This is a genomic window from Pseudomonas karstica, from assembly GCF_009707515.1.
Classification (GTDB): Bacteria; Pseudomonadota; Gammaproteobacteria; order Pseudomonadales; family Pseudomonadaceae; genus Aquipseudomonas; species Aquipseudomonas karstica.
The window spans coordinates 57,672-172,190 of the sequence record NZ_WLYI01000002.1; the positions used below are offsets into that span (position 1 = coordinate 57,672).

Consider the following 114,519-nt stretch of genomic DNA (forward strand, 5'->3'; position numbering starts at 1 on the left):
CGCTCGGCTTCCTGGGCATAGGCGATGGCCTGCCGGGTCGGGCCACCGGCCCCGGCCAGGATCGGTACCCGGCCTTTGCAGGTATCTACCGCAGTCTTGATGATTGACGTGTATTCCCCTGGTTCCAGGGAGAAAAACTCTCCAGTGCCACCGGCCGCGAATAATGCACTGGCACCGTAGGGGGCCAACCATTCCAGGCGACGGGCGTAGGTATCGGCGCGAAAGTCCCCCGCTGCGTCAAAGTCGGTCACAGGAAACGACAGCAAGCCGGAAGACAGGACAGTTTTTAATTCTTGTGGAGTCATGGTTTCACAAACCTCGGATCGAAAAATGATAAGGCACCTCAAGAGGTACGTTATCGTACAACCTATAGATAGACAAAGCTATGCATTAGGACTTCCGCGTGAAGTCAGTCGAGAAAATCCATAAAATACAGGTCACTAGGCCTATTCACACAAAAGCAAGGAAGACGGCAAGTCGCATAGTGATACGACAACATGCCGCCCTGCCTCCCGATTGAAGTCAGGACCTGACCACACCATTTAAAGACGGGCTCACTGCACAGGGTCAACCACAGCAGTCATGCGGGGCACTCGCTACGACACCTGAGCATTGCACTGATAAAGGATTCGGTAATCACTTGTGGCCGAGTTATCGCGCCGCCTACCACAACAATATCGGCGCCTAGCTGGAGTACGCGACAAGCGTGTTCAGGGTTGCCGATCCCCCCTTCAGCAACCAATGGGCATTGGGTAACGACCCGCCGTATTGCTGTGAAGTGTGAAAAATCGTCCTGGGACAATTTTTTTCCTGCCGTGTTTTGTGTGGCCCCATAGGCGGCTGTGGAGATGCAATCAAATTTCAAAGACTGTACATAAATAGCTTCTTCGACCGTTGCAATTTCAGCCATCAGCAACAGATGTGGGTACTCAGAGCGTATCGCCTCAAGAAAGTCCTCCAGTGATTCCCCGTTGGGACGCCTGCGATCCGTTGCATCAAGCCCGATCATATCCGGGGACTCAGCCATCAAGGCTGCTATCTCTGAAATAGTCGGTGTCAACGTGATAGATGATTCAGGGTAGCCAGCCGTCAAGACACCTATTATAGGTAACGCCACACGGCTCTTAATTGCAGAAATATCGGATATTCCGTTGGCAATAATGCCTACCGCCCCCGCTTCGGCCGCCGCCAATGCCATAGCGCTCATATGCACGGAGCCATGTAACGGCTCATGCTCCAGTGCCTGGCACGACACAACGAGCCCTCCTATTACCTTGTCAAATATCGAGCTGCTTACCATCTAGATTTCTTCCTGAAAAGTTATTCCCTGGCATTTATAACGTTATTGCTTCATTCATTTTTCTACAGCCGCAATGTTTACCCGCGAAGGCTAGCCCACTCGATGAAACCACCTAGATCAAATGGAAATATAAAACATGCAAAACCAGCCTAAAGCCTTGCATATAACACAAGCAAAATAAGCAACACGATTATATTTCCTTTTATTCCTTGCAAGAAAAAAAACTTAACCTACAGTTCTTGCAAGATCTACGGAGGCAAAAAAATACACCATTGACATGCGCGACGAAAGACACTAGGACGGCTGTACTTTAAAAGGAATTATAAATGACAAGTCAATTTGATGAACTGGCAGCACTCTATGACAATATGGCTGAATGGCCATTTAGAAAGCACTGTGAAATCCCTTCTGTGTTGGATGTGCTCGGTGATGTGTCAGGACTAAGCATTTTTGACTTCGGCTGCGGCAATGGCCTTTATTCACGCATTCTAAAAAAACACGGAGCCAAAAAAGTAGTTGGCTACGACCAGTCAATTGGAATGCTTGATTATGCAAGGCGCCGGGAGGAAAAAGAACAACTGGGGATTGAATTCACCTCCACTGTAAGCCCAGACCTTTTAAACCAATTCGACTTGGTTATCTCTATATACGTCCTTCCGTATGCGTCGAACACTCAAGAACTCAATGCCATGTGTCAAAGCATGGCGTCTCTGCTTAAACCAGGCGGAAGATTAATCACGCTGCCCATTCACCCCGATTACAATCCAAACCCAAACTACTATGAAGCTTATGGGTTTCGCCTTGCGCCAGTACACGAACATCACACAGATGACGCCTCTGTCGTTACTTTAGATTTATGCCACCCACCCTATGACGCACAGGTAAAGGCTTACTACTGGACTGCCGACACGCTAGAAAACGCTTTAACCCGGGCCGGGTTCAAAACCATACACTGGCGAAAACACCACATCAATACAAGCGGACTCGAGCTATTAGGGCAGCCCTACTGGAAAAACTATATAGATTCTCCCCATGCGGCCATCATAGACTGTATTATTGGAAACTAGCATGAGTGCCTTAACTCATACTGATAAAATAATTCGCAGAAGCGAATTAAAATCCAATATTTCTTGCTCGACCCCCTACATTGACCGACATGAATGGGACGGCCTGATAACCGATGAGAATTTTTACAACTCATATGAATGGCTTGCAAGTTTAGAGCATGCACAAGGCCCCACAGAGGCTCTGACAGTCTATGGATCTTCTGGGCTATTAGCCGGCTGTGCACTTTGGGCTGGAGAACCAGAAGCTGCCATGTTCAGTACCCAGGCACTTTTTCCAAAGATGCCAGACCAGTGGGGCAATGATTTCCTGTGGGGTGGCGCACGCCGCAGCACTCATAATGAGCTCGTTTGTACTCACGGAACGCGCCGTCAAGAAGTACTTCGTCATGTATTTTATGCTGCTCAAGAACACGCGAGCGAACAAAAGCTTTCTGGATTCCTCATCCCGTACATGCCTCTGCAAAAGGCTCTGGAAATCGTCGACTGCGTACCAGAGACCCACGCCCTGCTGCATGCCGCAGAGGCGATGATGCCTGTGCCTGCCGGAGGGTTGGCAGAAATGCTTGAGTCCTGGAACTCTCATGACCGCATACGGAGCAAGGCAGAAATAGCGGCATTTAAAAAGTATGAAAACAAGGTCAGGTGGCTTCCATTGACCAGCGACCTTGACGAAAGTATCGCCACGCTAATAACCAACAACCGAAACAAATATGGATCCCCTCAAGACAAACAATGGATCATTAAAAACCTGCAAGGGCAAAGAAAATCCGGTGTCATTCATAGCGCGATCGCTGTATTTGCCGAACGGGGAAACCGGGTATCGGCTGTAACTGTATTCTATAAATTTGGTCAATCCCTGCATGCCCGGTATTTCGGTTCCGACTATACCCTGTCAGACAATGACTTTCGTTACTTCGTGCTGACCTATTACCTTTCGTTGGACTACGCAGCATTTCACGGCCTTAAGAAGTGCTGTCTTTCCACCTCTGCGCTGGAAGCAAAAGCCAAGCGCGGAAGTTTGATCGAACCTTTAGCTACCGTTGTTATTTATTGCAAAGGCTCACTGGACCAGCATGCGGTTCGCCAGCACAACGCTCTGTTCACCCAAGATTACAAGCAGCGGTTCAAGTCCAGCTTAAGTGCAGACTGGAAGCTTATAACAGATTAGCAAAAGGAGATTGACATGCTGCACCTTATCTACCTGCTTCGCCCTAATGCCAAAGCCAGATCCAACCACGCAGCATTCTGGGACTGGGTCAGGGAACGGGAGACTTGGTTTTATGATGGGCTGGACATGGCTTTTGACCCTCGATGGTATGTGCAAACCATTGCCCCCGAAGTGCACTCGATTGAGCACTGGATATCATTTAAAGATGAGGCGGCTTGGGGGGCATACCGCAAGGCCGTTTCAGCGCGCTCTCATATCGCGGAGTGGGAAAAGAAACGTGTTGAGCAAGATGAGTGGTGGGAAATCCTGGAAGCCCGCTTATTGAACGACGCTCCCGTACCAAGAAGACAGACGCTATGAAACTATCTTTAGCTGAGCGATGCGACAGGCTGTTGCATACCACACGCTTTATAACATTGGCGACTGCCTCGGCCCACGGCGCGCCGTGGGCATCCACGGTAAACTATGTGTATCGAACCGAGACCGAAAGCCTTTTATGGTACTCAATGTCTGACTCACTGCACTCACGAAACATCGAACAAGAACCCAATATATCAGGTTCTATATTCAGAACCGACTTAGGTGACTCCGCTCCGCCGGTCGGGCTTGATGGCATACAACTTTCCGGGTTTGCACGCGCAATACCTGATAACGAAATAGAGATCGTTCACAAGGACTACTACCGGATCAATTTCCCGGATAAAGACACCAGAGAGCAATGGATGCTACCGCTGTCCGATTTCAATAAGTCCGCAAAGCGAAGTTTTTACGAGCTTAGGATAAGGCAACTTTGGCTTTTGGACCTGGAGCGTTGGTCTTATGATAAAAATGACCAACGCATCGAGGTGCTACTTCCGCTTTCGAAAACGAACTGAATAATCTACTCCAACTAGAGCGTGGAACACCTGAAAGCACAAACTTCCTTGCACAGCTTCCAGCACTACGTTCAGCCGCCCAGTCAGTCGTGGCCCATCTTCCAGTAACGTAACCTCGCACCCCAAAGCTTGGGCCGTGGTTACGACTGGAGCAGCAGCCCCCCTCTCTTGATTGATCACCCCCATCGTAAAGACGGCGCTTTGAATGCGCCCGCACGATTGCGCCGTGCCTTTTATCACCGTCCGACTAGAAACTTATTCCAAAGACTTGTGCTCACAGTATTATGGTATACCATAAGACGAACAAGCATTCAGCCTACGGAGCAGCTCATGAGTTTCGAAATCCGCAAGATCGTCAGCTATGTCGAAGAAACCTTTATCGAAGGCGGCAAAGCCACTGATACGCCAGTGACTATGGTCGGCCTGGCCGTAGTGATGAAAAACCCTTGGCTCGACCGCAGTTTCGTTGAAGACCTGAAACCGGAAATTCGCGCCAACTGCTCTGATCTCGGCGCGCTGATGGTCGAACGCCTAGTGGGCATCATTGGCGGTGCCGAGAAGATCGAAGCCTACGGTAAGGCCGCGGTGGTCGGCGCCGACGGCGAAATAGAACACGCCTCCGCAGTGATCCACACCCTGCGCTTCGGCAATCACTACCGTGAAGCGGTCAAGGCCAAGAGCTACCTGAGTTTCACCAACAAACGCGGCGGCCCTGGCACCTCGATTCAGATCCCGATGATGCATAAAGATGACGAAGGCTTGCGTTCGCACTACATCACCCTGGAAATGCAGATCGAAGATGCGCCGCGTGCCGACGAAATCGTTGTGGTTCTGGGTTGTGCCGATGGCGGCCGCCTGCACCCACGCATCGGCAACCGTTATATCGACCTGGAAGAACTGGCTGCCGAGAACGCCCAGTAATTGCGAACATGGCAACCACAACAAAAAGGCATGCAGGAGCGCTCCATGATTCGGCTCACCGCTGAACTCACCCCGGCTGGCACCAGTTACCTGGCGACCGGCCAAGGCCAGCCCGTGGTTTTGATCCACGGCGTGGGCCTGAACAAAGAAATGTGGGGTGGCCAGGTTGTTGGCCTGGCCACAAAGTACCGTGTGATCGCCTATGACATGCTCGGTCACGGCGCCAGCCCGCGCCCGGAACATGGCACTCCCCTGCTCGGCTATGCTGATCAGTTGCTGGAGCTACTCGATCACCTGCAAGTGCCCCAGGCGACGGTAATAGGTTTTTCCATGGGCGGACTGGTGGCGCGAGCTTTTGCCTCGCATTACCCGCAACGCCTGCAAGGCCTGGTGGTGCTCAATAGTGTGTTCAATCGCAGCGCCGAACAGCGTGCCGGGGTCATTGCCCGCACGGCTCAAGCTGCCGAGCACGGTCCGGATGCCAATGCCGAGGCCGCGTTGTCGCGCTGGTTCAGCCGCGAGTACCAGGCAGCCAATCCGGCGCAGATCACCGCGCTGCGCCACACCTTGGCGGGTAACGACCCGCAGGGTTATCTGACCGCTTATGAGCTGTTCGCCACCCAGGACATGTACCGCGTGGAGGATCTGGCGAACATTCAAGTGCCGACGCTGGTCGCCACCGGTGAACTGGACCCCGGCTCGACACCGGAAATGGCCCGGCAATTGGCCGAACGGATTCCCGGTGCGGCCGTTGCCGTACTCGCCGAGCAGCGGCATATGATGCCCGTAGAATCGCCGCGCCTGGTCAACCAGATGTTGCTGGAATTTCTTGACACTGCGCACTCCCGACAACACCAAATAAAGGGGATCGTTGCATGACACTCACACGCTTCCAGATGTGCATCGGCGGTGAATGGGTCGATGCCCTGTCCGGCAAGACCTTTGAAAGCCTGAACCCGGCCCTGGCTCAAGCCTGGGCTGAATTGCCCGACGCTGACGAAGGCGATGTCGAGCGCGCCGTGCAGGCTGCGCAAACAGCCTTCGACAGCCCGGCCTGGCGCGGCCTGACCGCCACCGCTCGCGGCAAACTGCTGCGTCGTCTCGGTGACCTGATCGCGGAAAACAAAGAACAATTGGCGCAGTTGGAAAGCCGCGACAACGGCAAGCTGATTCGCGAAACCCGCGGCCAGGTCGGCTACTTACCGGAGTTCTTCCACTACACTGCGGGCCTGGCCGACAAACTCGAAGGCGGCACCCTGCCCCTCGATAAGCCCGACCTGTTCGCCTACACAGTGCACGAAGCTATGGGCGTGGTCGCGGCGATCATTCCCTGGAACAGCCCGCTGTACCTGACGGCGATCAAACTGGCGCCGGCCCTTGCGGCAGGTAACACCATTGTGATCAAACCGTCCGAACACGCCTCGGCGACCATTCTGGAACTGGCCCGCCTGGCCCTCGAAGCCGGTATTCCGCCGGGCGTGGTCAATGTCGTCACTGGTTATGGTCCAAGCACTGGCGCCGCCCTCACCCGCCATCCGTTGGTACGCAAGATCGCCTTCACCGGCGGTGCTGCCACGGCCCGGCATGTGGTACGCAGCAGCGCCGAGAACTTTGCCAAGCTGTCGCTGGAATTGGGCGGAAAATCGCCAAACATCATCTTCGCCGACGCCGACCTCGATAGCGCCATCAACGGTGCAATTGCCGGGATCTATGCGGCATCCGGTCAGAGCTGCGTTTCCGGCTCGCGGTTGTTGGTGCAGGACGAAATCTACGACGAATTCGTCTCGCGCCTGGTGGAGCGCGCCAAACGCATCCGCATCGGCAACCCGCAAGAAGACAGCAGCGAAATGGGCCCGATGGCCACGGCGCAACAATTGGCCGTGGTTGAAGGCCTGGTAGCTGATGCCATCGCCGAAGGTGCGCGCCTGCGTCTGGGCGGCAAGCGTCCAGAGAATCTGGGCGACGGCTGGTTCTACGAACCGACCCTGTTCGAATGCGACCGCAACTCGATGAAAATCATGCAAGAAGAGGTCTTCGGTCCAGTGGCCTCCGTCATCCGGTTCAAGGACGAAGCCCAAGCGCTGGCGATTGCCAACGACTCGCAGTTCGGCCTCGCCGCCGGCATCTGGACCCGCGATCTAGGGCGTGCCCATCGCCTGGCCCGAGACATTCGCTCAGGGATTATCTGGGTCAACACCTACCGCGCCGTATCGGCCATGGCACCGATCGGCGGCTTCAAGAACAGTGGCTATGGACGCGAAAGCGGCATCGATTCGGTGCTGGCCTACACCGAGCTGAAAACGGTGTGGATCAACCTCTCCCAGGCACCAATGCCTGACCCCTTCGTAATGCGCTAGGAGACCCTCTTCATGATCGAGCCCGGCATTTATAAAGACGTCATGAGTTCCTTTCCTTCCGGGGTCACGGTGGTCACTACCCTGGACCCGGGCGGTGACATCGTCGGTATCACCGCCAGCGCCTTCAGTGCGCTGTCGATTGATCCGGCGCTGGTGCTGTTCTGCCCCAACTACGCCTCGGACACTTATCCGATCCTACGCGACAGCAAGCAGTTCGCGATCCATCTGCTGTCGGCCGAGCAGACCACTGAAGCCTATGCGTTTGCGGGAAAAGGCAAGGGCAAGGCCAAGGGCATTGAATGGCACCTCAGCGAACTGGGTAACCCGCTGCTGGCCAAGGCCACGGCAATCATCGAATGCGAGTTGTGGCGTGAATACGACGGTGGCGATCACGCGATCATTGTCGGCGCGGTGAAGAACCTGATTCTGCCCGAACAGCCGGCCACGCCGATGATCTACCACAAAGGCAAGCTGGGCCCGCTGCCTACCCTGGCCTGACGTCTACTTTTGGGCTGCGTCTAACCCCCCCCGGTGCGGCCCTTTTTTCTTCAAGTACGGGAGCCTGCATGGGCCCAGGAGCACACAACAATGAGTAACGAGAAATATGAGCAAGGCCTGAAAATTCGCACCCAAGTTCTGGGTGAAGCCTACGTGAAACGCTCTATCGAAAACGCCGATGACTTCACTCGACCGTTGCAGGAAATGGTCACGGAGTACTGCTGGGGCCACGTCTGGGGGCGTGAGGGTTTGTCGCTTAAAGAGCGCAGCATGATAAACTTGGCGATGATTTCGGCCCTCAACCGGCCTCATGAACTCAAGCTACATGTACGTGGTGCCTTGCGTAACGGGCTGAGTCGTGAACAAATACGTGAAACTCTGCTTCAGGTCGGTATTTATTGCGGTGTCCCCGCTGCCGTAGACAGTTTCCGGCTCGCCCGTGAAGCGTTCGCCGAAGCCGATGCCGAGGCCTCCAGTTAACCCTTGGCTGTTTGGATTGATCGAGCACTTATGATCCACGGATCAACGTGCTCTTTTTGCATGGACAGCCACATTCAGAGCCGACCCCATGAAACGCCTGCCACTCGACGACAGCTTCAAGGTCAATCGCAACCCCGTTACCCTGCGCGAAATCGTGCTGGATAAACTGCGAAGCGCCATCATGAACTTCCAGCTCCTGCCGGGAGACCGTCTGGTCGAACGCGATCTATGCGATCGCCTGGGCGTCAGCCGCACTTCCGTACGTGAAGCCTTGCGTCACCTTGAATCCGAAGGCCTGGTGGAGTTTGCCGACGCCAAAGGCCCACGGGTTGCGATCATTACCCTGGCCGATGCCGGCGACATTTATGAGCTGCGTTGTGTGCTCGAAGGCCTGATCGTTCAACTGTTCACCCTGCGTGCCAAGGCCAAGAATATCAAGGCCCTGGAAAAAGCCCTCGAGGAAAACCGCAAGGCCCTCAAGGATGGCGAGCTGCAACAGGTCATCGATTCGGTACAGGGCTTCTACGATGTGCTGCTCGAGGGGTCCGGCAACCATGTCGCCGCCACCCAGCTGCGCCAATTGCAGGCCCGCATCAGCTATCTGCGGGCGACCTCGGTGTCCCAGGAAAACCGTCGCGGCAGCAGCAACCAGGAAATGGAACGCATGGTCGAGGCGATCAAGAGCGGCGATCCCCTGGCCGCCCACCAGGCTTGCGTCGACCACGTGCGTGCTGCCGCCAAGGTCGCCCTGGAGTACCTCAAGCGCAAGCAGGAAGAGATGGGTGAAATCCCCGAGATCACCGTGCCCATCGCGCTCAAAGAACCGCGCATAGGCCGCTGAGCATGTTCAGCCCGAGCTTTTGTCCAAAGTGCGGTGGCGATGACCTCAAGTCTCAGCTGCCGCCGGGCGATACGCACGAGCGCCTGATGTGCCGTGGTTGCGGCTACATCCATTACATCAATCCGAAGATCATTGCCGGCTGCATCATCGAGCAAGATGGCAAGTATCTGTTGTGCCAGCGCGCCATCCCGCCGCGCCCCGGCACCTGGACGCTGCCGGCGGGGTTCATGGAAGGCGGTGAAACCACCGAGCAGGCGGCACTGCGCGAAGTATGGGAAGAAAGCGGCGTACGTGCGGAGATTCTCTCACCCTACTCGATTTTCAGCGTGCCGAAGATCAGCGAGGTGTACATCATCTTCCGTGCCACCGCCCTGGATATCACCGGCCAGTATGGGCCGGAAACTCTCGACTACAAATTTTTCGCGCCCGAGGATATCCCCTGGGAGAGCATCTACTACCCGGCGATCCGGCAGATCCTCGAGCGCTACATTGAAGAGCGCCAGGCCGGGGTCTACGGCATCTATATCGGTAACGACGACAACGGCAAAATCCACTTCATTCGCTGACAGCCCACATTCAGGGCCCTACACCCTCGACAATGATGATCTCGGCCCGAGCCACCCCTTCCCGATGCAGTTTCGCCTCCTGATAATGCTCAGAGTGGTAGCAGGCCAGTGCCTGTTCGTATGAGTCGAACTCAATGACCACGTTGCGTTGCCGCATGGGCCCGCCTTCCAGTGCTTCGCTGCGCCCGCCCCGGGCCAGCATCCGCCCACCATACAACGCGAAGGCCGCCGGAGCCCGCTGGGTGTATTGGCAGTATTGATCGGGGTCGGTGACATCCACATGAGCAATCCAGTACGCCTTCATAGTGACCTCTTGGCTTATTTTGTATTATGGTATACCAATAAATATACCCGTCCAACACTGAGAGTTCCAGCATGGCCTTTAACAGCATCGAAGAAATCATCGAAGACTATCGACAAGGCAAGATGGTGCTCCTGGTTGACGACGAAGACCGGGAAAACGAAGGCGACCTGCTACTGGCTGCCGATCGCTGCACGGCCGAGGCCATCAGTTTCATGGCGCGGGAAGCGCGCGGTCTGATCTGCCTGACCCTGACCGACGAACACTGCCAGCGCCTCGGCCTGGAGCAGATGGTACCGAGCAATGGCAGCGTGTTCAGCACTGCGTTTACCGTGTCCATCGAGGCTGCCGTCGGCGTGACCACCGGCATCTCCGCCGCTGACCGGGCGAGAACTGTTGCCGCCGCCGTCGCCACCCATGCCGAGGCCATCGATCTTGTACAACCCGGGCACATCTTCCCCCTGAGGGCCAAGGAAGGCGGCGTACTGACCCGCGCTGGCCACACCGAAGCCGGATGCGACCTGGCACGCCTGGCCGGTTTCACTCCCGCCTCGGTGATCGTCGAGGTGATGAATGACGACGGCACCATGGCGCGCCGCCCGGACCTGGAAGTGTTCGCGCGCAAGCACGGGATCAAGATCGGCACCATCGCCGACCTGATCCACTATCGCCTCAGCACCGAACACACCGTAGTGCGTATCGGAGAACGTGAGCTACCCACGGTGCATGGCACCTTCCGCCTGATCACCTTTGAAGATCACATCGAAGGCGGCGTCCACATGGCCATGGTCATGGGCACATTACACCGGGACGAACCGACGCTGGTGCGCGTGCATGTGATTGATCCGCTGCGCGACCTGGTGGGCGCCGATTACAGTGGCCCGTTGAACTGGACCTTGTGGGCCGCCTTGCAACGGGTGGCCGAAGAAGGTCGCGGCGTGGTGGTCGTACTGGCCAATCATGAATCGTCCCAGGCGCTGCTCGAACGGGTCCCTCAACTGACGCAGCCACCACGACAGTTCAGTCGCTCGCAATCGCGCATCTATTCTGAAGTGGGCACCGGGGCGCAGATTCTGCACGACCTCGGCATAGGCAAGCTGCGCCACCTCGGCCCGCCATTGAAATACGCAGGCTTGACCGGTTACGACCTGGAAGTGGTCGAGAGCATCCCGTTTGTCCAGTGATGCGCAAGCATCGGGTATGGCGCAATCCCTGTAGGAGCGGCTTGCCCTAGACAAGGCTTAAAATCCATAAAAGTCTCAATTTTGGCGGATAACCGGTAAGGCAAAGTGCTTGCACAAAGCTTGGAATACCATAATATGATATTCCATAGGCCGGACAGCTGCTGCTGGCAGATGGACCTACTGCTCCCCATAGGCGGGCACTGCAAAGCCCCGCTCATAAACACAACAATGAGGGCGTGAAAATGGTGTTGAACAAACGTGCAACCGCAGTACTGTTCGCGGGCTTACTGGCCACCGCCAGTCACGTGGCAATGGCGGCTGAAAGCATCAACTTCGTCAGTTGGGGTGGTAGCACCCAGGATGCGCAGAAGCAGGCCTGGGCTGCCCCGTTCAGCAAGGCCAGTGGCATCACCGTGGTCCAGGATGGCCCGACCGACTACGGCAAACTCAAAGCCATGGTCGAAAGCGGTAACGTGCAGTGGGACGTGGTCGATGTCGAAGCGGACTTCGCTTTGCGCGCCGCCGCCGAAGGCTTGCTCGAACCCCTCGACTTCTCGGTGATCCAGCGCGACAAAATCGACCCGCGATTTGTCTCCGATCATGGCGTTGGCTCGTTCTTCTTCTCCTTTGTCCTCGGCTACAACGAAGACAAGCTCGGCGCCAGCAAACCTCAGGACTGGTCCGCGCTGTTCGACACCAAGACCTACCCCGGCAAACGTGCCCTCTACAAATGGCCAAGCCCTGGCGTGCTGGAACTGGCCCTGCTGGCCGATGGTGTGGCCGCTGACAAGCTCTATCCGCTGGACCTGGATCGCGCCTTCAAGAAACTCGACACCCTCAAGAAAGACATCGTCTGGTGGGGCGGCGGCGCCCAGTCGCAACAATTGCTGGCCTCTGGGGAGGTCAGCATGGGGCAATTCTGGAACGGCCGGATCCACGCCCTGCAAGAAGATGGTGCGCCGGTGGGCGTGAGCTGGAAACAGAACCTGGTCATGGCCGACATTCTGGTCGTGCCCAAGGGTACAAAAAACAAGGCGGCAGCCATGAAATTCCTGGCCAGCGCCAGCAGTGCCAAAGGACAAGCTGACTTCTCCAACCTGACCGCCTATGCACCGGTCAACGTCGATAGCGTGGCGCGCCTGGACTCAGTGCTGGCCCCTAACCTTCCGACGGCCTACGCCAAGGATCAAATCACGCTTGATTTCGCGTACTGGGCCAAAAACGGTCCGGCCATCGCAACACGGTGGAACGAATGGCTGGTCAAATGAAAATGACAGCTGCACCCCGTCAACCCGCTCCGACCGGGAGCGCTCATGGCGCTGCCGGTGCGGTTCCAGGCCAAGTGGCTGTGCTGAAACAGTCCCCGTCCCTGATGCAGCGCTGGCGCGGCTCGAGCAATCTGATCCCCGCCCTGCTGTTTCTCGGCCTGTTCTTTCTTGCGCCGCTGATCGGGCTGTTACTACGTGGCGTGCTGGAGCCGGTACCGGGGTTGGGCAACTACGAGCAGTTGTTTGCCAACTCGGCGTATGCCCGGGTCTTGCTCAACACCTTCTCGGTAGCCGGCCTGGTCACCCTGTTCAGCCTGCTGCTCGGCTTTCCGCTGGCCTGGGCGATTACCCTGGTACCGCGTGGCTGGGGGCGCTGGATTCTCAACATCGTGCTGCTGTCGATGTGGACCAGCCTCCTCGCCCGGACCTACTCCTGGCTGGTGCTACTGCAAGCTTCCGGGGTCATCAACAAGGCGTTGATGGCGATGGGCATCATCGATCAGCCCCTGGAGATGGTACATAACCTCACCGGGGTGGTGATCGGCATGAGCTACATCATGATCCCGTTCATCGTGCTGCCACTGCAGGCGACCATGCAGGCCATCGACCCGATGATTCTACAAGCCGGATCGATCTGCGGTGCCAGTCCCTGGAGCAACTTTTTCCGGGTGTTCCTGCCACTGTGCCGGCCGGGGTTGTTTTCCGGCGGCCTGATGGTGTTCGTGATGTCCCTTGGGTACTACGTCACTCCAGCGCTACTGGGCGGGGCACAGAATATGATGCTGCCTGAGTTCATCATTCAACAGGTGCAGTCGTTCCTCAACTGGGGCCTGGCCAGCGCCGGCGCCGCATTACTGATCGCTATTACGCTGGTGCTGTTCTACTTCTACCTGAAGCTTCAGCCGGAATCCCCGGTTGGCGCCAGCAACGCGAGGTAAGCCGTCATGCTCCTGACCCCTAATGCAATGAGCCGGCGCATGCGTTTCGGCCTGTACTTCACAACGGGTTTGATTGCGCTGTTCCTGCTGCTGCCGATCGTGTTCATCGTGCTGCTGTCCTTCGGTTCCTCCCAGTGGCTGGTATTCCCGCCGCCGGGCTGGACCCTGAAATGGTACGGCCAGTTCTTCTCCAACCCCGACTGGATGAGCGCAGTCCTGGCCAGCCTCAAGGTGGCGGTGTTGACCACAATCTGCGCCGTCGCCCTGGGTTTGCCCACTGCGTTTGCGCTGGTACGCGGGCGCTTCCCTGGCCGGGAAATGCTCTACGGGCTGTTCACCCTGCCGATGATCGTGCCGTTGGTGATCATCGCGGTGGCGGTGTACGCGCTGTTCCTGAAACTGGGCTACACCGGGACGATGTTCGCCTTCGTGGTCAGCCACGTCATCGTTGCGTTGCCGTTCACCATCATCTCGATCATCAACTCGCTGAAGCTGTTCGATCAGTCCATCGAAGATGCCGCGGTGATCTGTGGTGCCTCACGCCTGCAAGCCGTGTTCAAGGTGACCTTTCCGGCGATTCGCCCGGGCATGGTGGCCGGCGCCCTGTTTGCGTTCCTGGTGTCGTGGGATGAAGTGGTGCTGAGCGTGATGATGGCCAGCCCAACCCTGCAAACCCTTCCCGTGAAAATGTGGACCACCCTGCGCCAGGACCTGACGCCCGTGATCGCCGTCGCCTCGACGCTGCTGATCGGCCTCTCGGTATTGATCATGGTGATCGCAGCCGCCCTTCGCCGGCGCAATCCAATCAGCGCCTGAGCGCCCAGGAGAACGACATGAGTGCAGTGATCAAAGCCCAACAGAGCAACCAGCCCTTGGTGAGCCTGCGCAACCTGAACAAGTACTACGGCGACTTTGCCGCCGTGGACAACATCTCGCTGGACATCAAGGACGGTGAATTCCTGACCTTCCTCGGCTCCAGCGGCTCGGGTAAAAGTACGACGTTGTCGATGCTCGCCGGCTTCGAAACGCCGAGCAGCGGCGAGATCCTGGTCAATGCCCAATCGTTGGTCAACGTGCCGCCGCACAAGCGCGACATCGGCATGGTGTTCCAACGCTACTCGCTGTTCCCGCACCTGTCAGTGCGCGACAACATCGCGTTCCCGCTAGCCATTCGTAAACTGGCCAGCGCCGAGCGCGAGCGCCGGGTCGATGCCATGCTCAAGCTGGTACAGCTTGAACAATTTGCTCATCGCCGCCCTTCACAACTGTCCGGCGGCCAGCAGCAACGGGTAGCCATCGCTCGGGCACTGGTCTATGAACCACGCATCCTGTTGATGGACGAACCCCTGGGCGCCCTGGATAAAAAGCTCCGGGAAGATTTGCAAGACGAACTGCGCCAGCTACATCGGCGCCTGGGCATTACCATCGTCTACGTGACCCACGACCAGGAAGAAGCCATGCGCCTGTCCCAGCGCATTGCGATTTTCAGCCACGGCAAAATCGTCGGCCTGGGCAGCGGTTTTGACCTGTACCAGAACCCGCCGAATGCCTTTGTCGCCTCGTTCCTCGGCAACTCGAACTTCCTCAAGCTCAAGGCACATGGCAATGCGGTCGCGAGTTTCGAAGGCCAGTCGCTGTCGATCCGACTGACCGCAGGCCTGCAAGTCGATCAGGATGTGCTGCTGATGGTACGTCCGGAAAAGGCCTTGGCCTTGAGTGTCGAGCAGGCGGTTCTGGAACCCTTGGCGGCCGGCTGGAATGAAGTCTCGGCCACGGTCGTGGAAGTGCTGTTCCTCGGTGAAAGCCAGACCTGCAGCGTGGTCACCTCGGGCGGTACGTCGATGACCGTCAAGGCGCTGTCCGCCGCTGGCATGCCGCTCAAAGCGGGTAATCCGGTATGCGTGCGCTGGGCCACAGCAGATGCCTGCGTGTACACCGAATGGGCCGAAAGTGATCTGAACAAAGCTGCTGGCGCTCATTGATCCCCCGACGGCCCATGCCAGTGGGCCGTGATTCACCTGTCACCCTCGGGTCGCCGCAACGTCGGGTTGTGGCGGCCTTTTTTTGGTTCTTCACGCATTCGTGGGGAAGGGAGTATTGACAGTCGGGGTTTAGGTGAATTGGAAGATACGGTAGCTTGCGAACTGCAGTAGAACAAGGCTGCTGATCCAAGCCGATCATTTCGTTGCTATCAGCAATTATCACAGCAAACACTAGTGCTTAGGACTAACGCATACATCTAAACTAAGAAAGTCCATGCAATAATATGCTCATCGCCTGTTATTTCAATGAAGCAACGATGTTATTGTTAACCGACAAGAATGCTCCTTCCTCCGATACACGATCACTCAACCAAGTTAGTGCTGCTTTAAGCTTTCTGGTATTAACGGACTGGATTTTCGTTGCACGGTCAGTATGCCGGCGACGTTAAAAGTTTCGTTGAACAACAACGGGCAAGGTTCGGATGGATTCATGTCTGCGTAATGAATTTCAAAAACTCCGCCACGGACTGAACAAAATCGCTTGCTACGTCCTCTTCGATTAATGCATAGGGCTGAGCGTGAGAAAAAATAGTGATTTGCACACCAATAGAAGATCTAGGCTATTCACCACCCTTTTGCTCTGTGATTTCGACTCTCTCAGGTATTGGGAGAGCGAGCTAATTAATACAGATTTCCCACATATAAAATATTGTTTTGACTTTTACAATAAGGCAAACCGCTTTAGCTACTGGAAACACTCCCAGGTTATTTATGTAAGTACTGCCTGTAGTCCGATTCAGAATATTAAATATTTCTCAGTTATGGGCTGTGACTGACAATCGAATTTCGCTACGTTTATTGATGGCTTTTCTTAACTCTCAACGCCCAACTGTTAACAGAGGGTTATTTAGTGAATACATCAAAGAAATATCTTACAGATATATCCGTCCACCAGGCCCTGTTACTGGAAGATCTCACTGAGGAAAGCTCTCCAAATCACGCCATCCGACTATTGTTGAATGAAATCCTCTTGGGACTTTTTGAGCAAGGCTGGCCCAAAGCAAAAACCCAGACAGGACATCACCCCCAAAAATGCCCGGCGAAGTATCAGGCATTTTTAGACGGACACGAGAGCGGTTGTGCTCAGTCGGTATACCCCAATCGCGCTGCCCTGCTCTTCTGAGCCCGCCCACGAGTCGCCAAGCAGTAATAGAGCGGACAAGTCACCACCAACCCCACCAACCACGACAAATCCGCACCCTCCACCAAATTGGCATACGGCCCGACATACAACGACGTATTGGCGAACGGCAGTTGCACGATAATCCCGATGAAATACGCAACAATCGCATGTAGATTGAAGCGCCCGTAAATCCCGCCATCCGCAAGGAAGATCGAGGCGATGTCGTAGTGGCCGCGCTTGATCAGGTAGAAATCGATCAAATTGATCGAAGCCCAAGGCACCAACACCAGCAACAGTGCCAGAATCAGGCCGATGAATTGCGAGATGAAATCCTGCGAAGCACCCAACGCGACGACACAGCAGCTCGCCAGCACCACACTCGACAACACCACCCGCACCTTGATACTGGGCGTCCATTGGCTGGCGAAGGTCTGGATCGAGGTAATGATCGATAACACCGCGCCATATAGATTCAAGGCGTTGTGGCTAATGATGTTGAGCAAAAACAACACCATCAGAATCGGTCCCAGCCAACCGGTGGATTGCTTGACCGCGACCATCGCTTCGGTGCCCTCCGGGGTTGCCAGCACCACCACCGCGCCGAAGGTAAACGATAGAATGGTGCCCAGGGTCGCCCCCAGGTACGTGGCCCAGAACGGCTTGGCAATGCCGATATCCGCCGGCAGGTAACGAGAATAGTCCGACACATAAGGCGAGAAGCTGATCTGCCAGATGATCCCCAGCGACACCGTGGCCAGCCAGCCGGACACATTAAAACCGCCACGCGTGAAGAAATCCGCCGGCAACTCATGGGCGAAGATGTAAAGAAACCCGGCGAGCAAGGCGCTGCCCATGACCCAGGTGCCAATGCGGTTAAGGATGTGAATGAAGCGGTAGCCGATCACCCCGATCGCGGTGGCGCTGAGAGCACCGATGAGGATGCTCGCCGGCACCGGGACCGACGGCGCAATACCCACTATGGACTTGCCGGCCAGCACGATATTGGAGATGAAAAAACCGATATAGATAAGCGCCGCAAAGAACACGATCAGCAGCGCACCATAACGGCCGAACTGGCCGCGGCTCTGAACCATCTGCGGAATACCCATCCGTGGGCCTTGCGCCGAAGCCAGGGCAATCACCAGCCCGCCAAGCATGTGACCAAGCGCAATCGCTAGCATCCCCCAGAACAGGTCGAGGTGAAACACCTGAACCACCATGGCGCCGGTGACGATGGGCAACGGCGCAATATTAGTACTGAACCAAAGGGTGAAAAGATCGCGGGCCTTCCCGTGGCGCTCTGCGAGGGGGACGTAATCGACTGTGTGATTCTCGATCAGGGGGTCTTGCCGGGACATCTGGGACATATGCATGAACTCGAGTTTGTCTGATCTTATATTTGTATGAAGCCAAACCGGGGGTGCTCAATGGCAACCTCTCAGATGAAGACCATATTATGGTATTCCAACATTTGTACAAGACTGATCTGCTTTTTTTACAAGTACCTGATGCGCAATTCTGACGGATGACCGAAGCTATTCCCTGGCAGAAAGCCCAGTAATAACTGCCTTAAAGACAAAATGCGCACGTTTATCGGGCAATGGGAAAAGCTCTTGCAAACTATGTATTACGGTATACCATAAGACCTATAAATACATAAAATCCGTACCGAACTGCCAGAGGACCGCCCCATGATCAATGCCGCCACCTACAAACAAGTAATGGGTTCGTTTCCGTCCGGGGTCACAGTGATCACCACGCTGGATGACGAAGGGCAAATTGTCGGCCTGACCGCCAGTGCCTTCAGTTCGCTGTCCATGGACCCGGCCCTGGTGCTGTTCTGCCCCAACTACAGTTCCGATTCTTACCCGGTGTTGATCAGGAACAAACGCTTTGCCATTCACGTCCTGTCCGGCGGCCAGCAGAGCGAGGCCTATGCTTTCGCACGTAAAGGCAAAGACAAGGCGCACGGCATCGAATGGACGCTGAGCGAGTTGGGTAACCCGATCCTGGCCAATGCCACGGCGGTCATCGAATGCGAGTTGTGGCGCGAATATGAAGGCGGCGACCACGCCATCATGGTCGGCGCCGTAAAGAACCTGATAGTGCCGCAGCACACCGCCGGTCCGCTGGTGTACTGCCACGGCAAGATGGGCGCCCTGCCCGTCCTCGCCTGAACCGACAGTCAATAACAAAGATCCGAGGTAAGCGTCATGAAATTTTCCCTGTTCGTGCACATGGAACGCTGGGACGAAAGCGTCAGTCATCGTCAGCTGTTCGAAGACTTGACTGAACTGACTCTGATGGCCGAAGCCGGTGGTTTCAGCACCGTCTGGATCGGCGAACACCACGCCATGGAATACACTATCTCGCCGAGCCCAATGCCGCTGCTGGCTTATCTGGCCGCCAAGACCACGACCATTCACCTCGGCGCCGGCACTATCATCGCGCCGTTCTGGCATCCGCTGCGGGTTGCCGGTGAATGTGCACTGCTGGACGTGATCAGCAACGGTCGCATGGAAGTGGGCCTGGCACGTGGCGCCTACCAGGTGGAATTCGACCGCATGGCCGGTGGCATGCCGGCATCGTCCGGCGGTCAAGCGCTGCGGGAAATGGTTCCGGTGGTTCGCGCCCTGTGGCAAGGCGATTACGCCCACGATGGCGATATCTGGAAATTCCCCACCTCCACCAGCGTGCCGAAGCCGATCCAGAAGCCCAACCCTGCGATGTGGATCGCCGCTCGCGACCCGGACTCGCACAACTTCGCGGTGGCCAACGGCTGCAATGTCATGGTCACGCCGCTGATGAAGGGCGACGAAGAAGTCCTCGACCTGAAGAACAAGTTCCAGGCCGCCCTGGATAACAATCCAGACGTACCACGCCCGCAACTGATGGTGCTGCGTCACACCCACATCCACGCAGCCGATGACCCCGAAGGCTGGAAAGTCGGGGCCAAGGCGATCTCGAAGTTCTATCGTACCTTTGATGCCTGGTTTGGCAACAAGGAGGTGCCGGTCAATGGTTTCCTCGCGCCAAGCCCGGAAGAAAAATTCGTTGCACGCCCGGAGTTCGAACTGGAGAGCCTGCACAAAACCGCAATGATCGGCACCGCGCAAGAAATCATCCCGCGCATCAAGTATTACCAGGAACTGGGGGTCGACGAGTTCAGCTTCTGGTGTGATAACAGCCTGCCCCATGCCGAGAAGAAAAAATCTCTGGCGCTGTTCATCAAGCAGGTAGTGCCGGCGTTTCGCTGAGTTCGCCCGCCAGGTTTTGCGATAAACCCTGATAAGCAAAACGCCGGCTCATGCCGGCGTTTTGCTGTCCGCGCCATACCTTAGTAGGCACTAATGAAGTAACCCCCACAGCGCCAGAAGTGGAGCATCCGTTGATCTCATTGCATGGATACAGGACGAAGGATTGAATACAACGCCCCCTGCTCCAGGATTCCACCACCCCACGTCCTCTCGGTACCATTCGCCTGGCGACAGGATGAGATAGAACTCAGCCGGAGGGTGTTGGTGAAAGGGATAACAGGTATCAGGCGCCATGAGCGCCAATCCCAAGGTCAAGGTGGAGCATTCAAATAGCCCATCCGGGCCTGTGATCATCCCATGACGATGCCTTTGCACAAACGCATCGTCCTGGCCAGGCTGGGCCTGTCGTTTTATCCAAGTGACATGGGGCAAGATAACGCTTAACGCCCCCAGTACCGCGCTCAAATGTTCGTCGGTTCTTGGCGCAGCGTTAAGGGCTTGGGATAAATAGGGCTCCAAAGAATCTGGTAGCGCATGGAGAGTCTTCGATGGCTTTGTGATGAGCCATTGGGCCGTGTTTAGAGAAGTAGCAGGCAAATCTGACGCAATGTCGGCAACGCTGTTTGACAGGACATACTGAAGTGATCGCTGAAGCAGCTGGCCGCGCTTAATAACATCAGGATCTAAACACAGGTTTTCAGTGCTGTTCATCATCGTTTTCGAACCCACTCACCCAGTCCGTAAAAATACGTGAGGCTGCGCCTTTAGTCGATGCAGCCAGTGCTCCTGGCTCTCCACCAAGGGCACCAAACTGTCAAATAGCTACAGCCAGACGACTGTCATTACTGAGCTGCTGGCACCGACGCGGCTTGACTGCCAAACATTGCCTCAAAGCGGGGCTTGTTGGCTGCATAGTATTGTGCAACTACCTTGTCTGCAGAGCTTTCACGCGCAGCAGCCATCAATGTCTCAAGATCAGCTTGAGGAATTTTGAAGTTAGCAAAAAATCGAGCAACATCGGGGTGCTCTGCGCTGAAACCTTGGCGTGCAACCGCGTGGATTTGCTCAGCGCCACCGAAAATCCGCTTCGGATCCTCCAAATAACGCAGGGACCACTTGGAGAACATCCAATGTGGGCTCCATGCGTTGACCAACGACCATTTCTCACGTTTCAGATTACGGTCCAACTCGCTCAACATGCCAGCCTCCGAAGAGCCAACCATCTTATAGCCATCGAGTTTATATTCTTTAATGGCCTTTTCCGTCAGCTTGTATTGACCGTTACCCACTTCGGAAGTCAGGATTTTTCCACCGAGTTTTTCCCGCACTTCTGGCTTGTTAAGGTCTTCGACACTGGCGATCTCACGGGTAGGTATAGACGTTGGCACCGCCATGCCGATCCGACCTTCATACAACACGCCCAGGTCTTCGAGTTTGTCGCGGTATTTGTCATAGAACGCTTTGTGAGTAATCGGCAACCAGACCATTGGAATCAGGTCGATATTGCCGTTAGCCAGCGCCTGGAACTGAATACCAATATCGGCCAGCACCAATTTAACCGGTTGCTTGAGGTGGTCTTGCAATGCGGTGCTTGCCAGCTTTACAGCGATTTCCGTATCCGACCAATTCACCCATCCGATACGGATAGGTGCAGGTTCCTCGGCGTGAGTCATCAGGCTGCAGGAGGCCATGGCCAAGCCTGCAAACCAGCCGATACAGGTTTTACTGGGTGACGTCATCATGATGCATCTCCGCGTACTGTATTAATTATTATTGGCAGTGCAACAGAGGTGCTTACGCAAAGACGCCAGCCCTCTCCCCCCGATTTCAGTCCTGACTTTCTGGTTACGCCCTCAAAATGTACATCTGCGTCTCACTCGTTGACACATATGTACATTCGACATACTTTCATGTCAACCCAAGCCTGATGTTCTGTTCCCGGAGCAACACCATGTCCAGTGATCCTTTGCTGCAGCCCTATAAGATCAAAAACCTGACCCTCAGAAACCGGATCATGACCACCTCCCATGAGCCCGCCTATCCTGTCGATGGCATGCCGAAGGATCTGTACCGGGCTTATCACGTTGAACGCGCAAAGGCCGGCGTTGCGCTGACCATGACCGCAGGCTCCGCCGCTGTTTCCCGTGACAGCCCCCCGGTGTTCAACAACGTGCTGGCGTACAAGGATGAGGTGGTCAAATGGATGAAGGACCTGACCGACGAATGTCACGAACACGGTGCAGCGGTGATGATTCAACTGACCCACCTGGGCAGGCGCACGCGCTGGGACAAGGCTGACTGGCTCCCGGTCGTATCCTCTTCCCATCGCCGTGAGGCGTCCCACCGGGCCTTTCCAAAAAAAATGGAAGACTGGGACATCGATCGCATCATCAAGGACTACGTGGACGCCGCCGAGCGCATGAAGGCGGCGGGGCTCGATGGTTTGGAGTTGCAGGCTTACGGTCACCTCATGGACCAGTTCTGGTCGCCACTGACCAACGAGCTCGACGGCCCATACGGTGGTTCGCTGGAAAACCGGTTGCGCTTCACCTTTGATGTTTTGCGTGGAATCCGTCAGCGCTGCGGCGAGGATTTCCTGCTGGGGGTTCGTTACACTGGCGATGAAGACCTGCCAGGTGGCTTCGGTGCCAAAGACGGAATCCAAATCTCCCACCTGCTCAAGGACAGCGGCCTGGTCGACTTCCTCAACGTCGTTCGCGGGCACATTGATACTGATGCCGGCCTCACTGATGTGATTCCGATCCAGGGCATGCGTAACTCGCCACACCTGGATTTTGCCGGTGAGATCCGCTCGGCCACCGGTTTTCCGACCTTCCATGCGGCCAAGATCCCGGACGTGGCCACTGCGCGACATGCCATCGCCTCCGGCAAGGTGGACATGGTCGGCATGACCCGGGCCCACATGACCGACCCGCACATTGTGCGCAAGATCATCGAAAAGCGCGAAGAGGAAATCCGCCCCTGCGTCGGCGCCAACTACTGCCTGGATCGCATCTATCAGGGCGGTGCCGCGTATTGCATCCACAACGCTGCAACCGGTCGCGAAACCACCATGCCCCACGAAATCCCCAAGGCGCCAACCCGGCGCAAGGTGGTGGTGATCGGCACCGGTCCGGCAGGCTTGGAGGCGGCACGGGTCGCCGGTGAGCGCGGCCACGACGTCACGGTATTCGAAGTCGCCGACCAACCCGGCGGGCAGATCCGATTGACCGCTCTGAGCGAGCGTCGTCGCGAGATGATCAGCATCATCGATTGGCGCATGGCGCAATGCGAACGCCTGGGCGTGAAGTTCCACTTCAACACCTGGGCCGAGGCCGAGACAGTGTTGGCTGAAGAGCCGGATGTGGTGATCGTCGCCACCGGCGGCCTGCCGCACACCGAGGTGCTCAAGCAGGGCAATGAACTGGTGGTGTCAGCCTGGGACATCATTTCTGGCGACATCAAGCCCGGCAAGAACGTGCTGATCTTCGACGACGCGGGCGACCACGCGGCGTTACAAGCGGCAGAGGTCATTGCCAACAGCGGCGCAACGCTGGAAATTGTCACGCCTGACCGATCGTTTTCACCCGAGGTGATGGCGATGAACCTGGTGCCTTACATGCGCAGCCTGCAGGACCTGGACGTCACCTTTACGGTCACGTATCGGGTCGACTCCGTAGAGAAGCACGACGGGCAATTGGTTGCCAACTTCAGCAGCGATTATAGCCAGGTGCATAAACAGAGAGTGGTCGATCAGGTGGTGATCAACCACGGCACCCTTCCCCTGGACGATCTGTACTTCGACCTGCGCCCCCATTCGAGCAATAACGGCGCGGTCGAACAGCACAATCTGATCGCCGGAAAAACCCAAAATATCGTGACCAACCCTGAAGGCCGTTTCCAGCTATTCCGGATCGGCGATGCGGTGTCGGCGCGCAATACCCATGCCGCCATCTACGATGCGCTACGGTTGCTCAAAGACATCTGAAGTCATACTGACGTCTTCAGCGGAGTCAATACGATGTTAACCGAAGCCTCTGTAAAGAGGCTTCGGTTTATCCGACCTGAAGCCCTTCCCGGGCAACGGCAGCGCCTGCTTGCAACGCCTTACCGACCTGTTCTTCAAAGTGACCTTGCGTCATCGCTTGCAAAGCAGCGGCCGTCACGCCCTGATAGGCAACCAGGGCATCGATCACCTGCTGGGCATCGCGACTGGAAAGTAGTTGGCTGCTGTTTACAACGACATTTTTCGCCGCGAGCTGCGCAATATCAGCCGGTATGCCGGCAACCATCGCCTGGTTGGCCAGTGCCGTCATCAGCAAGGCGGGAAAGGCCGGGCCAGTACCCGAAAGTGCGGAGAGGTAATCAATAAAGTCTTCCGCCTGAACCTCGGCGGCAGTACCGACACATTCAAACAAACGCTGCACAAAGCTTCTCGTCGTTGCCCCTACCTCTCCAAAACAATACCAAGGCGTAAAGGACTGTCCGATTTCTACCGCCGCGTTGGGCATCGCCCGCACGACCACCGAAGCCTTGGTCTGAACAGCAATTACCTGCGCCGTGATCCCGGCCATCAGAGAAATGACCGTCTTGCCCGTCGCGTTGATATTCAGGTTGGTGAAATGCTCGGGGCGAACCGCGATGATGACAACATCGCTGCGGTTCACCAGCGCCTGGTTATCAGTGACCAGGCACACGCCTTGTTGCGCCAATGGATGGCTGCCCGAACGGTTCGAAATGACCAGCTTGCCCGCCGGCAACAGTGCCTTCGCCAGCACGGCCTGTGCAATTGAGCCACCCAACCAACCGGTTCCACCAATAATCCCCAGTGTCTCATTGCTCATTGACTGAGGCCTCATCGAAGGTGTCCGTCAAAGGGATGAAAACCCCAGGCGCTTTTTCGGCATAGCCGAACTTCCCGTAGAAACGATCCAGCTCGCGTTGCTTGGGGACTTTACCGGTGAAAATACTCACGTAATGAGGTATGCGCTGGAAGCGCACGGTGATCAACTCAGTCGTGTTCATGGAGATATAACCAATCTGAGTCAGGTAGATCGTTCGGGCCCGCGTATCAGCGCCCTGGCTGTCATAACCGAAGCGTTTGAACATGCTCGCCAAAGCGTTCATGCGCTGCTCGTCGACGATCGATACTTGTGCAGAAACTTCACTGGACTGAAGCGCCCAGCTACGCACCGCGAATTCGAATTGTGAATCGAATAACGTGGGGTTAAGCCAGCACTCGAAAACGTTCAGGATCGCCTCGGAGATACTTTCCGCATAGCTTTCACTTTGCCGGATCATGCCCCCCGTATTGGTCTCCCGCCAGCGTGAAAGCAAGGCGGCCAGCAGCTGTTCGCGATCCTCGAAAAACCAGTAGAAGCTGGTTCGTGACAAGCCAAGGCGCTTGGCGAGCGGCATGACCCGAACGGCATCGACACCCGACTCCTTCAAGGCATCATAAGCAGCTTCCAGCCAACCCTCCGGCGACCCACGCCAACCTGCCTCCTGGGCTTTACCACGGGCCTTCCCTAACTGGGACATCTCGCCTTACCTTATTCAAAATACGTAACTTAAATGTACTCTGGCGACCTGTAAATGTACACCAAAGTACATTTAGTCGACTTCTCAGCATGGCACCAACCCCGACAGATTTTCCTTTGTGTGCTCGGCACTCAAGGTCAATGAAAATTTGCGTTTTATACTCAATCCAAATAATTAATTTCAATCAAAAAAATACAGCCTGATACAGAGCTCGACTCGCTCCGGGTGAAGCTGATTAGGGCCTGTGGCCAACGGTTGTACCGCATGTCGAAACACTAGGTTTGATCGCCTAAAATGGTGGCTACTGCACACTGACTTCTGCACAATCTCCAGGCACATAAAACTTATAAAACAGTGACTAACCTGATGAAACTGCAACCCCTGCCGCCACTCAACAGCCTGGTGGCATTCGAGGCCTCGGCTCGCCACTTGAGCTTCACCCTGGCAGCTCGCGAACTGAACGTTACCCAAGGCGCGATCAGCCGTCAGATACGCATACTCGAAGATTATCTAGGCACTGCGCTATTTGTCCGTACCACCCGAGAAATCAACCTCACTGCCACCGGTAGTCAATATTACGAAAACATTCTTGGCTCGCTGCAGCAAATCGTCCACGCCACAGCGGGTGTTCGCCACTGGCAGGGAGCACAGCAGGTCACTGTCGTCACCAGTACGGCAATGGCATCGTTGTGGCTGCTTCCTCTCGTTTCGGAATTTCAACGCCAAAATGAGGAGATTGACCTGCGTATCATTGCCACCGACCAAGTCAGCGATTTTTCCCGGCTGGACTGCGACCTCGCGCTTTACTACTGCAGCACGCCGCCGAAGAACATGAAGGTCACGCCGTTGTTCAGCGAAGAGATTTTCCCGGTATGTAGCCCTGCCTATTTAGCGCAGCATCCAGAGATCGCTGCGCTGGATCGGTTAGGCACATGCACCTGGTTATGGCTGGAGGATCCGCAGCGGGATTGGATCGGTTGGATGGAGTGGTTTCAGCGCCTGGGCCACCCCGCACCCGAGCCTCGGCGACGCATAAATATCAACAGTTACGCCATGCTGATCCAATCGGCGCTTGCGGGTCAGGGTATTGCCTTGGCCTGGTCGAGTTTGATCAGCAACCACCTGCAGACCGGAGGCTTGGTGCGGCCGACGCAAACCACCCTGCGTACCGATGCACAGTTCTGCTTGCTCGAACCACAAGGCAGAGCCCCCAACAGACAAAGCGTCAACCGTTTCTGCCAGTGGCTGATGACCCATCTGAAAGAAACCGTTGACGCTTGAGTGACTGTTGATCCTGGTACTGATACGCAAGAAAGATGGGCCCCGGCTTGCACCCGGCGCCCTCTTCATCAGTAACGCTACAATTGGTGCCGATGCGCTTGAGCATGCAACCGGGTCATGCGAGCTCCCGCGGACGCTTCACCGCTGCAAGATTGTCCAGGTAAGCTGGGTAAGGGTCTGCCATCGGCTCACTTGCGATTGGGCGCATGACCTGGCCGTTGGCAGTGGTGAAGGTGTCAGCCCGCAGGCTGCGGATAAGACTGTAGCCGGTAATGAGCAGGAAAAACGCAATCGGCAGGCCGATGATGATGCTCGCCATCTGGATTGCGATCAGTCCCCCAGCCAGCAATAACCCCGCCGCGATAGCGCCTTCAAGGAAGCACCAGAGTATTCGAATCCAGTTGGGCGGATTGATGCTGCCCACGGAATTGAGCATGCACAGCACCTGGGTTCCAGCATCCGCCGCCGTGATGAAATGCACCGCCAGCAGCAAGCAAACGATCAGGCACAACACCGCACCCACAGCCGGCCCATCAAGACGCTCGAGCAAGGTGAACATCGCCGACGTGGTTTCTTTCTGGGTCGACTGAAGCACGACCCCGCCTTTAAAAGGTGCCGCTTCATTCTGCTCAGCCACCGGTAGTTGTGCATAAGCCTGGCGGGCGTGTTGCTCGTCCTTCAATGCTGCGCCACCGAACACCGACATCCACAGGACCGTCACCAGCGTAGGCACCACCAAAGCGCCGACAATCAGCTCGCGGACGGTACGACCACGGGAGATCCGCGCGATGAACAAACCTACGAAAGGCCCCCATGTCATCCACCATGGCCAATAAAAGGCAGTCCAGCTTTTCTGCCAATGGGTATCGGCCTGAGCGTCGGTCCAGAAACTCAAGCCGACGATATGCTGGACGTAGTCACCCGTGGCCTCGAAGAAAAAGTTGAAGATGTAACGGGTCGGCCCCAGGCACAACACCACGACCATCAAGCCGAAGGACATCCACATATTCAAGGTGGACAGGCGCTTCATGCCTTTGGAAAGGCCCGCCACCAGCGACACTGCAGCGATCAGCGTCACCAAAGCGATGATGGACAGTTGCAGGCCGATACTTACCGGCACCTGGAAGACCTGGTTAAGACCGGTGTTGATCTGTACCACCCCCAGGCCCAGCGATTGGGAAACCCCAAACGCGGTGATCGCCACACCGAGGATATCCACCGCGTGACCAATAGGCCCATAAATGCGCTGGCCTATAAGCGGGTAAAGAATCGAGCGCAGCGCCAGGGGCAAACCTTTGCAATAGGCAAAGTACGCCAGGCTCAGGCCGATCATGGTGAAAATAGCCCAGGGGTGCAGGCCCCAGTGAAACAGGGTGAGCCGCATCGCCACCGTTGCGGCTTCGTCGGTCAGCCCTGGGCTGAATGGGTTACTCGCGTAATGCAGGACTGGTTCTGCAACTGACCAGAAGATCAACCCAATGCCCATTCCGGCACTGAACAACATGGCGATCCATGCACCGAAACTGAACTCCGGAGTGTCGTTCTCAGCGCCCAGCTTGAGTGTGCCGTAACGCCCGCACGCAAGCATCAACAGTAGACCGAGCAAACCGCTCACGACTGCCAGATATAACCATTTGAAATTTTCCAGGATTGCATCGGAAGCGGTCTTGAACACCGCTGCGGCCTGATCGCCCTTAAAGGCGCAAAGCAGCACGAAGATCACGACAATTGCGACCGAGACTATCGTCACAGTCGGGTTGAGGCCTTTGAACAGGCCACTTTTAGCACGCATCGGCTATCTCCCTTGTTTTTGTAGTGCAACGCCGTACGGGATTGTAATTATCTGCAATATGGGGATTGCGCGATCAACAATGAGTGAGGACGGTCGAGCTGAACAAACCATTTTATCTCATCAATTGATGAGATAAATGCATGCATAACTGGCTGATAATCAGGGGGAAGCTGTGCATTTACTGCAAAATCACATGAATGACTTTTTCTCATCAATCCAGAATTAAAAATGGTTTGTCGGCATCCATCCACGCCCTGAACAATCACTCCAGCCACAGGCCATCAAGGCTGACCAACCGTGCGATCTGGAGACAACAATAATGGGCATCGCAAACCTCATCCCCGTACAAACCCTGGAAGCCGTTCTTGCTCCTATCGAACAGGCCCATGGCTTGACCAACGACTTTTACACCGAGCAGCGCTACTTCGAGCTGGACAGAGATCAGGTTCTGGGCAGCAACTGGGCGTGCATCGGTTTTGCTACTGACCTGCCAAACAACGCCTACGTCAAGCCGGTGGACTTCATGGGCCTGCCGCTGCTGATGATGCGCAACCGCGAAGGTGTGGTTCAGGTTTTCCACAACGTCTGCAGCCACCGTGGCGTCAAGTTGGTGCAGGAAGCCGGCACCATCCAGGGCATGATTCGTTGCCCATACCACTCGTGGACTTACGACCTGAATGGTGCGTTGCGTGGCACGCCTCATGTCGGCGGAATCAACCAGCATAAAGACGAACGCTTCGCCTGCGAGAAACACGGCCTTAAGCCGCTGCGCAGTGCCATTTGGATGGACATGGTGTTCGTCAATCTGTCCGGGGATGCTCCTTCGCTGGAAGACGCTCTGGCCCCGCTGACCGAACGCTGGGCGCAATTTCTGGGCTCGGATGGCATGGGTCTGCTGCGCCGCGAGACCAACGGCGGCGCGATGGCGATTGAGGTCAATTGCAATTGGAAGCTCGCCGTCGAGAACTACTGCGAGGCCTACCACCTGCCATGGATTCACCCAAGCCTGAACAGCTATTCGCGCCTGGAAGACCACTACAACATCATTTTTGACCAATTCGCCGGCCAAGGCAGCCTTGCCTACAACCTGTCAGACGTCGCGGGCACCCACTTGCCGACCTTCCCATCCTGGCCGGCTGATCGCATGCGCAATGCCGAGTACGTGTCGTTCTTCCCCAACGTGCTGCTGGGCATCCAGGCCGACCACGCTTTTGCGATGATGCTTGAGCCGGTAGCACCAGGTAAGACTATTGAACACCTGCGCGTGTTCTATGTAGGCGACGAGGCCCTCAGTGCGCATTACGACGCCGCTCGCAAGGCCGTCCTCGAGTCTTGGCGGGTAGTGTTCGCCGAAGACATTGCCTCAGTCGAAGGCATGCAAAAAGGTCGCAGCTCGCCGGGTTACAAAGGTGGAGCCTTCTCACCGGAAATGGACTTGCCGACTCATTACTTCCACAAATGGGCCGCACGCCAATTGTTGAATAGCGCCGAGAAGGCCTGAGCCGAGGATATCCCGATGAGCATTCAACACTGGCTTAACCATATCGACGGGCAGTGGGTCGATAGCGATCAACACTTGACCATCCTCAACCCTGCCAGCAACCAGCCGGTCGCGACCATGGCCCAGGCCAGCGTCGCCGACGCCGAACTCGCCCTGCAGGCGGCACGGCGCTGCGCGGATAGCGCCGCGCTTACCCGGGTACGCCCCGCCCAACGGGTCAGCTGGCTATTGGAAATCGCCCGGCAGATTCGTCTGGTGGCAGACCAAGGCGCTGAAATCCTTTGCGCGGAAAATGGCAAAACCCTTCGCGATGCGCGGGACGAGTTCACTGAAGCGGCGCGCTATTTCGAATACTACGCCGGCATGGCCGACAAGATTGAAGGCATCTCGGTACCGCTGGGCAATGGCTATATGGACTTCACCCTCTATGAGCCGATGGGTGTTTCGTTGCAGATCGTACCTTGGAACTTTCCGGTATCGATCTGCGCCCGTTCCCTGGCCCCCGCATTAGCCGCAGGCAACGCGGTCGTCATCAAGTCGCCGGAACTCTCGCCACTGGGTCTGTGCGTATTGATGCAGGCGATCGAACGCGCCGGTTTACCCCAAGGCGCGGTCAATCTGCTGTGCGGCCGCGGGCGTGAAGTCGGGGCATTCCTGGCGGCGCACAAAAGCGTTGATCAGATTGTCTTCACCGGCTCGGTACCCACCGGACAAAGCATTTTGCGCGCAGCAGCAGAGAATGCGGTGCCCAGCGTAATGGAGTTGGGCGGCAAATCAGCGGCTCTAGTGTTCGCCGATGCTGACCGCGAACAACTCTTGGCAAGCGTACGCAACGGGATCTTCTTCAATGCCGGGCAGGTCTGTTCCGCGATGTCACGGCTATTGGTCGAGCGCTCTATCTACGACGAAGTGATCGAGCAAGTCGGTGCTCTGGCACGGGGCTTGAACATTGGCCCAGGTTCGGAGAATGCCGAACTGACCCCGGTGATTTCAGCCGCTCAACTTCAAGGCATTCAGGCAATGTGCCAACGCGCCCAACAGGCCGGTGCGAGAGTCGTTGCCGGAGGCGATGCAGTGTCAAGTCTGGCCGGCAACTTCATGCAGCCAACGGTGTTCTGCGATGTTACCGCGGACATGGAAATCGCTCAAAGTGAAGTATTCGGCCCAGTGTTGGCGATCCTGCCCTTCGACACCGAGGAAGAGGCCATCAGCTTGGCCAATGGCACCGACTTCGGCCTGGTGGCTGGCGTATTCACCCAGAATCTGAACCTTGCCCTGCGTTGCTCGCGACGACTGCGGGCGGGCCAGGTGTACGTCAATGAATGGTTTGCCGGCGGCATCGAGACGCCTTTCGGCGGTGTAGGCCTATCCGGTTACGGTCGCGAAAAGGGTCAGGAAGCGCTCTACAGCTATGTGCGTACCAAGAACCTGGCGCTGCGAATCCAGGGCGAGTGAGGGGCGACATCATGAAGAAGTGGCTATGCATTATTTGCGGGCTGATCTACGACGAAGCCCTGGGCTGGCCGGATGACGGAATCGTTGCCGGCACCCGCTGGGAAGATGTACCAGAGGACTGGCTGTGCCCGGAATGCAAGGTAGGCAAGAGTGATTTCGAGATGATCGAGATCACCGAGCCCGCCACTGCTGCGCCGGTAGTCGCGGCAACTGCCCTCCGCCCTGTCGCCGCCCCGGTGCAAGTGGCTCTGCCTGCCGGCCCGGTGGTTATCATCGGCAGCGGTCATGCAGGCTACGGCCTGGCCCAGGCCCTGCGCAAACAAGACCCGAATGTGGAGATCCGCGTACTGACTCGCGAGTCCGGGCATGCCTACTCCAAGCCAGCGTTGTCGATTGCGCTGGCACAGGGTCGAAGCGCGGCCGCATTGTCGAGCGAAAGCCCCCTGGCTATCGAACAACGGCTGGGCATTCGGGTTTACCCGCACTGCCACGTAGAACGCATCGACGCCCAGTCTCGACGCGTCTACACCAACCTCGGTGAAATCACCTATGGCCAACTGGTTCTTGCCAGTGGCGCAGCGCCCGTTCGTGTGCCGGTAGAGGGTTGCGCCGAGGCCATGGTGAGCGTCAACAACCTCTCTGATTATCATGCCTTTCGCACCCAATTGGAGGGTACCCGCCGCATCGCCATCCTCGGCGACGGGCTGATCGGCTGCGAATTCGCCAACGACCTGGCCAGCAGCGGTTTCCAGGTACACGTCATTGGCTTAGGTGCCTGGCCAATGGAGCGTTTGCTTCCGCAATCTGCCGGCCTTCATTTGCAGCAGGCCCTCAGTGAACTGGGTGTGAGCTGGAACCTGCAAACCACCTTGCAACGCATCGAACGCGGCCCCCATGGATTCGAACTGACGCTGTCCAGCGGCGAGCACCTGCAAGCGGATCTGGTGCTGTCAGCCATCGGACTGCGGCCCAACCAGGAACTGGCGATGGCTTGCGGCCTGGAATGCGAACGCGGGATCAAGGTCAATGAATACCTGCAAACCTCGGTGTCCGGCATTTACGCCCTGGGGGACTGCATTGAGATCAACGGCCAATTGATGCCTTACCTGGCACCGATCAACCAAGGTATTGAAGCCCTGGCGCGCACGCTGACAGGCCACGCAACCATCGTTCGATATCCGTTGATGCCCGTCACGGTCAAGACCCCGGCAGCGCCACTGTGCTTGCTTGCGGCACCGGCTGACTGCATTGGTCAATGGCACACTGAACATACGGCCGACGGCCTCAGCGCTGCGTTTCACGATGACGCCGGCACTTTGCGTGGTTTTGTCTTGCTCGGACGCCAAGCGCAGCAACAACGCAGCACCTGGCTGCAGAACTGCCAGGCCTCTCACACACACGTGGCATGAGAACAAAAATATGAACAGTCCAACCATGCACCTGCCCCATGATGACCATGACTGCGGCTGGTATGGGGCGCTGCCCTCGCCCGCTCCTGCCAAACGCCTGAGCGGCCAACAGCAGGCCGACTACGCAGTGATCGGTGCAGGCTTTGCAGGCTTGGCCGCCGCTCGCCGCCTGGCCGAACAAAAGCCCGGTGCACGCATCGTACTGATCGATGCCCAGCGCGTGGGTTACGGTGCCTCCGGACGCAACTCCGGTTTTGTCATAGACCTGCCACATAAAATGGCCCTTGAACATCCAGATCCGGCTCACAAGCAGCGCCTGCTTGGTTTGAATCGCGCGGCTATCGATCAATTGCAAGGACTGGTCCAACAACACCAGATCGACTGCCAGTGGTCTCATGCCGGTAAATATCAGGGGGCTGTCGGCCCGCGAGGGCTCGCCTACCTGGAGCATTTCGAGCGCCTGATGACGGAGCTGGGCGAGCCGTTTCGAAGCGTTGAGGGAGACGAATTGGCTAACGTCATCGGCACCCGCCACTACAGCCGCGCCGTGTATACGCCGGGCTGTTACCTGATGCAGCCGGCAGCGCTGGTTCGCGGTCTGGCCGACTCACTGCCAAAAAACGTCGAACTGCTTGAGCAGTCACCGATCCTGGGCCTCAAGCGTGACAGCAAGGGTCAATGGCTGTTGCAAGGTAGCGATGGCCAGGTTCGTACTCCAAGCCTGCTGCTGGGCACCAGTATCTTCACTCAGGAGTTTGGCTACCTGCGCAGTCGGCTGCTGCCGGTCATGACATTCGCCAGTTGGACCCGACCGTTAAGCCAGGCGGAGATGGTAGCCATCGGCATACAGCCCGACTGGGGCTTGACCCCGGCCGACCACGCCGGTACCACCGTGCGCATGACCCAAGACAACCGCCTCATCATCCGTAACACGTATAAGCACGTGCCGCGCTACGGCAAAAGCGTAAACGAGGCGACACGCGAAGAAATTCGCGCAGGGCATCGCAAGGCGTTGCTGGCTCGCTACCCGCAACTGGCCGGCGTTCCATTCACTCATACCTGGGGGGGCGTCTACGCGATCTCACGTAACTTCACGAACTTCTTCGGCGAGCTGGAAACCGGGGTCTATGCCACTGCTTGCGATAATGGCGTAGGCGCGGCCTGGGGCACGATCTCCGGGGCCTTGCTGGCGGACCTGGCGGTGGGAGCAGAGTCGAGGCACTTGCAAGACATCCAAGCGGTGACTGGCATGCCATCGCGAAACCCACCTGAGCCGCTGCTGGGCCTGGGGGTGCGCACGCGTATTCGCATGGCCGCGTGGAACAGCAGGAGCGAACTGTGAAAATGCTTTCCAGCAAAGGGCCGGTGCGGTTGATCGACCACCGTGATCTCGACTTTGTTCACCGCGGCGGCCCACCTGGCAAGGCGGCTGTCGCGCGGGCCTTGAGCAATGAAATCTCGCCAAACCTGGGTATCGGCTTCGCGCGTTGGGAGGGTGCCGAAGTGGCCTGGACTGTCCTCTACGACGAGGTTATTTTCGTGATTGAAGGATGCTTCGAGCTTAAAGCCAACCACGAACACTACCGAGTTGAGCCAGGGCAAATGCTGTGGATCCCCGAGGGAACTGAGTTGGTTTATGGGGGGTACGCGTTGTTTGGATACGTTGTTTATCCGGGCGACTGGAAGCGACAACATGGATTGGAATGAGTCTTACGCAGGCAAGAGGGACAGCATAGAGCAGGAGCCTGGCCCTTACTTACCCAGCACCTTGCTGAAGGTCTGCCCGGGGGGTTGCAGCCAGCGTGCCTGAACCAATAGCGGGGTCACCGCGGCGCCCGGCTCGACCCGCCCGTCTACCTGCAAGCGCTGGCGCTGCGGGTCGGCCTGGACCTTGAAGCTGTGCTCTGCGGGTAACTGCAGGTCCGCCAGCAGGCGCATCCCATCTCTACATTGCAGCTCGACCCGGGTGCTACCCAGGTTGACCATCCACGGGCTCAGCAGCGCAAGATCGTGGCCAAGCAGCGCACCTTCAGTGGTGCGGCAGGTACGCCCCGCGCCATTGACCTGCAATCGCCCCTCCCAACTGCCGTCCAGCACGAACGTCGTCGGGGGCAAGGCGCTGACCGCGCGGGGAGCCAACTGCGCCTGCCAGTTCCAGGGCCAGCCGTGAATCGACAGCTCCCAGATTCGCTGTTGAAAGCCCAGGTTCAACTGCGCATCCTGCGCCCAGGGCCGGACCTTCCATTCGACCGGCCCCAGGACGCCGAGCCGGGTGGCACGGCCATCCCATACGCTGCCCGAGACCCCGCCGGGCTGCCAGCCAGGCGGCCAATCCAACTGCCGGGCGACAAAGGCCGCTGGCAACTCCAACAGCAAGGTCAGCACAAACACCAAGCCCCCCCATGCGATGGCGCGACTCATGGCCGAACCGCCCCATCCGCCACTTCCAGGCTGAAGGCATAGCCCTGGCCGCCCTGCGCCAGGCTCCACTGCAGCGGCCGGCCGCCCTGCTCCTGCACAGTGCGCAACAATTGCTGCAGGGCCTGGGGCCCGGGCAGTTCGCCTTGCAACTGCCAGCGATCGCCCTGCTGTTCGACACGGGTCAGCACCCACTGTCGCGACGCAGCCAGCGCTTGCCACTGCTCGTTGGTAAACCCCGCAGGCGGCATCAATGTGCGGGCCTGTTGCGCCAATACCTGCCACTGTCGCGCGTCTTGCCAGGCCGCCAGCAGCGGCCGTGTCAACAACACCAGCAGCAACAGCAGCACCATTGACCAGCCTGCCAGCAGGCAATAGCGACGCAGCGGCGGCAGTTGCTTGAAACTGGCCAGGTACTCCAGCATCCGGGCGCTCATGGCTGCTCTCCCAAATCGAAACTCAGTTGCAAATCAGCAGCACCACCTTGGGGCTCGGCACTCAACTGGGCGCCGGCCGCCAGGGCCATTGCTTGCCACTCGGCCGGCGCCGGTCGAGGCCCGTTGCCACGCAGGCCCAGGCGCCAGAACCGGCCATCAAGCTGATTGCTCGACACCGACCAGCCAGGCTGCTGTTGCAGCCAGGTCGAGAGCGCCTGCTCCAGGGCCACAATTTGTTGCTGGCGTACTCGCCAGTCGGTCTCCTGATTCTGCAGGCGCGTGAGTGCCATACGGGCTTGCTGGAGGTTATTGGACGGCCCGGCCACGGCCTTTACCTGTGCTTTCCAGGCATCGAGTTGGTGCAGGGTCTGGACCAGATAAACCACCCCCCAACAAGCCGCCAATAACCCACAACCAAGCAGCAGGCGCCGCTGCACGCCGCTCATCACCGGTGCTCGACGCTCGCGCGTACGCAGGGGCCGCGCATCTTCCAACACGCTGGGCAATTGATCCAGGCAGGCCAGGCGCGACGGCCAGTCCCCCTCAAGTGGTTCGGCAGGCAGCTCGCGCCAGGCTTGCGGCAAGCGTTCACCGAACACCCGCGGCCACACCAGCCACTGCCGGGAATGCGCCTTGAGGCACAGCAACTGTTCACGCTGCCAGCCCACCGCGTGCCCAGGCTCAGGTTGCGGCAACAATTGCAGTTCGGCCCAGCCGTGGCTGATCTGCACCCCAAGCGCCGCACACTCGGCCAACCATTGCTGCACCTGCTGGCGCCGCATCACCAGCAACTCAAGCTGCCCGGACTCGCGGGACAAACAACTGACCAGCAACTCTTCGGCGGGCTGTTGCGCATACTCCTCGAACAGTTGCGGCCACTCATGGCGCTTGAGCCCCGGGGGGGCCGGCAGGCAGAAATGGCTGCAATCAAGAGCTGGAATGATCAGCGCGCCGGGCAGTTCCAGATACGCTGCCGGCGGCGGCCAGGCGCCGCTGGACTGGGCCTGCTGCGCGGCGTAGTGCATCCATTGCCAAGGGCGATCGGGGGTGGCCGGCGGACGCACCAGCAACCACTGTCGCGGTTTGGCCCGCAGACGTTCAAACATGCTCGAGCTCCGACTCATGGCTGGGTATCGGGCAAGGCGAAGGTACAGACATAAGGTGCTCCATGATGCTCGAACTCGATCCGCACGCCACGATTGGGCTGGGCGGCAACAGTGGAAGGAAATGCCAGCCAGCGCGTACCCTGGTAAAAACTCAAGGCAGCGCGGTCGATATGCTCCAGTGACTCGCGAAGCTCCCAACGCGGTTTCCCGGCGGCATACAGGTCTGGCGAGGTAAAGAGGTTCAAGCGCGCTTGCCGGGCATCAAACACCAGGCGCTGGCGTTGCACGCGCGAGGCGGCCTCTGCCGGCGGCCAGGCAGCCAGGGCCACCCATTGCAGTTGCCCAAGCGCGGGCTGCCAATCCAGCCAGGCCAGGCCCTCGGGCAAGCGCTGCTCGTACAACTGGCGCAACACCAGGGCATCGAAGCGGCGCTCCAAAGCCAGGCAGAACTCCAGCACCCGGGGTTCGCTGCCGGGCTCCTCAAGACGCTCGCGAACCTTGATCCAGCCATTGACCAATGCCGCCAGCAACACCCCGACCACCGCCGTCAGCGCCATCGCCACCAACAGTTCGATCAGGGTCAACCCACGCTGCGGCGCCTTCACGGGCGCACCAAAAACAGGCTGAACTGGCCCAACGGTTGGCGCTGCTCGGAGTCGGCAAACAGCGACAATTCCCCACGACGCAAGCGATTGACCCCGGTGTTGCCCAGCCGCAATTGCCAGTAACAGGTGGTGTGTCCCTGGCGCAGTTCCCCTGCCACCGTATTGATCTGCGGCCAGTACCGCTCCACGCCAAACCGCGTCTCCAGTTCCCGTGCGCACAAAGTGCCGATGCGGTGTTGTGCTACCGCTTGATGGGTCGCGATGCGCTGGCGCAACAATTGGCTGACCATCACCGCCATCAGCGCGGCAATACCCAGGGCGACCGTCACTTCGAGCAATGTAAAACCGCGTTGGCGCTTCATGGCTGGGTCGCAATCTGTAGAGTGTTGTCCGCGCGCCATTGCCAGCGCTGGCGGCCTTCGGCCCAGCGCCAGGTCAACGACACGGGGCGGGCCAGCCCCGAGGGGGTGAACATCACCTGCGGCGCGGCACTCACCGGCCAGTCAGGCTGCAGCCCTGCCGGCCAGGGCGTGGTGCGCGACGACTGGACCTGCCACGACGGCTGGCCACGCCCCGGTTGCCAGCGCACGAACTCCGGCTGCCGGCCGTTCCAGCGCAAGCCCAGCAGTTGCCCGCTATGCCGGGCCACGGCCGCTTGCGTGCGGGCCTCGTTGGCCAACTGCGCCAAGGCTTGGTGCATCGGAGCCTGGCCGGCATCCAGCGAGGCCACACCCAGGGCACTGAACAAACCGACAATCAACAAGACCACCAGCATTTCCAGGAGCGAGAACCCGCGGCAGCGCTGCATGCCTAGAGGTTCCAGCTACCGATGTCGGCGTCGGTACCTTCGCCACCTTCCTGGCCATCGGCGCCGAGCGAAAAGATGTCCACCCGGCCATGCTGGCCCGGCGTGCGGTAGCCATAGGCATTGCCCCACGGGTCCTGGGGCAGGCGACGAATGTAGCCGTCGGCGCGCCAGCTACGCGGCAGCGGCTCGATGCCCGGCTTGCTGGTCAGGGCCTGCAAGCCTTGCTCGGAACTGGGGAAGCGCAGGTTGTCGAGCCGGTACATGTCCAGCGCCTGTTCCAGGGTCGCCAGGTCCGCCAGGACCTTCTGGCGCATGGCTTTGTCCTGGCTGCCCAGCACGCTGGGCGCGACCACGGCAATCAGCAGGCCGATGATAAAAATCACCACCATGATTTCCATCAGGGTGAAACCGCGCTCGCGACGCTTGGACACACGATTGCCAGACATGACTTGGATCTCCATTTTTAGGTTCTCTACTTTCAAAAGCTAAGGCCCTGGTTGAGCTGCATGATCGGCAACAGCACCGCCAACACGATGAACAGCACCACCGCGCCCATCAGCAAAATCATCAAGGGTTCGAACAACGCCAGCAGCAGGTCGACCTGCCGCGCAAAACCACGTTCCTGGTTGTCGGCGACCCGCTCGAGCATGTCGGGCAAGGTGCCGCTGGCCTCGCCGCTGGCGACCATGTTCAACAGCATCGGCGGGAAGTGCCCGCTGGCGCTCAGCGCGCGGTACAGGGTCACACCGCCTTCCACCTGTTCACGCACCGCTTCCAGGGCCTGGTGGATCTGTCGGTTACCGACGGTGGCGGTTGCCACCTCCAGTGACTCGAGCAACGGCACGCCACTGCCGAGCAAAATCGCCAGGCTGCGTGAAACCCGCGCACTTTCCAGCACCGAAAGCAACGTGCCGATACGCGGCAAGCGCAATGCCAGGCGGTCGCGACGCAAGCGCCACACGGGCTGGCGCAGCAAGAACCGGGCGAGCAACCCCAGCAGCAAGGCCAGCACCAACAACCACGGACCGAGCATCACCAAGCCCTCGCTGGCGCCGATCAATATTCGGGTAATCAGCGGCAGGCTCTGCCCGGTATGGCTGAATTGTTCGGTGAGCTTGGGCACGACAAAGGCCATCAGGCCGATCACCACCGCCATCGACACCAGGATCAGCACCGCGGGGTAAATCAGCGCAGTGCGGGCCTTGTGCCGTTGCTTCTGGACTTGTTCCAGGTGCTCGGCCAGCCTCTCCAGCACCGGTGCCAACTTGCCGGAGCGCTCCCCAGCCTCGACCAGCGCGCAATACAGCGTATTGAACTGCCCGCCCTGGCGCCGCAGGCTCTGGGCCAGGCTCAAACCTTCACCCAACGCGCCGCGCACCGCCACCAACAAGTTGCGAATGGCAGGTTCTGCCAGTTGGCGCTCCAGGGTGGCCAAGGCATCCACCAAGGGAATGCCGGCGCTCAATAACGTGGCCAACTGGCGCGTCAATTCACACAGTTGTGCATGGCTCAAGCGCTGCCCACGCGGGCTGGCCAAGCTTGAGTTTTGCACCTGCAACTCACGGGCGAACAGTCCCTGTTCGCGCAGCAATTGGCGGGCATGACGCTCGCTTTCGGCCTGGATACTGGCTTTGCGGCGACGCCCAAGGAGGTCCAACGCCTGGTAGCGATACGTAGGCATCAGTCGCGCACCGCGCGCAGCACTTGTTCCAGGCTGGTCTCGCCACGGCGCAGGCAGTCAGTGGCCATGGCGGTCAGGCTCTGGCGCTTGTCCGCCAGGTATTCATGCATGGCCATTTCGCTGGCGCCGTCGTACAGCAAGCTGATCAGCCCGGCATCCAGTGTGATGAATTCGTAGAGCCCGATACGCCCGTTGTAACCACTGCCCTGGCAGTCTTCGCAGCCCTGGGGGTGAAAGCTCTGGTCCAGTTGCGCCAACTCCGGCCACAACTGGCGTTCGGCGGCCTGCAATGGCACGGGCGTGGCGCAATGGCACAAGCGCCGCACCAGGCGCTGGGCCATTACGCCCTTGAGGCTGGAGGCGATCAGGAAGGGTTCGATGCCCATGTCGCGCAAGCGGGTCACCGCGCCCACCGCACTGTTGGTGTGCAGCGTCGAGAGCACCAGGTGCCCGGTGAGGCTGGCTTGCACCGCGATCTGCGCGGTCTCCTGGTCACGGATTTCACCGAGCATGATCACATCCGGGTCCTGACGCAGAATCGCCCGCAGGCCACTGGCGAAGGTCATGCCGGCGCGGGGGTTGATCGCGGTCTGGCCGATGCCGGTAATCGCGTATTCCACCGGGTCTTCGACGGTGAGGATGTTGCACGAGCCATCGTTCAACGTATTGAGGCTGGCGTAGAGCGTGGTGGTTTTGCCCGAGCCGGTTGGCCCAGTGCTCAGCAAGATGCCGTTGGGCCGCGACAGGCAGGCACGCAAGTCGCGCTCGACTTCAGCGGGCATGCCCAGGTTATTCAAGTCCAACAGGTTGGCCTGCTTGTCCAGCACCCGCATCACTACCCGCTCGCCGTGGATACCGGGCAAGGTCGAAACGCGGATATCCACCTCGCGGCCGCCCGAGCGTAGGGTGATGCGCCCATCCTGGGGCTGGCGTTTTTCGGCGATATCCAGCCGCGCCATGACTTTGATCCGCGACACCAGCATCGCCGACAAGGCCCGGGGTGGCCGCAAAATTTCGCGCAGATGACCATCGACCCGCAGCCGCACCACCAGGCTTTGCTCGAAGGTCTCGATATGAATATCCGAAGCCCGCAAACGCAAGCCCTCGGCAAACAACCCGTTGATCAGGCGGATCACCGGCGCCTCGTTGTCGCTCTCGAGCAGGTCCTCGATTCGTGGCAGTTCGTTGATCAGGCTGTCGAGGTCGACGTGCTCGCCGATGCCCTCGATCAAGGCTGCGGTGGCCGACTCGCCGGCCTGGTACAAGCCGCCCAGGCGCAGTTCGTACTGGGCCGGGTCCAGGTGCTCGACCGCCGACGGCAAGCCGTGGACCCGCAACACTTCCTGCAAGGCATCGGTGTCGACATCCTCACGCAGCCACAAAGCCCAGCCCTCAGGAGCCGGCGCCCGCGCCAGTCCTGCCTGGCGCGCCAGCCGATAGGGCAACAGAGTACTCACCATGTACCCTCATCCAGACGCTCGCGGCTGGCTGGAAACAGCTGCAACAAGGCGTTGCTGTCCGAGAGCGCCGGCAACGCCAGCGTCGAGTTGGCCTTGAGGTTGCGGTACTTCTCGCTGCTGAGCTGGGCCAGGGTGTCACCGTCGCGTACGATCCGCGGGCGGATAAACACCATCAGGTTCTGCTTGGTGCGCTGGCTGTTGGTAGAGCGAAACAGCCGCCCCAGGTAGGGAATATCACCGAGCAACGGCACCCGCTGGTCACCGGTCTTGGCCTCGTCGCCGATCAACCCGCCGAGCACCACCAGGCCGTTGTCATCGACCATGACCTTGGTCTTGATCTCGCGCTTGTTGGTGATCACATCGCTGGCACCGCTGCTGTCGGCGATCGACGAGACCTCTTGGACGATATCCAAACGCACCGTGTTGTCGATATTGATCTGCGGTTTGATCCGCAGCTTGATCCCCACTTCCTTACGCTCAATGGTCTGGTAGGGGTTGGTATTGTTTTGTGTCACGGAGCCGGTGACGAAGGGCACTTCCTGGCCCACCAGGATCGACGCTTCGGCGTTGTCCAGGGTCAGCAAGGTCGGGGTCGACAGCAGGTTGAAGCCACTTTCGCTTTTCAGCGCATTGAGCAGCGCGAGGAAGTTCAGTCCGCCACCGTTGAGGTTGCCGACACCTGCGGTGACCCCCGGCACATTGGCCAGCAATTTGCTCAAGCCTGCAGTGTCGTTGCTTGAAGCGGCCGCCGCCAGGCTGGTGATGCTCGCACCGCTGTTGGTGAAGTTGACCGTACCGCCGCCAAAGGAGTTGCCCATGAACAGCCATTGCACCCCCAACTCCTGGGCGCGGGTGTCGGAGACTTCGGCAATGATCGCCTCGACCACCACCTGAGCGCGGCGAATATCCAACTGTTCGACGATGGAGCGGTAGGCGGCAATTTCGCTGTCCGGCCCCACCATCACCACCGCGTTGGTGCCCTCCTCCGACTCCATGCGAATGCCTGAGGAACTGGCTGCAACCTGCTTCTGCTCGCCTTCAATAGGGACGCCTTCAGCCGCGCCGCCTGCGTCCTGGCTCAAGCCGCGTAGCACCTTGACCACCTCGGCCGCGTTGGCATGACGCAAATACATCACCACCGTATTCGAGGTGCGCAATGCACTTTGCGGCTGATCCAACTGTTTGAGCAGCGCGCGCACACGCTGCCGGCTGTCGGCGCTACCACGCACCAGCAACGCGTTACTGCGTGGGTCGGCGATCACCTGGGCACTGTCGGCGCCCTGCTCACGGGCCAGTAGACGCGTCATCAATTGTGCCGTGTCATTCGCGCTGGCATTGGCCAGGGGCAGCACTTCCAGAGGTTCCTGGCTGACCTGGTCAAGTTGCAGCAGCAGATCGTCGATGCGGTCCAGGTTGCTGCGCCAGTCAGTGATCACCAGCAGGTTGGCCGAGGGATATGGGGTAATCACTCCGACCCGGGGGTCGATCAATGGCTTGAGGATGTTGAGCATCTGTTCACTGGCGGCGTTGCGCACGCTGAACACCCGGGTGGCCATGCCGTCATTGATTTTCGCGTCCTGGCGCGAAGACTCCACCGGCACCGGCTCCAGCCGTGCGGCCTGGTCCGGCACGATCTTCACGCTGCCGTTGGGCAGGTCGACCGCGGCGAAGCCCTGGGCGCGCAACTGGGCGAGAAAGATGTCGTAGATTTCTTCGCTGCCGAGCATCTCGATGCTGCGCACCGTGACCTTGCCCTTGACCCGTGGGTCGATGATGAAGGTGGTGTTGGTGATGCGCGACACGCTGTCGATAAATTCCGTCAGTTCGGTGTCGATGAAATTGACTTCATACAACGCTGTTTCTTCTTCGGCGCTGGCCGGGGTAAAGCTCAAGGCCAGGCACAGCGCCGTCAGGCCCAGGCATTTATTGATCATGTGCATAGTCAGCTCATTCCTGGCGCTTGAGGCCGATCACCGGCCGTTGTGGCGGCCACGGCAGGCGCTCGCGCTGTCCTTGATTGTCGAAAATCAGCCCGCGCGCATCGATATCCTGCAAGACGATGCCCGGGGCCAGGCGCTGACCCAAGGTCAGCGTGCGTTCTTGTTGTTGGTAACGCAGCACCACCACCGTGGCGCGTAACTGGCTGGCTTTGAGGCTGCCCAGGTAATCGACCTTCAGCATGGTCAGCGGCAGGTCGCTGCTGGGCGCCTGGCGCGGCGTCCAGTGGCCATGCAACAGGCCGGCTACCGGCGCCGGTGCCGGGTACGGCGCGACCGGTTGTGCGACGCCGTGCCAGAGCTGCAGCACACAGCGCGCCGCCAGCCAGGCAAACAGGGTCACCAGCAATAGATTGAACAGGCCGCCCGCACGGCTCAACTGACCAGGCTCCGTGGGTGCCACCCCGGGTGCCCCTGCACGTAGCGCACTTCGGGCAGTTGCAATGGCGCCAATTGCCAATCCGTCGGCTGCTCACGCAACCAGCCTTCCACGTGCTGCCACAAGGGCTGCCCGGCATCGGCGGCAAAGCCCAGGCCAAAGGTGCGGCAAGTGCCGACAGGCTCGGCAAACTCACTGACCCGTTTGCCGCCAGGGCTATAAGAGACTTGCCAGGGCTGACCGAGCCAGCGCGGCAGGTCCTGGCTGTTATCGAGCAGCAACGGCTCGCCAAACAGTTGCTCGGCGGCGTTCTCCAACACCTGCCGCACCTGTTGCGCCGGCACATCGACCACCGGCGCCGGGTAGCTGGCGCTCAGGCTGATCAAGTGCTCGCGGGTAATCATCTGGCCGCGCGCCAAGGGGCTGTCGTAGCGCAACCCAGGCAGCAGCACCGCACTTTCGGGCTGCGGGGCCAGGGCCTGGTGCAACAAGCGATCCCAACTGCCAGCACGCACATCGCGGCGCCAGAGGTTTTCCGGGGCCCTGGCCAATGGTTGATCCAGCCAGCCAGCATGGGCCGCACGTTGTTGTTGCAAGGATTGTTGCAGGCGCTGGGCATGGGCTTGGCCAGCGGCATCCAGGGCAGTGCCCTGGGCCGGATAAAAACGTGCGTCAAAGCGCCATTGCCCAGCCTGCGCCTGGCAGCGGATACGAAACGTGCCGCTGGCTCGGGTCCCGCCCAGTACCACCGGAACCCGCTTGCCCGAGCTTTGCAGGACTTCCACCGGTTGCGGCCACAAATCCTGGCCTCGGGCACAAAGCACCAGATCGACCTGACTCAGGCGCTCGGCCAGCCAGAACCCCGGGCCGGTGCCGACGTCTGCCAGGGCCACCACCAGGTCGGCTTCGGCCCGGGCCTGGGTCAATACCGGTTGCAGGCTGTGCAGCCATTGCTTCAAGGAGGCTTTCTGATCCCGCGCATAAGGGTCGGTGATACCCACCACGGCGATGCGCACGCCACCGCGCCGGAACACACTCATGCCGGGGGTGGCCAGGCGTTGTGCACTGTCGCTGGCCAGCCCGGCGCCAAGCACCGGATGGCCGAACTGGTGGTACAGCCCCTGGCATTGTTCCGGCCACAGTACGCGTTCATCGCTGCTGACCCGCACTTCGCTGCCAAGCAACTGGCTGCCCTGGACCCCGGACAGGCCTCGGGTCAGGTAGGCCAGGCCGCTGCCGTTCCAGCACTGGCCGTTTTCCAGGGTCAAGCTATTGTCCTGGCCCGCTTCATCACGCAAACGTTGCAGCACAGCACCGAGTACCGCGTAGCCTCCGGTTTCCACGGTGTCACTCAAGGAGGCATCCAGCAAACCATCCAGTTGGCTGCCATCGACTTGACGAAAACGCGCATTGGCCCCGGTAATCCAGGGCGGCTGGCCGATCCGTGTCGCCGGGCCGAGGCGCGTGGCGGGCACCACCGGGCGACCGGGCAGGCGTGCATCAAGGGTGTCGGCGATATACAACAGGTCCACCGGCTGACTGTCCTGCGGCCCCGCCGCCGCCCCCAGGCTGGAGCAGCCGGCCAGCCAAGGCGCACAGGCGCCCAGCGTCATCCATCCCAATACATCGCGCCGCACCATTGAAGCCATTGATCCCTCACCCTGAAGCCAACTCTCACAAGGGCGGCATAGTGGGGGGCAATTAATGACGGTTTAATGTCAGTTTTCTAACAAGGGTAAAATGTTAGCCCTTGTAACAAAAGGAAATAAAAGAAATGGAATTAAATCCATTTTTAACAAAACCGCCAAAGAATCATCACACTTGACTCTTACAGTTCCGGCTCCTTTCAAACAATCGTGATTTATAAAAGGGCCTGATGAAATGAGTCGAGAGACTGGCGACAACCAGAATCGCAACCTGAGCCTCAATGAGCCGATGGAATCGGTACTCACTGCCTACCTGAGCCGCCGCAGTGTGGTACGTGGCGGGCTCGGCGCCGCGATCGCCATGATTGCCGGTACCGGCCTGACGGGATGCTTTGACAGCGACAGTGGTTCAGACAACGACACTCCCCCTACTCCGACCCCCGAGCCGGGGCTGAAGCTGGGCTTCAAGTCGATCCCCGGTTCTCTCACCGACGCCTGCACCGTGGCTGCCGGCTACACTGCCCACGTCCTGGCACCCTGGGGCACGCCGCTGAACAGCAACGCCGCCGCCTGGAAAAGCGACGGCAGCAATACCTCGACCGACCAGGTCAACTCGGTGGGCATGAACCACGACGGCATGCACTTCTTCCCCATCAATGGCAGTTCCACCGATGGCCTGATCGCCATCAACCACGAATATATCGACCAAGCCGCTCTGCACCCGTCTGGTCCGACCCTGGTCGGCGGCATACGCCCAGCCGAAGAAGTACGCAAGGAAATCAACGCCCACGGCGGCGGCGTGATGCGCGTGACCAAGGTCGGCGGCCGTTGGCAGGTGATTGAAAACGACCCGCTGAACCGCCGCTTCACCACGGCCACGGTCATGGACCTGGCAGGCCCGATGAAAGGCACCGACCACGTCAAGACCAAGTTCTCGCCGACCGGTACCCAGACCCGCGGTACCAACAACAACTGCGGCAATGGCTACACCCCATGGGGTACCTACCTCACCTGCGAAGAAAACTGGCCAGGGGTTTTCGTCAATAAAAGCGGAACTCGGCCAGCGGACCAAGTGCGCATCGGCGTGGGTACCAGCAACGGCAACTATCGCTGGGAAACCGCCGCCGGCGACCCGAGCGAGGTGGCCGAAGAGTTCAGTCGTTTCGACGTGACCCCGACCGGCGCCACGGCGACCGACGACTACCGTAATGAAGCCAGCACCTATGGCTACATCGTCGAGATTGATCCTTACGATGCCACGACCCGCGCAGTGAAACGCACCGCCCTCGGCCGTTTCCGCCATGAAGGTTGCTGGCCAGGCCTGACCACCGCCGGCAAGCCGGTGGTGTTCTACAGCGGCGACGACTCGCAAAACGAGTACCTGTACAAGTTCGTCTCCACTGCGCTGTGGGACCCGGCCGACGCCAACCCGAGCAATCGCCTGGCAACCGGCGCCAAGTACATGGACAGCGGCAAACTTTACGTGGCCCGCTTCAATGCCGACGGCAGTGGCGATTGGTTGCTGCTCGACGTGGCCAGCGCCACCACCGATGGCAGCACCCTGGGAGCAAAGTTCACCGACCTGCCGGGGATAATCCTCAACACCCGTGGCGCCGCCGACGCCGTGGGCGCCACGCCCATGGATCGCCCCGAGTGGACCTCGGTCAACCCGCTCAATGGCGACGTCTACCTGACGCTCACCAACAACACCAGCCGCACCGTGGCCAACGCCGCCAACCCGCGCGTCAACAACAAGCACGGGCATATCATGCGTTGGCATGACGCCGATAATCAGGTGTCCTTCACCTGGGACATCTTCGTCTTTGGCGCCAACGCCGCTGGCACCCCGGACATCAACCGCAGCGGCCTTACCGCGCTGAACCAGTTCGCCAGCCCGGACGGCATGAGCTTCGACAGCCGTGGGGTGATGTGGATCCAGACTGACAACGGCGAATCAACTATCACCAGCTACACCAACGACCAAATGCTGGTGGTGATTCCCACCAACCTGGTCGACGCCCAGGGCAAACAAGTGCCGGTCAGCGCCCAGAACCAGGCCGACCTGCGGCGATTCTTCGTCGGGCCTAACGGTGCGGAAGTGACCGGGGTGACCTTTACCCCGGACAACAAGACAGTGTTCGTCAACATCCAGCACCCGGAGAACTGGCCATCTACCGACGTGGCCACCGATGTCACCGCCGGCACCGTGCGTCCACGCGCCAGCACCGTGGTGATCCAGCGCGCCGACGGGGGTGAACTGGCAATCGCCTAACAAATCCGGCCATTGCAGGAGCGAGGGACGCCTGGTTCTTGCTCGCGAAAAACGTCAACGATTACGTGTGCATCCTGGATATACGCGTCGCCTATGCGTTCTTCGCGAACAAGCTCGCTCCTACAGTCTGCCTGGAACCTATAACGGCATCGGTTCGCGCGAGCGCAGCAGCATGCCCTGAGCCGGCACCCGGGCGTGCCACTTCACCACACCCTGGGCCTCGACCCGGTACTGGCTGCGAAACCGCTGGCCATCCAGTTCAATATCCAACTGCAACAGGAAGTGGTCGCCGTTGAGCTGCAAGCCTTCGCTCAAACGCTCGAACGTCGCGTCATCCAGCGCCCCCAGGGCTTGGCGCAAGTCGCTGGCGTCGCGATAGCCCCCCGCAGGTCGCGCGCTGACCAGGCGCGTCAGCAACGAGCGCGACACTTCGCCTTCATACAACGCATCCAGCAGCGCCAGCATATCCAGGCTCAACGCATTGGCGTTCAGGCGCCAGCCAGAGGTCTCGGCCAGGCTGCATAATTGTGGGTAGCGCAAGGCCCGGACGGCATCGGGGGTCGACAACAGGTTCAACTCGCTGATGTCACGCATCAACTGATTGGCCGCCAAGCGCGGCGGCGACTGGCGCAGGTACTCGTTGCTTTCGGCACCTTGCAGGCGCGTTTGCTGGTCGGCGTCGAGCCAGTCGGCCAGGGTCTGGGCCAGACGCTCGGCGGCCATGTCGGCACCCAGCAAATGTACCAACTGGCGTTGCGCACGCTCGGCTTCGGGGCCGATCAACGCGTTGACGTTGAAACAGCTGTGCAGGTCGCGAATGCGAATACTCGCCTTGCCGCCCTTGAAGTCGTAACTCAGGGGTTGCCCGCGCATGGCTTGCCAGAACAGCGGGCTGGCGCGCCACAGCGGATCCTGCAGCGCCTGTTGGGTAAAGGCCAGCGCCGCCCGCTCGATTGCCCGTGCCTGCACCCGCTGCTGGACCAGGCGCACACTGTCGACCTCCTGGCGCCCCTGTTCGACCATCCAGGCCATACCGCCCGCCAGCATCGCCAGGGCCACCAGCACCATCAATAGCGCCGCCCCCTGCTGTCGCTTTTTGTACATTGCCGCGCCACCTTCATTGAACAACCTGACGACAGTCAACACAGTGGATGTTTCAACCAGGTGGCAGGCTCATACAAATCCTGCAAAAACGTCACCGCAGCGTCACAAAGCCTCGGCACACTGCGCCTTCATATTTCAAATCAATGGCTTGGAGTGTCGATATGGGTGGTATAGGGATTTGGCAACTGGTCATCGTGCTGCTGATCGTGGTCATGTTGTTCGGCACTCGTCGCCTGAAAGGACTGGGTAGCGATGTTGGTGAGGCAATCAAGGGCTTTCGTTCTTCCATGGGCAGCGAACCCAACGCTCAGCAGGACCCGATAAAAGCCGGCCTTGAGATGGATGCCGCACAGAGTCGATCCGCAGAAAGCAAACACTGATGTTCGATATCGGCTTCAGTGAACTGCTGCTGGTGGGCCTGGTAGCACTGCTGGTGCTGGGCCCTGAGCGCTTGCCGATTGCCGCACGCAATGCCGGCCTGTGGCTGGGCCGGGCCAAGCGCGCGATGAATATGCTCAAGGCCCAGGTGACCCAGGAACTGGACAACGCGCATCTGCTGCAAGGTATCGATCACCCGCCACTGCGCCAACTGGAACAGCAACTGCGCGAAGGCATCCGCCTGGACCCCACGCCAGCCGCCGCGCCACCGCCCGAGAGCGGCCTCCCCTCTGGACAACTCTCCCCATGAACCACCTGCCCTCACCTGCCCGGCCCCTGTCAGTGACCGGCCACCTGGCGCAGTTGCGCTCGCGCCTGCTGCGTTGCTTGCTGGCCATCGTCCTGGTGTTTTGCGCACTGTTTCCCTTTGCCCAGCGCCTGTACAGCTTCGTCTCTCAGCCGCTGCGCGAGTTCTTGCCCGCAGGCGCCAGCATGATTGCTACCGGGGTGACCTCACCCTTTTTGGCGCCGCTCAAGCTGACCATGATGCTGGCCCTGTTCATCAGCATGCCGCTGTTGCTGCATCAGGTCTGGGGCATGATCGCGCCGGCGGTGTACCGCCAGGAACGGCGCATTGCCGCGTGGTTGCTGGCTGTCAGCGTGTTGCTGTTTTACGCCGGCATGGCGTTTGCTTTTTTCCTGGTGTTCCCGATGATGTTCGGCTTCTTTACCAGCGTTACGCCGGACGGCGTGACGATGATGACCGATATCGCTCTGTACCTGGATTTCATCCTCGCGCTGTTGTTGGCGTTCGGCCTGGCTTTTGAAATCCCGGTCGCCACCTTCCTGGTGATCTGGGCCGGCATCACGGACGTGCAGACCCTGCAAAAAAGCCGGCCCTACATCATCGTCGGTTGCTTTGTCGTCGGCATGCTGCTGACGCCACCGGACGTGTTTTCGCAAACCATGCTGGCGGTACCAATGTGGATGCTGTTTGAGCTGGGGCTTCTGGCCAGCAGGTCGGTCAGCAAGCCACGCTCGCAAGCACCGTTACCGGAAGCCGTGAATTGAAAGACCGCCAAAGCGGCGGCTTAACACACAAACAAAAAAGCCCGGAGGCCCGCATACAGGTACTACCGGGCAAAAGCTGCGACACGCTTCAGAAACGGGGTTTGACGGCCTTCCAGTCCGGTTGATAGCGCTGCATCTGTTTCACGTCGTCGCGCTGGCGAATTCCGCAACTGAGGTATTGGTCATGGAGCTTGCCCAGTTGGTCATGGTCAAGCTCCAGGCCCAACCCTGGCGCGCGCGTAATCTTCACGCAACCATCGACGATAGGCAGCTTGCCGCCCTTGATCACCTCTTCGTCCGGCTCTTGCCAAGGGTAATGGGTGTCGCAGGCGTAATCGAGGTTGGGCACCGACGCTGCGACATGGGCCATGGCCATCAGGCTGATGCCCAGGTGCGAGTTGGAGTGCATCGACACGCCCAGGCCAAACGTGTCGCACATCTTTGCCAACACCTGGGTGTCGCGCAGGCCGCCCCAATAGTGGTGATCGGCAAGCACGATTTGCACACTATTCAACGCCACGCTGCGACGGAATTCGTCGAAGTCGGTGACCACCATATTGGTCGCCAGGGGCAAGCCGGTGCGCTTGTGCAACTCGGCCATGCCCGCCAGGCCTGGGGTCGGGTCTTCGTAATATTGCAGGTCATCACCCAACAATTCGGCCATGCGAATCGAGGTTTCCAGGGACCAGTTGCCGTTCGGGTCAATGCGCAGCGGCACTCCGGGAAATGCCTTTTTCAACGCTTTGATGCACGACACTTCATGCGCAGGCTCCAGGGTGCCGGCCTTGAGCTTGATACTTTTGAAGCCGTAGGTTTCGATCATTCGCCGGGCCTGGGCAACAATCTGTTCTTCGTTGAGGGCTTCACCCCAGCTGTCGGGTTTGTAGGGTGAACCCACGTGTTCGGCATACTTGAAGAACAGGTAGGCGCTGAACGGTATCTGGTCGCGGATTGCCCCACCCAGCAAATCCACCAAGGGCACATTCAATGAGTGCGCCTGCAGGTCGAGAAAGGCCACCTCGAATGCCGAGTATGCGTTGCTCACTGCCTTGCTGGCATGGGACCCCGGTGCCAGTTCCGCACCGGCAAGCGTGACCGGTTTGCATGCGGCCACGGTGGCCTGGACGATGGCGCGCAAACCGTTCAGATCGAAGGGATCAAGGCCGATCAGTTGCTGCTGGACTTGCTGTTGGATCGCCAATGCAGGGGCATCACCGTAGCTCTCACCCAGACCGATGTAGCCAGTGTCGCTCTCGATCTCGATGATCGAGCGCAACGCGAAGGGTTCGTGAATACCGCTGGCGTTAAGCAGTGGCGGGTCCCGGAAGGCAATCGGGGTGACGGTAACGCGGACGATTTTCAAGAGGAGGCTCCCTGTGGATCTGAGCGCAAGGCGTGTTGATGGACAGTTGATTTTGCAGTGACACGTTCTGCAGGCGGTGTGCTGGGTGGGCGTGGGGCGCCACTGCGAGGCGCAGTGCGGGCAAAAAACACCACCACCGCCGCTACCAGCGAGGTGGCGGCCAAGCCATACAGCCCACCCTCGATGGAGCCGGTGCTCTGCTCCAGAAAACCGAACGTAGTGGGCGCAACGAAGCCACCCAGATTGCCGACAGAGTTGATCAAGGCGATCACCGCTGCAGCGACACGCGCATCCAGGTAACCCTGTGGGATCGGCCAGAACAGCGCGGAGGCAGCCTTGAAGCCGATCGCGGCAAAACAGATGGCGACAAAGGCGAACACCGGCCCACCGGTGGTAGACATGAACATGCCGAACGCGGCAATCACCAACATCAGGGCGACCCACGCCTGCTGGTGTTTCCATTTGCTGGCCAGGGAGGCAAAGCCGTACATGGCGACGATGGAAATCAACCAGGGAATGGAGTTGAACAAGCCCACCTGGAAGTCGCCCATGTCGCCCATTTTCTTGATCATGCTGGGCAGCCAGAAGGTCACGCCATAGATGGTCAGGGCAATGGAGAAGTAGATGAAACAGAACAGTGCGATCTGCTTGTCGGCCAGCAACCTGAACACCGAGGGCCGGGTGGTCTGGGTCGCTTCACGCGCCTGCTGCTCCAGTTCGATGGCACTGACCAGTGCGTGTTTTTCTTCGGCGCTGAGCCACGTGGCTTGATGGGGGTGGGACTGCAGCCAGAACCAGACAAACCCGCAAAGCACAATCGAGGCAAAACCTTCGATCAGGAACATCCACTGCCAGCCATGCAGGCTCAAGCCACTGACATTGAGCAACGCTCCCGACACGGGCCCCGAGATCACCGAGGCGATGGCCGAGCCACTGAGGAAGATTGCCATGGCCTTGCCGCGCTCGGTGGCCGGCAGCCATTGGGTGAAGTAATAGATGATGCCGGGGAAAAACCCGGCTTCGGCGGCGCCAAGGATAAAGCGCAGCACATAGAAACTGGTTTCGCCCTGGACAAAGGCCATCGCCATTGCCGCCGCACCCCAGGTGAACATGATGCGCGTCAACCAGGCCCTCGCGCCGTAGCGCTGCAGGAGCATGTTGGACGGTACTTCGAAGATGGCGTAGCCAATGAAAAACAATCCTGCACCCAAGCCATAGGCCGCAGCGCCAATGCCCAGGTCGGTTTCCAAATGGCTGCGTACAAAACCTATATTGACCCGGTCGATGTAATTGACGATGAACATCACCACGAACAGCGGCAGTACGTGACGCTTGACCTTTGCCGCCGCACGGGCGAGCACAGTCGGGTCTGGCGGGTTATGGAGGGTATTCAAGGGCGACTCCCAATCATTGTTTTTTTAGGGACGAGTCAATGATGGACGCCGTGTATTGTTCCCGTCTAATCTAACTTGGCATTCGATTGATACACGGATTAGATCAATGTTCGAACTGACTCAACTGCGCTGCTTCACCACGGTGGCCACCGAACTGAACTTTCGTCGGGCCGCGGAACGGTTGAACATGACCCAGCCGCCCCTCAGCCGGCAGATCCAATTGCTGGAGCACCACTTGGGTGTGGAGCTGTTCGCCCGTACCACGCGCAGCGTTGCGCTCACCGCTGCTGGCCGCGCATTTTTCGTAGAAGCCCAGAACCTGCTGGAGCGCGCCCAGCAAGCGGCCGTGACCGCACGCCGCTTTGCCGAAGGCGATATCGGCACTGTCAATATCAGCTTCGTCGGCAGTGCGGTATATGAGTTTTTGCCCAAGGTCATCGCCGAGGCGCGGCTCAAGCAGCCCCACGTGAAGATCGATCTGGCGGAGATGAATACCTATCAGCAACATGAGGCCCTGCGTGCCCGGCGCATCGATCTGGGCATAGTACGTACGCCATTGCTGGAGCCTGGCTACGCCACCGAATGCCTGGTGCGCGAGCCCTTCGTACTCGCCGTACCGAACACCCATCGCCTGGCGCATGCCGACCAGGTCACGGTGCAGGACTTGGACGCCCAACCCTTCCTGATGTACGCCCACTCGGCCTACCCACCGTTCAACGAGCTGCTGACCGGCCTGCTACGCTCGGCCCGCGTTGCACCGGAGTACGTGCAATGGCTGGGTTCGTCCCTGACTATTCTGGCCCTGGTCAACGCCGGCATGGGCCTGGCCCTGGTGCCGCGCTGCGCAAGCAGCGTGGTGTTCAAGAATGTGGTGTTCCGCGATATCGACCTGGGCGAAGGCGCGCAGAGTGAGCTGCACCTCATCTGGCGGGAAAATAATGACAACCCGGCTTTTGCGATGCTGCTGGAGGCTATTCGCACCGCCGTGCACGAAGGCTGGGACAGTGGGCAATGAGGCCATCAAGGCGCCGGCTCCGATTGCGTCAGTGCCAAAGGTGCCAGGGAAAAAACCTGGTCATCCGTCAGTGTTTGCACATCGACCCGGTGGGGAAAGATCTTCTTTTCCACGAACAAATCATCGACCTGCTGCAGAGCCTGGACGTCTCGTGATTCCACCGGCGCCAGCGATTCGTCGCCCCATTTGCGCAGCGTCTGGGAGACCTCAAGAGGTATGTCGTTGACCTTGGCGAACACCCGGGCGTACTCCTCGGGATTGTGCTGCGCCCATTCGAATGCCTTGGCGAAGCGCTGCAGCACATCGCTCAACGCCTGGCGTTTGAGCGAGTCGTTCAAGTCCTCGTCACTGGCCGTGATAAACGTCAGCCCCGAGTTGATACCCTCCCCGGTAATCAGCACCCGAGCGCCCTGCTGCTCAGCGAATGCCTGATACACACCGAAGGTCGCCCAGGCTTCGATTTTCCCGGCGTTGAACGCGGGCAAGGCGTCAGTTGGCAGAACAAAGCCCACGTTGACGTCTTTCTCGTCGATCCCGGCATTGGCCAGTGCGCGGATCAGCAGGTACTGGGAAATGCTGCCTCGGGCCGACGACACCACAACGTTACGGCCTTTCAAGTCGGCAACGCTGCGAATCGTCGAGTCCGGCGGAACCAGAATCGCGATACTTCGCGACTGACCGCGCCGCACCGCGACAATCCGCAACGGCGTGCCGCCCGTGGCTGCCGCGAGCACCGGCGTATCACCCGCCGGCGCCAGGTCGACAGCCCCCGCCCGCAGAGCTTCGAACAGCGGTGCCGCGCCCTGGAAGTTCGCCCACTGCACCTTGTACTCGATACCCTCCAGCGCGTTCGCTGCCTCGACCACTGTGCGCAGGCCTTTGGCTTGATCGCCCAGCACCAGCGTCACACTGGACAAGTCAGGAGCCTTGGCCGATGACGACTTCGTTTCGCCGCAGCCGCTGAGCAACAGCGCCGCGCCCGACAACAGCACAACCGTGGTTTTCCAAAAGCGCTTCGGCATGTCGGAACGTCCCTGCATAAAAAGATCAACCATGGGCAAAACGCCGGGTGCTGTTGTCAGGGAGCGGACGCGCCGGCTCTACTACCTGGGCCGCAGGCTCCACCGCTTCAACCCCCAACAGTTTCAACAACCGCGTGCGGATCGCCTGGAAGCCTTCCTGACCGCTGTCACGAGCCCGGGGCAGATCGATTGTCAGTTGCTCGGCGATCTTGCCGTTGGCCAGTACGATCACCCGGTCGGCCAGCAGAATGGCTTCATCCACATCGTGGGTCACCAACAGCACCGCTGGTGTGTGTTTACGCCATAAGTCGATGATTAGCCGATGCATGCGAATGCGGGTCAACGCATCGAGCGCAGCGAACGGCTCGTCGAGCAACAACAGCTTAGGCTCGCGGACCAAACCGCGGGCCAGTGCCACCCGCTGAGCCTCGCCGCCGGAAAGCGTCGCTGGATAGGCTTCCAGCCTATGGGCCAGGCCTACTTCGGTCAGGGCCTGCACCGCACGGCCCTTGGCGTTGGGAATGTGCAGACCGAGAATCACGTTCTTCCAGGCACGCTTCCAGGGCATCAGCCGGGGCTCCTGGAACACCGCCGCCCGTGCCTTGGGCACTCGCAACTGGCCGCTGTCGATACTGTCCAGGCCGGCCAGGCTGCGCAATAAGGTGGTCTTGCCCGAACCGCTGGCGCCGAGCAGCGCCACGAATTCCCCAGGGGCGATGTCCAGGTCCAGGCCGTCGATGACCCGCTGTTCGCCAAATTGGCGCACCACATTGCGCAGTTGCACCGGCGCTACCGGGTGCGCGGGCTTGGACGTGTCCACAAGGTCGATGCTCGACATATCAGTTCCTCACAAAAGTTGGGCGCCAGGCCAGGGCAGAACGCTCCAGCGTGCGGATCAGTCCGTCGATCAACAGGCCCAGGACGCTGTAAATGAGCAGGCAGATCACGATCACGTCAGTGCGCATGAAGTCCCGTGCATCACTGGCCAGATAGCCGATGCCGGCGGTGGTGTTGATTTGCTCGACGAACACCAGGGCCAGCCAGGAAATCCCCAGGGAGTAGCGAAGGCCGACGAAAAACGAGGGCAAGGAGCCCGGCAGAATCACATGCCAGATCAACTCCCGCCGATTCAGGCCCAGGGTGTTAGCCGCCTCGATCAGCTTGGGATCGATGTTGCGGATGCCGGCGAACAGGTTCAGGTACACCGGGAAGGTGGTGCCGGTCACGATCAGCGCAATCTTGGTGAACTCACCGATACCGAACCAAAGAATGAACAGCGGCACCAGGGCCAGCGAAGGGATGGTACGCAGCATCTGCATCGGTGAATCGAGGACCACTTCACCGCGCTTCGACAGCCCGCTGACCAGCGCCGCGGCCACGCCGATGGAGACCCCAATGCTTAACCCCAAGAGTGCCCGTTGCAACGAAACCCACAGGTGCTTACCGAGCTCCCCCGAGACGATCATGGCCCAGAGCGTGCCACCGATCTGCGACGGTGCGGCAATGACCCGCTGCGGAATCAGTCCCCAACGTGACGCCAGTTCCCACAACAACAGCAGCACGATAGGGCTGACCAACCGCAATAACGCTTCAGGCGTTCGCCAATTGCGCAGCCTATCGGGAAGCAGCTTCGTCACGCCCTGCTCAGTTGCGTTGAGGCGAACGGCCTTATCGATGAAGAGCGAACTGCTGGTGCTCGGTGTCTCGACAGTCTTTGCGCTCATTCAGGCTTCCTTCCGCTTAAAGACCATGGCCGGAGGCGCCATGCATCTACTTCGGACTCATGCTATTCGCATAAAAAACCCCAGTGAAATTCTTTTTGGGAATAACCTAATATGATTAAAAATCAGATATACGATGGCGTGGATAAATTATTTGCATAGTAAACCGACGTAGCCCGCACCTTTTGCTACCTGCGTTCGACACCTCGCCTAAAATGCACATACCTGATATTTATCCTTTTTAGTGATTAATTAATTTAATAATTAACATAGAACAAAACGGCATTTCACAACCTCACCCTGTTACGCCTACTTTCGTCAGTACAGACCGACCCCCGATGCCAGGTGGAGGATTGAATCAAGGCCGAAGACATCGAGCGCAGCAGCACTCGAGCGGCAATAGCGGCGCCAACTCGGTCGACACACGATGCTGGCGTATGACTTCTGATCCCTACCAACGACAAGGAACTGACCATGAGTATTGAATTCATCGGCTACATCGGCGGCCATCACGCCTCGGAGATCCATCCTCGCAGCGGCCCCGTTTTACAGCCCGAGTACGTGGAGAACGTCGCGCGCGCCCATGAAGAAGCCGGCTTTGACCGGGCGTTGGTGGCGTTTCATTCCAACAGTCCCGACAGCACGCTGATTGCCTCCCATGCCGCCAGCGTGACGAAAAAACTGAAATTCCTCATCGCTCATCGGCCGGGGTTCGCGGCGCCCACCCTGGCGGCGCGGCAGTTTGCGACCCTGGATGTGCTCAATGGTGGTCGCACCGCCGTGCATATCATCACTGGTGGCGATGATCGCGAACTGCGTGCCGATGGCAGTTACATCGACAAGGACGAACGCTATGCGCGCACTGATGAATACCTTGATGTGGTACGCCAGGAGTGGACCAGCGAAAAGCCCTTCGATTATCAAGGCAAGTATTACCAATTCGAAGGCGCGCACTCAGCCGTGAAGTCGCCGCAACAGCCGCACATTCCGCTGTATTTCGGAGGTTCATCAGCGGCGGCCATCGCGGTGGCGGGTAAGCAGGCAGATGTCTACGCGTTGTGGGGTGAAACCTATGAACAGGTGCGTGAGGTGGTGAATCAGGTGCGCGCCGAAGCTGCCAAACATGGCCGGGAGATTCGCTTCAGCCTGTCGCTGCGCCCGATTCTGGCGGACACCGAAGAGCTGGCCTGGGAGCGCGCCGAGCGCATCTTGCAACAGGCCACCGCACTCGCCGAACAGAACGGTTTTGTCCGCCGCGCGCCCCCTAACGAAGGTTCGCGGCGCCTGCTGGCGGCAGCGGCCCAAGGCTCGCGCCTGGATAAACGCCTATGGACCGGCATTGCTGGCCTACTGGGCGCACAGGGCAACTCCACCTCATTGGTGGGCACCCCGGAGCAAGTGGCCGAAGCCCTGCTCGACTACTACGACCTGGGCATCACTACCTTCCTGATCCGCGGCTTCGACCCACTCGACGACGCTATCGACTATGGCAAGCACCTGATCCCACTGACCCGCAAACTGGTAGCCGAGCGAGAGCGGCTGGCGACGGAAAAAGTTGCTTGAACCCCACCTGACCCACTCATGTTTCAAAGGATCGCAGCCTGCAGCTACGATCCTTTGATCTTGCTCTTCAACTACTCCTTATAAGCCGTATCTGTCCTTTCCAACTGCCGGATCAGCGCATTCCAATGCCGCGCAACCCCCGACCCATCGCCACTTTTGAGCGTCTCGGCCTGTTTCTCGACCTTGGCCACCACCTCGGCCGGCGGGAAGATCAGTTCGGCATTGCCACCGGCCTGCGCCGCGATCTGAATGTTGCAGGCGCGCTCCAGCCCCTGCAGTTGCTGGAACGCGTGCTCAACGCTGATGCCTGCGGTCAGCAGACCGTGGTTGCGCAGGATCAAGACGCTCTTGTCCCCCAGATCAGCTACCAGCCGTTCGCGCTCATTGAGGTCCAGGGCAATGCCTTCGTAACCGTGATAAGCCACCCGCCCGGAAAAACCGATGGAATGCTGTGAAATCGGCAACAGGCCGTTGCGTTGGGCAGACACGGCGATGCCGTCACGGGTATGGGTATGCAGCACTGCTTGCAGGTCCGGACGGGCGCCGTGAATGGCGCTGTGGATCACATAACCGGCGTAGTTGATGCCAAGCCCCGTCGGGTCGTCGACGAGGGTGCCGTCGATGTCGACCTTGACCAGGTTGGAGGCGGTGATTTCGTCGAACAACAACCCGAAGGCGTTGATCAGGAAGTGCTCGTCAGGACCCGGCACGCGCGCAGAAAAGTGCGTATAGATGTGGTCAGTCCACTTGAACAGCGCTGCCAACCGATAGGCCGCAGCCAGCTTCACACGTACCTCCCACTCTTCAGGGGTGACGCGCTGGTGAACATTTTTTGAGACGCTGGATAAAGGGCTGACGCTGCTCATGGCAAAACTTCCTGGATGGCCTGCAAGGATTCCAGCAAGCCTAGGGGAAGGCCAAAAATAATAAAAATCACATTTTAATCTAAGCTAATTATTATTATTTTTTATGATACTCCTCCCCCGAATTGATCATGCCGCACTCTTGACCTTCTGCAGTGATCCGGCGACCCGTTTGCCGAAGACGTCTACCGGCCCTTGCAGGTTGCCGAGAAAGCGCGGGTAGATCAGCCACAAGTCCATCACCGGCTTGAAGTCCTTGAGGGGGATGGCCGCCAACTGATCGAAATGAGCACTGCGCTCCAACAACGAACGCGGCACCAGGCCAAGGCCCAGTCCATCAGCCACCAGACCCAGCTGCAACTCGGTACCAAAGGTTTCCAGGTTGACCTGCATGGCCAGGCCCTGGTCCGACAGGGTGCGTTGCAATCCGGCGCGGAAGCCGCAGCCGTCGGGATTAAGAATCCAGCCATTCTGGTAAACGTCAGCGAGTTTGCAGGGGCGTTTGGGCAACTGCGTCCTGGCGCACACCACGACCAGTTCCATCTTGCCAATTGACTCGCCGAGGATGTTGTCCGGGAAGATCTTGCCCGCCGGAAACAGCGCCGCCGCTGCATCCAGCTCGCCACGCTCGATCTTGCCGACCAACTGACTGCCCCAACCCGTCGCCACTTGAGCACGCAGTTCGGGGTACTCGACCCGCAGATGCTTGAGGGCATCCAGCAACACCACGTCACCGATGGTTTGCGCAACGCCCAGGCGCAGTAGCCCGGTGGGCGGTGCATCCGTGGCGACCAGTTCGCGCAAGGCATCCATTTCCCGCAGGATCAAACGACACTGCTCATACACCCGATTGCCAATCAGGGTGGGCTTGAGCGGTTTGGTATTGCGGTCGAAGAGCTCCACGCCCAGGGCCTGCTCAAAGTTCTGCACGCGCCGGGTAATGGCGGGCTGGGTCAGCTGCAGTGACTCGGCTGCATGGCTGATGGACTGGCAACGAACCACTTCGACAAAGGCGTCGATATCATCAATTTTCATTTGGCCCGCACATAGAGAACAGTCGATAAGATGTTTGGAAAGCATAACGCTGCTGGAAAAAGAATAGTGCCATTGCGCATATCTGGATAGTCCGGCCTATCTATCGATAACATCTAACGCTATTCACAAGGGTTCTAAATTCCTTTCAGCTATAACCTAATCATTAAAAAATAGCATATTAATCAACATCATTATGCTTAACTCATGACGTCCACCTTTCACCACGATGATGGAGTCGCCATGACCCAGGCCCGACACCCGCAGAGACTCAGAGCATTCATAGACGCCCTGGCGGAGTTGATCGACGGCAACCCCAGCGAGGGGGATCTCTTGCATCGCGGCGCCAGGCTGCTCGCTCAACTGGTCAGCCATGATGACTGGCTGCCCGACGACTTTGCCCAGCCGGATCCAGAACGCTATCAACAATTTTTGCTGCATGCCGATTCACGGCAGCGCTTCAGCATCGTCAGTTTTGTCTGGGGTCCGGGGCAACGCACGCCCATCCATGACCATCGGGTCTGGGGCTTGATCGGCATGCTGCGTGGCGCAGAGTACTCCCAGGGGTTCGCCCGCCATCCCGCCGGCAACCTGGTGCCTGAGGGCCCGCGAGTAAAGCTGGCGCCAGGTCAGGTCGAGGCGGTGTCTCCCAAGATCGGCGACATCCATCAAGTCAGTAACGCCTTTGATGATCAGGTCTCGGTCAGCATCCATGTCTATGGCGCCAACATCGGTGCCGTACGCCGTGCGGTGTATCAGCCCGACGGCAGCGAAAAACTGTTCATTTCGGGTTATTCCAACGCCTTTCTCCCCAATATCTGGGATTTGTCCAAAGAGAGCCAAGCCCTATGAGTACTGCACCTGCCCGCTCCTACGCCGAGATTCGCCAGGCCCTGCTGAACCGTGAAGAACTGGCGCTGGTGGATGTGCGCGAAGAAGCACCCTTCGCCGAAGCGCACCCGTTATTCGCGGCCAACATCCCGTTGTCCAAGCTCGAGCTTGAGGTGTACTCGCGCATTCCACGCCGCGATACCCCAGTCACGGTTTATGACAACGGAGAAGGCCTCGTGGCCATCGCTGTACAACGCTTGCAAGCACTTGGCTACACCCGTGTCAGCGTGCTTGAGGGGGGATTGGACGGTTGGCGTAGCGCCGGTGGCGAGTTGTTCATCGACGTCAATGTACCAAGCAAGGCCTTTGGTGAACTGGTGGAAAGCCAGCGCCACACGCCCTCCCTGGCGGCGGAAGAGGTTCAGGCGTTGCTCGACAGCGAGGCCGATGTGGTGGTGCTCGATGCCCGACGCTTCGATGAATATCAGACAATGAGCATTCCCACCGGCATCAGCGTACCGGGGGCCGAGTTGGTGCTGCGAGCCCGGGAGCTGGCGCCGGACCCGGCCACCCGCATCATCGTCAACTGCGCAGGGCGTACCCGCAGCATCATCGGCACCCAGTCGCTGATCAATGCCGGCATCGCCAACCCGGTCTCAGCCCTGCGCAACGGCACCATCGGCTGGACCCTGGCCGGTCAGAAGCTGGAGCATGGCCAGTCACGCCGATTCGCCCCCACCCGTGAAGAACATCAACAAATCGCCACTCGCGATGCCCGCCGCGTTGCCGATAAAGCCCTGGTGGGCCGTGCGAACCTGGCTGACCTGCACCGTTGGCAGCAGGAGCCGGCACGCAGCACTTATCTGTTCGACGTACGCACCCCCGAAGAATTCGAGGCCGGCCACCTGCCCACAGCCCGCTCGACACCGGGTGGACAACTGGTGCAAGAAACCGACCACTACGCCAGCGTGCGCGGCGCGCGCCTGGTGCTGGCCGACAACGACGGCGTGCGCGCCAACATGTCGGCTTCCTGGCTCGCACAACTGGGCTGGGAAGTGTACGTACTGGATGACCTGCAGCCTGCGCACTTCAGTGAGCAAGGCCCCTGGAAGGCGCCGGTTCCCGAGCCGCAACAGGCCGAGGAAATCAGCCCCGAGACCCTCGCCGACTGGCTGTCCCAAGGCGACACTGCGGTACTGGATTTCACCAGCAGCGCCAACTACGTCAAACGCCACATCCCGGGCGCCTGGTGGGTGCTGCGCGCTCAGTTGCCTGAGGCCCTTGCGAAGGTGCCAGCCGCCCAACGTTATGTGCTGACGTGCGGCAGCAGCCAGTTGGCCCGACTGGCGGTTGCCGAGGTCGAAACCCTGACCGGCAAAACGGCGTTTTTACTACGCAGCGGCACTGCAGCCTGGATCGCCGCGCAACTGCCGCTTGAGGAGGGTGAAACCCGCCTGGCCTTACCGCGCATCGACCGTTATCGCCGGCCTTATGAAGGCAACGATAGCCCTCGCGAAGCCATGCAGGCCTATCTGGACTGGGAATACGGACTGGTGGACCAGTTGGCCCGGGACGGCACCCATGGCTTCTTCATCATCTAAATGCGAAAAGGCCGGATGCCCAGTCTTTCCTACATCAGCCGACCCCTTCTCCAGGCGGAGGCGACTGAACGCAACACTCAGCCTGGAGCCACACGATGCGCCTCACCCTGCCCCTCCTGTTAATCACCCTGGCCTTTGGCACGGCACACGCCGCTGACCTGCAACCGTTGCGGGTGGCCAATCAGAAATCCACCCTCAAGGCGCTGCTGGAAGTCTCCGGCGAACTCAAGGATGTACCCTATGAGATCCAATTTTCCGAATTCCCCGCCGCCGCACCCCTGGGTGAAGCGCTGAATGCCGGCGCCGTGGATATCGGTGCCTTGGGCGATGCACCCTATGTGTTCGCCCTGGGCGCCGGTGCGTCGCTCAAGGTGGTCAGCATCATTCACGCCGAAGGGCGTAATACCACCGCCATTCTTGTGCCCAAGGACTCACCCATCAAGGCGGTTGCAGACCTCAAGGGCAAGCACATCGTCACCACCCGCGGCTCGATCGGACACTACCTGGCCATCAAGGCCCTGCGCAGCGCCGGCCTGGGCACCCAGGATGTGCAATTCATCTTCCTGCTACCCAGTGAATCCAGGCTGGTGCTGGATAACGGCACCGCAGACGCCTGGTCCACCTGGGATCCCTTCACCACTGTCGTCACCGCTCAGAGCCAGGCCAGGGTCCTGGCCAGCGGCAGCAGCCTGCTGAGCAATCACCTTTACCTTGCCGCCACCAGCCAGGCCATCGCCGACAAACGCCAGCAACTGAACGACTTTATCGCCCGGGTCGACCGGGCCTATCGCTGGAGCAACGAGCACCCCAACGAGTACGCCGCGGCCCAGGCCAGGATCACCGGCCTGCCCCTGGCGGTGCATGTGGCCGTGGCCAACGCGACCCACATGCAGCCGGTGGTGATTAACGACACGGTCGTCAGCGGCCTGCAGGCCACCGCCGACATCTACCTGGAAGAAGGCTTGCTGACCCGACACATCGACGTCTCCCAAGGCTTTGACAAGAGCTTCAACACCCAACGGGCCTCACTTATCCAGGCTGCGTTAAAGGAGTAGAACCATGAGCAAACAAAAACGCCAACTCAAGCTCGGAGCAATGGTCCATGGGGTCGGCCATGGCTGGGGCGAATGGCGCCATCCGCAGGCACAACCCAATGCCAGCACCCATTTCGGTTTCTACAAACAGCAGACGCAACTGGCCGAAAGGGCAAAGTTCGATTTCGTGTTCATCGCCGACAGCCTGCACATCCATGAAAAATCCAGCCCGCACTACCTCAACCGCTTCGAGCCGTTAACCATTCTCTCGGCCCTGGCTGCGCTGACGTCGAACATCGGCCTGGTGGCCACCGTGACCGTCAGCTACACAACCCTACCAAGTGGCGCGCCAATTCGCGTCGCTTGACCATATCAGCGAAGGGCGTGCCGGCTGCAGCGACCCGCGAGGCTGTGGCATTGGCGAAGGCCTGACGATGCCAAACGAGGCGTTCGGCAATTACACCCGCCTGCACTACCCGTTCTGACGCCAGTAAAGCCGCTCAAATCGATAACTAAAAGATATTTATATATTTGTTTTTAGAACAATAGGATTGACAGACGTTGATCCACTCTTCACTTCATATCGAGCATGCCATGTCAAAACTCATCAAGAACCCAGGGGCGATATTCCGTCGTCCTATCCTGGCCGGCCTGGTCGTTACCCTGGTCTTGGCTTGCATCACCCTGCCCGCCCAGGCCCGGGAAACGCTGCGTATCGGTTATCAGAAGTCATCGACCTTGATCACCCTGCTGAAAACCCAAGGCACGCTGGACAAGGCACTCGCCGAGGCGAACATTGACGTGAGCTGGCATGAGTTCCCCAGCGGCTTACCACTGCTGGAGGCGCTGAATGTAGGCAATGTCGATGTCAGTGCTGACGTGGCGGATACCGTGCCGATTTTTGCCCAGGCCGCCCAGGCCAAACTGACGTACTTTGCCCAGGAGGCACCCTCGCCTTCGGCCCAGGCAATCGTCGTGCACAAACACTCATCGTTGCAGCAACTGGCAGATTTGAAAGGTAAGAAAGTGGCCGTGACCAAAGCGGCTGGCGCCCACTATTTGTTGATCGCGGCCCTGAACAAGGCCGGCCTGAAGTTTTCTGATATCCAACCTGCGTACCTGTCACCCGCCGATGGCCGGGCAGCCTTCGAGAATCAGAAAGTCGATGCCTGGGTCACCTGGGAACCCTTCCTCAGCGGCGTACAGCGTCAACTACCGACGCGTACCCTGGCCGACGGCAATGGCTTGGCCAGCTACAAGCGTTATTACCTGACCAGCACCCGCTACGCCCAGGCGCACCCTGAAGTCATCCAACTGGTTTACCAGCAACTGCGTGAAGCCGGGGCCTGGGTTAAAAGCCACCCCCGTGATGCGGCTCAAGTGCTCGGCCCGCTGTGGGGCAACCTCGATGTGGAAACGGTCGAGGCGGCCAACGCCCATCGCAGTTATCAGGTACAGCCGGTAACTGCCGATCAGTTGGGTGAACAACAGAAAATTGCCGATGCCTTTTTCGCCGCTGGTTTGTTGCCCAAGGCGGTAGATGCCCAGGACGTCGAGATATGGAAGCCGGGCCTGCGTTAAGCAGGCTTGGTGCGCTAAAGAGTTGGCTTCCTGGACCTGAATCGCCCCATTGACCTTAGATTTGCATTGCGCCAGCAAACCCGCGCGTCAAATCCTCAATCAACGCCTCGACATCCTCAAGTCCGATATGCAACCGCAGCACCGGGTTCAATCCCCGGTCTGCGGCGCTGTTGCGATCCTTGGTATCGGCGACAGTCACCAGGCTTTCGTAGCCGCCCCAGGAAGCGCCCAGGCCAAACAACTGGAGCGCATCGATGAATCGTTCGACGTACGTGACGTCTGCGTCGCGCAATTCGAACGAGAGCAAACCGTTGCTGCCGTTGAAATCCCGCTGCCACAGGGCGTGGCCAGGGTGGTCGGGCAAGCCCGGGTGGAAGACCTGCTTGACCTGCGGTTGAGCTTGCAGCCAATGGGCGATTTCCAGGGCCTGCCGCTCGTGCACCGCCAAGCGCGGCGCCAGGGTTCGCGCGCCACGCAGCACTAAATAGGCATCGTCGGGGCTGACGGTGCTGCCAAAGGTATCGCTCATGGCTGCCAGCGCCGGCCAGACCTCTTCCCGTGTGCAGACGCTGCCCATTACCACGTCACTGTGGCCGCACAGGTACTTGGTCAGGGCCATGATCGAAATGTCCGCCCCCAGGGCCAGCGGCCGATACAGATAACCCGAGCCCCAGGTGTTATCCACCGCCAGCAAGATGCCACGGGGTTTGCATAGCGCCGCGATGGCCGGCAAGTCACTCAGCTCATACAACAGGGAGCCTGGCACTTCGGTGTAGACCATTTTGGTGTTGGCTTGCAGTTGCGCTTCCAGGTCGCGGCCATCCGGGCTGAAGTAGCTGACCTGAATACCGAAGGGTTGAAGAAATTCCTCCGCCAGGCGCCGTACGGGTGAGTACACAGCATCGGTGATCAACACATGATCGCCGGGGCGCAGGTAAGCCAGGAAAGTCTGCGCCACCGCCGCCAGCCCGGTGCAGAACAAACGGCTGCGATAACCGCCCTCCAACTCGCTGACCAGGTCTTCCAGGGCGAAGGCCGTCGGATTGCCCCGAGCGCCATAGCTCAAGACCCGTTCGCTGTCGCGACGGGAACGCGCATCGCGCATTTGCGCCAGGTTGTCGAACAGCACCGTGCTTAACCGGCTGACCGGCACATTGACCGGCCGAGCGCCGCGGCCCTTTGCGGTACGCGCCGAATGAACCAGACGGGTGTTGACCCGCGCATGCCGAGCCGCTTGAGGTTTTGCCTGCAGCGGCTTGAGACTGGCAATTTCGTCTTCGCTCATCTGCGCCAGCAAGCCGATTTCCCAGGCCAGGTACTGACGCGCCGCGTCCTTGTTGCCGGAGTGGCGATCATGGGTGAAAAACAGGAAGTCGATACACCGATCATCAGGCAGTGTGTTACCAACCTCCTGAATCCCAAGGCCTGTTGCGCGCCAGGCGTCAAGCCCGCCGTCCAGCAAGCGGACTTGTGCGCGCTGAGCTTCGGGCAATTCCAGTGCTGCAAAAGCAGCCAGCAGCGGATCATCAGCCAGCAACACCAGCGGCCGCCGGTCACCGGCCACCTCACTGGCGAGCAATGAACGGATCGACCAACGCGCGCCGACGATATGGCCTTTGCGATAGACCATGCTCGGACGCAGATCAATCAGTGCGACCGCGTCATCCTTCAGCGCATCGGCCAATGCCTGTGCCGTAATCAACGGCAAAGTCTGGCGAGCAACGACTGCAAGTGCGGGCAACGCCAGATCACTGTTCACCCCACCCGCCAGCACATAGGCTTCGTGGCCCAACTGCCGAAGCCAACTGGCAACGATCGGTGCGCGCACGCCATCACTGTCGACCAACACCACCCGCGCCTGGCGCACACCGACATACAGATCGGTAGATTGAATCAACTGCCCGCCCGGCGTATGTTGCGCGCCCGGCAGGCTGCCGGCGGCAAATTCTTCGGCGGTGCGCACGTCACACAGGAACACGCTGCGCCCGGCATCCCTGGCCCACTGCTCGACCTGAGCGGCCTCGACGGTTTTCACTCCGGCTCGCTGCGCCAGTTGTGCAGCGGCCAGACGCTGCGCGGGCAGAGTGCTGGATGTCACCTCATCGGCGTAACGTCGAGTGCTGCCATGTTCTAACTGAAAATCCTCCAGATACCAGCCCTGAGTTCCGTTCTCCAAGGCGTAGATCGGGTTCTTCAAGCCCAGGTTGATCAACGTTTGGGCGCCGATAATGCTACGCGTTCGACCGGCGCAATTGACCACGATCGGCATGCGCTCGTCCGGCACCAGATCATGCACGCGATAGCCCAGTTCGCCATTCGGGCAGCAGACCGACCCAGGAATAGTCATCTTGCGGTATTCATCGAACGGCCGACCGTCGAGTACCACCAGCGGCTCGCCCCGGGTTTGCCATTCGGCCAATTGCTGCGCCGTGACATGGGGCGTATGGCTGGCCTCTTCCACTAACTCGCCGAAGGCCTTGGAAGGCACATGCACACCGGCAAACAGTTGGAACCCGGCGGCTTGCCAACCCTCGGCGCCGCCGTCAAGTACATGCACACGGCTGTAGCCCAGCGAGTGCAGGCGCTGAGCGGAACGCGCCGCGACGTCGCCACCGTCCTGGTCATAGATCACCAGCCGCACCTGAGGGTTCGGCGCCAGACGCCGAACCTCCAGCTCCAGGCGGCTATAGGGCAGGTTCACCCCGAAAAACAGGTGCGCTTCGCCGTATTGGCCATGCTCACGCACGTCAAACAGGGCAATTTCCTGCCCATCGAACAGCCATTGCCGCAGTTGTCCTGGCGTTACGGTCTGGTCGATCATGCGTAGGCCTTGATCGACGGCGCCATTTGCGAGGCGTTGTAATTGAGAATGCGCCCGTCGACCTCGATACCGTAACGGCCGTTGAGGGACTCCAGCGGCAAACCGTAAAGGTGCAAGTGCAGTGTCGGTTGCTCGCCCTCGACCAGAATGCCATGTAGGTCTTCGCCGAGAAACGAGATGGAAGTGCCGGGCTGCACAATCACTTCCTTTTCCAGGTGCAACGTGGTGAAGCCGGGCTCGCGACCTTCGTCATCACGCCGGTAGACGTAGTTGATTTCCTGGCCTTCGACGGCACTGATGATCGCCCAGGTTTCATGGTTGTGAGGGAGGGTGCTTTTGCCCGGCAACAGCGAGTTCAGGTACAGCGTCGGGGTGTCGCCATCGTCATTGAGACGGTAGCGAAACGCGGTGCTGCCCTGCCCCGGTACCGGTGCAGGGAACGCCTCGAAATTAAACAGATCGCGGCGCTCGGCCAAGGCTTCAAGCAAGGAAACGATTTCCACCAGCGCGGCGCGGTCGACGCCCCGCTGATGAATGACGCGGATTTTCTTCAGGAAATCCTCGATGACATCGGCACGGTTAACGGTACTCATGAACAGGCTCCTCGGTATTAGACGGACAAGCTGTAGCGACTCAGGTTGCTCAACAGATACGGATCATTGGCGATGGGCGGCCGACGGCCCGGATCACCCAGGGCATGCCGCAAAAACTCCTGGGTGCGTTCGCTGGTGGGGTGCTGAAAGATTTGCGTGGCGCTGCCGTGCTCGACGATCACGCCGTGTTCAGTGAAGTAGACAATGTCGCTGATTTCTTCTGCGAAACGCATTTCGTGGGTGACCAGCACGCAAGTCATGCCTTCCTCGGTCAACTCGCGAATTACCGTCAGCACCTCGCCGACGGTTTCCGGATCAAGAGCCGAGGTCACCTCATCGAACAGAATCAATTCCGGACGCATAGCCAGTGCACGGGCAATCGCCACCCGCTGTTGCTGGCCGCCGGACAATTGTCCCGGATAGGCATCGGCCTTGTGCTCCATACGCACCTTGGCCAACAAGGCCCGGGCATCTTTCTCGGCCTCGATCCGGTTGCGGCCCAGCACCTTGCGCGGGGCAATCACCAGGTTTTCCAGCACCGACAAGTGCGGGAACAAGTTGTACTGCTGGAACACAAAGCCCACACGCTTGCGCAACTCGATGCGCTGGGCTTCCTGGGCCAGGGTGTGCACCTCGGTGGTGCCAACGCGGATGCTGCCGCGCTGGGGCTGCAACAGGCCGGTGATGCAGCGCAGGATCGTCGACTTGCCGGAGCCGGACGGGCCGATGATCGACACAGCCTGGCCGCGATGGACGTCTAGGTCGATACCTTTGAGCACCGAATTATTGCCAAACGACAGGTGCAGGTCGCGCAGGCTGACCAAGGGCTCGGCGACAGTCTCAGTAGAAGGCATAACGTCGCTCCAGGCGTTGGGTAAGTCGGGAGATCGGGTAGCAGTAGGCAAAGAACAGCACCAGCAAGCTGAGATAAATCACCACGGTGAAGCCGGTCATGTTCACGGTATTGCTGGCGATTTGCGCGGTGTCGATCACGTCATGCACGCCCACCAGTGATGCCAGCGCGGTGCCCATGGTGATCACCGCATAGAGGTTCATCCACGGCGGCAACATGCGTTTGAAGCACTGCGGCAGGATGATCGAACGGAAAATCTGCCCGCGGGTGAAGGCCAGGGAACGTGCAGCTTCCCACTGCGTACTGGGGATCGAGGCAATGGCGCCACGGAAGATTTCCGCGACATTGGCACTTGCCGGCAACGCCAGGCCGATGGTGACCTTGACCCAGTCCGGGAACGAGACATAGGTGCCGGCGATGTGGATCTCGAACGGGAACACGTAGGTAGTGAAATAAATCAGCACCAGCCACGGCGCATTACGGAAAACCTGCACCCAGATCCACGCCGGCAATCGCAGCAGCCGCAGGGGTGATAACGCCAAAGCACCCACCAACAGCCCCAGCAACGATCCCAGGCCGATGGCGACAAGACTGATCAAAATGTTCTGGCCAAAGCCCACGGCCAGGGCCGGCGACCATTGCAGCAAGGCCTTGGACACTGGGCTGTATGGGGCGAAATACACCAGATAGAGCACGGCGCCGGCCAACAGCAATAGCTTGCCGACATGCCGCCGCGGCCAGGCCAGCGGCGCGCTCACGGCCGATTCAATGGCCATAGCCGGGCATCCTCAGGCGCGCTTCAAGGTAGCGCCCCACGCAATTAACGATAAAACTCAGTAGGCCGAAAAAACTCAGGATCAGAATCATCAACTCCAGCACGTTGTCGCTTTGGGTCCAGATCATAATCGCCGCATAAGTGATGTCTCCCACGGCAATAGCCGAGGCCACGGCGGTCATCTTCACCAAGTCGATCAGGTTGTTGATCAGCGACGGCAAGGCAAAACGCAGGGCCAGCGGCAACTGCACATTCCACAGCAACTGACGACTGCTGAACGCCAGCGAACTGGCCGCCTCCAGCGTCACGCTTGGTACCGCCTCGATACCGGCACGCAAGGCTTCGGCATGGAACGCACCCTTGTGCAACGAGATCACGATCACCACCCAGGCGAACGGTGTAAGCGGATTGGCCGCGCCGACCGCCTGGGTCAGTAGCATGTTCAGTACCAGGAAGGCGCAATACAACTGCACCAGCGTCGGCGTATTGCGGGTGACCTCAACGAATATCCTTGCCGGTGTTGCCAGCCAGGCTTTGCCAGAGGTCAGCATCGCCGCCAATCCAACACCGGCCAGCAGGCTTCCAGCAATGGTGAACAGACAGAGCAGCACCGTGGTCAGCGCACCCTGCTCCAGGGTTCCTCGTTGGTAGCTGTCCAGCACAAAGCCGTAGTTCAGGCCAAACCCGGCAGCCCAGTGAACGAAAAGCTCCAGCCAATGGTTCATGGTTCGCCCCGCAATTGCGCGCAGGCGTGGGCGATGCGACGCCCGGCTTCAACAACGCTGTCGGTTGCCGTGGCGATGGACAGGCGAAACCACGGCGACAAGCCATAAGCGCTGCCCGCCACACCCGCCACGCCCTCCTCCAGTAAATACGCCACAACCTCGGCATCGTTGTTCAGGCACACGCCGTCCGGGCGATAACGTCCCAGCAACCCGGCGCAGCGGGCAAACACGAAGAAGCCACCTTGAGGTTCGAGCACGTCAAGACCGTCCACTTTGCGCAAGGCACTCACCAGTAAATCCCGGCGTTGCTGGTAAGCCTCGACCTGCGGCCGCAAGAAATCCAGCCCGCCCTCGAAGGCTGCCAACGCAGCAGCCTGCCCGACTGAAGAAGCTCCCGACGTGGATTGCGATTGCACGACTGCCATGGCGTTGGTCAGCACTTGCGGCCCGGCACCAAAACCGATGCGCCAGCCAGTCATGGCGTAAGTCTTGGACACCCCGCCCACCAGCAGGCAGCGCGGCTGCAAGTCCGGCGCGACGTTGAGCAGGTTCTGGGCCGGATGACCGTCAAAGCGGATATGTTCGTAGAGCTCATCCAGCAGAATCAGCACCTGTGGATGGCGACGCAGCACCTCGGCCAAGGCTTGCAGTTCAGCCTCGCTGTAAACTGCGCCACTGGGGTTGCCGGGGCCGTTGAGGATCAGCCAGCGCGTGCGTTCGCCAATGTGTTGCTGCAGCTGTTCTGCGCGAAGCTTGCAGCCCTGCGCCAGTGTGCACTCGATAAACACCGGCGCACCGCCATTGAAGCGCACGCTGTCCGGGAAGGTCGGCCAGTACGGCGTCGGCAGCAGCACCTCATCGCCGTCGTCGAGGGTCGCGGCAAAGGCATTGAAGATGATCTGTTTTGCCCCGTTGGCAATCACGATCGATTGCAGCGGATAGTCCAGACTGTTTTCCTCCTGGAGTTTGCGTTGCACAGCGACACGCAAGGCTTTTACGCCAGGCGTCGGGGTGTACTTGGTGGCACCACTGGCGATCGCGGTATAAGCGGCCCGCTTGATGTGTTCAGGGGTATCGAAATCCGGCTCGCCGGTGGTCAGGTCGAGGATGTCGCGACCGGCATCACGCAACGCCGTGGCTTGGGATTTGGCAGCGGCATTGGCCGACAGCGAGACGCGCTGCACGCGCTTGGACAGGCGAAGCGTCATGACGCAAGCACCTCCAGGACTTTGCCCGGGTTGAGCAGGTTCTTGGGGTCCAGTGCCTGCTTGATGCGGCGCATGAGGTCCAGTTCCACCGGGCTTTTGTAGCGCTCCAATATGTCCCGTTTGCGCTGGCCGATGCCATGTTCGGCACTGATGGAGCCGCCATGGGCATGGGCACTATCATGCACCAGTAAGCTGAGCGCGGCGTAGTCAGCCATATGCGCCTCGACCGTCGAGCCCAGTGGATGAGCGACGTTGTAGTGCAGGTTGCCGTCGCCCAAATGGCCGAACGTGAAATGACGGACACCGGGGAAATGTGCCTGCAACAACGCATCGGTATGAGCGACAAACGCCACGACCTGGGAAGTCGGTACTGAGATGTCGTGCTTCATGTTACGACCTGCGCGTTTCTGCGCCTCGCTCATATTCTCCCGCAACAGCCATAGGGCTTCGCTCTGGACCAGGCTTTCGGCGATCCACGCATTGGCCAGCAATTCGCGCTCGAAGGCCTCACCCAACACCTCTTCAAACGTTTGACGGGCATGGCTTTCGCTGTGGTTGTCGGACAGCTCCAACAGTGCAAACCAAGGCTGCCCGGCGCCGAGAAAAGGTTGCGGACCTTGCGGGAATTGCTCGCGCAGCAGCGATAGACAATCAGCACTGAGCAGTTCGAATGCAGTGAGGCTGGCACCGAAACCGGCGCGGACATGGGACAGCAATTGCACCGCCTGGGCCAAAGAATCGAAAGCCAACAGGGCCGTAGCCCGTGCCTTCGGCAATGGAAAGAGTTTCAGGGTCGCGGCGGTGATAATTCCGAGTGTGCCTTCGCTACCGATGAACAGGTCACGCAGATCATAGCCGGTGTTGTCTTTGCGCAATCCACGCAGGCCATTCCAAATCTCACCCTCGGCGGTGACCACTTCCAACCCCAGGGTCAGCTCGCGGGTATTGCCATAACGCAACACGGCGGTGCCACCAGCATTGGTGCCCAGATTGCCGCCGATGGTGCAACTGCCTTCGGCTCCCAGGCTCAGGGGAAACAGCCGGCCGGCGTCACGGGCAACGTCCTGGACAGTTTGCAGAATGCAGCCCGCCTCGACGGTCAGGGTGTCGTTATCAATGTCCACCGTGCGCACTCGATTCATCCGATCAAGTAACAGCAATACTGCCCGGCCGCTGGCATCCGGGGTGGCGCCGCCCATCAGGCCGGTGTTGCCGCCCTGCACCACCACCGGCGTATCAGTGGCCACGCACATGCGAACCACTGCCGCGACTTCCTCGGTGTTCGCTGGATGCACTGCGGCAATAACCTGGCCGACGTAACGACCCTGCTTGTCGGTCAGGTAGGGTGCAGCTTCTTCGCTGTTCTGCACATGACTGGGGCCGAGCAGTTGCTGCAAGGCAAGAAATATCCGCCGACTCATGGTTGCGATGCCAGCGGTGGCGTGTTGCGGTATTGCTCATGCAGGTCACGCAACGCCTGGGACGGCGTCATACCTGTGCGCTCGCCCAATTCGATCAGCCAGCCGCTACGGTGCCAGTCGCGCACAATGGCATCCAGTTTCGCCTGGGTATCGTGCTCGCCTTTACGCAGCCAAATCACCGAGTTTGACGGGATCAGGTCACCCGGCAGCGGGATTTCATACTCGGCCCACTCGGGTTCGCTCAACAATGCATGCATGGTCGGGCTGACATGTACCGCCGCCACACAGCCATTGCCGCGCAGCGACAACAGCGATTCGGACTGGCTGCGGAAAGCCTTGATCTGCGCGCCGTAGGTTTCCTGCAGCGGCTTGATGAAGTTGCTGCCCTGGGACACACACACCGGCTTGCCCTTGAGGTCGCGCCATTGAGTGATGCCCGCACCTTTGCGAATCAACGCGGCGCCACCGACTTCTTCATAGGGCGTGGGCACGTAGTCAAGAATCTCGCCGCGTTCTTCGGTGAACTGCATGTTGGCGATGAGGATATCGACCTTGCCCTGCTGCAGGAACTGCACTCGGTTTGGAGCCAGGACCGAAACGGTCTTGGCTTCGACGCCCAGCGCCTTGGCAACGCTTTTGGCCAGTTCGACGTTATAGCCCAGGTGCTCGCCGGTCTTGGGGTCGATGGTGCCGAACGGCGGGCCACTGAGAATCACCCCGACGCTGATGGCGTGGCGTTGCTCGATCTTGTCCAGCGTGGCATCGGCCTGGGCGAGGCTCGCCCCCAATGCAGCACACCAGGCAAGGCATAGGGTTGCAGCGGAAAAATAACGCTTCATGCACGACTACCTTGAACGACCGTCGTGCAAAACGACGGTCTCTTGAAAACGTTGAGGGGGTACCTGGCTCAGGCGCCGTTGGCTTGGAACTGCTTTTGCAATTCCAATAGGGCCGGTGACGCGGGGGTGATGTGGTTGCGAGTCTGTGCCTGGATCAGCCAGCCGCTACGGTGCAGTTCCTTGACGATGAGGTCGAGCCTGGCCTGGGTATCGCTTTCTGCGCGACGGGTCCAGATCACCGACGGGGCCGGGTTGAGCTCTGGGGTGAGCGCGCGATAGCCCTGCCATTCGGCGATGTCGGCGATCAACGGGTTAATCAACGTGGCGTCATGCACCGCCGCGACGCAGTTATTGCCACGCAGTGCCAACAGGGACTCCGATGAGCTCTTGAAAGCCTTGATCTCGACGCCCAACTCAGTGAGAGGCTTGATGTAACTACTGCCCTGGGAGGTGCAGACTGGTTGGTTCTTCAGGTCCTCCCAATGGGTAATCTTGCTGTCCTTGAGCACTGCGGCAGTGCCGCCGACACGGTAGAACGGCGTCGGCACAAACCCTAGGATCTCGCCACGCTCGGCCGTCCATTCCATGTTGGCGATCAGCAAATCAACTTTGCCCTGCTGCAGAAACTGCACGCGGTTGGCCGGCAATACCGGCACCAGTTGCACCTCGACGTCCAGTCGGCGCCCCAGTTCCTGAGCCAAGTCGACGTTCAGACCACGAGGTTTGTGTGTGGCGGGATCAATCCCGCCGAAGGGACCACCGGACAGCAACACCCCGACCACCAACACGTGACGTTGCTGGATTTTATCCAGGGTTGCATCAGCCTGAGCGCTGGTCATGCCCACCATCGAGATCAAGGCCCCCAGCATCACAGGCAACAATCGTTTAACGGGTGAGCGCTCGAGCAACATGGATTTCCCCTCATGAATGATCGGCGTAACCCCGACCTGATGTGTGGGCATCCTAAGTACAGTTCTGAAGTAACGGAAATTCATATATCTAATATCGTTATAACTTACAGTATCTAAATTGACAGACGACCCTAAAAAAACCCATATATAACTGGGAAATCTTAGTGAAAAACAAATAAACCGCCGCCAACACATTATAAAATGTAATATTTATGTTTGCAGGCTTGATATAAAAACAACACCGGAAATGGCCATGTCGACCTCACCTACCCTCGATCTTGAATTACTGCGCACGTTCATCGCCGTGGCCGATCACCATAGTTTTGCCGAGGCCGGAGCGAAACTGGCCCGCACGCAATCGTCGGTCACCCAGCATATGCAACGCCTGGAACACCTTGTAGGCGTGAGCCTGTTCGAGAAGCGCGGGCGACAAAAACAACTCACCGAAGCAGGCACACAGTTATTGCGCCACGCGCGGCAGATGCTCTCGCTCAACGATGGAGCCCTGAATTCCCTGCGTGAAAGCAGCTTGAGCGGCGTGTTGCGCATCGGCTCGCCCCATGACATCGCCGACACCATCCTGCCGCCGATCCTCAGCCACATCGCCCGCTCGGCACCGCGCTTGCGCCTGGAGATCGATGTCGGCCGCAGCCCGTTCCTGATGGACGACCTGCACCGAGGGAAGGTCGACATGATAATTTCCACCCGCGAAGACCCAAGCCTCGAAGGCTTTGCCTTGCGCACCTCGCCGGTGTGGTGGATTTGCTCGGCGCAGTACACCCATACACCGGGTGAACCCTTGCCACTGATTCTCGTGGATGAACCGAGCATCTATCGCCGCTACGCGCTGGAAGCCCTGGAGCGCGCCAACATTCCCTGGCGCCAGGCCTACCTGGCGTCGAACCTGATCGGTATCAAGGCGGCGACGCGTGCGGGGCTGGGCGTCACGCCCAGAAGCATGGAAATGCTCGGCCCCGATATGCGCGTACTGGGTGAAAATGACGGATTGCCGCGACTGCCGGACGTCACCTATCACCTGTGGATTCGCCCTAACACCGTGAACCCGCTGGTGCGTCGGGCCTATGAGTTGATCAAAAACAGCCAGGGGTATTGATGACCGGCCTCAACTGCCCCCGCTATCGTGAGCTTCTTCGAAGAAGTAATCCTTCCAGCTCGCCGCCTGGTTTTTCAGTACGCCTAATTCCTGCAGTTTCTCGGCATAGATAAAAGTGCGCTGTGGCACCACGGTGAAATCGATTTCAGGGTCGGCGATGATTTTCTCAACCAATGACAGGGCCAGCTTCGATTGCTCCACCCGGATATAGGTCTGGGCAGCCGCAGGCTTGTCGGCCTTGATGATTTTCTCGGCTTCAACCAATGCGTCGTAAAACGCCTTGTAGGTTTTCGGGTTGTCGTCGTGGAATTTTTCAGTGGTGTACAGCACGTTGAATGTGGCTTGGCCGCCGAGTACATCGTAGGAACTGAGCACCTTGTGCACGTTGGGGTTCTGCAGTTCCTGGTACTGGAACGGCGGGCTGGAAAAATGCGAGTTGATCTCGGAACCGCCTGCAATCAGCGCCGCCGTCGCGTCCGGGTGGGCAAGGCTGATCGAGATATCGTCAAATTTCTTGAACTGTTCTTTGCCAAACTGCTTGGCCGTTTCGATCTGCAAGGTGCGTGACTGGAAGCCGACACCCGCCGCAGGGACAGCGATGCGATCTTTTTCCGTGAAGTCCTTGAGGCTTTTCACATTCGGATTATTCGTCAGCAGGTAATTGGGCATCGAACCCAGCGAAGCGATAGCCTTGACGTTCTGCTTGCCCTTGGTCCGGTCCCAGATCGTGAGCATCGGCGGCACGCCGGCCGACACCACATCCAGAGCGCCGGCCAACAGCGCTTCGTTCATCGCCGTGGCACCCGAAATACTGTTCCAGTCGACCTTGATGTCGAGGCCCTGCGCCTTGCCATGCTTCTCGATGAGCTGCTGATCGCGTACCACATCCAGTATCAGGTAACCGATGCCAAATTGCTGGGCAATGCTGATTTTTCCTTCGGCCTGAACGCCGGGGCTGAGCAACGCCGTCACCGCTGCCACGGATGCTGCCAACAGGGTCAATGCGCAGCGTTTGAAGGGAGTCGCCATGAAAACCTCAACATTATAGGAACAACAGGCACACGCCTCTGTACCGACAAAAAAAGCGGCCGAGGCCGCAAATATTCACTTTCAATCCGACTATCAGAGCTTGGCGATCGAAACCTCGGTGGATTTAACGAAGGCAATCACCTCGCTCCCCACTTTCAATTCAAGGTCTCGCACCGAACGGGTCGTAATTACCGAGGTGACAATGCCGGAAGCGGTTTGCACATCGATTTCGGAAACCACTTCGCCTAGCACTATTTCCTTGATGACGCCCTTGAACTGGTTCCGGACGTTGATCGCTTTGATGGTCATGGTGAAGTTTCCTATCTGATCTCGGGCTCATCCGCCTGGATGTGCAGGCCTCCAAAGTGCACCACCAGCACCAACAATAAAAGGAATAAATAACTATTTATTTATTCCATAATGAAATATAAAAACACCAAGCAATACCAGTCCTGGCTCGGGAAACGCCCAGGCCAATCTACGTTCGCGTCGTCTAGCGAAGCGACACTCTCTAATCGTAGGTCCTGGCTTTACCGCTGACTCGACTTTCCCCTCAAAGATCGTGCCGATCAGATAAAAAGGGCAGGCAGGGGCATTGCACCTGCGCCAGCCCTTTTCAAGTAATAACAGCCTCAGGGCTTGGCGATATTGGTCCGCGAGACTGCGGGCGACTCTATCGGCAACGTGTCCCTCAGTTGCTTGACCTGAGCGCTCCTCACTGCAGGCGCCTGATTGCCCCAACTGCTGCGGATGAACGTCAGCAACTGTGCCACCTCAGCATCCGACAAACGCCAGGCGAAACCGGGCATGCCAAGCTCAGACGGCGCCGTTGCGGTGGCTGGCAGCTTGCTGCCCGTCAGTACCAGGCGAATCATCGACACTGGATCCTGCGCAAGCACCGAGGAGTTGCCCGCAATTTTCGGAAAGACCCGTGCGTAGCCTTGACCGTTGGTGCGATGGCAAGCAGCGCAGTTGTCGACATACAGTTCAGCGCCACGGCTGTCTTCTTGCCCGGCAGCCAACGCGTTGGCTGTAGTCGGATCGGCCTTGAAACTCGATACCTGACGATCGCCGGCTGGCAGCGTCTTCAAGTACGCAGCCATCGCTTGCAGGTCGCCATCGTTCAGGTGCTGGGTGCTATGAACGACCACATCGCCCATGGCGCTACCCACTACTGCGTGGGTCGTGCTGCGTGCACTGCGCATCGTCGCGACGATGTCTTCGGCACTCCAAGCGCCCAGGCCGTCAGCCGGGTTCCCGCGCAGGTTGACCGCCAGCCAACCATCGATGACCGGCCCGCCTGACAGGTAGGCCGGGCTCGACTCATCCAGCGCTTTTTCCTGCAGGGTCAACGCCCGTGGTGTATGGCAACTGCCGCAATGCCCAAGACCTTGAACCAGATAGGCTCCGCGAGCAACCTGAGGGTCTTTGTAGCCGTCGGCGTTGAATGCCACCGCATCAGGATCAGGCGCGAATACCTTGCGCCAGATCGCCAGCGGCCAGCGCATGGACAGTGGCCACGGCACTTCGTTGGCGCGATTTTCGGCGTGGACCGGCGCTACACCGCGCATGAAATACGCGTATAGCGCCCGCATATCGTCATCGCTGATCTTCGCGTATGCCGGGTAAGGCATGGCCGGGTACAGGCTAGCCCCGTCGGCCGCAATTCCATGACGAATCGCACGGTCGAAATCATCCAGCGAATAGTTGCCGATACCGGATTTTTTGTCGGGCGTGATGTTGCTGCTGTACAGCGTGCCAATCGGCGAGGCAATCGGCAGGCCACCCGCGAATGGCTTGCCGCCCTTGCCGGTGTGACAGGCCGTGCAGTCGCCAGCGTCGGCCAGGTAACGGCCCTTCTCGATCAGCGCAGCCTGTTCTGCCTCAGGCGATGCCTGCAATGAGCGGGTGTGAGTTGGCCAGAAAGCGAACACCAACACTACAACCAACACCAGCATGCCGAGTCCGAACAGACTCAAGAGAAACTTTTTCATGGGTTTCTCTCCTTAGGCCTGAACCAGCGGGCCGGGGTTCTTCAGGTATTGCTCACGAATGGCCTTGGCAGACCAATACGCCAGCGCGCCCACCATCCCGGTCGGGTTGTAGCCGTTGTTTTGCGGGAATGCGTTGGCGCCGATGGCAAACACGTTATGCACATCCCAGGATTGCAAATACCGATTCAACGCCGAGGTCTTGGGGTCGCTGCCCATGATCGCGCCACCACAGGTATGGGTGCTTTGGTACTTGGTGATGTTGTAATGTTCTCCTGGTTTCTTCGCATCGCCTGCCACAGCGGTTGGGTTGAGGATTTTCGACATCTCCAGCGCCTTGCCGACCAGGAATTGCGAGGCCTTGATTTCATTGTCGTGCCAGTCGAAGTTCATCCGCAGCAGTGGTCGCCCGAAGCCGTCCTTATAGGTCGGATCCAGGCTCAGGTAGTGCTGACGGTACGACATGCAGGCACCCTGCACTTCGAAGTAAAACGAGTGACGGAACGCATCGCTGGCGGCCTGCTTCCACTGTGTGCCCCAAGCTGGCGTGCCCGGTGGAACGTTGATTCCACGCACGGGCCCGGCACCCGGTTGTCGCGCCCAGATAATCCCGCCGCCGACGAAACCAGCCTTGGCATTGTCCAGTTGGTTACCGTTGAGGTTGTCCATGGTCGTGCCCGCGCCACCGATGCCGATGAACTGGTTGGCCTGCACTTCCTTACCGAAAAACAGCACCACGCGGTTGAGGTTCTGGTACGAGTAATTACGGCCGACGGTCCCTTCGCCGCTCAACGGGTCGTACGGTTTGCCGATGCCCGAGAGCAGCATCAAGTGCACGTTGTATAAGGAGAATGCGCAGAGCAGCACCAGATCGGCCTGCTGCTCGACTTCACGGCCCTGGGCATCCAGATACGTAACCCCGGTGGCCTTCTTGCCATCGCTGTCGAGATTGACCTTCAGCACTTGCGCATGGGTGCGCAGTTCGAAGTTCTTGCGCTGGCGCAGCACCGGTAGAATGCTGATGTTCGGACTGGCTTTGGAGTAGTTGAGGCAACCGTAATCGCTGCAGAACCCGCAGGCGTTGCAAGGCCCCATCTGGCATCCGTATGGATTGACGTAAGGCGCAGACGCATTGGATGCAGGGATCGGATACGGGTCCCAACCCATCTCCCGGGCCGCGCCGTAAAACATTTCCGCGCCGAGATAATTCGGGTTCGGACCCAATGGGAACTCACGCGAGCGCGAACCTTCGAACGGGTTGCCGCCCGGCTGCTTGGCGCCCTGAATCACACCGGCCTTGCCGGAGGTACCACAGACGTATTCGAAGTGATCGAAGTGCGGCTCAAGGTCTTCGTAGCTGAGCGGAAAGTCCTGGATCGTCATGTCGCTGGGAATGAATTTTGCGCCATAGCGCTGTTCGACATTGCTGCGCAACTTGAAGTCTTCCGGCAACGCGCGAAAGTGACAGCCAGACCAGTGACTACCCGCCCCACCCACGCCGGTGCCCGGTTTGAATGAGCCCATCTGCCGATATGGCACGGCGGTGGATGTCAGGTTATGCCGCGCGGTAACGGTTTCCTGTGACAGGCTTTGCAGATAGCGGCGATGCACCGAACCTTCGAGTTCATCGACGACTTTCGGGTAGGCAAAATCAGGCTGCGTGTCACGATCAGCGCCGCGCTCCAACACCACCACTGTCAACCCTGCATCGGTGAGCTCCTTGGCCATGATCGCCCCGGTCCAGCCCATGCCAACAATCACAGCGTCTACTTTTGGCTTAACGTTCGCCATGCTCAACCCCTCCGTCCGGCCAGGTCGACCGGGGGCAGCGGGTACGGCTTGTCACGCACGGTCACCCAATCCATGTAATCGGCGCGCATGCCGGGATAACCGATCATCTTCCACGCGCCCATGTTTTTGTTGCCGCCGTGCGAAGGGTCGGCGAAGTAACCGTTGCGCACTTCACTGAGCAGGCTGGTAAAGAACAGCTTTGACGAGATGTCTTCCAGCGCCAGCTTGCCGCTCTCGGCACTCTTGAGCAGGTCCTCCTGCTGGGAAGTCGACAGCTGTGCGAAGGTCTTGCCGGAAAAGGACTTCTTGCAACTGGCATCGACCGCGTTGATGCCGACACGTAGCGTTTCGCGCAAGGTCAAGCGCCCCTGATAGCCAAACTCGGGCGCGGCTTCGATGAATGGCCCCTGCATGTACCAGATGCCACCGTTGGCATAGGGCGTCTGCATGTGGCGGTCGAGAAACTCCGGCACACCCAGTTCGACGGCGCCGGGGCCAACCGGGTCAGACGGGATCAAACGGTCGCAGGCTGCAATCAGGAATACCCACTCTTGCGGGGTGAAAAACGTTGGCTTGTAATCATCGGCTTTGGCCGGTCCCCCGGTGCCTGGTTGGGCGTCACTCGCCGGGGTCTGGGCGAATGCGCCGGTGGGAAGACCTGCACTTGCCAGGGTTACCACGGGGATCAGCGTCAACGACTTGCGCAAGAAATCGCGGCGTCCGGGGGAATTATGATTATCACCTCTACGCGGAAAATCGGTCATTGCGTTCCTCATCTCCGCCAAACAGACGGATTCTTATTGTTGGGAGAGGAACCCAGTGTCACCGATTATGTATTTTGAATTCAATATTCATTTTTAACTACAGTATGAACGTCAGGCGGTCAGCCAGATGTCGAGGTCACGCGCCCTGCTTATGCTTTTTAGCGGCGAATCGAATCTGGGTGTTCGCAGTCGTCACGCACCATGAGCATGATCGCGTCACGTTTTTCCAGAAGATGGTGACGCAAGATAGTGCTCAAACGCTTGCCATCGCGTGCCTGCAAGGCTTCGATCATTTCTTCGTGATCATGCAACGCCCGCTCCCATTTTGGCGCTTGCTGGTTGGACAGGAAACGCAAGGCATGGATACGCCGGTTCAAGGACAAGTACACTTGACGCAGCGCCGAATTGCGCGCGGCCAGGTTGATCAGGTCGTGAATGGCACGGTTGCGCTGGAAATACCCCGGCAGGTCGTTCTGGTTCTTGCTGACCACCATGGCGTAGTGCAGCGCCTGGATCTCTTCGAGTTCCTGGGCAGTAATGCGCTCACAGGCCAACTCCCCCGCGAAGGCTTCGATGCCGCTCATCAACTCGAAGGTTTCGCGAATCTCCAACTCTGACATCCGCGCGACGCTCGCACCGCGGTTGGGGTTGATTTCGATCAAGCCCTCTACCGCCAGGACTTTCAATGCCTCGCGCAGGGGCGTGCGGGAAATACCAAGGGTTTCGCACAACTCGCGCTCGTTGAGTTTCTTTCCCGGTGCCAATACGCCTTCGGTAATAAAGCTGCGCAGGTGTTCCACGACTATATCGTGCAACCGCTGACGTTCGACCTTGGGCATCAGCCTAGGGCTGCCTGGCTCGCCCGAACCTTCCATATTTTGCATTCAAAATCCTCATCGCGTCGTTTAAACGCCACAGCCTTATTCGAAAACATCCCAATTCATGCGCAATGTTAGCGCAACTATAGGGTTTGACACAGCAAGAAGCCGTGCTAACGTATTTTGAATTCAAAATACAATAACAAGGAGTCATCTATGCTGAAGCTCGATTTTCATCCCGCCGGCCGTCATTTCCTGCAAATCCCGGGGCCAAGCCCGGTACCGGATCGTATCCTGCGCGCCATGAGCTACCCCACCATTGATCACCGTGGCCCGGAATTCGGGGAGCTGGGGCTCAAAGTGCTGGATGGGATCAAAAAGATTTTCAAGACCCGTCATCCTGTCGTCATCTACCCCGCTTCAGGTACTGGCGCCTGGGAAGCAGCGCTGTGCAACACCTTGAGTGCAGGCGATGAAGTCCTGATGTTCGAGACCGGGCATTTCGCCACTCTCTGGCAGAAAATGGCTTTGAGCCTGGGGCTCAAGCCGCAATTTATCGGCCGGCCCGGGATCGAGGGCTGGCGCGGCGGGGTCGACGCGTCAATGGTCCAAGCGCACCTGCGCGCCGACAGCAGTCACCGCATCAAGGCGGTGTGTGTCGTGCATAACGAAACCAGCACCGGTGTTACCTCGGATATCGCTGCCGTGCGCCGGGCTATCGACGCTGCCGGCCATCCAGCACTGCTGTTGGTCGATACCATTTCCGGCCTCGCATCAGCCGACTATCGCCATGATGAATGGGGTGTGGACGTCACCGTGTCCGGTTCGCAAAAAGGTCTCATGCTCCCGCCGGGTATCAGCTTCAACGCCCTGTCCCCAAAGGCCATCGAGGCCAGCAAAACCGCCGGCCTGCCCCGCAGTTTCTGGGCCTGGGACGAAATCGTCGAAATGAACAAGACCGGCTATTGGCCGTACACCCCGAATACCAACCTGCTGTATGGATTGTCCGAGGCCCTGGACATGATCCTCGGCGAAGGCCTGGACAATGTTTTCATCCGTCACAACCGCCTGGCTCACGCCTGCCGCACAGCAGTCAATGCTTGGGGACTGGAAATCCAGTGCGCCGATCCAAGCGTGTACAGCCCGGTGCTAACCGGTGTGATGACCCCCGAAGGCATCGATGCCGACGTCGTACGCAAAACAATTTACGAGCGCTTCGACATGTCCCTGGGAACAGGCCTGGGCAAGATGAAAGGTCGCATGTTCCGCATCGGTCACTTGGGCGACTGCAATGACCTGATGCTGATGGCCACCCTGACCGGCTGCGAAATGGGCCTGCAAATGGCTGGCGTGAAACTGCAGTCAAGCGGTGTGCTGGCGGCGATGGATTACCTGGGAGGGCAATCCGTGCCGTTGCGGCGCGAATGATCTAAACGCAGCTGCGGCACAGCCGTAACTCCGTGCTCCGACTAACTATCCCGAATCAACGCGTTGTCAGCGTAAACAATAAGAAATGGAGATAGAACATGAGATTTTTACGTCTGCGCCCCACTACGGTGGTGCTCTTCATGCTGTGCGCCATGTATTTCATTACCTACCTGGACCGCGTCAACGTCAGTACCGCGGCGGTCGGTTTTGGTAAGGAATTCAACCTGACCAAGACAGAGATCGGCATTGTCTTCTCTGCTTTTGCGTATCCCTATCTGGTGTTCCAGATTATCGGCGGTTGGGTCAGCGACCGTTTTGGTGCCAGACGTACACTGATCGCCTGCGGGCTGATCTGGGCCAGCGCTACCGTGCTGACCGGCCTGGCCGGCGGCTTCGTCTCGCTGATCATCGCCCGGGTATTGCTCGGCCTGGGCGAAGGCGCCACCTTCCCTGCCGCCACCGCGGCCATGTCCCGCTGGATCCCCAAGGAAAAACGCGGGTTCGCCCAAGGTATCACTCACGCTTTCGCGCGACTGGGCAATGCTTTGGCGCCGGCTGCGATGATCGCGGTCATGGCAACCTATGGCTGGCGAGAATCGTTCTACGTCTGCGCTGGCATCAGCTTCGCCTGGGTGGCGATCTGGGCACTGGTCTTTACGGAACTGCCGAAGAACCATCCGCGCATCTCGCAACAAGAGCTGGACGTATTGCCGCCGCCTAAGGTGAAAAGCAAGCAGCCGTTGGCCTGGGGACGCCTGTTCAAACGCATGGCGCCGGTGACCATCGTCTATTTCTGCTACGGCTGGACGCTATGGCTGCTGCTGAGTTGGGTGCCGATGTACTTCATGAATATGGGCCTTGATCTGAAGGGCACTGCCATTTTCGCCTCCACGGTGTTCTTCGGCGGTGTCGTCGGCGATACCTTGGGGGGCATCGTCAGTGACCGTATCTATGCACGCACCAAGGATCTGAACAAGGCACGCAGCCTGATGGTCGCGGTCTGCCTGGGCTTGACGCTGCTGTCATTGGTACCGCTGATGTTCACCAAGGACATGCACATCTCCCTGGCATGCCTGGCCATCGGTTTCTTTTTCTCCGAGATGACGATTGGCCCGATGTGGGCCATCCCGATGGACATCGCCCCTGATCATTGCGGCACGGCCAGCGGCATGATGAATACCGGCTCGGCCATGGCGGCTATCGTCAGCCCAGTGGTGGCGGGATTGCTGATCGACAAATTCGGCAATTGGCAATTGCCGTTCCTGGTCAGCATCATCCTGTTGGCGATTGGCGTAATTCTTTCCTTTCGCATGAAGCCGCAGAACAAATTCGAGTATGTGATAGCGCCTCTGGCGTCGGCAACCGATGTGCAAACCTCCCCGGTCATCAGTAAATAACTTGCAGCCTCCCCCGCCTGTGGGCGGGGTCTTGATAAATGGAGCGACACCTTGAATACAGCATCCAACCCTTCGCGCCTGGCGCAATTGATCGTCGACGCGCAACGGCAACGCAACCCGCTGGGCGAACTCGACAGCAATGTGTACCCCGCGGATTTCGCCACTGCCTACCTGACCCAACAGGAGATTTTTCGCCTGCGCGGCGTCGAACCCGGCGGCTGGAAAATCGGTTCAAAATCCCCTACCGGCCCGATCCAGGGCTCACCGCTTCCACGGGATTGCCTGTTTGCACCCGCCAGCCAATTCGACCGTGGGGCTTATGCGCCGGTGGGTCTGGAACTGGAGATAGCCTTTCGCTTCAACCGTGCGTTCGGTTCGCGTGACCAAGACTATAGCGACGAGGAAGTCATGGCCGGTGTTGGCGAAATGGCCGCGACCATCGAAATAGTCTCCAGCCGTTTTGCCGCCTGGCCGAAAATCGAGCCCTTGACGCAGTTGGCCGACCTGCTTAACCACGGCGCTCTGATAGTGGGTGAGTTTGTGCCTTACAAAGAACATTTCACGTTCGTGCAGCCCACACTCGAACTGACGTTCAACGGCGACAACATCGTGCCAGCAGCGGTCGCCAATCCGGCGGGTGATCCGCGCCGACTGCTGCCCTGGCTGGTCAATCACCACACGCGCCAAGGGCGGACCTTGCCCCAGGATTTCGTCATCACCACCGGCTCCTTTACCGGCATGTATTTCGCCCCGGGCCCTGGGGAGGTGAGCGGCCAGATCCACGGCTTGCCCCCCGTGTCGCTGTCGCTGATCTAGTTGCGGACCCAATAACCGGGGCGGCTGTAGACCTCTTTGAGGAAGGCAATGAAAAAACGCACCTTGGCCGGCAGGTAATGTTGCTGGGGGTACACGCCCTGGATGTCGTAGCTGGGCAAGGCGAACTCATCAAGCACCGTGGTGAGCTCGCCGCTGAGCAGCTCGCTCTGGATTTCCCAGACCGAGCGCCAGCAAATGCCAAGGCCTCTTTTGGCCCAGTCGAACAGCAGTTCACCGTCGTTGCAGTAAAGATTTCCGGCCACTTTGACTGCCACCTGCCGGCCCTCTTTCTGGAAGGTCCAGCCCCGGTGTTGCCCTCCCTGCAGGCTAAAGGCCAGGCAGTTGTGATGAGCCAGGTCGTCAAGGGTTTTGGGGGTGCCACGGGTGGCAAAGTAACTCGGCGCACCGCAGACCACCCGGCGATTGGCGGCAAGGGTGATCGCCACGTAATTGGGGTCCAGCACTTCACCGATACGAATGCTCATGTCGTAGCCTTCGCGTACCAGATCAATGACGTTGTCGGTCAGGTCGAGGGAAAGCTTGAGGTCCGGAAACCGCGCCTGAAATTCCGGCGCATGCGGGGCAACATGCCGTCGACCGAAGCCGGCCGGGGCGGTGATCATCAGATGGCCGCGCACCGCGCTGCGGTTCTCGCTGATGCTTGCGTCAATCTCCTCGAACGATTGCAGCAAGACCTTGGCTTGCTCAAGGTAGGCTTCACCCAGTTCGGTGAGGGTCAGCCCGCGGGTGGAACGATGGATCAGCTTTACCCCGAGCCTCTGCTCCAGTGCGGTCAAGCGCCGCCCCATGATCACGGGTGTCACGCCGTCGGCCAAGGCCGCGGCGGCAAAGCTGCCACGGGACGCTATGAGCACGTAGCTGCGCAATTCCGTGTAACGGTCCATTCGATACTCCTGATACCGACAGAAACGATATAAGCGACGATTCCCAAAGCAGGCTAGCAAATGGATGCTGTCGATGTATAAAAAATATCGAGTCAAGGAGAGCCCCATGCCCCTCATGAAAGCTATAGAAGCCGCCGTTCTGGTGATGCGCCGCGAAGGCATCGACACCGCATTCGGAATTCCCGGTGCCGCGATCAACCCGCTGTACGCCGCGTTGAAAGCACTGGGTGGCATTGATCACGTGCTGGCTCGCCACGTCGAAGGCGCGTCCCACATGGCCGAGGGTTACACCCGCGCGGTGTCCGGGAACATCGGCGTGTGCATCGGCACTTCGGGCCCGGCCGGCACTGACATGATTACCGGCCTGTATTGCGCCTCCGCCGATTCGATACCAATCCTCTGCATTACCGGCCAGGCGCCGCGTGCGCGTCTGCACAAGGAAGATTTCCAGGCCGTGGACATCTCGAGCATCGCGGCGCCGGTGTGCAAATGGGCGACTACCGTGATGGAACCCGGCCAGGTCCCCTACGTTTTTCAGAAAGCCTTCCAGATCATGCGCAGTGACCGTCCGGGCCCGGTCCTGATCGACTTGCCCTTCGACGTGCAGATGGCCGAGATCGAGTTCGATATCGACGCCTATGAACCCTTGCCCGTGGTCAAGCCCAAAGCCAGTCGCCAGCAGGCGGAAAAAGCCATGGCCCTGCTCAATCAGGCCGAGCGCCCGCTGATCGTCGCGGGGGGCGGCATCATCAATGCCGATGCGTCGGCACTGCTGGTGGAGTTCGCCGAATTGACCGGCATTCCGGTAATTCCTACCCTGATGGGGTGGGGCTGCATTCCCGATGACCACCCGCAAATGGCCGGCATGGTCGGCCTGCAGACGTCCCACCGCTACGGCAACGCAACGATGCTTGAATCGGACGTGGTGATCGGCATTGGCAATCGCTGGGCCAATCGGCATACCGGCACGATTGCGGTGTACACCGAAGGACGCCGGTTCATTCACATCGACATCGAACCGACCCAGATCGGTCGGGTGCTGATGCCGGAATTGGGCATCGTCTCGGATGCCGGCAGTGCCTTGCTCATGCTGCTTGAGGTCGCCCGTGAATGGCACACAGCAGGTCGCCTGAAGAGTTTCGGCGCCTGGCTGACCCGTTGCCAGCAACGCAAAAGCCGTCTGCAACGCAAGACTCATTTCGACGACATGCCGATCAAACCGCAACGGGTGTACGAAGAGATGAATCGTTTTTTCGGCCAGGACACCTGCTATATCAGCACCATCGGCCTGTCGCAGATTGCCGGCGCGCAGTTCCTGCATGTCTACAAACCCCGCCACTGGATCAACTGTGGCCAGGCCGGGCCATTGGGTTGGACGATCCCGGCGGCGCTGGGCGTGGTCAAGGCCGATCCACAGCGCCAAGTCGTCGCGTTGTCCGGAGACTACGACTTCCAATTCATGATTGAAGAACTTGCCGTGGGTGCGCAGTTCAAACTGCCCTACATTCACGTGGTGGTGAACAACGCCTACCTGGGCCTGATACGCCAGGCCCAGCGCGGCTTCGACATGGACTACTGTGTGCAACTGGCGTTCGACAATATCAATGCCCCGGAGCTTGGAGGCTACGGCGTCGATCACGTTGCAGTCGCCGAGGGACTGGGCTGCAAGGCCTTGCGCGTGACGGATCCAGGGCATCTGCAGGCTACCTTCGCCGAGGCTCGCGAACTGATGGCCCGGCATCGCGTGCCCGTGGTAGTCGAAGTCATTCTCGAGCGCATCACCAACATCGCGATGGGCACTGAAATCAACGCGATCAACGAGTTCGAAGCGCTGGCCGAATACGCCGCCGACGCCCCGACTTCCATCAGCCCCATGGCCTGATCTTCTGGCCCAACCGGAGAAAACCCATGACACGTCTATGCGCCAATCTGTCGATGCTATTCACCGAGCAGCCATTCCAGCAGCGTTTTGCCGCAGCCGCCAACGCAGGTTTTACCGGCGTGGAATACCTATTTCCCTACGAGTTCGGATCAGCCGAAATCAAGACGCAGCTGGATGAGCATGACCTTACCCAGGTGCTGTTCAACCTGCCCGCTGGCGATTGGAGCAAGGGCGAACGCGGGATTGCCTGCCATCCGGACCGGGTCGAGGAATTCAAGGCCGGCGTCGACCTGGCCATCGAATACGCCAAGGTCCTGGGCAACACCCAGGTCAATTGCCTGGCCGGCATCTCCCCCACCGATACGGAGCTGGCACGGGTGCACGATACCTTCGTCGACAACCTCCAATACGCCAGTGCCAAGCTTGAAGCCGCGGGTATTCGCCTGGTCATGGAGATGATCAATACCCGCGACATCCCCGGTTTCTTCCTGACCACAACGGCCCAGGCCCTGGAGATACGCGAACAGGTCGGCAGCAGCAATCTGTTCCTGCAATACGACATCTATCACATGCAAATCATGGAAGGCGACCTGGCACGCACCCTTGAAAACCAACTGGCAGTGATCAAACACGTGCAGTTGGCGGATAACCCAGGCCGCCATGAACCGGGAACCGGTGAAATCAACTATCACTTCCTGTTCGAACACCTCAACCGCATTGGCTACGACGGCTGGATCGGTTGCGAGTACAAGCCGTTGACCACCACCGAAGCCGGCCTGGGCTGGCTGGCTTCCCATAAACTTATTTAACCGAGAGGCATCGAACATGGCGACTATCGGATTTATCGGCACCGGCATCATGGGCCTGCCAATGGCGCAAAACCTGATCAAGGCCGGCCATCAGTTGTTCGTTTCAAGCCATCACAGCACCCCGCCAAAAGCACTCACCGACGCTGGAGCCGAAGTGTTGGCGAACCCGTGTGAAGTAGCGCGACAAGCGGAGTTCATCATTGTCATGGTTCCAGACACACCCTATGTCGAGGCGGTGCTGTTTGGCGAAAACGGCGTCGCTGATGGCGCCGGCTCCGGCAAAGTGGTGATCGACATGAGCTCGATTTCTCCGTCTGCGACCAAGGCGTTCGCGGAAAAAATCGTCGCCACTGGCGCGCGTTACCTGGATGCACCGGTTTCGGGCGGTGAAGTTGGAGCCAGGGCCGGTACTCTGAGCATCATGGTCGGTGGCGATCAGGCCGTGTTCGACCGCGCCCTGCCTCTGCTGCAAAGCATGGGCAAGAACATCACGCTGGTGGGCGGCAACGGTGACGGTCAGACCGCCAAAGTAGCGAATCAGATTATCGTCGCCCTGAATATCCAGGCAGTGGCTGAAGCCCTGCTGTTCGCTTCGAAAAACGGTGCAGACCCAGCCAAGGTACGTGAGGCGCTGATGGGTGGCTTCGCCTCGTCGAAGATTCTCGAAGTACATGGCGAACGCATGATCAAGGGCACATTCGATCCGGGATTCCGCATCGCCCTGCATCAGAAAGACCTGAACCTGGCCCTGGAAGGCGCCCGTGAATTGCACCTCAACCTGCCCAATACCGCCAACGCACAGCAAGTATTCAGCACTTGCGCGGCGCTGGACGGCAGCCAATGGGACCATTCGGCATTGATCAAGGGGCTGGAGCACATGGCTGGTTTTTCCATCCGCGAATCCAAGGCCTGAAGCTTTCGACAATTAAAAAAATCCCGCCGGGCTGGCGGGATTGAGCCAGAGTGTCATGAATACCGCACCACTCCCCCCTTGTCGGGTGACGCATCTGTCAGCGCGCGTTCATACGGGCTGTCGCCGGCCGTGCAGCCGTTGCTTGTCAGTCTTGGGCTCATGGCCCTGACGCAAACGCAATGCTGCAATCGCCGCCACCACCAGGACAATCGCGATGAATTTCATGCCATCCATCGCATTGCCGGTACTTTGCTCGATCAACCCCATCACAGAGGGCCCGACAAAACCGCCCAGTAGGCCACATGAGTTGACGAATCCCAGGCCGCCGGCAAGCGCTGCTCCCTTCAGTCGCGAAGCCGGATAGAGAAAAATGATTGATTGCACGACGAAGAACATCACTGCCGAAAGGCAGAAACCCAGCAAACTGATCATCGGTCCCGCCAGTGAGGCGATCCCCAGTCCTGCGGCCATTGTCAGCAACCCCGCTACCAGCATTTGCCGGGCGCGCGCCGGCGTCGTGGCGAATCGGGGCAGTGCAATAGCGCCTGCTGCCGCCGCCAGCCAAGGCAGGGACGTCAGCAATCCGATCTGCAACATGCTCAGATCAGCGTATTTACCGATGATGCCGGGCAGGAAAAAGATCACCGTGTAGACAGTGATCTGATGGCAGAAGTACACCAGGATTGCCAACAGGATCTGCGGGGTCAGGCATTGTTTAAACGAGTGACCACTGCCACCGGCACCCTCTTGCGACTCAGCGGCCAACGTCTGCTCGATCTGTTCGGCTTCAGCGGCGCTGAGCCATGGTGCCTTGCTCGGGCGGTCCGGCAGTTTTTTCCAGACCACCATGGCAAAGAACACGGCCGGCAGGCCTTCAAGCATGAACATCCACTGCCAGCCACGCCAGCCCCAGACACCGTCCAGTTGCATGAGCGCGGCGCCCAGCGGCCCGCCAATGATGTTGGCAAAGCACACACCCAGCAGAAAATAGCCGGTGGCACGCGCCCGCTGTTCACGGCCAAACCAATACGTCAGGTACAGCATGACGCCGGGAAACAGGCCGGCTTCGGCGATGCCCAGCAGCAATCGCAATATGTAGAACGACGTTTCGCCTTGAACAAAGGCCATCGCTGCAGAGATCAATCCCCAGGTGACCATGATTCGTGCAATCCAGAACCGTGCGCCGACCTTGTGCATGATCAGGTTACTGGGCACTTCCGAAAGCGCATAGGTCAGAAAGAACAACCCGGCTCCCAGACCGTAAGCGGCAGCAGAAATGCCCAGGTCGACGTCCAGATGATGCTTGGCCAGCGCGATGTTGGTCCGGTCTAGGAAGCTCAGCACATAGGCCGCGATCAGCAACGGCATGAGTTTGACGAACATCAGTTTGTTCAGCGTCGCCGAATCTCGGGGGGTATCAGGTGTTTCGATGGTTCTTGTTATTGTCATCGCGCAAACCTCTTGGTAGCTACGGCTGTTGAGAAGCCCCGGCAGTTCTGGCCACCGGGAACAAAAAACGATTAAAGCTCCGGCTGGGCGACCAACGCCTCAGGCCGGTGGGAAAACAGCTGCAGGAACGCCCCGCCCAATGCGCAGCCAGCCATCACGAAGAAACACACGGTATAGCCGTTGAGGCTGGTCCAACCGCCGCCCATGCTGATCAGTGTCCCCATCAATACCGGTGCAATGCCGCCGCCGATGAACATCGCCGTGGTGATGATGCCGTTGGCTGTCGATGTCGCAGAGGGCTGCGCGGAATCGGAGGCGACCGCGTAATAGATCGGCCAGACTGCGTTGGCGACCAGACCGAAGAGCAGTTGCACAACGATGATGATCAGCATGGTGTTGGCGAAGTAGAACGCACCGACACTGACCGCCATCCACAGTCCGCAGATGATCAATGTCACGCGCCGACCGATGATGTCCGACAGCGACGGCCAGACCAGTTGCCCCAGGATGCCGGTCAAGGTGAACACCACGCTCATGCCTGCCGACTCGGCCAATGACAGGTGAAGGATGTTGTATAGATAGGCCGGTAAGACAACGTTGACGCCCATGTACACCACTTGCGTGAGCATCGTGTTACCGGCTGTCAGGGCAATGTTGCGGTCACGCAGAGTCGCCTTGAACATCTTCCAGGCCTGGCCTTTGACGTTGGTCGATGGCGTGCTGTCCGGCGGGGTCATGCCTTGGGCGGCAATGTCCACGTACAGCTTGGTGATGCGCTCGGCGGTTGAATACCGCGACCAGAAGATCATCAATGGCAGCGCCACCACGAAGGCGAAGAAAAATACATAACGCCAGTTTTCTTCACCGAACGTGGTGATCACGAAGCTGGCAACGATGCCGCTGAGCATCGCGCCAATGGGGTAACCGGTGTGATGTGCGCCCAGGGCAAAACCGCGTCGCTCCACCGGCCACCATTCGGCGGTGTTGCTGACGCCGACCGGTTCACCCCAGCCAGCCCCCAGGTTCACGCCCACTCGCAAGGCGATGAAACTGGCCAAACTGCCACTTAATGCCTTGAACCCCGAGAGAAAGGACAGCGCGGTGTAGCCCAGCACCAGTGGCACCTGGAAGCGTGCCCGTTTCCAACCGCCGCCGTAACGGTCACTCCAGATCGAGCCTGGAATATCCAGGACGGCCAAGGCCAGCATGACCACTGTCGCCACCGTGCCCCACTGGTCCGCCGACAAATCGAAGTGCTTGGAAATCGTCGGCCCCAGGCGTAACACGATCTCGCGATCGTAGGCATTGAGAATCCAGATCATCCAGCACACCAATAACGACACCCACGAAAACCGGTGAATCTTGCCCAGCGATGCATTCTTATTATTTGGCATGGGAAATCTCCAGGCGTGCCGCACACGCCCTATCGAGAAAGGGTCCAGTCGTCCTTAACGGTCAGGTTCAGCCTGTTGAGGGGTTAGCTGGCGAAGCGCTGTTCAGCGATGCCCTTCACACCCAGCCCTGTGATGGCGAACAAGGCGCCGCGTTGCTGACCATCTTCAGGGAAGCGCGGCAACGGAGGCTTGGCCATGGAGGTGACAAACAACGTGTCCATGTTCGGTCCACCGAAGGTCAGGCTGGTGACCTTCTTCACGGGCATCTCGATGATTCGATCCACCTGCCCGTGCGGGGTGTAGCGCACCAGTTTTCCGGCGTAGACCAGTGCCTGCCACAAACAACCTTCGGCATCCACGGTGCAACCATCTGCCGCGCCGCCACCGGATGTGTCGACGCTGGCGAAGCTACGTCGATTGGCGACCGCGCCCGTGGCATTGTTGTAGTCATAAGCCCAGATCTCCCCGGACCAGGTGTCGGCAAAGTAAAAGGTTTCGCCGCTTGGGCTCCAGCAAGGGCCGTTGGAAACGATGATGCCTTCGTCCAGCGTGTGCAGACTCAAGTCCGGGTCGAGGCGATACAGTTTGGCGCTGGCCTGATCTTCCTGAGTGTCCATTGAACCGACGATAAACCGACCCTGGCGATCGACCTTGCCGTCATTGAGTCGATTGTTCGGCTGCCCTGGTTCCGGATCGACGATCAGTTCGAGATCGCCGGTCGGCAAGTCGAGGTTGTAGAGTCCGCTCTGCAACGCCACGATGGCCGCATCACCGTTCTTGCGCAGGGCCATGGAACCCACTTTCTGGCCGACATCCCAGGCACGCAGTTCGCGACCGTCATCAGTACAGCGAAGCACACGACCGTCGAAACTGTCGATCCAGTACAGACGTTGTTGATCGACATCCCAGACCGGCCCTTCGCCCAGCGTGGTCTTTACGTCGACAACGATATCGATACGCATTTTTCACCTCTGTCTTGTTGTTATGGCGATGACACGTTTCGCGCTTAACCGCAGGCGCCAACCAATCCGGCCGGCACCCGCACCCGAGCGAAAAAATTGGCTATTAAAAATCGACCTTGTCCTGGCCCTTGAGGTCGAGCATTTCCCGGGCCTCATCCGGTGTCGCCACGCGTGCGCCCAGGGCTTCGATCACCGTGCGAATACGCTTGACCTGATCGGCGTTGGACGCTGCCAGTTTGCCCGGCCCGTCCCACAGCGAATCCTCGAGGCCAACGCGCACATGACTGCCCATCGACAGACCCATGGTGCCCAGTGGAATCTGATTGCGACCGGCACCGAGAATCGACCATTGGTAAGCGTCGCCGAACAGACGGTCGGCGGTACGGCGCATGTGCGCCAGGTCTTCAGGATGGCCGCCGATGCCTCCTCGCAGGCCGAACACCGATTGAATGAAAATCGGCGCCTTGAGTAATCCGCGCTGCAGGAAGTGCGCGGCGGTGTACAGATGGCCAATGTCGTAGCATTCAATTTCAAAGCGGGTACGGTTCTCGGCACAGGCGTTGAGGATGTGAGCGATGTCGCGGAAGGTATTGCGGAAGATCCGGTCGTCACTCTCCGCCAGGTACGGCCGCTCCCAGTCGTGTTTGAACTCGGTGAAACGCTCGAGCATTTCGTACAACCCGAAGTTCATCGAGCCCATGTTCAGCGACGCCAATTCCGGCTTGAGTTGCGCCACTGGCTGCAAGCGTTCTTCCACGCCCATGGTCGGCGCACCACCGGTGGTGATGTTAATCACCACATCGCTCTTGGCCTTGATTTGCGGCAAGAACTGGCGGAACAGATCGACATCCTGGCTGGGTCGCCCGTCATGCGGGTCGCGGGCATGCAAGTGAACAATCGATGCGCCGGCCTCAGCGGCGCCGATGGCAGCATCGGCAATTTCCTGAGGTGTGATCGGCAAATGTGGCGACATCGACGGCGTATGAATAGCCCCAGTGACGGCACAGGTGATGATGATCGGACGTTTTTTGGACATGAGTGTTCTCCGTTCTTGTTCTTGGCGAGAAAGTTGTTGATAAATCTTGTTGTGGCAACTGAGGTCGAGACGCTTAGAGGTACTCGACGTTGCCATCCACGCTGATAGCCTGGCCGGTCACGTTGCGTGCGGCGGGTGAGCACAGGAACAGCGCCATGGCAGCGACGTCTTCGGCGGTGACCATGCGTTTGAGCGAGATCTTTTGCAGGTACTCCTCACGCATCTCGGCTTCAGGTACGTTCATCTGTTCGGCGCGGGCGCGAATCACACCGTCCATGCGCGGGCCTTCGACGATACCGGGCAGCAAGGCGTTGACGCGGATGTCGCTTTCGCCCAACTCGGATGCCAGGGATTTCATCAGGCCGACGATGGCCCATTTGGTCGCGGCGTATGGTGTGCGCCAGGCGTAACCCAAACGGCCGGCCACCGAAGCGATGTGGATCAGGTGCGCATTGGGTGAGGCTTTGAGCAACGGTACCGCGTGATGAGCAAAGCGGTACTGCCCTGTGAGGTTGATGTCGATGGTGCGCTGCCATTCTTCCTCGGTGATCGCGTCGATGCCTGCCGTTGGACCTGCGATCCCGGCGTTGTTGATCAGCACATCAAGACCACCGAACAGTTCACGCTGAACCTTGAACACCGCTTCAATTTGCGCCGGGTCACCGACGTCCGCACGGGTGGCGGTGCTGTTTGGGTAACGGTCGCGAAACGCTGCAAGGGCGGCTTCGCTGACATCACACACGTGCACTTTGGCACCGGCTTCCATGTAGGCCGCCGCCAGCACTTCGCCGATCCCGGCTGCGCCGCCCGAGATCAGCACCCGCAGGCCAGTATAGGGAATCAGTCGATTGAGAACGCTCATGCTTTTTTTACTCCAGAAACTGGCGACCTTGAACGGTCGCCCTTGACGATCAGGCGCGCCAGGGAGTCAGCCGCCTGCATGATATCGTCGGTGACTGCCGCCCGGGCCGCTGGCCCATCACGCGCGACCAGGGCTTCGACGATGCGGTTGTGGGCTTCCATCGAGCGCTGAAGATGCGCTTTATCCGGTGCTACAAGCGCAAAGCAGGGGCCCATGTGCAGCCAAAAATTCTCCACTGCCGCGGTGATCAGTTCCGCGTTGGCAACCGCATAGATACGCCGGTGGAAAGCAAAGTTGGTCCACAGATAATGAGCCACATCGACGCTGTCGGCGGCTTGCTGCATCTGGTCGCATAGCTGGGTGATGTCTTTAAGGTCGGCATCCTGGAGCAGGCTGACGGCTTTCTCGGCCAGCAGACCTTCGAGCGCAACCCGGGCGTCGCGAATTTCGCGCAACCGTTCGGGAGTCATCATGCGGACACGCAGACGGGAGGTTTCAGTGACCTCGAAGGCGTTCTCTGCACTGAGGCGGTTCAGCGCTTCACGCACCGGCATCGGACTGGAACCCAGCGCCTCGGCAAGACCACGAATAGTCAGCTTTTGGCCTGGCTGGAAGCGGCCGCTCATCAGCGCTTCACGGATCTGCCGATAAACCTGGTCTTGCAGGGTATCGCGGGAAACCTGACGCATGGTGGGCAGGAGGATTGGATGATCTGTCATGAGTAAGGCTCACATTGGACGTTCTTATGGGTCCAATATGTGATCACAAATAACATATGTCAAATTGTTTGTGGGGTTATGTGACATCACTAGGCCGGATACGGACCACAGCGTCATAAACATGCACCCCGCAATCCTTTACTTCATTTGGACTGAATCTGAACCACCGCTCCCAACTGATCAGGCTTACCCATCGCGATGACCAAATACCGCCGTTGTTCCGGGGTATCGCTTTGCACAATCTGACGGATAGGGCCGATGGCGTTGACAATCGCCGCACCTGCCGGGTTGGACATGAAGGCCGCCAACGGTTGAAGCGTACCGGTGCCGTCAGGTTTTTCTGCAAGCGCCAGAGTGTAAGGTTGTTTCGCTTCCAGCCCGGTAACAGACGCTTGCAGTACCTGCGTCAGGCCCTGGTTGAACAGGGTTACGTTAGTCGGTACTTGATCGGCTGATTTCCCCGCATCCTGCAACGTGAGGTTAACAGCCTGCCCCGCGAGACCCAGTGGTTTGAGATTATCGGTGCCCGGTCCCTTTGTAACAGCGTTTGGCACATAAGCGATTGCCTGCGGCCCTTGGCCGATAGGAATAGTGGCGATGACTTTATTGTTCATCGTATCGATCACATCAAAGGCGTCACCGTTTTCCAGGCCAACGTAAATCCGGCTACCATCGCCCGACGGCCAGATACCATGCGGGAGGTTGCCGACGGCAATTGTCGTAACCTTTTCAAAGGTGTCAGTGCGATAGACCTGTACCTGATTCAAACCGCCAACGGTAATGTACGCGAATGAACCATTGGTGTTATTAACAAGGTTTACATGGTTGGCGATTGGACCAATATCCAGTGTTTTGATCAGTTTAAACGGTGGAGTGGCCTCGAACACTTGAGCTTTGCCAATGTCCTTCAAGGTGAACCAGACTTGTTTGCCGTCAGCGGAAGCCGCAATATTTGGGCAGAACGGGCTAGCTTGTTGTACACGGCCAACAATCTTGTGCTGGGCAACGGAAATCACTACGGTCTGCGGGCTAAAAGATGAGCACACGTATCCATACTTGCCGTCCGGAGAAAATATCTGCATACCCGGCCCCGTCGGCGTTTTGATCCTGGTTTTTTCCTGATAGGTGCTGGCATCAATTACCGATACATAGTCCTCTCCGCGCACGGTCACCCAGACCTCTTTGCCATCAGGCGTGAAGAACGCCTCGTGAGGCGCACGACCAAGATAAGTCTTATGTTTGACTGTATTAGTTTCAGTGTCGATAAAGGACACCGAATTGGAACCAATCGATACCACTGCTAGTGTTTTGTGGTCGGGAGAGAAGCCCAACCCATGAACCAATACTTCACCACGATACAGGGGGGTCAGGTTACCCGGTTGCGGATCGCCCAGACTGATTACGCCCAGTAACTTGTTATCGACTGGATCGGTCACCGACAGGGTATTGGAGAATTGTTCTGCTGCGTACAAACGGTCTTGATGCGAGATCGGAATATCATTAGCCGACATTTTTCCAGGAATCTGTCCGGCATAGCTCACCGTCGTACTGGCAAGTAAGGTTAGGGAAAGCAGGGTCAGAGGAAGGCTTAGGCGCTGCATATAAATATCCTATAGTGTCGTTGAGTCACGTTAGTTTTTTGAGTTACCGCAAAATCTGCTGGGGACTGACTTTATTGAAGGGAAGACGCACGGTAGAAATATTTATTCCATCCATCGCGATAAATTTAAATTTTTACAGGCGCACCCCCTGCTCGTTTTGAGGTTGACGCCTGTAATAATCAGGCCTATTTTTTTGTACGGTTGGTGCAGCGCTCCAATGGGCCAAGGTTTATGACTCTGCACAGCAAACATGACGTCATTGCCCCGGCCTTGCGCCGGGGTCTTTGCTTGTGCACAACACATAGCGCGAGCAAGCTTCGTGATCGCACTTATATCGAATAACCAGAAAGATACCGAGGGTCAAAAAATCCAGTTTTCAGTTCGGGAATAAAACGTTTGGACGTTCGTCTACTAGTGGATACATGAACACGCCGTGTTTGTGCCACCTGATGTCCTATCCGAATTGATATGGAGTTATCCCATGCTGAAAAAACATTCATTGGCCATCGCTGCTTTAGCGGTCGTTACCTCCTCGGTAACGTCCATGTCTGCCAGAGCCGCCGACGAAAGATGGACCTTCGACGGCAATATCCAAAACAACTCGTTGGCGATCAGCCCCGATGAACTGACGGCTGTCGTGTCATACAGTCAGCGTTCTGACGTGGTGGTGTATGACTTAAAATCCGGCAAGGTCCGCAAAGTCCTGAACGGCTACGTCACCCCGAGAAACATTGTATTCGCGCCCTCGGGAGACGCGTTTTACCTCTCCGACAGCAGCCTGGGCATCGTCCGAAAAATTGATACCAAGTCGCTGAAAACCTTGGTGGACCTTCCTTTGGGCGCGGGCGCATTTGGTACGGCCTTGGGTAAGGATGGCCGCTTTCTATATGTCAACAACCAAGCGGCGAGCACACTTTCGGTCGTCGATCTAGAACACCAGCATCCCGTTGCGGTCGTGTCCGGCTTCTCTCAACCGCGCCAAGGCATTCGTATCAGCCCGGATGGCAATACGGTATACGTCACCAACTTCTTGGGAGACAAGATTACTTTGGTCGATCGCAAGACCAACAAAATCAAAGGCGAAATCAACGGCTTCAACAAATTGCGGGCAATCTCCATCTCCGCTGATGGCAATACCCTTTATGCCGCTAACAGTGGCAGTAATACCATTGCTATTGTCGACACGCAAAAACGCTCGATCATCAACACCGTGACCGTTGGCAAAAACCCTTACGGCGCAGCATTGACGCCGGACGGCTTGTATGTGTACTCCGGTAATCTGGGGGACAATAGCCTTTCAGTGATCGACACCCAGACAATGAAAGTGACATCGACTGTGTCAGGATTAAAAGAACCACGCCAGGCCATTATATTTACTAAAGACCAGAAGAAAGCCTATGTCTTGAATAAAGACCTTAGTATTTCCACTGTAGACCTGAAAAGCAATAAAGTTGTAGCCACCCTCAAAACAGATGATAAATAGTCCGCAACTTAAACGTCTAAATCACTACAAATACTGCTGATGCTTACTGAATCAATCCTGATTAATTCGTCTCGGTGCTACGCATCGATCGCACTTATCCTAAACAGTTAGAGACTTATTATGAAAATGTTTATGTTCGGCTTCGCCGCTTTTCTAGTCATTGGGTCGGCGTTTGCCGATACTCCAGCAACCACGCCGGTCATCCACGACCAAACCGGCTTCCTCATAGATTTGGATGTTGACAAAATTCTGTCCAGTACCGACACCTCTCAAGCATGCGGAATCGTCCCGGCACGCTTGAATTACCTCGACCATCAAGGACGCGAGCATGTACTGGATTACCAGGTTGAGGGAATCGGTTGCATAAACCAGAACTAACCGTGCGACAGAGGAAAGTGCGGTCCGCGCGCACATTTCTCACGTGGCTACCTTTTTACTCTTGTAAAGGGAATAGCGTCGGCTCCCGAGCGTCTTGCTTGAGATCGTTATCTTCGAGAGGAATCAAAAATGACTGGGGTCGTAACCATTATTGGATTGCGTGGGGCGGGATTTTTTAGGTATTTAACGATGTTGACGTTTGTATCCGCCGCATCCGCCTATGAGATGAATCACCATAGTACATCGCCTGCGGTCGTCGTGCAGGGCCCGCCTGAGGAAGCGCAGTTCCTGGCAGAGAATGAATCGGCAATGGAAAAGATGATGGTCGATATGGCGTCGAGGCCCACCGGGGATGTTGATCGTGACTTTGTGGAAATGATGATCCCCCATCATCAAGGCGGTATCGATATGGCATTAGCGTTCTTGAAGTATGGTCACAACGAACGATTGCAGCGGTTGGCACAGGAAATAATCATAACCCAGCAGCAGGAAATCGCGGCCATGCGATTGGCTATCGGTGATCCGCTTCCCGCTACGATGGCTGTTCCGGGGCAACCTCCACCCCGTACGGAACCTTGATTCCTGTTGCTTATCCAGTTTTGGAGGGGGTAGTTCGCAATTGCTGATCTTGCATCAGCAATTGTGGATGAGCTTAGCCGCCGTGTGGTGGTGATTCGAGAAGCGCTTATCAACGGTCCTGATTTGACTTCAGCATCAGGAGGAAAAAGCTTCTGTGCGTTCTGGCGCGGGTTTCTTATGCCTGAGCGGTTGCTGCCAGGCTAGCTGCGCCTGGACTTCAGCGACTGCATCCAGGACTCTCTGCGCCCAGAGTTCATCATCTGGACGAACGACAACCACGCGAAAACCGTGATCATAGCCTTCACTCTGCACACCCTCGGAATCATCGACATGCAAGTCGATATCGAATGCCGGCGGAAATTTCGAGGGTGAGTTCGCAAGCCCATGCACCGTCAGGGCATGGTTATGCCGAACGCTGTTGACCACACCGTCGACGCGGATACCGTACAGCAATAGCCAACGCCTGATATAGGACGGTGTCCGGCCGGACGAGGTATAGACCCAGATACTGCATCCCTGGCGACGTAACTCTCGGGTCAGGGAACGTGTTCCCGTACGCAACGGCTCGCCCAGCCAACGATGAACACAGGCCGGCAGCCGGCTTTGCTCGACTGCGCAGTGGTGGAGTTGGCAGGCCAGCGTGTCATCGATATCGAACGAAATCCGTATGCGCTGGCGCCTGAACAGGTGCGTCGGGATAGAACGCTGGATTGCCTGCCATGCTCGGCTGCTGGAAATCCGGCATTTGTCGAGCATCGAATACCTTTTCATCAAGGGCGCCCCTGATGGACGGGCAACGGTGTTTCACCCAGAAAAAACGCCTCTGGATCAGGAGCCTGTTCTTCCAGGAAAGCTGCATATTTTTTCTTGATCTTGGGCAATTCGTACAATGCCTTGACACCATGCTTGGCGGAGTTGCGGATGACCGATGACGGGTTGAAGTAACCCTCGGCGTTTTCCAGCGTCAGCACGAACGGAGGTAAACCTGCGCGCATGAGCAAATAGCTGACGATGAGCGAACCACTTCGGTTATTGCCTTCGATGAACAGTTGCGGCTTGCTGAGAATGCGTACATAGACACCGGCGGCACGCTTCCAGACCGACTCGCTGCGATACGCGCAATACCAATTGAACAGGTCTTTTATCCCACCCTCGACGTTGTTGAAGAAGTGTTCCTCGGTCGCAGCCAGGTGCTGAGCGTATTCCAATCGGCGCGCCGGATCACGGCCGCAGAGAACCGTGGCATTGATCTCCAGCATCAGGTTCAGTTGCTGAAGATCAAACAGGTCGACGCCGCGTGCGACATAATCGTCAATCAGCGCATAGCCTTCAAGCACATTGTGCAGTACTTCGTCAGTCAAGGGGTCACGCGGCTCGGTAAAGTGCCGGCTGAGCTCGGCAAAGCGGTTCTGCACCTCACGTAGTGCACGTTCAATCGCTGACAAATCAAGACGACGCGTTACAGACATTGGCAATCCTGAGAAACGGTGTATGAAAAAGGCAAAACGCCTACATGCCGCCAATGCCGTTTGGCCCTTGGTGACATGTGGCCTTGACCGGGCGCGTGACTAGCTGAACTTGCCGCTGATGTAATCCCCCGTCATTTGTTCGCGCGGACTGTCGAAAATCTGGGTAGTTGGGCCCATCTCAACCAGATAACCGGTGCGTGTGCCCTGGGAAATATCCACCGAGAAAAATGCCGTCGTATCCGCGACACGGATCGCCTGCTGCATATTGTGGGTGACCAGCGCGATGGTGTAATCCTTCTTCAATTCGACCATCAACTCCTCGACCCGGCGAGTGGCGATCGGGTCGAGTGCCGAACATGGCTCATCCAGCAGCAGCACTTCCGGTTCGGTGGCGATGGCGCGGGCGATACACAACCGTTGCTGCTGGCCACCGGAGAGCGACAGGCCGCTGACCTTGAGCTTGTCCTTGACTTCATCCCACAGCGCGGCGCCTTGCAGGGCGTGCTTTACGCGGTCGCCCAGATCGCCCTTGTAGCGATTGAGGCGCAGGCCAAAAGCAACGTTGTCGAAAATGCTCATCGAGAACGGGTTCGGCTGCTGGAACACCATGCCGATATAACGGCGCACGACCACTGGATCAACGCCCTTGCCATAGACGTCCTGCCCGAGGAAATGCACATGACCCTCAAAGCGAAAACCCTTCACCAGATCGTTCATCCGATTGAGGCTACGCAGTACGGTGCTTTTGCCGCATCCGGAAGGACCGATGAAGCCGGTGATCTTGTTTTTCTCGATCGGCACATGGCTGTCACGTACCGCCATGAAGTTGCCGTAGAAAATCTTGTCCAGCTTGCAGTCCATGACCACAGGCGCCTGGGTGACAAACGGAGCGGCTATTGGCGAAGTTGATACGTTCAAAATTCAGATGCTCCCGTTTCAATACTTGGGCTTGCCGAAAATACGGCTGACAATATTTACGACCAGCACGATCATCACCAACACCAGCGAGGCCGCCCATGCGAGCTCGAGTTGGTTGTCGAAGGGCATGCCGGAGAAGTTGTAAATCAGTACGGCAAGCGACGCCGTCGGATTCATCACCTCCAGGCTGCCTTCGTGGTAGATCCAGTAGTTGCTGAACAATGCGGTAAACAACAACGGCGCGGTTTCGCCCGCTGCGCGCGCCACGGCCAGCATGACGCCGGTCAGGATCGCCGGCATGCCGGTAGGCAATACGATTTTCCAGATCACCTGCGAGCGAGTGCAGCCCATGCCGTAGGCGGCATCCTTCATGATCTTGGGCACCATTTTCATCGACTCTTCAGCCGTCAGCACGACGATAGGCAGCATCAGTACTGCCAGGGCCACGCCACCCGCCGGCGCCGAGTAGGTACCGGTGGTCATCACCACCAGGGCATAGGCAAAAACCCCGGCCAAAATCGAAGGCAAACCCGTGAGCATCTTCGCAGCGAAACGCGCGGCGTTGGCCAGCTTGCTGTCCGGTCCCAACTCAGCCAGAAAGATCGCAGCCATGATGCCGACCGGCACCGCGATTGCGGCCGCGATACCGACCATGACAAAGGTGCCTGCCATCGCGTTGCCAAAGCCGCCGCCAGTCTCGAAACCGGTGGGCGGCAGTTCGGTGAACACCTCCAGGCTAAGGCGAGCGCCCCCGCGCATGATCAACATGTAGAGCACGGAAATCAGGGGCACGCTGGCCAGCAGAGCGCCCCCCCAGACCAACGTGGTCAACACCAGGCTGCGCAGGGCGCGGCCTTCAAACTTGCGCTGCAGGCTTGGCAAGGCGGTTGTACGGGACGTGAGGTCATTCATCATTTGGTACCACGCTGGGCATAGACCATGATCATTGAGCCGATGATGTTCACCAGTAGCGTGATCAACATCAGTACCAGTGCGGCGTACATCAACACTTCAATCTCGTTCGGCCCTGCTTCGGGGAAATTCAGCGCCAACAAGGCCGCCAGGGTATTAGCCGGTGCAAACAGAGAAAGGGAAATATTGTTCGCGTTACCTACCAGCATGGCCAGGGCCATCGTTTCACCTAGCGCCCGGCCCAAACCCAGTACCAATGAACCAAAGATGCCGGTGGCAGCGGATGGCACCATCACCTTGAGAATCGCTTCCCAATGGGTGGTACCCATGCCATAAGCGGCCTGCTTGGTTTTCATCGGCACCCCTGTGAGGGCATCCTGCGAAACAGCGGCAATGGTCGGCAGAATCATGATGGCAAGTACCAACGCGGCGGGTAGCAGCCCCGGCCCGCTCAAGGACGTACCAAAAAAGGGCACCCAGCCGAGCTCGCTGTGCAACCACGCCGTCAGGGGCCGAATCGCCGGGATCACTACGTAGATCCCCCACAGACCGTAAACGACGCTGGGGATGGCCGCGAGCAACTCGACGATAGTGCGAAAGACGGCTGCAAGCTGCGCGGGCAGGAAATCCTGGGTCAGGAAAATCGCCATGCTGACGCCGAAAAAGCCGGCGATCATCAACGCGATCAGGGCGCTGTAGAGCGTGCCCCAAATGGCCGGCAGAATGCCGTACTTACCCTGATTGACGTCCCAGACGCTACCGAGAAGGACATCCAGACCGTGCTTTTCCATACCTGGAAATGCCTTGCGCCCCACCTCGAATACCAGCGCAAATACCAGCGCCAGCACCAGAATCACCCCCACACGCGCAAGCGCCCGGAAGGTGCGATCAACCAGAAAATCCTTCGTGGAAGGTGGTTGGCAGGCAGAATCCGGATTAACCGGCACGACAAAAGGTTTGTTCATTGGCGAGTTCCGGAGCTAGGGGAAACTCGCTCGGCGAGGCACGCAGCACACGCCGAGAGAGGACTTCCAGGTGTTACTGGATGTTGGCAGAAGCTTTGCGAACCGGATCGATGACGGCTTGTGGCAGTGGAATGTAGCCCATCGAATCGGCAATTTTCTGACCCTCGGTCAGGCCGTACTCAATCATTTCACGCATGGCCTTGGCCTTGGCCGGGTTCTCGTTGTGCTTGCGGAAGATCATCCAGGTGTAGGAAGTGATCGGGTAGGACTTGGCACCGTCTGGATCAGGCAACCAGGCCACCAGGTTTTCCGGCATTTTCACTGCAGCCAGCGCTTCGGCACCGCTTTCTGCGTTCGGCACAACGTACTGACCGGCCTTGTTCTGTAACTGGGCAAAGTCAACCTTGGCCAGCTTGGCGAAACCGTATTCGATGTAACCAATGGATCCCGGCGTCTGGCGTACGGTGGCCGTTACACCATCGTTCTTCGGCGACTTGATGAATTTGTCGCTGGCCGGCCAGTTGACCGTATTGCCTTCACCCAGTGCTTCTTTGAACGCAGGGTTGATTGCCGATATGTGCTTGGTAAATACCGCAGTGGTGCCGCTGGAGTCTGCACGCACGACAACGGTGATCGGCATATCGGGTAGCTTCAGTTCAGGGTTGGCCGCGACGATCTGTGGATCGTTCCACTGCGTGATCTTGCCCAGGAAGATATTGGAGTAAACGTCGCGCGGCAGTTTCAGCCCTTTGGGACTGTCCGGCAGGTTATAGGCCAACACGATTTCACCTGCAGTCATCGGCAGCAACTGCACGCCCTCGGCGACCTTGGCAATGTCTTCGTCTTTCATGGCCGAGTCACTGGCCGCGAAATCAACGGTTTTGTTCAGAAAATCCTGTACACCCGCACCGCTACCCTTGGACTGGTAATCCACGGTGACGCCAGCGGTTTTTTTGCTGAAATCCTTGAACCAGGTGAGGTAGATCGGTGCCGGGAAACTCGCTCCGGAACCTGTCAGACGGACGCTTTCCGCAGCAAAAGACACTGAGGTGGCACAAAGAGAAACCGTAACGGCGAGCGCAGCAGACTTCATCAAACTTTTCATCAAAGGGACTCCTTGCGATAACGGGCTCCCGAACTTTGCAGCATTTTTGTGAAGCTTTTATGAATGCCGCTAGCAAACCCCTCGTCTACCTGGCTCGTCTGTAAGCCACGCAACTTGCACCAAGTCGCGCTAGCGCTTGCCATCCCACTCCAATGCCACATCAGATACAAATCCAAAACTATGTGTTCGCGGGTAAAGCGGCATATATCCCAATGGCCGAAGAAGCTGTTTGCCCAAAGCTGGAGCTAGGCTTGCAACGAGCAGCGTAAGGCTGGAGGCATTCGAAAATTCAACCCCCCCTTATGCAAATAAGGAATTTAAATATCTCTAGTCAGTATTTTTAGAAATATTCAAATTCCCCTATAACTGTCCCTCATCAGCGACAGACAGCCGTACTGTTTGCGAACCAACAATCGGTTGAGTGACCGCAGAGCAACAACGCCCCCTGTTCAGTTTCCTCCAGGTGCTGACACTGCCCATTGGCGCAACCTGAGAACCCAGACCCTGCATGATCCGGTGGACTACCGTATCCATGAACGGTGTGAATGGGCGCTCAGTGCCAAGCGCCCCACTCCACCCTTCTACTCATAAGGCACACCCATGCAACTGCTGACCCTGCCCCCATCACCAACACTGGCCACCTCGATCAGGGCCACCGCCCAGGTTTTCGAAGACCCTCGATCACAGGCGCTACTCTCCCATGTGCAGCAGGTCGCGCCCAGCGAAGCCAGCGTGCTGATCATTGGCGAGACCGGCACGGGCAAGGAACTGGTCGCACGTCATATCCACAACCTCAGTGGGCGCCACAATGGGCCGTTCATGGCGGTCAACTGCGGCGCTTTCTCAGAAACCCTGGTGGAAGCCGAGCTGTTCGGCCATGAAAAAGGCGCCTTTACTGGCGCACTGACGGCCAAGGCTGGCTGGTTCGAAGAGGCCAATGGCGGCACGCTGTTCCTCGACGAAATCGGCGACCTGCCGATGCCGATTCAGGTCAAGCTGCTGCGCGTATTGCAGGAGCGCGAAGTGGTTCGGCTGGGCTCGCGCAAGAGTATCTCGATCAACGTACGAGTGCTGGCGGCGACCAATGTGCATCTGGAGAAAGCAATCAACGCCGGCCACTTTCGCGAAGATCTCTACTACCGCCTGAACGTGGTCAGCCTGCAGTTGCACCCGCTACGGGATCGGCCAGGCGACATCCTGCCGCTGGCCCGTCATTTCATCACCGAGTACAGCCGCCGGCTGGGCTACCAGGATGTGACCCTCAGCGAGGATGCCGTCCAGCGCCTGGCGCGCTACGACTGGCCGGGCAATATCCGTGAACTGGAAAACGTCATTCACCACACCCTGCTGATCTGTCGCGACCGACTGATCCGTGCGGAAAATCTGCATTTGTCTAACTTGCGCATTGCCCGCGAGAACGACAACCGGCCCCGCGAGGAAACAGCCGAGGAGTTGCTGCAACGCGCCTTCACCAAGCTGTTCGAGGAACAGAGCGGCGCGCTGCACGAGAAAGTCCAGGATACTTTGTTACGCACTGCGTACCGCTTCTGCCACCACAATCAGGTGCACACCGCCTGCTTGCTCGGGCTGTCGCGCAACATTACCCGCGCGCACCTGATCCGCATCGGCGAACTGATGGTCAACAAGCGCCGCCCGGGACAAAGCGCCCTGGGCAACCGGGTGATCAACCTGTCGATCTGAGCATTACCTCGCGTGCAGACTACTGGGTCAGTACCAGGCGCCAGCCCTCACGCAAACGCCGGGGCTTCGACGTGGGCCTGTTCCAATTCGCGTACCAGCGGCAGCACATGCTTGCCGAAGTACTCGACTTCTTCCTGAAAATGCAGGAAGCCGGACAAGATCAGGTCAACCCCGACGGCTTTCAGCGCGACGATGCGCTCGGCAATCTGTTGCGGCGTGCCGATCAGGTTCGTCTTGAAACCATCGTTGTATTGCACCAGGTCTTCGAAGCTCGACTTGGCCCAATTGCCATCGCCTTCGGGGCTCGCGCTCCCGGCATTCTTCACTTCGCTACCAAAGCCCTGCACCGCTTGCGGGTCGGCCTTGGCGATAATTTCTTCAAGCACCGCCCTGGCCTCGGCTTCGGTTTCACGGGCGATGATGAACGCGTTGACCCCCACCTTTACCGAATGCCCATTGGCAGCAGCCTTGCTGCGAATATCGTCGACCTGTGCCTTGATGCCTTCCACGCTGTTGCCGTTGGTGAAGTACCAGTCGGATACACGCGACGCCATGTCCCGGGCTGCCCGTGAGCTGCCGCCCTGGAAGATTTCCGGGTGCGGGCGCTGCAGCGGCTTGGGCTTGAGGGTGTAGTCGTGGAAACGGTAGAAATCACCGTGGAAGCTGAAGTTGTCCTGGGTCCAGATACCTTTCAAGGCGCGGATAAACTCTTCCGAGCGGCGATAGCGCTCATCATGGTCAAGCCACGGCTCACCGATGGCCCGGAACTCGCCCTTGAACCAGCCAGAGACGATGTTCACCGCCACGCGGCCCTGGGTGAACTGATCGATAGTCGCCAATTGCTTGGCCGCCAGTACCGGCGTCCACGGCCCTGGCAGGATCGCGGCAATAACCTTGAGCTTCTCGGTAGCGGCCAGCAGCGCGTGGCTGATGGTTACCGACTCGTGTTGGTTATCGGCGCCGTAACCTGCGGTAAAACGGATCTGCGACAACGCGTACTCAAAACCGGAGCGCTCGGCGATTTGCGCCAGCTTGCGGTTGTAATCAATGTCCCAACTGGTGCGCTGTTCGATCTTGCTGATCACCAAGCCACCGCTGACATTGGGCACCCAGTAGGCGAATTTGATCGGTTGTTGGCTCATACGATGTACTCCAGTAACAGCTCAGGCGGTAGCCAAGCCAGGGGTGGAAAAGTGTTGGACGATCGGTTCGATGGCACGCTCGATGCGCCCCAGCAGGTCCGCGTCGGTAATCTGGTAGTCGTTGAAGTCGGCCTCGCTGGCATACAGCCCGATGGGCAGCGAGTGGGCCTGGAAGAAGCCGAACAACGGGCGTAACTGGTGATCGATAACCAGCGCGTGGCGCTCGCTGCCACCGGTGGCGGCGAGCAACACCGGGGTATTGCGCAAGGCCAAGTGATGGACGAAGTCGAACAGGTGCTTGAACAATCCGGTATAGGACGCGCGGTATACCGGGCTGGCAGCGATCAGCAGGTCGGCCTCTTCGATCTCTTTCAGCGCTTGCTCAACGCTATCCGGCAGCGCTTCGCGGCGCAGCACGCCGGCGAACTGCGGGCCTATCTCGGTCAACTCCAAGACACGCACCTGCACTGGCAGACGCTGCTCCAGGCGCCCGAGCACCTGGTGTAAAAGAACCAGCGTGCGCGACGGGCGCTGCACGCTGCCGCAAATGGCCACTACCTTGAGCCTGTTGTCACTCATCACATTTCGCCTGGCTACTCGATCGAATCATGCAAGGGGTAGAGCAGCAACCGTGCCACAACAAAATAGTGTTATTTTTCAATCATATAGAATTAATTGGCGAACGCCGGAGCTGTTCGTTTCCGGGCAACCTGTTGAATAGCTGTTGCTCCACAAACAGCTATCCCGGCCTGCGAGAATTTCCTGGCCGCAGGTTTGTGTTGCCCCACAAACAGCGCATCAACAAGCTGTGCGTACATCGAACAGTCCGTGGGCCTGCGGCTCCGCGCACAGCCCCTTAAATACGGGCTCCACTGTTACGGCATGGCCTGTGCAATGGCCTGCATCCAGCCGTGTGCCTAGGCATGCGCCTTTTTAGTGTCCCGTAACCGGAGAGTTTGCATGACTGCCCAAGCCCAACACTTGCCGTCGCTGACCACCAGCATTGACTACGCCACCCTGGCCACACGCTTTCGGCCCATTTTCGCCCGTATTGCCGAAGGCGCCGTAGCCCGTGAGCGCGAGCGCGCCCTGCCCTATGAACAGATCCAGTGGCTGAAGGAAGCTGGCTTCGGTGCCGTGCGTGTCCCCGTTGAACACGGCGGGGCCGGTGCTTCTTTGCCCCAACTGTTCCAGTTGCTGATCGAGTTGGCCGAGGCCGATTCGAATATTACCCAGGCACTGCGCGGCCACTTCGCCTTTGTCGAGGACCGACTCAATGCCCAGGTCAGCGGTTCGCAGGCAGTCTGGTTCAAACGCTTCGTCGAGGGCGATCTGGTCGGCTGCGCCTGGACGGAAGTCGGCGCGGTGAAGATCGGCGACGTCATCACCCGCGTGTCTCGCCAGGGCGAGCAATGGGTAGTCAACGGCACCAAGTACTACAGCACCGGCAGCCTGTATTCGGACTGGATCGACCTGTTCGCCCGTCGCGACGACACCGGCGCCGACGTAATCGCCGCAATCCGCACCCAGCAGCCTGGCGTGCGTCAGAGCGACGACTGGGATGGCTTTGGCCAGCGCACCACCGGCAGCGGTACCTCGGTGTTCGAGAATGCGCGGGTCGAAGAAGAGAACATCATCGATTTCGCGACCCGCTTCAAATACCAGACGGCTTTCTATCAACTGGTCCTGCTCGCGGTGCTGGTCGGATCCGGGCGCGCTGCCCTGCGCGACTTCTCTGCAGAAGTGGGCAAGCGCACGCGGGTATTCAGCCACGGCAATGCACCGTCCACCCGCCAGGATCCGCAGATCCTGCAGGTGATCGGCAAAGCCAGCGGCCTGGTCTACGCCAGCGAGGCCGCCACCCTGCGCGCGGCCCAAGCAGCGCAAGCGGCCTACCTTGCCCACTTCACCGACGACGCCGAAACCGAGCGCCAGGCCAATATCGCGGCGGAGCTGGAGTCGGCCCAGGCCCAGGTGGTGGCGGTCGAACTGGTACTGCGCGCCACCAGTGACCTGTTCAACACCCTCGGCGCGTCGGGCACCAGCACCGCCAAGCAACTCGACCGTCACTGGCGCAACGCGCGCACCGCCTCGTCCCATAACCCGGTGATCTATAAAGAGCGCATCATCGGCGACTGGCACGTCAACGGTACCGAGCCACCCTACGTGTGGCAGATCGGCGGCGCCAAGCAAGGCTGAAACCCAAGCGCCCCGTGTTCAACGGGGCACCTTGACGCCGCATGGGCCGGGGCAATCAACACAGCAACGTGACCGTCACCGGCGAGCAACTCATCAAGCAGGACACTCAGCGAGTGGCCTGAAGCCGCTGCAAAAGCTCGGTTCTCTTTTGTTGGTCCGCCTGCTCTTTCGCCAATAGTTCCGGCAATAGGTCAACGGCCTGTTGTGGGCCAAGAATGAACACTCCGTCACTGTCGCCAATGGCAATGTCCCCCGGCCGCACCGTGACGCCCGAGATCTGGATCGGTTGGTTGACCTCGCCGCCCTGACCCAGGCTGCGGGTGGTAAAGGCACTGACGCTACGACTGAATACAGGCAAACGATGCATGCGCAAAGCGACAACGTCAGTCACCGCGCCGGATACCACCACCCCGGAAAGGCCCTTGATCAGCCCGGCCAGGGTTCGCAATTCACCCCAACAGGCACACTCGGGGTCGCCCACACATTCGACCACCAACACATCCCCGGGCTGGCTGAGCAACAAGGCCTCGCGCAGAACGCTGCCGTCGGGGGTAAAAAGCTTGACGGTGACGACCTTGCCGATCATGCGCAGGTTGTCGAACAGGGGCCGGATGCCACGCAGGTAACCGATGTCAGTGAAGTGGCCAATAGTCGACGAAGCGATGTTGCCGTATTGCGCCAATACCGAGGTTCGCGATGGCGCGATTGAATCGTTCATGGTTTTTTTCTCTTTCGAAGCAACGGACAGGCCGAGCAGTATTCAACGGGGTTACTGGCCTGGTAATAAAAGCAACAGGTGCGCCGCAGCCGTCGACAGCCCTCACCGCTTGCAAGCGGCATCGGTGGGCGGTGGAAATGACGCAGCGGGTTATAGTCCAGACCGAACAGCGCTGGCTCGGCGTGGTTGAGCAGCCAGTCGAAATCGGCTTCGACACGGCGCTGTATCTGCGGGTCTTGCAGGCCCGCCATGCGTTTTTCATAAAGCGAGTACACCCGTACCGCCGTGTTTTCCCAGAGGATGCGCCGCGAGATACCGCTGACCTGGGCGAAGAGATCCCACAACGGTTTGAGGAGCCCGGCAAACAAGCTGCTGACCAGGGATTCGCGCCAGGCATCACGACCACCCGGGGCTCCCAAGGCATGGCTCAGCGGCTGGAGATCATGCAACGGCATCGAAGAGGTCCAGAGTCCCTCATCGTGGCCATATTCAATGACGCAATTGTCCAGTGAAAACTGCAGCCCCTTGTCGCAGGCCGACAAGGAGTAGAGACAAGCACCGGTGGCCAGGAATGAAATCCGCTTGCTCAGCAACGAAGCCGTAATCGCCCGGGACGGCGAACCGAGGATCGGCGTCAAGTGATCCAGCAGTCGCAGGCATTCCCCACCTTTCAACAGCTCACGGGCCGCCAGGGAGCGCGCCACATCGCGCGCGCCCAGCGGCTTGAGCCGCAAGGCACCGCCGAGCACCGACCATTCTTCGGGCGTGAAATGGCACGACGATTCGACGGCAGCGGGTTCAGCCCTGGACATGGGTCACCCTTACAGGTTTGACCGCCATGCCCTCAGCCCTCAGGGGACAATCGGTGGAACGGGTTGACCACTTCACCCTTCCCGAACGGCATGCTGCCCGGCCCACCCGCTCGCTCGATCATCGGCGTGAGCAATAGCTTCTGCGGCCAGTTCGGCGCCTCGAACAGCTGACGCTTGATCATCGCCCGCGCTTCGTCGTCGAAGTCGATGCTTTCGATCAACTCGTCCAGCACATTACGCAGGACCAGCCACAAACCTCTCACCGGGATCGAGTAAACCTGGGCCAGAGTGTCCATGATCGCCCGCATGTTGACCTGGATGCCGAGGGTCTGCAGCCAGAACAACAGGTCTTCGGGACGTTCGTGGTACAGGGTGTTGGCATGACCTTTCTTGATGCGATACACCGGGTCGGCCATGCCGTTGCGTTCCAGCCACGGCACGAAAATACGCAGCGAATCGTGGTCGCGTAGCAGCAAGCCATCGGCATGGCCGTCCTTCCAGACCAGCACCGCGTTCTGCCCATGCACCTCGCCCAACATGCCGAGGCGGAACATGCGCAGGTTGATGTCGAAGAAGCTGTGCGCCAGTTCGCGGAACAGCGTCAGCACTGACTGGGCATCGGCCGGCAAGTTGCGGTAGTGCATCCAGTCATCGAAGAAGTGACGGTTACTGCCCGGCAACGGCGTGCCGAGGGCAGCCATCGGCAGCAGCCGGCAATCAGCGTCGTCAAGCAACGCGCTTGGGTAGCCGCGAACCATGGCCGAC

Annotated in this window: 109 protein-coding genes and 4 pseudogenes (2 of these 113 running past the window's edge); 50 read left to right on the forward strand and 63 right to left on the reverse strand. The window is 58.8% G+C overall.

Features of this window, described 5'->3' with window-relative positions; genetic code table 11:
* Together kdgD and GIR22_RS01720 are read right to left on the reverse strand one after the other, a co-directional pair.
* Positions 1-305, reverse strand: partial view of a 5-dehydro-4-deoxyglucarate dehydratase gene (kdgD, locus tag GIR22_RS01715; protein WP_154741621.1) — the 5' end (the start) only. 607 nt of this gene lie to the left of the window's left edge; 305 of the gene's 912 nt are visible here — the first part of the coding sequence; it begins with the start codon at positions 303-305; its stop codon lies off the left edge, out of view.
* Between the two features lie 275 nt (positions 306-580).
* Positions 581-1,300, reverse strand: coding sequence for an N-acetylmannosamine-6-phosphate 2-epimerase (locus tag GIR22_RS01720; RefSeq protein ID WP_154741622.1), 720 nt, complete (start codon positions 1,298-1,300; stop codon positions 581-583).
* A gap of 326 nt (positions 1,301-1,626) precedes the next feature.
* Here GIR22_RS01720 and GIR22_RS01725 point away from each other — a divergent pair, with 326 nt between their 5' ends.
* From GIR22_RS01725 to GIR22_RS01775, 11 genes are all read left to right on the forward strand, one after another.
* Positions 1,627-2,367 (forward strand): class I SAM-dependent methyltransferase, encoded by a 741-nt coding sequence (locus tag GIR22_RS01725; protein ID WP_154741623.1) that lies wholly within the window; start codon positions 1,627-1,629, stop codon positions 2,365-2,367.
* 1 nt (position 2,368) lies between these two features.
* Positions 2,369-3,535, forward strand: coding sequence for a peptidogalycan biosysnthesis protein (locus GIR22_RS01730; RefSeq protein WP_154741624.1), 1,167 nt, complete (start codon positions 2,369-2,371; stop codon positions 3,533-3,535).
* Between the two features lie 15 nt (positions 3,536-3,550).
* Complete coding sequence (locus GIR22_RS01735; RefSeq protein ID WP_154741625.1) at positions 3,551-3,895, forward strand: hypothetical protein; 345 nt, start codon at positions 3,551-3,553, stop codon at positions 3,893-3,895.
* Positions 3,892-4,410: a pyridoxamine 5'-phosphate oxidase family protein gene (locus GIR22_RS01740; protein ID WP_154741626.1), complete on the forward strand. Its 519-nt coding sequence runs from the start codon at positions 3,892-3,894 to the stop codon at positions 4,408-4,410. The genes GIR22_RS01735 and GIR22_RS01740 overlap by 4 nt, the downstream gene beginning before the upstream one ends.
* A gap of 330 nt (positions 4,411-4,740) precedes the next feature.
* Positions 4,741-5,331: an amino acid synthesis family protein gene (locus GIR22_RS01745; RefSeq protein ID WP_154741627.1), complete on the forward strand. Its 591-nt coding sequence runs from the start codon at positions 4,741-4,743 to the stop codon at positions 5,329-5,331.
* A gap of 45 nt (positions 5,332-5,376) precedes the next feature.
* Positions 5,377-6,210 carry an alpha/beta fold hydrolase gene (locus tag GIR22_RS01750; protein ID WP_154741628.1) on the forward strand — a complete coding sequence of 278 codons (834 nt, stop codon included), beginning with the start codon at positions 5,377-5,379 and terminating at the stop codon, positions 6,208-6,210.
* A complete protein-coding gene (locus tag GIR22_RS01755) occupies positions 6,207-7,688 on the forward strand; it encodes an aldehyde dehydrogenase (RefSeq protein WP_154741629.1) in 1,482 nt (493 codons plus the stop codon). Before GIR22_RS01750 ends, GIR22_RS01755 begins: the two co-directional genes overlap by 4 nt.
* Positions 7,689-7,700: 12 nt before the next feature.
* Complete coding sequence (locus GIR22_RS01760; protein ID WP_154741630.1) at positions 7,701-8,186, forward strand: flavin reductase family protein; 486 nt, start codon at positions 7,701-7,703, stop codon at positions 8,184-8,186.
* 90 nt (positions 8,187-8,276) lie between these two features.
* Positions 8,277-8,666: a carboxymuconolactone decarboxylase family protein gene (locus tag GIR22_RS01765; protein WP_154741631.1), complete on the forward strand. Its 390-nt coding sequence runs from the start codon at positions 8,277-8,279 to the stop codon at positions 8,664-8,666.
* Between the two features lie 88 nt (positions 8,667-8,754).
* Positions 8,755-9,507, forward strand: coding sequence for a GntR family transcriptional regulator (locus tag GIR22_RS01770; protein WP_154741632.1), 753 nt, complete (start codon positions 8,755-8,757; stop codon positions 9,505-9,507).
* A 2-nt stretch (positions 9,508-9,509) separates the two neighbouring features.
* A complete protein-coding gene (locus tag GIR22_RS01775; protein ID WP_154741633.1) occupies positions 9,510-10,073 on the forward strand; it encodes an NUDIX hydrolase in 564 nt (187 codons plus the stop codon).
* Between the two features lie 10 nt (positions 10,074-10,083).
* Here GIR22_RS01775 and GIR22_RS01780 read toward each other — a convergent pair whose 3' ends face one another.
* Positions 10,084-10,377 carry a DUF1330 domain-containing protein gene (locus tag GIR22_RS01780; RefSeq protein WP_154741634.1) on the reverse strand — a complete coding sequence of 98 codons (294 nt, stop codon included), beginning with the start codon at positions 10,375-10,377 and terminating at the stop codon, positions 10,084-10,086.
* Positions 10,378-10,448: 71 nt separating this feature from the next.
* Here GIR22_RS01780 and ribBA point away from each other — a divergent pair, with 71 nt between their 5' ends.
* From ribBA to GIR22_RS01805, 5 genes are all read left to right on the forward strand, one after another.
* Entirely contained in the window at positions 10,449-11,558 is a 1,110-nt protein-coding gene (ribBA, locus tag GIR22_RS01785) for a bifunctional 3,4-dihydroxy-2-butanone-4-phosphate synthase/GTP cyclohydrolase II (protein ID WP_154741635.1), read from the forward strand.
* A gap of 242 nt (positions 11,559-11,800) precedes the next feature.
* On the forward strand, positions 11,801-12,826 hold the full coding sequence (locus GIR22_RS01790; RefSeq protein WP_154741636.1) for an ABC transporter substrate-binding protein: 1,026 nt from the start codon (positions 11,801-11,803) through the stop codon (positions 12,824-12,826).
* Positions 12,811-13,764: an ABC transporter permease gene (locus GIR22_RS01795; protein ID WP_154741637.1), complete on the forward strand. Its 954-nt coding sequence runs from the start codon at positions 12,811-12,813 to the stop codon at positions 13,762-13,764. The genes GIR22_RS01790 and GIR22_RS01795 overlap by 16 nt, the downstream gene beginning before the upstream one ends.
* A gap of 6 nt (positions 13,765-13,770) precedes the next feature.
* Positions 13,771-14,580, forward strand: a complete 810-nt coding sequence (locus tag GIR22_RS01800; protein ID WP_154741638.1) for an ABC transporter permease — start codon at positions 13,771-13,773, stop codon at positions 14,578-14,580.
* A gap of 17 nt (positions 14,581-14,597) precedes the next feature.
* Positions 14,598-15,746 (forward strand): ABC transporter ATP-binding protein, encoded by a 1,149-nt coding sequence (locus GIR22_RS01805; RefSeq protein ID WP_154741639.1) that lies wholly within the window; start codon positions 14,598-14,600, stop codon positions 15,744-15,746.
* A gap of 1,143 nt (positions 15,747-16,889) precedes the next feature.
* Here the strand turns inward: GIR22_RS01805 and GIR22_RS01810 are convergent.
* Positions 16,890-18,296: a purine-cytosine permease family protein gene (locus GIR22_RS01810; protein ID WP_154741640.1), complete on the reverse strand. Its 1,407-nt coding sequence runs from the start codon at positions 18,294-18,296 to the stop codon at positions 16,890-16,892.
* 324 nt (positions 18,297-18,620) lie between these two features.
* Between GIR22_RS01810 and GIR22_RS01815 the strand changes: the two genes are divergently transcribed.
* The gene (locus GIR22_RS01815; RefSeq protein ID WP_154741641.1) at positions 18,621-19,106 is read left to right on the forward strand and encodes a flavin reductase family protein; all 486 of its coding nucleotides are present in this window, start codon (positions 18,621-18,623) and stop codon (positions 19,104-19,106) included.
* Positions 19,107-19,142: 36 nt separating this feature from the next.
* A complete protein-coding gene (locus GIR22_RS01820) occupies positions 19,143-20,186 on the forward strand; it encodes an LLM class flavin-dependent oxidoreductase (RefSeq protein WP_154741642.1) in 1,044 nt (347 codons plus the stop codon).
* 90 nt (positions 20,187-20,276) lie between these two features.
* Here GIR22_RS01820 and GIR22_RS01825 read toward each other — a convergent pair whose 3' ends face one another.
* Positions 20,277-20,900: a dimethylsulfonioproprionate lyase family protein gene (locus GIR22_RS01825; RefSeq protein ID WP_343039627.1), complete on the reverse strand. Its 624-nt coding sequence runs from the start codon at positions 20,898-20,900 to the stop codon at positions 20,277-20,279.
* Between the two features lie 128 nt (positions 20,901-21,028).
* Entirely contained in the window at positions 21,029-21,928 is a 900-nt protein-coding gene (locus GIR22_RS01830; protein WP_154741644.1) for a glycine betaine ABC transporter substrate-binding protein, read from the reverse strand.
* A gap of 209 nt (positions 21,929-22,137) precedes the next feature.
* Between GIR22_RS01830 and GIR22_RS01835 the strand changes: the two genes are divergently transcribed.
* The gene (locus GIR22_RS01835) at positions 22,138-24,174 is read left to right on the forward strand and encodes an NADH:flavin oxidoreductase (protein WP_154741645.1); all 2,037 of its coding nucleotides are present in this window, start codon (positions 22,138-22,140) and stop codon (positions 24,172-24,174) included.
* 67 nt (positions 24,175-24,241) lie between these two features.
* Here the strand turns inward: GIR22_RS01835 and GIR22_RS01840 are convergent, their stop codons facing one another.
* Positions 24,242-25,030, reverse strand: coding sequence for a pyrroline-5-carboxylate reductase family protein (locus GIR22_RS01840; protein WP_154741646.1), 789 nt, complete (start codon positions 25,028-25,030; stop codon positions 24,242-24,244).
* The gene (locus tag GIR22_RS01845) at positions 25,020-25,727 is read right to left on the reverse strand and encodes a TetR/AcrR family transcriptional regulator (RefSeq protein WP_154741647.1); all 708 of its coding nucleotides are present in this window, start codon (positions 25,725-25,727) and stop codon (positions 25,020-25,022) included. The genes GIR22_RS01840 and GIR22_RS01845 overlap by 11 nt, the downstream gene beginning before the upstream one ends.
* A 366-nt stretch (positions 25,728-26,093) precedes the next feature.
* Between GIR22_RS01845 and GIR22_RS01850 the strand changes: the two genes are divergently transcribed.
* Positions 26,094-27,008 carry a LysR substrate-binding domain-containing protein gene (locus tag GIR22_RS01850; RefSeq protein WP_154741648.1) on the forward strand — a complete coding sequence of 305 codons (915 nt, stop codon included), beginning with the start codon at positions 26,094-26,096 and terminating at the stop codon, positions 27,006-27,008.
* 115 nt (positions 27,009-27,123) lie between these two features.
* On the opposite strand, the gene GIR22_RS01855 is transcribed toward GIR22_RS01850, so the two are convergent.
* On the reverse strand, positions 27,124-28,800 hold the full coding sequence (locus GIR22_RS01855) for a BCCT family transporter (RefSeq protein WP_154741649.1): 1,677 nt from the start codon (positions 28,798-28,800) through the stop codon (positions 27,124-27,126).
* A 319-nt stretch (positions 28,801-29,119) separates the two neighbouring features.
* On the opposite strand from GIR22_RS01855, the gene GIR22_RS01860 reads away from it, so the two are divergent.
* From GIR22_RS01860 to GIR22_RS01880, 6 genes and pseudogenes are all read left to right on the forward strand, one after another.
* Entirely contained in the window at positions 29,120-30,301 is a 1,182-nt protein-coding gene (locus GIR22_RS01860) for an aromatic ring-hydroxylating oxygenase subunit alpha (protein WP_154741650.1), read from the forward strand.
* 15 nt (positions 30,302-30,316) lie between these two features.
* The gene (locus tag GIR22_RS01865) at positions 30,317-31,756 is read left to right on the forward strand and encodes an aldehyde dehydrogenase family protein (protein WP_154741651.1); all 1,440 of its coding nucleotides are present in this window, start codon (positions 30,317-30,319) and stop codon (positions 31,754-31,756) included.
* Positions 31,757-31,767: 11 nt separating this feature from the next.
* Positions 31,768-31,929, forward strand: a pseudogene (locus GIR22_RS26210) (rubredoxin); the annotation flags it as partial.
* Complete coding sequence (locus GIR22_RS01870) at positions 31,918-33,165, forward strand: FAD-dependent oxidoreductase (RefSeq protein WP_246207762.1); 1,248 nt, start codon at positions 31,918-31,920, stop codon at positions 33,163-33,165. The pseudogene GIR22_RS26210 and the gene GIR22_RS01870, both read left to right, overlap by 12 nt.
* Positions 33,166-33,175: 10 nt before the next feature.
* On the forward strand, positions 33,176-34,507 hold the full coding sequence (locus GIR22_RS01875; protein ID WP_154741653.1) for an NAD(P)/FAD-dependent oxidoreductase: 1,332 nt from the start codon (positions 33,176-33,178) through the stop codon (positions 34,505-34,507).
* Between the two features lie 2 nt (positions 34,508-34,509).
* On the forward strand, positions 34,510-34,872 hold the full coding sequence (locus tag GIR22_RS01880) for an ethanolamine utilization protein EutQ (protein ID WP_154741828.1): 363 nt from the start codon (positions 34,510-34,512) through the stop codon (positions 34,870-34,872).
* Between the two features lie 45 nt (positions 34,873-34,917).
* On the opposite strand, the gene gspN is transcribed toward GIR22_RS01880, so the two are convergent.
* From gspN to GIR22_RS01940, 12 genes are read right to left on the reverse strand one after another with little or no spacing between them, the layout of a single operon-like run.
* Positions 34,918-35,586: a type II secretion system protein N gene (gene gspN, locus GIR22_RS01885; protein WP_154741654.1), complete on the reverse strand. Its 669-nt coding sequence runs from the start codon at positions 35,584-35,586 to the stop codon at positions 34,918-34,920.
* Positions 35,583-36,020 (reverse strand): type II secretion system protein GspM, encoded by a 438-nt coding sequence (gene gspM, locus GIR22_RS01890; RefSeq protein WP_154741655.1) that lies wholly within the window; start codon positions 36,018-36,020, stop codon positions 35,583-35,585. Before gspM ends, gspN begins: the two co-directional genes overlap by 4 nt.
* Positions 36,017-37,126, reverse strand: coding sequence for a type II secretion system protein GspL (locus GIR22_RS01895; RefSeq protein ID WP_178122039.1), 1,110 nt, complete (start codon positions 37,124-37,126; stop codon positions 36,017-36,019). Before GIR22_RS01895 ends, gspM begins: the two co-directional genes overlap by 4 nt.
* 14 nt (positions 37,127-37,140) lie before the next feature.
* On the reverse strand, positions 37,141-37,731 hold the full coding sequence (locus tag GIR22_RS01900; RefSeq protein WP_178122040.1) for a prepilin-type N-terminal cleavage/methylation domain-containing protein: 591 nt from the start codon (positions 37,729-37,731) through the stop codon (positions 37,141-37,143).
* Complete coding sequence (locus GIR22_RS01905; RefSeq protein WP_154741657.1) at positions 37,728-38,093, reverse strand: type II secretion system protein; 366 nt, start codon at positions 38,091-38,093, stop codon at positions 37,728-37,730. Before GIR22_RS01905 ends, GIR22_RS01900 begins: the two co-directional genes overlap by 4 nt.
* Positions 38,090-38,539: a type II secretion system minor pseudopilin GspH gene (gene gspH, locus GIR22_RS01910; RefSeq protein WP_154741658.1), complete on the reverse strand. Its 450-nt coding sequence runs from the start codon at positions 38,537-38,539 to the stop codon at positions 38,090-38,092. The genes GIR22_RS01905 and gspH overlap by 4 nt, the downstream gene beginning before the upstream one ends.
* 2 nt (positions 38,540-38,541) lie before the next feature.
* Entirely contained in the window at positions 38,542-38,985 is a 444-nt protein-coding gene (gspG, locus tag GIR22_RS01915; RefSeq protein ID WP_154741659.1) for a type II secretion system major pseudopilin GspG, read from the reverse strand.
* Between the two features lie 32 nt (positions 38,986-39,017).
* Positions 39,018-40,220, reverse strand: a complete 1,203-nt coding sequence (gspF, locus tag GIR22_RS01920; protein WP_154741660.1) for a type II secretion system inner membrane protein GspF — start codon at positions 40,218-40,220, stop codon at positions 39,018-39,020.
* The gene (locus GIR22_RS01925) at positions 40,220-41,668 is read right to left on the reverse strand and encodes a GspE/PulE family protein (RefSeq protein WP_154741831.1); all 1,449 of its coding nucleotides are present in this window, start codon (positions 41,666-41,668) and stop codon (positions 40,220-40,222) included. Before GIR22_RS01925 ends, gspF begins: the two co-directional genes overlap by 1 nt.
* Before the next feature lie 5 nt (positions 41,669-41,673).
* Positions 41,674-43,620 carry a type II secretion system secretin GspD gene (gspD, locus tag GIR22_RS01930; RefSeq protein WP_246207739.1) on the reverse strand — a complete coding sequence of 649 codons (1,947 nt, stop codon included), beginning with the start codon at positions 43,618-43,620 and terminating at the stop codon, positions 41,674-41,676.
* 7 nt (positions 43,621-43,627) lie between these two features.
* Entirely contained in the window at positions 43,628-44,056 is a 429-nt protein-coding gene (locus GIR22_RS01935) for a pilus assembly protein PilZ (RefSeq protein WP_154741661.1), read from the reverse strand.
* Entirely contained in the window at positions 44,053-45,705 is a 1,653-nt protein-coding gene (locus GIR22_RS01940; protein ID WP_154741662.1) for a bifunctional UDP-sugar hydrolase/5'-nucleotidase, read from the reverse strand. Before GIR22_RS01940 ends, GIR22_RS01935 begins: the two co-directional genes overlap by 4 nt.
* Positions 45,706-45,937: 232 nt before the next feature.
* On the opposite strand from GIR22_RS01940, the gene GIR22_RS01945 reads away from it, so the two are divergent.
* A complete protein-coding gene (locus GIR22_RS01945) occupies positions 45,938-47,974 on the forward strand; it encodes a PhoX family protein (RefSeq protein ID WP_154741663.1) in 2,037 nt (678 codons plus the stop codon).
* A gap of 138 nt (positions 47,975-48,112) precedes the next feature.
* On the opposite strand, the gene gspK is transcribed toward GIR22_RS01945, so the two are convergent.
* A complete protein-coding gene (gene gspK, locus GIR22_RS01950; protein WP_154741664.1) occupies positions 48,113-49,078 on the reverse strand; it encodes a type II secretion system minor pseudopilin GspK in 966 nt (321 codons plus the stop codon).
* 161 nt (positions 49,079-49,239) lie between these two features.
* Here gspK and tatA point away from each other — a divergent pair, with 161 nt between their 5' ends.
* The 3 genes and pseudogenes from tatA (at position 49,240) to tatC (ending at position 50,527) form a co-directional block, all read left to right on the forward strand.
* Complete coding sequence (gene tatA, locus GIR22_RS01955) at positions 49,240-49,458, forward strand: twin-arginine translocase TatA/TatE family subunit (protein WP_154741665.1); 219 nt, start codon at positions 49,240-49,242, stop codon at positions 49,456-49,458.
* A pseudogene (gene tatB / locus GIR22_RS26700) lies at positions 49,458-49,590 on the forward strand (Sec-independent protein translocase protein TatB); the annotation flags it as partial. The gene tatA and the pseudogene tatB, both read left to right, overlap by 1 nt.
* A 172-nt stretch (positions 49,591-49,762) precedes the next feature.
* A complete protein-coding gene (gene tatC, locus GIR22_RS01965) occupies positions 49,763-50,527 on the forward strand; it encodes a twin-arginine translocase subunit TatC (RefSeq protein ID WP_154741667.1) in 765 nt (254 codons plus the stop codon).
* An 88-nt stretch (positions 50,528-50,615) separates the two neighbouring features.
* Here tatC and GIR22_RS01970 read toward each other — a convergent pair whose 3' ends face one another.
* Positions 50,616-51,890: a glucarate dehydratase family protein gene (locus GIR22_RS01970; RefSeq protein WP_154741668.1), complete on the reverse strand. Its 1,275-nt coding sequence runs from the start codon at positions 51,888-51,890 to the stop codon at positions 50,616-50,618.
* Complete coding sequence (locus tag GIR22_RS01975; RefSeq protein WP_154741669.1) at positions 51,887-53,284, reverse strand: MFS transporter; 1,398 nt, start codon at positions 53,282-53,284, stop codon at positions 51,887-51,889. Before GIR22_RS01975 ends, GIR22_RS01970 begins: the two co-directional genes overlap by 4 nt.
* A 106-nt stretch (positions 53,285-53,390) precedes the next feature.
* On the opposite strand from GIR22_RS01975, the gene GIR22_RS01980 reads away from it, so the two are divergent.
* A complete protein-coding gene (locus tag GIR22_RS01980; protein ID WP_154741670.1) occupies positions 53,391-54,299 on the forward strand; it encodes a LysR family transcriptional regulator in 909 nt (302 codons plus the stop codon).
* A 5-nt stretch (positions 54,300-54,304) separates the two neighbouring features.
* Here the strand turns inward: GIR22_RS01980 and GIR22_RS01985 are convergent, their stop codons facing one another.
* From GIR22_RS01985 to GIR22_RS01995, 3 genes are read right to left on the reverse strand one after another with little or no spacing between them, the layout of a single operon-like run.
* Positions 54,305-55,321 (reverse strand): ABC transporter substrate-binding protein, encoded by a 1,017-nt coding sequence (locus tag GIR22_RS01985; protein ID WP_154741671.1) that lies wholly within the window; start codon positions 55,319-55,321, stop codon positions 54,305-54,307.
* 25 nt (positions 55,322-55,346) lie between these two features.
* Positions 55,347-56,159, reverse strand: a complete 813-nt coding sequence (locus GIR22_RS01990; RefSeq protein WP_154741672.1) for an ABC transporter ATP-binding protein — start codon at positions 56,157-56,159, stop codon at positions 55,347-55,349.
* A gap of 1 nt (position 56,160) precedes the next feature.
* A complete protein-coding gene (locus GIR22_RS01995) occupies positions 56,161-57,045 on the reverse strand; it encodes an ABC transporter permease (RefSeq protein WP_154741673.1) in 885 nt (294 codons plus the stop codon).
* Between the two features lie 471 nt (positions 57,046-57,516).
* On the opposite strand from GIR22_RS01995, the gene GIR22_RS02000 reads away from it, so the two are divergent.
* Entirely contained in the window at positions 57,517-58,605 is a 1,089-nt protein-coding gene (locus tag GIR22_RS02000; RefSeq protein ID WP_154741674.1) for an LLM class flavin-dependent oxidoreductase, read from the forward strand.
* Positions 58,606-58,676: 71 nt separating this feature from the next.
* On the opposite strand, the gene GIR22_RS02005 is transcribed toward GIR22_RS02000, so the two are convergent.
* Both GIR22_RS02005 and GIR22_RS02010 read right to left on the reverse strand, forming a co-directional pair.
* Positions 58,677-59,471 (reverse strand): class II aldolase/adducin family protein, encoded by a 795-nt coding sequence (locus GIR22_RS02005; RefSeq protein ID WP_154741675.1) that lies wholly within the window; start codon positions 59,469-59,471, stop codon positions 58,677-58,679.
* Between the two features lie 126 nt (positions 59,472-59,597).
* On the reverse strand, positions 59,598-60,503 hold the full coding sequence (locus GIR22_RS02010; protein ID WP_178122041.1) for a LysR family transcriptional regulator: 906 nt from the start codon (positions 60,501-60,503) through the stop codon (positions 59,598-59,600).
* Positions 60,504-60,743: 240 nt separating this feature from the next.
* Between GIR22_RS02010 and GIR22_RS02015 the strand changes: the two genes are divergently transcribed.
* The 5 genes and pseudogenes from GIR22_RS02015 to GIR22_RS02035 all read left to right on the forward strand — a co-directional run bounded on the left by GIR22_RS02015 (position 60,744) and on the right by GIR22_RS02035 (position 65,547).
* Positions 60,744-61,352 (forward strand): cysteine dioxygenase family protein, encoded by a 609-nt coding sequence (locus tag GIR22_RS02015; protein ID WP_154741677.1) that lies wholly within the window; start codon positions 60,744-60,746, stop codon positions 61,350-61,352.
* Positions 61,349-62,932, forward strand: coding sequence for a rhodanese homology domain-containing protein (locus GIR22_RS02020; RefSeq protein WP_154741678.1), 1,584 nt, complete (start codon positions 61,349-61,351; stop codon positions 62,930-62,932). The genes GIR22_RS02015 and GIR22_RS02020 overlap by 4 nt, the downstream gene beginning before the upstream one ends.
* A 95-nt stretch (positions 62,933-63,027) precedes the next feature.
* Complete coding sequence (locus GIR22_RS02025) at positions 63,028-63,987, forward strand: ABC transporter substrate-binding protein (RefSeq protein WP_154741679.1); 960 nt, start codon at positions 63,028-63,030, stop codon at positions 63,985-63,987.
* A gap of 4 nt (positions 63,988-63,991) precedes the next feature.
* A pseudogene (locus tag GIR22_RS02030) lies at positions 63,992-64,358 on the forward strand (LLM class flavin-dependent oxidoreductase); the annotation flags it as partial.
* A 202-nt stretch (positions 64,359-64,560) separates the two neighbouring features.
* Positions 64,561-65,547, forward strand: a complete 987-nt coding sequence (locus tag GIR22_RS02035; protein WP_154741680.1) for an aliphatic sulfonate ABC transporter substrate-binding protein — start codon at positions 64,561-64,563, stop codon at positions 65,545-65,547.
* A gap of 55 nt (positions 65,548-65,602) precedes the next feature.
* On the opposite strand, the gene metC is transcribed toward GIR22_RS02035, so the two are convergent.
* The 9 genes from metC to GIR22_RS02080 form a co-directional block, all read right to left on the reverse strand.
* Positions 65,603-68,365: a cystathionine beta-lyase gene (gene metC, locus GIR22_RS02040; protein ID WP_178122054.1), complete on the reverse strand. Its 2,763-nt coding sequence runs from the start codon at positions 68,363-68,365 to the stop codon at positions 65,603-65,605.
* Positions 68,365-68,961, reverse strand: a complete 597-nt coding sequence (locus tag GIR22_RS02045; protein ID WP_154741682.1) for a cysteine dioxygenase family protein — start codon at positions 68,959-68,961, stop codon at positions 68,365-68,367. The genes metC and GIR22_RS02045 overlap by 1 nt, the downstream gene beginning before the upstream one ends.
* Positions 68,962-68,978: 17 nt before the next feature.
* On the reverse strand, positions 68,979-69,815 hold the full coding sequence (locus GIR22_RS02050) for an amino acid ABC transporter ATP-binding protein (RefSeq protein ID WP_154741683.1): 837 nt from the start codon (positions 69,813-69,815) through the stop codon (positions 68,979-68,981).
* Positions 69,802-70,590: an amino acid ABC transporter permease gene (locus GIR22_RS02055; protein WP_154741684.1), complete on the reverse strand. Its 789-nt coding sequence runs from the start codon at positions 70,588-70,590 to the stop codon at positions 69,802-69,804. Before GIR22_RS02055 ends, GIR22_RS02050 begins: the two co-directional genes overlap by 14 nt.
* Positions 70,580-71,314, reverse strand: coding sequence for an amino acid ABC transporter permease (locus tag GIR22_RS02060; RefSeq protein ID WP_154741685.1), 735 nt, complete (start codon positions 71,312-71,314; stop codon positions 70,580-70,582). Before GIR22_RS02060 ends, GIR22_RS02055 begins: the two co-directional genes overlap by 11 nt.
* Complete coding sequence (locus tag GIR22_RS02065; protein WP_154741686.1) at positions 71,311-72,522, reverse strand: aminotransferase class I/II-fold pyridoxal phosphate-dependent enzyme; 1,212 nt, start codon at positions 72,520-72,522, stop codon at positions 71,311-71,313. Before GIR22_RS02065 ends, GIR22_RS02060 begins: the two co-directional genes overlap by 4 nt.
* Positions 72,519-73,943 (reverse strand): FAD-binding oxidoreductase, encoded by a 1,425-nt coding sequence (locus tag GIR22_RS02070; RefSeq protein WP_154741687.1) that lies wholly within the window; start codon positions 73,941-73,943, stop codon positions 72,519-72,521. Before GIR22_RS02070 ends, GIR22_RS02065 begins: the two co-directional genes overlap by 4 nt.
* The gene (locus tag GIR22_RS02075) at positions 73,940-74,782 is read right to left on the reverse strand and encodes a transporter substrate-binding domain-containing protein (protein ID WP_154741688.1); all 843 of its coding nucleotides are present in this window, start codon (positions 74,780-74,782) and stop codon (positions 73,940-73,942) included. The genes GIR22_RS02070 and GIR22_RS02075 overlap by 4 nt, the downstream gene beginning before the upstream one ends.
* Before the next feature lie 68 nt (positions 74,783-74,850).
* The gene (locus GIR22_RS02080; protein WP_154741689.1) at positions 74,851-75,693 is read right to left on the reverse strand and encodes a transporter substrate-binding domain-containing protein; all 843 of its coding nucleotides are present in this window, start codon (positions 75,691-75,693) and stop codon (positions 74,851-74,853) included.
* Between the two features lie 253 nt (positions 75,694-75,946).
* On the opposite strand from GIR22_RS02080, the gene GIR22_RS02085 reads away from it, so the two are divergent.
* On the forward strand, positions 75,947-76,807 hold the full coding sequence (locus GIR22_RS02085; RefSeq protein WP_154741690.1) for a LysR substrate-binding domain-containing protein: 861 nt from the start codon (positions 75,947-75,949) through the stop codon (positions 76,805-76,807).
* Between the two features lie 9 nt (positions 76,808-76,816).
* Here GIR22_RS02085 and GIR22_RS02090 read toward each other — a convergent pair whose 3' ends face one another.
* The 6 genes from GIR22_RS02090 to GIR22_RS02115 all read right to left on the reverse strand — a co-directional run bounded on the left by GIR22_RS02090 (position 76,817) and on the right by GIR22_RS02115 (position 83,266).
* A complete protein-coding gene (locus GIR22_RS02090; RefSeq protein WP_154741691.1) occupies positions 76,817-77,836 on the reverse strand; it encodes an ABC transporter substrate-binding protein in 1,020 nt (339 codons plus the stop codon).
* A gap of 93 nt (positions 77,837-77,929) precedes the next feature.
* Positions 77,930-78,145: a TOBE domain-containing protein gene (locus tag GIR22_RS02095; protein ID WP_154741692.1), complete on the reverse strand. Its 216-nt coding sequence runs from the start codon at positions 78,143-78,145 to the stop codon at positions 77,930-77,932.
* Between the two features lie 323 nt (positions 78,146-78,468).
* On the reverse strand, positions 78,469-79,830 hold the full coding sequence (locus GIR22_RS02100) for a cytochrome c (RefSeq protein ID WP_154741693.1): 1,362 nt from the start codon (positions 79,828-79,830) through the stop codon (positions 78,469-78,471).
* Positions 79,831-79,842: 12 nt separating this feature from the next.
* Positions 79,843-81,618, reverse strand: a complete 1,776-nt coding sequence (locus GIR22_RS02105) for a GMC family oxidoreductase (RefSeq protein ID WP_154741694.1) — start codon at positions 81,616-81,618, stop codon at positions 79,843-79,845.
* Positions 81,619-81,620: 2 nt separating this feature from the next.
* On the reverse strand, positions 81,621-82,382 hold the full coding sequence (locus tag GIR22_RS02110) for a gluconate 2-dehydrogenase subunit 3 family protein (RefSeq protein WP_154741695.1): 762 nt from the start codon (positions 82,380-82,382) through the stop codon (positions 81,621-81,623).
* A gap of 158 nt (positions 82,383-82,540) precedes the next feature.
* Complete coding sequence (locus GIR22_RS02115; protein ID WP_154741696.1) at positions 82,541-83,266, reverse strand: GntR family transcriptional regulator; 726 nt, start codon at positions 83,264-83,266, stop codon at positions 82,541-82,543.
* Positions 83,267-83,416: 150 nt separating this feature from the next.
* On the opposite strand from GIR22_RS02115, the gene GIR22_RS02120 reads away from it, so the two are divergent.
* The 3 genes from GIR22_RS02120 (at position 83,417) to GIR22_RS02130 (ending at position 86,841) form a co-directional block, all read left to right on the forward strand.
* Positions 83,417-84,628 carry a pyridoxal-phosphate-dependent aminotransferase family protein gene (locus GIR22_RS02120; protein WP_154741697.1) on the forward strand — a complete coding sequence of 404 codons (1,212 nt, stop codon included), beginning with the start codon at positions 83,417-83,419 and terminating at the stop codon, positions 84,626-84,628.
* Between the two features lie 98 nt (positions 84,629-84,726).
* Positions 84,727-86,025, forward strand: a complete 1,299-nt coding sequence (locus GIR22_RS02125; protein ID WP_154741698.1) for an MFS transporter — start codon at positions 84,727-84,729, stop codon at positions 86,023-86,025.
* Positions 86,026-86,076: 51 nt separating this feature from the next.
* Positions 86,077-86,841: a 2-keto-4-pentenoate hydratase gene (locus GIR22_RS02130; RefSeq protein ID WP_154741699.1), complete on the forward strand. Its 765-nt coding sequence runs from the start codon at positions 86,077-86,079 to the stop codon at positions 86,839-86,841.
* Here GIR22_RS02130 and GIR22_RS02135 read toward each other — a convergent pair.
* Positions 86,838-87,746 (reverse strand): LysR family transcriptional regulator, encoded by a 909-nt coding sequence (locus GIR22_RS02135; protein ID WP_154741700.1) that lies wholly within the window; start codon positions 87,744-87,746, stop codon positions 86,838-86,840. The genes GIR22_RS02130 and GIR22_RS02135 overlap by 4 nt on opposite strands.
* 106 nt (positions 87,747-87,852) lie before the next feature.
* Here GIR22_RS02135 and gcl point away from each other — a divergent pair, with 106 nt between their 5' ends.
* The 3 genes from gcl to GIR22_RS02150 are packed head-to-tail and all read left to right on the forward strand — an operon-like array spanning position 87,853 to position 91,350.
* Positions 87,853-89,628 carry a glyoxylate carboligase gene (gcl, locus tag GIR22_RS02140; protein WP_154741701.1) on the forward strand — a complete coding sequence of 592 codons (1,776 nt, stop codon included), beginning with the start codon at positions 87,853-87,855 and terminating at the stop codon, positions 89,626-89,628.
* 26 nt (positions 89,629-89,654) lie between these two features.
* Complete coding sequence (gene hyi / locus GIR22_RS02145) at positions 89,655-90,437, forward strand: hydroxypyruvate isomerase (protein WP_154741702.1); 783 nt, start codon at positions 89,655-89,657, stop codon at positions 90,435-90,437.
* A gap of 16 nt (positions 90,438-90,453) precedes the next feature.
* Positions 90,454-91,350, forward strand: coding sequence for a 2-hydroxy-3-oxopropionate reductase (locus GIR22_RS02150; RefSeq protein WP_154741703.1), 897 nt, complete (start codon positions 90,454-90,456; stop codon positions 91,348-91,350).
* Between the two features lie 108 nt (positions 91,351-91,458).
* Here GIR22_RS02150 and GIR22_RS02155 read toward each other — a convergent pair whose 3' ends face one another.
* The 7 genes from GIR22_RS02155 to GIR22_RS02185 all read right to left on the reverse strand — a co-directional run bounded on the left by GIR22_RS02155 (position 91,459) and on the right by GIR22_RS02185 (position 99,373).
* The gene (locus GIR22_RS02155; protein WP_154741704.1) at positions 91,459-92,799 is read right to left on the reverse strand and encodes an MFS transporter; all 1,341 of its coding nucleotides are present in this window, start codon (positions 92,797-92,799) and stop codon (positions 91,459-91,461) included.
* A gap of 71 nt (positions 92,800-92,870) precedes the next feature.
* Positions 92,871-94,193: an MFS transporter gene (locus tag GIR22_RS02160; protein ID WP_154741705.1), complete on the reverse strand. Its 1,323-nt coding sequence runs from the start codon at positions 94,191-94,193 to the stop codon at positions 92,871-92,873.
* Positions 94,194-94,276: 83 nt separating this feature from the next.
* A complete protein-coding gene (locus GIR22_RS02165) occupies positions 94,277-95,155 on the reverse strand; it encodes an SMP-30/gluconolactonase/LRE family protein (protein WP_154741706.1) in 879 nt (292 codons plus the stop codon).
* A 103-nt stretch (positions 95,156-95,258) separates the two neighbouring features.
* Positions 95,259-96,191 (reverse strand): 3,5-dioxohexanoate:acetyl-CoA acetone transferase, encoded by a 933-nt coding sequence (kce, locus tag GIR22_RS02170; RefSeq protein WP_154741707.1) that lies wholly within the window; start codon positions 96,189-96,191, stop codon positions 95,259-95,261.
* A 73-nt stretch (positions 96,192-96,264) separates the two neighbouring features.
* Entirely contained in the window at positions 96,265-97,053 is a 789-nt protein-coding gene (locus GIR22_RS02175; RefSeq protein ID WP_154741708.1) for an SDR family oxidoreductase, read from the reverse strand.
* Entirely contained in the window at positions 97,050-97,772 is a 723-nt protein-coding gene (locus GIR22_RS02180) for a GntR family transcriptional regulator (protein WP_154741709.1), read from the reverse strand. The genes GIR22_RS02175 and GIR22_RS02180 overlap by 4 nt, the downstream gene beginning before the upstream one ends.
* 143 nt (positions 97,773-97,915) lie before the next feature.
* Positions 97,916-99,373, reverse strand: coding sequence for a YncE family protein (locus GIR22_RS02185; RefSeq protein WP_154741710.1), 1,458 nt, complete (start codon positions 99,371-99,373; stop codon positions 97,916-97,918).
* Positions 99,374-99,854: 481 nt separating this feature from the next.
* On the opposite strand from GIR22_RS02185, the gene GIR22_RS02190 reads away from it, so the two are divergent.
* The 3 genes from GIR22_RS02190 (at position 99,855) to GIR22_RS02200 (ending at position 101,813) form a co-directional block, all read left to right on the forward strand.
* A complete protein-coding gene (locus tag GIR22_RS02190) occupies positions 99,855-100,856 on the forward strand; it encodes a YncE family protein (RefSeq protein WP_154741711.1) in 1,002 nt (333 codons plus the stop codon).
* 120 nt (positions 100,857-100,976) lie between these two features.
* The gene (locus tag GIR22_RS02195; RefSeq protein ID WP_154741712.1) at positions 100,977-101,234 is read left to right on the forward strand and encodes a DUF2790 domain-containing protein; all 258 of its coding nucleotides are present in this window, start codon (positions 100,977-100,979) and stop codon (positions 101,232-101,234) included.
* Between the two features lie 129 nt (positions 101,235-101,363).
* Positions 101,364-101,813 (forward strand): DUF305 domain-containing protein, encoded by a 450-nt coding sequence (locus GIR22_RS02200; protein ID WP_246207741.1) that lies wholly within the window; start codon positions 101,364-101,366, stop codon positions 101,811-101,813.
* A gap of 135 nt (positions 101,814-101,948) precedes the next feature.
* Here GIR22_RS02200 and GIR22_RS02205 read toward each other — a convergent pair whose 3' ends face one another.
* The 6 genes from GIR22_RS02205 to pstS all read right to left on the reverse strand — a co-directional run bounded on the left by GIR22_RS02205 (position 101,949) and on the right by pstS (position 107,182).
* Positions 101,949-102,584: a hypothetical protein gene (locus GIR22_RS02205; protein WP_154741713.1), complete on the reverse strand. Its 636-nt coding sequence runs from the start codon at positions 102,582-102,584 to the stop codon at positions 101,949-101,951.
* A complete protein-coding gene (locus GIR22_RS02210; protein ID WP_154741714.1) occupies positions 102,584-103,282 on the reverse strand; it encodes a hypothetical protein in 699 nt (232 codons plus the stop codon). Before GIR22_RS02210 ends, GIR22_RS02205 begins: the two co-directional genes overlap by 1 nt.
* 99 nt (positions 103,283-103,381) lie before the next feature.
* Positions 103,382-104,143, reverse strand: a complete 762-nt coding sequence (gene pstB, locus GIR22_RS02215; protein WP_218581643.1) for a phosphate ABC transporter ATP-binding protein PstB — start codon at positions 104,141-104,143, stop codon at positions 103,382-103,384.
* 75 nt (positions 104,144-104,218) lie between these two features.
* A complete protein-coding gene (gene pstA, locus GIR22_RS02220) occupies positions 104,219-105,112 on the reverse strand; it encodes a phosphate ABC transporter permease PstA (RefSeq protein ID WP_154741716.1) in 894 nt (297 codons plus the stop codon).
* Positions 105,112-106,077 (reverse strand): phosphate ABC transporter permease subunit PstC, encoded by a 966-nt coding sequence (gene pstC / locus GIR22_RS02225; protein WP_154741717.1) that lies wholly within the window; start codon positions 106,075-106,077, stop codon positions 105,112-105,114. The genes pstA and pstC overlap by 1 nt, the downstream gene beginning before the upstream one ends.
* 73 nt (positions 106,078-106,150) lie before the next feature.
* The gene (gene pstS, locus GIR22_RS02230) at positions 106,151-107,182 is read right to left on the reverse strand and encodes a phosphate ABC transporter substrate-binding protein PstS (RefSeq protein WP_154741718.1); all 1,032 of its coding nucleotides are present in this window, start codon (positions 107,180-107,182) and stop codon (positions 106,151-106,153) included.
* Between the two features lie 477 nt (positions 107,183-107,659).
* On the opposite strand from pstS, the pseudogene GIR22_RS26215 reads away from it, so the two are divergent.
* Both GIR22_RS26215 and GIR22_RS02240 read left to right on the forward strand, forming a co-directional pair.
* A pseudogene (locus GIR22_RS26215) lies at positions 107,660-107,773 on the forward strand (acyl-CoA dehydrogenase family protein); the annotation flags it as partial.
* A gap of 9 nt (positions 107,774-107,782) precedes the next feature.
* On the forward strand, positions 107,783-108,883 hold the full coding sequence (locus GIR22_RS02240; protein ID WP_154741719.1) for a sigma-54 interaction domain-containing protein: 1,101 nt from the start codon (positions 107,783-107,785) through the stop codon (positions 108,881-108,883).
* Positions 108,884-108,930: 47 nt separating this feature from the next.
* On the opposite strand, the gene sfnG is transcribed toward GIR22_RS02240, so the two are convergent.
* The gene (sfnG, locus tag GIR22_RS02245) at positions 108,931-110,025 is read right to left on the reverse strand and encodes a dimethylsulfone monooxygenase SfnG (RefSeq protein WP_154741720.1); all 1,095 of its coding nucleotides are present in this window, start codon (positions 110,023-110,025) and stop codon (positions 108,931-108,933) included.
* Positions 110,026-110,046: 21 nt separating this feature from the next.
* The gene (gene msuE, locus GIR22_RS02250) at positions 110,047-110,604 is read right to left on the reverse strand and encodes an FMN reductase (protein WP_154741721.1); all 558 of its coding nucleotides are present in this window, start codon (positions 110,602-110,604) and stop codon (positions 110,047-110,049) included.
* Positions 110,605-110,985: 381 nt separating this feature from the next.
* Here msuE and GIR22_RS02255 point away from each other — a divergent pair, with 381 nt between their 5' ends.
* On the forward strand, positions 110,986-112,224 hold the full coding sequence (locus GIR22_RS02255; protein WP_154741722.1) for an acyl-CoA dehydrogenase family protein: 1,239 nt from the start codon (positions 110,986-110,988) through the stop codon (positions 112,222-112,224).
* Positions 112,225-112,330: 106 nt separating this feature from the next.
* Here GIR22_RS02255 and GIR22_RS02260 read toward each other — a convergent pair whose 3' ends face one another.
* The 3 genes in view from GIR22_RS02260 to GIR22_RS02270 are tightly spaced (at most 32 nt apart) and all read right to left on the reverse strand, a layout consistent with a single transcriptional unit that may run on beyond the window.
* On the reverse strand, positions 112,331-112,942 hold the full coding sequence (locus GIR22_RS02260) for an RraA family protein (RefSeq protein WP_154741723.1): 612 nt from the start codon (positions 112,940-112,942) through the stop codon (positions 112,331-112,333).
* On the reverse strand, positions 112,939-113,754 hold the full coding sequence (locus tag GIR22_RS02265) for an IucA/IucC family C-terminal-domain containing protein (protein WP_154741724.1): 816 nt from the start codon (positions 113,752-113,754) through the stop codon (positions 112,939-112,941). Before GIR22_RS02265 ends, GIR22_RS02260 begins: the two co-directional genes overlap by 4 nt.
* Positions 113,755-113,786: 32 nt before the next feature.
* Positions 113,787-114,519 carry the 3' end of an IucA/IucC family protein gene (locus GIR22_RS02270; protein WP_154741725.1) on the reverse strand. 1,142 nt of this gene lie beyond the right edge of the window, so 733 of the gene's 1,875 nt are visible here — the last part of the coding sequence; its start codon lies off the right edge, out of view; the stop codon is at positions 113,787-113,789.

Coding starts and splice junctions, on each gene's coding strand:
- GIR22_RS01990 (WP_154741672.1), bottom strand. CDS start 56,159: ATGTCGAGCATCGACCTTGTGGACACGTCCAAGCCCGCGCACCCGGTA.
- GIR22_RS01825 (WP_343039627.1), bottom strand. CDS start 20,900: ATGATGAACAGCACTGAAAACCTGTGTTTAGATCCTGATGTTATTAAG.
- GIR22_RS02005 (WP_154741675.1), bottom strand. CDS start 59,471: ATGAGCAGCGTCAGCCCTTTATCCAGCGTCTCAAAAAATGTTCACCAG.
- ribBA (WP_154741635.1), top strand. CDS start 10,449: ATGGCCTTTAACAGCATCGAAGAAATCATCGAAGACTATCGACAAGGC.
- pstC (WP_154741717.1), bottom strand. CDS start 106,077: ATGAACAAACCTTTTGTCGTGCCGGTTAATCCGGATTCTGCCTGCCAA.
- GIR22_RS01750 (WP_154741628.1), top strand. CDS start 5,377: ATGATTCGGCTCACCGCTGAACTCACCCCGGCTGGCACCAGTTACCTG.
- GIR22_RS01720 (WP_154741622.1), bottom strand. CDS start 1,300: ATGGTAAGCAGCTCGATATTTGACAAGGTAATAGGAGGGCTCGTTGTG.
- GIR22_RS01835 (WP_154741645.1), top strand. CDS start 22,138: ATGTCCAGTGATCCTTTGCTGCAGCCCTATAAGATCAAAAACCTGACC.
- pstS (WP_154741718.1), bottom strand. CDS start 107,182: ATGAAAAGTTTGATGAAGTCTGCTGCGCTCGCCGTTACGGTTTCTCTT.
- GIR22_RS02000 (WP_154741674.1), top strand. CDS start 57,517: ATGAGTATTGAATTCATCGGCTACATCGGCGGCCATCACGCCTCGGAG.
- GIR22_RS02135 (WP_154741700.1), bottom strand. CDS start 87,746: ATGGACCGTTACACGGAATTGCGCAGCTACGTGCTCATAGCGTCCCGT.
- GIR22_RS01840 (WP_154741646.1), bottom strand. CDS start 25,030: ATGAGCAATGAGACACTGGGGATTATTGGTGGAACCGGTTGGTTGGGT.
- GIR22_RS02155 (WP_154741704.1), bottom strand. CDS start 92,799: ATGACAATAACAAGAACCATCGAAACACCTGATACCCCCCGAGATTCG.
- GIR22_RS02050 (WP_154741683.1), bottom strand. CDS start 69,815: ATGCCTTCTACTGAGACTGTCGCCGAGCCCTTGGTCAGCCTGCGCGAC.
- GIR22_RS02110 (WP_154741695.1), bottom strand. CDS start 82,382: ATGACCGATTTTCCGCGTAGAGGTGATAATCATAATTCCCCCGGACGC.
- GIR22_RS02115 (WP_154741696.1), bottom strand. CDS start 83,266: ATGCAAAATATGGAAGGTTCGGGCGAGCCAGGCAGCCCTAGGCTGATG.
- gspM (WP_154741655.1), bottom strand. CDS start 36,020: ATGAGCGCCCGGATGCTGGAGTACCTGGCCAGTTTCAAGCAACTGCCG.
- GIR22_RS01780 (WP_154741634.1), bottom strand. CDS start 10,377: ATGAAGGCGTACTGGATTGCTCATGTGGATGTCACCGACCCCGATCAA.
- GIR22_RS01760 (WP_154741630.1), top strand. CDS start 7,701: ATGATCGAGCCCGGCATTTATAAAGACGTCATGAGTTCCTTTCCTTCC.
- GIR22_RS01795 (WP_154741637.1), top strand. CDS start 12,811: ATGGCTGGTCAAATGAAAATGACAGCTGCACCCCGTCAACCCGCTCCG.
- GIR22_RS02055 (WP_154741684.1), bottom strand. CDS start 70,590: ATGGCCATTGAATCGGCCGTGAGCGCGCCGCTGGCCTGGCCGCGGCGG.
- GIR22_RS01775 (WP_154741633.1), top strand. CDS start 9,510: ATGTTCAGCCCGAGCTTTTGTCCAAAGTGCGGTGGCGATGACCTCAAG.
- GIR22_RS01725 (WP_154741623.1), top strand. CDS start 1,627: ATGACAAGTCAATTTGATGAACTGGCAGCACTCTATGACAATATGGCT.
- GIR22_RS02195 (WP_154741712.1), top strand. CDS start 100,977: ATGAAAATGTTTATGTTCGGCTTCGCCGCTTTTCTAGTCATTGGGTCG.
- GIR22_RS01745 (WP_154741627.1), top strand. CDS start 4,741: ATGAGTTTCGAAATCCGCAAGATCGTCAGCTATGTCGAAGAAACCTTT.
- GIR22_RS02100 (WP_154741693.1), bottom strand. CDS start 79,830: ATGAAAAAGTTTCTCTTGAGTCTGTTCGGACTCGGCATGCTGGTGTTG.
- gspN (WP_154741654.1), bottom strand. CDS start 35,586: ATGAGTCGCGCCATCGCATGGGGGGGCTTGGTGTTTGTGCTGACCTTG.
- GIR22_RS01895 (WP_178122039.1), bottom strand. CDS start 37,126: ATGTTTGAACGTCTGCGGGCCAAACCGCGACAGTGGTTGCTGGTGCGT.
- GIR22_RS02255 (WP_154741722.1), top strand. CDS start 110,986: ATGACTGCCCAAGCCCAACACTTGCCGTCGCTGACCACCAGCATTGAC.
- GIR22_RS02150 (WP_154741703.1), top strand. CDS start 90,454: ATGGCGACTATCGGATTTATCGGCACCGGCATCATGGGCCTGCCAATG.
- GIR22_RS02210 (WP_154741714.1), bottom strand. CDS start 103,282: ATGTCTGTAACGCGTCGTCTTGATTTGTCAGCGATTGAACGTGCACTA.
- GIR22_RS02075 (WP_154741688.1), bottom strand. CDS start 74,782: ATGAAGCGTTATTTTTCCGCTGCAACCCTATGCCTTGCCTGGTGTGCT.
- GIR22_RS01870 (WP_246207762.1), top strand. CDS start 31,918: ATGATCGAGATCACCGAGCCCGCCACTGCTGCGCCGGTAGTCGCGGCA.
- GIR22_RS02200 (WP_246207741.1), top strand. CDS start 101,364: ATGACTGGGGTCGTAACCATTATTGGATTGCGTGGGGCGGGATTTTTT.
- GIR22_RS02180 (WP_154741709.1), bottom strand. CDS start 97,772: ATGACAGATCATCCAATCCTCCTGCCCACCATGCGTCAGGTTTCCCGC.
- GIR22_RS01735 (WP_154741625.1), top strand. CDS start 3,551: ATGCTGCACCTTATCTACCTGCTTCGCCCTAATGCCAAAGCCAGATCC.
- GIR22_RS01940 (WP_154741662.1), bottom strand. CDS start 45,705: ATGGCTTCAATGGTGCGGCGCGATGTATTGGGATGGATGACGCTGGGC.
- GIR22_RS02125 (WP_154741698.1), top strand. CDS start 84,727: ATGAGATTTTTACGTCTGCGCCCCACTACGGTGGTGCTCTTCATGCTG.
- GIR22_RS02120 (WP_154741697.1), top strand. CDS start 83,417: ATGCTGAAGCTCGATTTTCATCCCGCCGGCCGTCATTTCCTGCAAATC.
- GIR22_RS02095 (WP_154741692.1), bottom strand. CDS start 78,145: ATGACCATCAAAGCGATCAACGTCCGGAACCAGTTCAAGGGCGTCATC.
- GIR22_RS02015 (WP_154741677.1), top strand. CDS start 60,744: ATGACCCAGGCCCGACACCCGCAGAGACTCAGAGCATTCATAGACGCC.
- GIR22_RS01860 (WP_154741650.1), top strand. CDS start 29,120: ATGGGCATCGCAAACCTCATCCCCGTACAAACCCTGGAAGCCGTTCTT.
- GIR22_RS01740 (WP_154741626.1), top strand. CDS start 3,892: ATGAAACTATCTTTAGCTGAGCGATGCGACAGGCTGTTGCATACCACA.
- GIR22_RS01805 (WP_154741639.1), top strand. CDS start 14,598: ATGAGTGCAGTGATCAAAGCCCAACAGAGCAACCAGCCCTTGGTGAGC.
- GIR22_RS02265 (WP_154741724.1), bottom strand. CDS start 113,754: ATGTCCAGGGCTGAACCCGCTGCCGTCGAATCGTCGTGCCATTTCACG.
- kce (WP_154741707.1), bottom strand. CDS start 96,191: ATGTCCAAAAAACGTCCGATCATCATCACCTGTGCCGTCACTGGGGCT.
- GIR22_RS01880 (WP_154741828.1), top strand. CDS start 34,510: ATGCTTTCCAGCAAAGGGCCGGTGCGGTTGATCGACCACCGTGATCTC.
- tatA (WP_154741665.1), top strand. CDS start 49,240: ATGGGTGGTATAGGGATTTGGCAACTGGTCATCGTGCTGCTGATCGTG.
- GIR22_RS02070 (WP_154741687.1), bottom strand. CDS start 73,943: ATGAGTCGGCGGATATTTCTTGCCTTGCAGCAACTGCTCGGCCCCAGT.
- GIR22_RS02260 (WP_154741723.1), bottom strand. CDS start 112,942: ATGAACGATTCAATCGCGCCATCGCGAACCTCGGTATTGGCGCAATAC.
- gspG (WP_154741659.1), bottom strand. CDS start 38,985: ATGTCTGGCAATCGTGTGTCCAAGCGTCGCGAGCGCGGTTTCACCCTG.
- GIR22_RS01765 (WP_154741631.1), top strand. CDS start 8,277: ATGAGTAACGAGAAATATGAGCAAGGCCTGAAAATTCGCACCCAAGTT.
- GIR22_RS01905 (WP_154741657.1), bottom strand. CDS start 38,093: ATGAAGCGCCAACGCGGTTTTACATTGCTCGAAGTGACGGTCGCCCTG.
- GIR22_RS02185 (WP_154741710.1), bottom strand. CDS start 99,373: ATGCAGCGCCTAAGCCTTCCTCTGACCCTGCTTTCCCTAACCTTACTT.
- GIR22_RS02205 (WP_154741713.1), bottom strand. CDS start 102,584: ATGAAAAGGTATTCGATGCTCGACAAATGCCGGATTTCCAGCAGCCGA.
- GIR22_RS01875 (WP_154741653.1), top strand. CDS start 33,176: ATGAACAGTCCAACCATGCACCTGCCCCATGATGACCATGACTGCGGC.
- GIR22_RS02190 (WP_154741711.1), top strand. CDS start 99,855: ATGCTGAAAAAACATTCATTGGCCATCGCTGCTTTAGCGGTCGTTACC.
- GIR22_RS01945 (WP_154741663.1), top strand. CDS start 45,938: ATGAGTCGAGAGACTGGCGACAACCAGAATCGCAACCTGAGCCTCAAT.
- GIR22_RS02045 (WP_154741682.1), bottom strand. CDS start 68,961: ATGAGTACCGTTAACCGTGCCGATGTCATCGAGGATTTCCTGAAGAAA.
- gspH (WP_154741658.1), bottom strand. CDS start 38,539: ATGCAGCGCTGCCGCGGGTTCTCGCTCCTGGAAATGCTGGTGGTCTTG.
- GIR22_RS01830 (WP_154741644.1), bottom strand. CDS start 21,928: ATGATGACGTCACCCAGTAAAACCTGTATCGGCTGGTTTGCAGGCTTG.
- GIR22_RS01995 (WP_154741673.1), bottom strand. CDS start 57,045: ATGAGCGCAAAGACTGTCGAGACACCGAGCACCAGCAGTTCGCTCTTC.
- GIR22_RS01800 (WP_154741638.1), top strand. CDS start 13,771: ATGCTCCTGACCCCTAATGCAATGAGCCGGCGCATGCGTTTCGGCCTG.
- GIR22_RS01755 (WP_154741629.1), top strand. CDS start 6,207: ATGACACTCACACGCTTCCAGATGTGCATCGGCGGTGAATGGGTCGAT.
- GIR22_RS02065 (WP_154741686.1), bottom strand. CDS start 72,522: ATGACGCTTCGCCTGTCCAAGCGCGTGCAGCGCGTCTCGCTGTCGGCC.
- hyi (WP_154741702.1), top strand. CDS start 89,655: ATGACACGTCTATGCGCCAATCTGTCGATGCTATTCACCGAGCAGCCA.
- GIR22_RS02020 (WP_154741678.1), top strand. CDS start 61,349: ATGAGTACTGCACCTGCCCGCTCCTACGCCGAGATTCGCCAGGCCCTG.
- GIR22_RS02060 (WP_154741685.1), bottom strand. CDS start 71,314: ATGAACCATTGGCTGGAGCTTTTCGTTCACTGGGCTGCCGGGTTTGGC.
- GIR22_RS01820 (WP_154741642.1), top strand. CDS start 19,143: ATGAAATTTTCCCTGTTCGTGCACATGGAACGCTGGGACGAAAGCGTC.
- msuE (WP_154741721.1), bottom strand. CDS start 110,604: ATGAGTGACAACAGGCTCAAGGTAGTGGCCATTTGCGGCAGCGTGCAG.
- GIR22_RS01845 (WP_154741647.1), bottom strand. CDS start 25,727: ATGTCCCAGTTAGGGAAGGCCCGTGGTAAAGCCCAGGAGGCAGGTTGG.
- sfnG (WP_154741720.1), bottom strand. CDS start 110,025: ATGAGCCAACAACCGATCAAATTCGCCTACTGGGTGCCCAATGTCAGC.
- GIR22_RS02090 (WP_154741691.1), bottom strand. CDS start 77,836: ATGGCGACTCCCTTCAAACGCTGCGCATTGACCCTGTTGGCAGCATCC.
- GIR22_RS02085 (WP_154741690.1), top strand. CDS start 75,947: ATGTCGACCTCACCTACCCTCGATCTTGAATTACTGCGCACGTTCATC.
- tatC (WP_154741667.1), top strand. CDS start 49,763: ATGAACCACCTGCCCTCACCTGCCCGGCCCCTGTCAGTGACCGGCCAC.
- GIR22_RS02035 (WP_154741680.1), top strand. CDS start 64,561: ATGTCAAAACTCATCAAGAACCCAGGGGCGATATTCCGTCGTCCTATC.
- GIR22_RS01770 (WP_154741632.1), top strand. CDS start 8,755: ATGAAACGCCTGCCACTCGACGACAGCTTCAAGGTCAATCGCAACCCC.
- GIR22_RS02010 (WP_178122041.1), bottom strand. CDS start 60,503: ATGAAAATTGATGATATCGACGCCTTTGTCGAAGTGGTTCGTTGCCAG.
- GIR22_RS01810 (WP_154741640.1), bottom strand. CDS start 18,296: ATGTCCCAGATGTCCCGGCAAGACCCCCTGATCGAGAATCACACAGTC.
- GIR22_RS01790 (WP_154741636.1), top strand. CDS start 11,801: ATGGTGTTGAACAAACGTGCAACCGCAGTACTGTTCGCGGGCTTACTG.
- GIR22_RS02080 (WP_154741689.1), bottom strand. CDS start 75,693: ATGTTGCTCGAGCGCTCACCCGTTAAACGATTGTTGCCTGTGATGCTG.
- GIR22_RS01855 (WP_154741649.1), bottom strand. CDS start 28,800: ATGCGTGCTAAAAGTGGCCTGTTCAAAGGCCTCAACCCGACTGTGACG.
- GIR22_RS01730 (WP_154741624.1), top strand. CDS start 2,369: ATGAGTGCCTTAACTCATACTGATAAAATAATTCGCAGAAGCGAATTA.
- GIR22_RS02175 (WP_154741708.1), bottom strand. CDS start 97,053: ATGAGCGTTCTCAATCGACTGATTCCCTATACTGGCCTGCGGGTGCTG.
- GIR22_RS02160 (WP_154741705.1), bottom strand. CDS start 94,193: ATGCCAAATAATAAGAATGCATCGCTGGGCAAGATTCACCGGTTTTCG.
- GIR22_RS02165 (WP_154741706.1), bottom strand. CDS start 95,155: ATGCGTATCGATATCGTTGTCGACGTAAAGACCACGCTGGGCGAAGGG.
- gcl (WP_154741701.1), top strand. CDS start 87,853: ATGCCCCTCATGAAAGCTATAGAAGCCGCCGTTCTGGTGATGCGCCGC.
- GIR22_RS01985 (WP_154741671.1), bottom strand. CDS start 55,321: ATGCCGAAGCGCTTTTGGAAAACCACGGTTGTGCTGTTGTCGGGCGCG.
- gspK (WP_154741664.1), bottom strand. CDS start 49,078: ATGTACAAAAAGCGACAGCAGGGGGCGGCGCTATTGATGGTGCTGGTG.
- GIR22_RS02025 (WP_154741679.1), top strand. CDS start 63,028: ATGCGCCTCACCCTGCCCCTCCTGTTAATCACCCTGGCCTTTGGCACG.
- GIR22_RS01815 (WP_154741641.1), top strand. CDS start 18,621: ATGATCAATGCCGCCACCTACAAACAAGTAATGGGTTCGTTTCCGTCC.
- gspD (WP_246207739.1), bottom strand. CDS start 43,620: ATGCACATGATCAATAAATGCCTGGGCCTGACGGCGCTGTGCCTGGCC.
- pstA (WP_154741716.1), bottom strand. CDS start 105,112: ATGAATGACCTCACGTCCCGTACAACCGCCTTGCCAAGCCTGCAGCGC.
- GIR22_RS02105 (WP_154741694.1), bottom strand. CDS start 81,618: ATGGCGAACGTTAAGCCAAAAGTAGACGCTGTGATTGTTGGCATGGGC.
- GIR22_RS02240 (WP_154741719.1), top strand. CDS start 107,783: ATGCAACTGCTGACCCTGCCCCCATCACCAACACTGGCCACCTCGATC.
- GIR22_RS01980 (WP_154741670.1), top strand. CDS start 53,391: ATGTTCGAACTGACTCAACTGCGCTGCTTCACCACGGTGGCCACCGAA.
- pstB (WP_218581643.1), bottom strand. CDS start 104,143: ATGGACTGCAAGCTGGACAAGATTTTCTACGGCAACTTCATGGCGGTA.
- GIR22_RS01865 (WP_154741651.1), top strand. CDS start 30,317: ATGAGCATTCAACACTGGCTTAACCATATCGACGGGCAGTGGGTCGAT.
- GIR22_RS01850 (WP_154741648.1), top strand. CDS start 26,094: ATGAAACTGCAACCCCTGCCGCCACTCAACAGCCTGGTGGCATTCGAG.
- gspF (WP_154741660.1), bottom strand. CDS start 40,220: ATGCCTACGTATCGCTACCAGGCGTTGGACCTCCTTGGGCGTCGCCGC.